At 49.4% G+C, this 115,343-nt stretch carries 94 protein-coding genes (2 of these 94 cut by a window edge); 59 read left to right on the plus strand and 35 right to left on the minus strand.

The features are described from left to right. The 3 genes from BZJ19_RS04770 to rrtA form a co-directional block, all read right to left on the minus strand. Window positions 1–650, minus strand: the 5' portion of a protein-coding gene (locus BZJ19_RS04770) for a DMT family transporter (protein WP_077674781.1). Its footprint begins 247 nt before the window's first position; 650 of the gene's 897 nt are visible here — the first part of the coding sequence; its start codon is at window positions 648–650; the stop codon falls past the left edge of the window. 119 nt (window positions 651–769) lie between these two features. Continuing rightward, window positions 770–1,252 carry a DUF2780 domain-containing protein gene (locus tag BZJ19_RS04775; protein WP_077674782.1) on the minus strand — a complete coding sequence of 161 codons (483 nt, stop codon included), beginning with the start codon at window positions 1,250–1,252 and terminating at the stop codon, window positions 770–772. A gap of 73 nt (window positions 1,253–1,325) precedes the next feature. Next, complete coding sequence (gene rrtA / locus BZJ19_RS04780; protein ID WP_077674783.1) at window positions 1,326–1,943, minus strand: rhombosortase; 618 nt, start codon at window positions 1,941–1,943, stop codon at window positions 1,326–1,328. A gap of 162 nt (window positions 1,944–2,105) precedes the next feature. Here rrtA and BZJ19_RS04785 point away from each other — a divergent pair, with 162 nt between their 5' ends. From BZJ19_RS04785 to BZJ19_RS04805, 5 genes are read left to right on the plus strand one after another with little or no spacing between them, the layout of a single operon-like run. Further along, on the plus strand, window positions 2,106–4,172 hold the full coding sequence (locus tag BZJ19_RS04785) for a prolyl oligopeptidase family serine peptidase (RefSeq protein WP_077674784.1): 2,067 nt from the start codon (window positions 2,106–2,108) through the stop codon (window positions 4,170–4,172). A gap of 12 nt (window positions 4,173–4,184) precedes the next feature. Beyond that, window positions 4,185–6,353, plus strand: coding sequence for a TonB-dependent hemoglobin/transferrin/lactoferrin family receptor (locus BZJ19_RS04790; protein WP_077674785.1), 2,169 nt, complete (start codon window positions 4,185–4,187; stop codon window positions 6,351–6,353). A 9-nt stretch (window positions 6,354–6,362) separates the two neighbouring features. After that, window positions 6,363–8,636: a proprotein convertase P-domain-containing protein gene (locus BZJ19_RS04795; RefSeq protein ID WP_077674786.1), complete on the plus strand. Its 2,274-nt coding sequence runs from the start codon at window positions 6,363–6,365 to the stop codon at window positions 8,634–8,636. Between the two features lie 46 nt (window positions 8,637–8,682). Next, window positions 8,683–10,146 (plus strand): Lcl domain-containing protein, encoded by a 1,464-nt coding sequence (locus BZJ19_RS04800; protein ID WP_077674787.1) that lies wholly within the window; start codon window positions 8,683–8,685, stop codon window positions 10,144–10,146. After that, on the plus strand, window positions 10,146–10,724 hold the full coding sequence (locus tag BZJ19_RS04805; protein WP_077674788.1) for an Lcl C-terminal domain-containing protein: 579 nt from the start codon (window positions 10,146–10,148) through the stop codon (window positions 10,722–10,724). Before BZJ19_RS04800 ends, BZJ19_RS04805 begins: the two co-directional genes overlap by 1 nt. A 74-nt stretch (window positions 10,725–10,798) precedes the next feature. Here the strand turns inward: BZJ19_RS04805 and BZJ19_RS04810 are convergent, their stop codons facing one another. Continuing rightward, a complete protein-coding gene (locus BZJ19_RS04810) occupies window positions 10,799–12,403 on the minus strand; it encodes an ABC-F family ATPase (protein WP_077674789.1) in 1,605 nt (534 codons plus the stop codon). A gap of 367 nt (window positions 12,404–12,770) precedes the next feature. Between BZJ19_RS04810 and BZJ19_RS04815 the strand changes: the two genes are divergently transcribed. Beyond that, entirely contained in the window at window positions 12,771–14,060 is a 1,290-nt protein-coding gene (locus tag BZJ19_RS04815) for a linear amide C-N hydrolase (protein ID WP_162274212.1), read from the plus strand. Between the two features lie 47 nt (window positions 14,061–14,107). On the opposite strand, the gene BZJ19_RS04820 is transcribed toward BZJ19_RS04815, so the two are convergent. Beyond that, entirely contained in the window at window positions 14,108–15,595 is a 1,488-nt protein-coding gene (locus tag BZJ19_RS04820; RefSeq protein ID WP_077674791.1) for a carboxypeptidase M32, read from the minus strand. Window positions 15,596–15,705: 110 nt separating this feature from the next. Between BZJ19_RS04820 and BZJ19_RS04825 the strand changes: the two genes are divergently transcribed. Continuing rightward, complete coding sequence (locus BZJ19_RS04825) at window positions 15,706–16,278, plus strand: gamma-glutamylcyclotransferase family protein (protein ID WP_077674792.1); 573 nt, start codon at window positions 15,706–15,708, stop codon at window positions 16,276–16,278. A 116-nt stretch (window positions 16,279–16,394) separates the two neighbouring features. Here BZJ19_RS04825 and BZJ19_RS04830 read toward each other — a convergent pair whose 3' ends face one another. Both BZJ19_RS04830 and BZJ19_RS04835 read right to left on the minus strand, forming a co-directional pair. After that, window positions 16,395–17,411, minus strand: a complete 1,017-nt coding sequence (locus BZJ19_RS04830) for an OmpA family protein (RefSeq protein ID WP_077674793.1) — start codon at window positions 17,409–17,411, stop codon at window positions 16,395–16,397. Between the two features lie 217 nt (window positions 17,412–17,628). Beyond that, complete coding sequence (locus BZJ19_RS04835; protein WP_069588488.1) at window positions 17,629–18,333, minus strand: DUF2786 domain-containing protein; 705 nt, start codon at window positions 18,331–18,333, stop codon at window positions 17,629–17,631. 174 nt (window positions 18,334–18,507) lie between these two features. On the opposite strand from BZJ19_RS04835, the gene BZJ19_RS04840 reads away from it, so the two are divergent. The 4 genes from BZJ19_RS04840 to BZJ19_RS04855 all read left to right on the plus strand — a co-directional run bounded on the left by BZJ19_RS04840 (window position 18,508) and on the right by BZJ19_RS04855 (window position 23,332). Continuing rightward, the gene (locus BZJ19_RS04840; protein ID WP_077674794.1) at window positions 18,508–19,434 is read left to right on the plus strand and encodes a hypothetical protein; all 927 of its coding nucleotides are present in this window, start codon (window positions 18,508–18,510) and stop codon (window positions 19,432–19,434) included. A 98-nt stretch (window positions 19,435–19,532) separates the two neighbouring features. Continuing rightward, entirely contained in the window at window positions 19,533–21,932 is a 2,400-nt protein-coding gene (locus BZJ19_RS04845) for a DNA polymerase II (RefSeq protein WP_420876432.1), read from the plus strand. 59 nt (window positions 21,933–21,991) lie between these two features. Next, window positions 21,992–22,270: a DUF1289 domain-containing protein gene (locus BZJ19_RS04850; protein WP_069588494.1), complete on the plus strand. Its 279-nt coding sequence runs from the start codon at window positions 21,992–21,994 to the stop codon at window positions 22,268–22,270. Between the two features lie 99 nt (window positions 22,271–22,369). Further along, window positions 22,370–23,332 (plus strand): ion channel, encoded by a 963-nt coding sequence (locus tag BZJ19_RS04855; protein WP_077674796.1) that lies wholly within the window; start codon window positions 22,370–22,372, stop codon window positions 23,330–23,332. Window positions 23,333–23,380: 48 nt separating this feature from the next. Here the strand turns inward: BZJ19_RS04855 and rplY are convergent, their stop codons facing one another. The 3 genes from rplY to BZJ19_RS04870 form a co-directional block, all read right to left on the minus strand. After that, window positions 23,381–23,659 (minus strand): 50S ribosomal protein L25, encoded by a 279-nt coding sequence (gene rplY, locus BZJ19_RS04860; RefSeq protein ID WP_069588543.1) that lies wholly within the window; start codon window positions 23,657–23,659, stop codon window positions 23,381–23,383. A 143-nt stretch (window positions 23,660–23,802) separates the two neighbouring features. Continuing rightward, window positions 23,803–25,605 carry a DNA repair helicase RadD gene (radD, locus tag BZJ19_RS04865; protein WP_077674797.1) on the minus strand — a complete coding sequence of 601 codons (1,803 nt, stop codon included), beginning with the start codon at window positions 25,603–25,605 and terminating at the stop codon, window positions 23,803–23,805. A gap of 149 nt (window positions 25,606–25,754) precedes the next feature. Next, window positions 25,755–26,216 carry a GNAT family N-acetyltransferase gene (locus tag BZJ19_RS04870; protein ID WP_069588500.1) on the minus strand — a complete coding sequence of 154 codons (462 nt, stop codon included), beginning with the start codon at window positions 26,214–26,216 and terminating at the stop codon, window positions 25,755–25,757. 287 nt (window positions 26,217–26,503) lie between these two features. On the opposite strand from BZJ19_RS04870, the gene rsuA reads away from it, so the two are divergent. The 7 genes from rsuA to BZJ19_RS04905 all read left to right on the plus strand — a co-directional run bounded on the left by rsuA (window position 26,504) and on the right by BZJ19_RS04905 (window position 35,191). Beyond that, window positions 26,504–27,199: a 16S rRNA pseudouridine(516) synthase RsuA gene (rsuA, locus tag BZJ19_RS04875; protein ID WP_077674798.1), complete on the plus strand. Its 696-nt coding sequence runs from the start codon at window positions 26,504–26,506 to the stop codon at window positions 27,197–27,199. 214 nt (window positions 27,200–27,413) lie between these two features. Next, window positions 27,414–28,691 carry a Bcr/CflA family multidrug efflux MFS transporter gene (locus BZJ19_RS04880; RefSeq protein WP_077674914.1) on the plus strand — a complete coding sequence of 426 codons (1,278 nt, stop codon included), beginning with the start codon at window positions 27,414–27,416 and terminating at the stop codon, window positions 28,689–28,691. Further along, window positions 28,688–29,344, plus strand: a complete 657-nt coding sequence (locus tag BZJ19_RS04885; RefSeq protein WP_077674799.1) for a DUF2913 family protein — start codon at window positions 28,688–28,690, stop codon at window positions 29,342–29,344. The genes BZJ19_RS04880 and BZJ19_RS04885 overlap by 4 nt, the downstream gene beginning before the upstream one ends. A gap of 85 nt (window positions 29,345–29,429) precedes the next feature. Further along, window positions 29,430–30,806 (plus strand): MATE family efflux transporter, encoded by a 1,377-nt coding sequence (locus BZJ19_RS04890; RefSeq protein WP_235608147.1) that lies wholly within the window; start codon window positions 29,430–29,432, stop codon window positions 30,804–30,806. Window positions 30,807–30,955: 149 nt separating this feature from the next. Then, entirely contained in the window at window positions 30,956–31,627 is a 672-nt protein-coding gene (locus tag BZJ19_RS04895) for an ABC transporter ATP-binding protein (RefSeq protein WP_077674801.1), read from the plus strand. Next, a complete protein-coding gene (locus tag BZJ19_RS04900; RefSeq protein ID WP_077674802.1) occupies window positions 31,608–34,067 on the plus strand; it encodes an ABC transporter permease in 2,460 nt (819 codons plus the stop codon). The genes BZJ19_RS04895 and BZJ19_RS04900 overlap by 20 nt, the downstream gene beginning before the upstream one ends. 17 nt (window positions 34,068–34,084) lie before the next feature. Next, entirely contained in the window at window positions 34,085–35,191 is a 1,107-nt protein-coding gene (locus tag BZJ19_RS04905; protein ID WP_077674803.1) for a lipocalin-like domain-containing protein, read from the plus strand. 6 nt (window positions 35,192–35,197) lie between these two features. Here BZJ19_RS04905 and cra read toward each other — a convergent pair whose 3' ends face one another. Beyond that, entirely contained in the window at window positions 35,198–36,211 is a 1,014-nt protein-coding gene (cra, locus tag BZJ19_RS04910) for a catabolite repressor/activator (RefSeq protein WP_077674804.1), read from the minus strand. A gap of 460 nt (window positions 36,212–36,671) precedes the next feature. On the opposite strand from cra, the gene fruB reads away from it, so the two are divergent. From fruB to fruA, 3 genes are read left to right on the plus strand one after another with little or no spacing between them, the layout of a single operon-like run. Then, window positions 36,672–37,844 (plus strand): fused PTS fructose transporter subunit IIA/HPr protein, encoded by a 1,173-nt coding sequence (gene fruB, locus BZJ19_RS04915; protein WP_077674915.1) that lies wholly within the window; start codon window positions 36,672–36,674, stop codon window positions 37,842–37,844. After that, entirely contained in the window at window positions 37,841–38,797 is a 957-nt protein-coding gene (pfkB, locus tag BZJ19_RS04920) for a 1-phosphofructokinase (RefSeq protein ID WP_077674805.1), read from the plus strand. The genes fruB and pfkB overlap by 4 nt, the downstream gene beginning before the upstream one ends. A 25-nt stretch (window positions 38,798–38,822) precedes the next feature. Beyond that, on the plus strand, window positions 38,823–40,556 hold the full coding sequence (gene fruA, locus BZJ19_RS04925) for a PTS fructose transporter subunit IIBC (RefSeq protein WP_077674806.1): 1,734 nt from the start codon (window positions 38,823–38,825) through the stop codon (window positions 40,554–40,556). A 59-nt stretch (window positions 40,557–40,615) separates the two neighbouring features. Here fruA and BZJ19_RS04930 read toward each other — a convergent pair whose 3' ends face one another. From BZJ19_RS04930 to BZJ19_RS04940, 3 genes are all read right to left on the minus strand, one after another. Beyond that, window positions 40,616–42,061, minus strand: coding sequence for a glyceraldehyde-3-phosphate dehydrogenase (locus BZJ19_RS04930; protein WP_077674916.1), 1,446 nt, complete (start codon window positions 42,059–42,061; stop codon window positions 40,616–40,618). Window positions 42,062–42,453: 392 nt separating this feature from the next. Continuing rightward, window positions 42,454–43,137 (minus strand): DUF3334 family protein, encoded by a 684-nt coding sequence (locus BZJ19_RS04935; RefSeq protein ID WP_069588523.1) that lies wholly within the window; start codon window positions 43,135–43,137, stop codon window positions 42,454–42,456. 128 nt (window positions 43,138–43,265) lie between these two features. Continuing rightward, window positions 43,266–46,661 (minus strand): response regulator, encoded by a 3,396-nt coding sequence (locus tag BZJ19_RS04940; RefSeq protein WP_077674807.1) that lies wholly within the window; start codon window positions 46,659–46,661, stop codon window positions 43,266–43,268. A 367-nt stretch (window positions 46,662–47,028) separates the two neighbouring features. On the opposite strand from BZJ19_RS04940, the gene BZJ19_RS04945 reads away from it, so the two are divergent. The 3 genes from BZJ19_RS04945 to nagK all read left to right on the plus strand — a co-directional run bounded on the left by BZJ19_RS04945 (window position 47,029) and on the right by nagK (window position 49,266). Further along, complete coding sequence (locus BZJ19_RS04945; protein WP_069588527.1) at window positions 47,029–47,373, plus strand: DUF3802 family protein; 345 nt, start codon at window positions 47,029–47,031, stop codon at window positions 47,371–47,373. 134 nt (window positions 47,374–47,507) lie between these two features. Then, window positions 47,508–48,254, plus strand: a complete 747-nt coding sequence (locus BZJ19_RS04950) for a tRNA-uridine aminocarboxypropyltransferase (protein WP_077674808.1) — start codon at window positions 47,508–47,510, stop codon at window positions 48,252–48,254. A 106-nt stretch (window positions 48,255–48,360) separates the two neighbouring features. Further along, the gene (gene nagK / locus BZJ19_RS04955; RefSeq protein WP_077674809.1) at window positions 48,361–49,266 is read left to right on the plus strand and encodes an N-acetylglucosamine kinase; all 906 of its coding nucleotides are present in this window, start codon (window positions 48,361–48,363) and stop codon (window positions 49,264–49,266) included. A gap of 84 nt (window positions 49,267–49,350) precedes the next feature. On the opposite strand, the gene BZJ19_RS04960 is transcribed toward nagK, so the two are convergent. The 4 genes from BZJ19_RS04960 to BZJ19_RS04975 form a co-directional block, all read right to left on the minus strand. After that, window positions 49,351–50,430 carry a ketoacyl-ACP synthase III gene (locus BZJ19_RS04960; protein ID WP_077674810.1) on the minus strand — a complete coding sequence of 360 codons (1,080 nt, stop codon included), beginning with the start codon at window positions 50,428–50,430 and terminating at the stop codon, window positions 49,351–49,353. A gap of 127 nt (window positions 50,431–50,557) precedes the next feature. Continuing rightward, a complete protein-coding gene (locus tag BZJ19_RS04965) occupies window positions 50,558–51,928 on the minus strand; it encodes an SLC13 family permease (protein ID WP_077661949.1) in 1,371 nt (456 codons plus the stop codon). A 209-nt stretch (window positions 51,929–52,137) separates the two neighbouring features. Further along, entirely contained in the window at window positions 52,138–52,797 is a 660-nt protein-coding gene (locus BZJ19_RS04970) for a SanA/YdcF family protein (protein ID WP_077457021.1), read from the minus strand. A gap of 119 nt (window positions 52,798–52,916) precedes the next feature. Further along, window positions 52,917–54,608: an NAD-dependent malic enzyme gene (locus BZJ19_RS04975; RefSeq protein WP_077674811.1), complete on the minus strand. Its 1,692-nt coding sequence runs from the start codon at window positions 54,606–54,608 to the stop codon at window positions 52,917–52,919. Window positions 54,609–55,123: 515 nt separating this feature from the next. On the opposite strand from BZJ19_RS04975, the gene BZJ19_RS04980 reads away from it, so the two are divergent. Beyond that, complete coding sequence (locus BZJ19_RS04980; protein ID WP_077674812.1) at window positions 55,124–55,861, plus strand: substrate-binding periplasmic protein; 738 nt, start codon at window positions 55,124–55,126, stop codon at window positions 55,859–55,861. A 75-nt stretch (window positions 55,862–55,936) separates the two neighbouring features. On the opposite strand, the gene BZJ19_RS04985 is transcribed toward BZJ19_RS04980, so the two are convergent. The 3 genes from BZJ19_RS04985 to BZJ19_RS04995 form a co-directional block, all read right to left on the minus strand. Continuing rightward, window positions 55,937–56,419 carry a YajQ family cyclic di-GMP-binding protein gene (locus tag BZJ19_RS04985; RefSeq protein ID WP_077457015.1) on the minus strand — a complete coding sequence of 161 codons (483 nt, stop codon included), beginning with the start codon at window positions 56,417–56,419 and terminating at the stop codon, window positions 55,937–55,939. A gap of 48 nt (window positions 56,420–56,467) precedes the next feature. Beyond that, entirely contained in the window at window positions 56,468–57,526 is a 1,059-nt protein-coding gene (locus BZJ19_RS04990) for a 3-deoxy-7-phosphoheptulonate synthase (protein ID WP_077674813.1), read from the minus strand. A 176-nt stretch (window positions 57,527–57,702) separates the two neighbouring features. Beyond that, the gene (locus BZJ19_RS04995; protein WP_077674814.1) at window positions 57,703–59,172 is read right to left on the minus strand and encodes a protein adenylyltransferase SelO; all 1,470 of its coding nucleotides are present in this window, start codon (window positions 59,170–59,172) and stop codon (window positions 57,703–57,705) included. Window positions 59,173–59,361: 189 nt separating this feature from the next. Here BZJ19_RS04995 and BZJ19_RS05000 point away from each other — a divergent pair, with 189 nt between their 5' ends. Beyond that, window positions 59,362–60,195, plus strand: coding sequence for a CvfB family protein (locus BZJ19_RS05000; RefSeq protein WP_077479166.1), 834 nt, complete (start codon window positions 59,362–59,364; stop codon window positions 60,193–60,195). Window positions 60,196–60,372: 177 nt separating this feature from the next. On the opposite strand, the gene rsmF is transcribed toward BZJ19_RS05000, so the two are convergent. The 4 genes from rsmF to BZJ19_RS05020 all read right to left on the minus strand — a co-directional run bounded on the left by rsmF (window position 60,373) and on the right by BZJ19_RS05020 (window position 67,614). Then, the gene (rsmF, locus tag BZJ19_RS05005) at window positions 60,373–61,821 is read right to left on the minus strand and encodes a 16S rRNA (cytosine(1407)-C(5))-methyltransferase RsmF (protein WP_077674815.1); all 1,449 of its coding nucleotides are present in this window, start codon (window positions 61,819–61,821) and stop codon (window positions 60,373–60,375) included. 145 nt (window positions 61,822–61,966) lie between these two features. Then, a complete protein-coding gene (locus BZJ19_RS05010) occupies window positions 61,967–64,603 on the minus strand; it encodes a PqiB family protein (protein WP_077674816.1) in 2,637 nt (878 codons plus the stop codon). Further along, window positions 64,566–65,825, minus strand: a complete 1,260-nt coding sequence (locus tag BZJ19_RS05015) for a paraquat-inducible protein A (RefSeq protein ID WP_077674817.1) — start codon at window positions 65,823–65,825, stop codon at window positions 64,566–64,568. The genes BZJ19_RS05010 and BZJ19_RS05015 overlap by 38 nt, the downstream gene beginning before the upstream one ends. A 1-nt stretch (window position 65,826) precedes the next feature. Continuing rightward, window positions 65,827–67,614, minus strand: coding sequence for an ABC transporter ATP-binding protein (locus tag BZJ19_RS05020; RefSeq protein ID WP_077674818.1), 1,788 nt, complete (start codon window positions 67,612–67,614; stop codon window positions 65,827–65,829). A gap of 76 nt (window positions 67,615–67,690) precedes the next feature. On the opposite strand from BZJ19_RS05020, the gene BZJ19_RS05025 reads away from it, so the two are divergent. From BZJ19_RS05025 to BZJ19_RS05040, 4 genes are all read left to right on the plus strand, one after another. Next, window positions 67,691–68,149: a GAF domain-containing protein gene (locus BZJ19_RS05025; RefSeq protein ID WP_077674819.1), complete on the plus strand. Its 459-nt coding sequence runs from the start codon at window positions 67,691–67,693 to the stop codon at window positions 68,147–68,149. Window positions 68,150–68,264: 115 nt separating this feature from the next. Beyond that, window positions 68,265–68,906 carry an RNA chaperone ProQ gene (gene proQ, locus BZJ19_RS05030; RefSeq protein ID WP_069589069.1) on the plus strand — a complete coding sequence of 214 codons (642 nt, stop codon included), beginning with the start codon at window positions 68,265–68,267 and terminating at the stop codon, window positions 68,904–68,906. A 17-nt stretch (window positions 68,907–68,923) separates the two neighbouring features. After that, a complete protein-coding gene (prc, locus tag BZJ19_RS05035) occupies window positions 68,924–70,930 on the plus strand; it encodes a carboxy terminal-processing peptidase (RefSeq protein ID WP_077674820.1) in 2,007 nt (668 codons plus the stop codon). Between the two features lie 177 nt (window positions 70,931–71,107). Further along, a complete protein-coding gene (locus BZJ19_RS05040) occupies window positions 71,108–71,755 on the plus strand; it encodes a hypothetical protein (protein WP_069589065.1) in 648 nt (215 codons plus the stop codon). Between the two features lie 80 nt (window positions 71,756–71,835). Here the strand turns inward: BZJ19_RS05040 and pncB are convergent, their stop codons facing one another. After that, window positions 71,836–73,008 (minus strand): nicotinate phosphoribosyltransferase, encoded by a 1,173-nt coding sequence (pncB, locus tag BZJ19_RS05045; protein WP_077674821.1) that lies wholly within the window; start codon window positions 73,006–73,008, stop codon window positions 71,836–71,838. Window positions 73,009–73,349: 341 nt separating this feature from the next. Between pncB and pepN the strand changes: the two genes are divergently transcribed. The 9 genes from pepN to rmf all read left to right on the plus strand — a co-directional run bounded on the left by pepN (window position 73,350) and on the right by rmf (window position 88,386). Beyond that, complete coding sequence (pepN, locus tag BZJ19_RS05050; protein WP_077674822.1) at window positions 73,350–75,959, plus strand: aminopeptidase N; 2,610 nt, start codon at window positions 73,350–73,352, stop codon at window positions 75,957–75,959. Window positions 75,960–76,056: 97 nt separating this feature from the next. Next, window positions 76,057–76,275 (plus strand): DUF2835 domain-containing protein, encoded by a 219-nt coding sequence (locus BZJ19_RS05055; protein WP_069587733.1) that lies wholly within the window; start codon window positions 76,057–76,059, stop codon window positions 76,273–76,275. Window positions 76,276–76,460: 185 nt separating this feature from the next. After that, window positions 76,461–81,281 (plus strand): NAD-glutamate dehydrogenase, encoded by a 4,821-nt coding sequence (locus tag BZJ19_RS05060; RefSeq protein ID WP_077674823.1) that lies wholly within the window; start codon window positions 76,461–76,463, stop codon window positions 81,279–81,281. Window positions 81,282–81,342: 61 nt separating this feature from the next. Next, the gene (gene pyrD / locus BZJ19_RS05065; protein ID WP_077674824.1) at window positions 81,343–82,356 is read left to right on the plus strand and encodes a quinone-dependent dihydroorotate dehydrogenase; all 1,014 of its coding nucleotides are present in this window, start codon (window positions 81,343–81,345) and stop codon (window positions 82,354–82,356) included. Window positions 82,357–82,513: 157 nt separating this feature from the next. Beyond that, entirely contained in the window at window positions 82,514–83,068 is a 555-nt protein-coding gene (locus tag BZJ19_RS05070; RefSeq protein ID WP_077674825.1) for a cell division protein ZapC, read from the plus strand. Between the two features lie 660 nt (window positions 83,069–83,728). Beyond that, window positions 83,729–85,867, plus strand: coding sequence for a bifunctional 23S rRNA (guanine(2069)-N(7))-methyltransferase RlmK/23S rRNA (guanine(2445)-N(2))-methyltransferase RlmL (rlmKL, locus tag BZJ19_RS05075; protein WP_077674826.1), 2,139 nt, complete (start codon window positions 83,729–83,731; stop codon window positions 85,865–85,867). Between the two features lie 2 nt (window positions 85,868–85,869). After that, on the plus strand, window positions 85,870–86,124 hold the full coding sequence (locus BZJ19_RS05080; protein ID WP_069587724.1) for a glutaredoxin family protein: 255 nt from the start codon (window positions 85,870–85,872) through the stop codon (window positions 86,122–86,124). Beyond that, window positions 86,111–88,033, plus strand: a complete 1,923-nt coding sequence (locus tag BZJ19_RS05085) for an ABC transporter ATP-binding protein (protein ID WP_077674827.1) — start codon at window positions 86,111–86,113, stop codon at window positions 88,031–88,033. The genes BZJ19_RS05080 and BZJ19_RS05085 overlap by 14 nt, the downstream gene beginning before the upstream one ends. 182 nt (window positions 88,034–88,215) lie before the next feature. Continuing rightward, window positions 88,216–88,386, plus strand: coding sequence for a ribosome modulation factor (rmf, locus tag BZJ19_RS05090; protein ID WP_077456710.1), 171 nt, complete (start codon window positions 88,216–88,218; stop codon window positions 88,384–88,386). A gap of 222 nt (window positions 88,387–88,608) precedes the next feature. Here the strand turns inward: rmf and fabA are convergent, their stop codons facing one another. Both fabA and BZJ19_RS05100 read right to left on the minus strand, forming a co-directional pair. Further along, window positions 88,609–89,124, minus strand: a complete 516-nt coding sequence (gene fabA / locus BZJ19_RS05095; protein ID WP_069587720.1) for a bifunctional 3-hydroxydecanoyl-ACP dehydratase/trans-2-decenoyl-ACP isomerase — start codon at window positions 89,122–89,124, stop codon at window positions 88,609–88,611. A gap of 68 nt (window positions 89,125–89,192) precedes the next feature. Continuing rightward, window positions 89,193–90,848 carry an AAA family ATPase gene (locus BZJ19_RS05100; RefSeq protein ID WP_077674828.1) on the minus strand — a complete coding sequence of 552 codons (1,656 nt, stop codon included), beginning with the start codon at window positions 90,846–90,848 and terminating at the stop codon, window positions 89,193–89,195. Window positions 90,849–91,044: 196 nt separating this feature from the next. On the opposite strand from BZJ19_RS05100, the gene matP reads away from it, so the two are divergent. Together matP and BZJ19_RS05110 are read left to right on the plus strand one after the other, a co-directional pair. Next, window positions 91,045–91,494: a macrodomain Ter protein MatP gene (gene matP / locus BZJ19_RS05105; protein ID WP_069587717.1), complete on the plus strand. Its 450-nt coding sequence runs from the start codon at window positions 91,045–91,047 to the stop codon at window positions 91,492–91,494. A gap of 59 nt (window positions 91,495–91,553) precedes the next feature. Continuing rightward, window positions 91,554–91,844 carry a DUF3634 family protein gene (locus BZJ19_RS05110; protein ID WP_069587715.1) on the plus strand — a complete coding sequence of 97 codons (291 nt, stop codon included), beginning with the start codon at window positions 91,554–91,556 and terminating at the stop codon, window positions 91,842–91,844. Between the two features lie 291 nt (window positions 91,845–92,135). On the opposite strand, the gene BZJ19_RS05115 is transcribed toward BZJ19_RS05110, so the two are convergent. Further along, window positions 92,136–94,259 carry a hybrid sensor histidine kinase/response regulator gene (locus BZJ19_RS05115; RefSeq protein WP_077674829.1) on the minus strand — a complete coding sequence of 708 codons (2,124 nt, stop codon included), beginning with the start codon at window positions 94,257–94,259 and terminating at the stop codon, window positions 92,136–92,138. Window positions 94,260–94,261: 2 nt separating this feature from the next. Next, window positions 94,262–95,452: an FIST signal transduction protein gene (locus tag BZJ19_RS05120; protein WP_069587711.1), complete on the minus strand. Its 1,191-nt coding sequence runs from the start codon at window positions 95,450–95,452 to the stop codon at window positions 94,262–94,264. Window positions 95,453–95,598: 146 nt separating this feature from the next. On the opposite strand from BZJ19_RS05120, the gene BZJ19_RS05125 reads away from it, so the two are divergent. Beyond that, window positions 95,599–96,147 carry a Rossmann-fold NAD(P)-binding domain-containing protein gene (locus BZJ19_RS05125; protein WP_069587706.1) on the plus strand — a complete coding sequence of 183 codons (549 nt, stop codon included), beginning with the start codon at window positions 95,599–95,601 and terminating at the stop codon, window positions 96,145–96,147. 84 nt (window positions 96,148–96,231) lie between these two features. Here the strand turns inward: BZJ19_RS05125 and BZJ19_RS05130 are convergent, their stop codons facing one another. Further along, on the minus strand, window positions 96,232–96,654 hold the full coding sequence (locus BZJ19_RS05130; protein ID WP_077674830.1) for a hypothetical protein: 423 nt from the start codon (window positions 96,652–96,654) through the stop codon (window positions 96,232–96,234). Window positions 96,655–96,932: 278 nt separating this feature from the next. Between BZJ19_RS05130 and ccoN the strand changes: the two genes are divergently transcribed. From ccoN to ttcA, 11 genes are all read left to right on the plus strand, one after another. Beyond that, complete coding sequence (gene ccoN / locus BZJ19_RS05135; protein ID WP_069587702.1) at window positions 96,933–98,360, plus strand: cytochrome-c oxidase, cbb3-type subunit I; 1,428 nt, start codon at window positions 96,933–96,935, stop codon at window positions 98,358–98,360. A 13-nt stretch (window positions 98,361–98,373) separates the two neighbouring features. Next, a complete protein-coding gene (gene ccoO, locus BZJ19_RS05140; protein WP_069587701.1) occupies window positions 98,374–98,985 on the plus strand; it encodes a cytochrome-c oxidase, cbb3-type subunit II in 612 nt (203 codons plus the stop codon). A 13-nt stretch (window positions 98,986–98,998) separates the two neighbouring features. After that, window positions 98,999–99,175: a CcoQ/FixQ family Cbb3-type cytochrome c oxidase assembly chaperone gene (locus tag BZJ19_RS05145; protein WP_069587700.1), complete on the plus strand. Its 177-nt coding sequence runs from the start codon at window positions 98,999–99,001 to the stop codon at window positions 99,173–99,175. After that, on the plus strand, window positions 99,175–100,155 hold the full coding sequence (gene ccoP / locus BZJ19_RS05150) for a cytochrome-c oxidase, cbb3-type subunit III (RefSeq protein ID WP_077674831.1): 981 nt from the start codon (window positions 99,175–99,177) through the stop codon (window positions 100,153–100,155). The genes BZJ19_RS05145 and ccoP overlap by 1 nt, the downstream gene beginning before the upstream one ends. Before the next feature lie 69 nt (window positions 100,156–100,224). Further along, entirely contained in the window at window positions 100,225–100,710 is a 486-nt protein-coding gene (locus BZJ19_RS05155; protein ID WP_077674832.1) for a FixH family protein, read from the plus strand. Window positions 100,711–100,712: 2 nt separating this feature from the next. Then, on the plus strand, window positions 100,713–103,085 hold the full coding sequence (locus tag BZJ19_RS05160) for a heavy metal translocating P-type ATPase (protein ID WP_077674833.1): 2,373 nt from the start codon (window positions 100,713–100,715) through the stop codon (window positions 103,083–103,085). A gap of 9 nt (window positions 103,086–103,094) precedes the next feature. Continuing rightward, window positions 103,095–103,301, plus strand: coding sequence for a cbb3-type cytochrome oxidase assembly protein CcoS (gene ccoS / locus BZJ19_RS05165; protein ID WP_077674834.1), 207 nt, complete (start codon window positions 103,095–103,097; stop codon window positions 103,299–103,301). Between the two features lie 12 nt (window positions 103,302–103,313). Beyond that, window positions 103,314–103,988: a sulfite exporter TauE/SafE family protein gene (locus tag BZJ19_RS05170; RefSeq protein ID WP_077674835.1), complete on the plus strand. Its 675-nt coding sequence runs from the start codon at window positions 103,314–103,316 to the stop codon at window positions 103,986–103,988. A gap of 81 nt (window positions 103,989–104,069) precedes the next feature. Continuing rightward, window positions 104,070–104,813 carry an FNR family transcription factor gene (locus tag BZJ19_RS05175; RefSeq protein ID WP_077674836.1) on the plus strand — a complete coding sequence of 248 codons (744 nt, stop codon included), beginning with the start codon at window positions 104,070–104,072 and terminating at the stop codon, window positions 104,811–104,813. A 152-nt stretch (window positions 104,814–104,965) separates the two neighbouring features. Beyond that, on the plus strand, window positions 104,966–105,913 hold the full coding sequence (gene uspE, locus BZJ19_RS05180) for a universal stress protein UspE (RefSeq protein ID WP_077674837.1): 948 nt from the start codon (window positions 104,966–104,968) through the stop codon (window positions 105,911–105,913). A gap of 133 nt (window positions 105,914–106,046) precedes the next feature. After that, window positions 106,047–106,979: a tRNA 2-thiocytidine(32) synthetase TtcA gene (gene ttcA / locus BZJ19_RS05185; RefSeq protein WP_077674917.1), complete on the plus strand. Its 933-nt coding sequence runs from the start codon at window positions 106,047–106,049 to the stop codon at window positions 106,977–106,979. A 50-nt stretch (window positions 106,980–107,029) separates the two neighbouring features. Here ttcA and BZJ19_RS05190 read toward each other — a convergent pair whose 3' ends face one another. After that, a complete protein-coding gene (locus BZJ19_RS05190) occupies window positions 107,030–107,686 on the minus strand; it encodes a DUF2987 domain-containing protein (protein ID WP_077479824.1) in 657 nt (218 codons plus the stop codon). Between the two features lie 29 nt (window positions 107,687–107,715). Next, window positions 107,716–108,534 (minus strand): DUF2189 domain-containing protein, encoded by an 819-nt coding sequence (locus BZJ19_RS05195; protein WP_077674838.1) that lies wholly within the window; start codon window positions 108,532–108,534, stop codon window positions 107,716–107,718. Window positions 108,535–108,809: 275 nt separating this feature from the next. Here BZJ19_RS05195 and potA point away from each other — a divergent pair, with 275 nt between their 5' ends. The 4 genes from potA to BZJ19_RS05215 all read left to right on the plus strand — a co-directional run bounded on the left by potA (window position 108,810) and on the right by BZJ19_RS05215 (window position 112,647). Beyond that, window positions 108,810–109,925, plus strand: a complete 1,116-nt coding sequence (gene potA / locus BZJ19_RS05200) for a spermidine/putrescine ABC transporter ATP-binding protein PotA (protein ID WP_077674839.1) — start codon at window positions 108,810–108,812, stop codon at window positions 109,923–109,925. Continuing rightward, the gene (gene potB / locus BZJ19_RS05205) at window positions 109,912–110,766 is read left to right on the plus strand and encodes a spermidine/putrescine ABC transporter permease PotB (protein WP_077674840.1); all 855 of its coding nucleotides are present in this window, start codon (window positions 109,912–109,914) and stop codon (window positions 110,764–110,766) included. Before potA ends, potB begins: the two co-directional genes overlap by 14 nt. Next, complete coding sequence (potC, locus tag BZJ19_RS05210) at window positions 110,763–111,533, plus strand: spermidine/putrescine ABC transporter permease PotC (RefSeq protein ID WP_069587677.1); 771 nt, start codon at window positions 110,763–110,765, stop codon at window positions 111,531–111,533. The genes potB and potC overlap by 4 nt, the downstream gene beginning before the upstream one ends. Before the next feature lie 70 nt (window positions 111,534–111,603). Continuing rightward, window positions 111,604–112,647, plus strand: a complete 1,044-nt coding sequence (locus BZJ19_RS05215; protein ID WP_077674841.1) for an extracellular solute-binding protein — start codon at window positions 111,604–111,606, stop codon at window positions 112,645–112,647. A 31-nt stretch (window positions 112,648–112,678) separates the two neighbouring features. Here the strand turns inward: BZJ19_RS05215 and cobB are convergent, their stop codons facing one another. Then, entirely contained in the window at window positions 112,679–113,395 is a 717-nt protein-coding gene (cobB, locus tag BZJ19_RS05220; RefSeq protein ID WP_077674842.1) for a Sir2 family NAD+-dependent deacetylase, read from the minus strand. Window positions 113,396–113,610: 215 nt separating this feature from the next. Between cobB and BZJ19_RS05225 the strand changes: the two genes are divergently transcribed. Both BZJ19_RS05225 and BZJ19_RS05230 read left to right on the plus strand, forming a co-directional pair. After that, complete coding sequence (locus BZJ19_RS05225) at window positions 113,611–114,318, plus strand: DUF3581 family protein (protein ID WP_077674843.1); 708 nt, start codon at window positions 113,611–113,613, stop codon at window positions 114,316–114,318. Window positions 114,319–114,395: 77 nt separating this feature from the next. Then, the gene (locus BZJ19_RS05230) at window positions 114,396–115,220 is read left to right on the plus strand and encodes an HDOD domain-containing protein (protein WP_077674844.1); all 825 of its coding nucleotides are present in this window, start codon (window positions 114,396–114,398) and stop codon (window positions 115,218–115,220) included. A gap of 119 nt (window positions 115,221–115,339) precedes the next feature. On the opposite strand, the gene BZJ19_RS05235 is transcribed toward BZJ19_RS05230, so the two are convergent. Continuing rightward, window positions 115,340–115,343: the 3' end of a LysR family transcriptional regulator gene (locus BZJ19_RS05235; protein ID WP_077674845.1), read on the minus strand. 899 nt of this gene lie beyond the right edge of the window; only the last 4 of its 903 coding nucleotides appear in the window; its start codon lies beyond the right edge, outside the window; it ends in the stop codon at window positions 115,340–115,342.

A 115,343-nucleotide genomic window follows, 5' to 3' on the forward strand; every position in this document is an offset into this window, starting at 1 on the left:
AATGTGAGCGGCAAACTTGGCATCACAAAGTCTGGCCACATCAACACCATTGAGACCGGCAGGGCGACCATCGGGAAGTATAGGATGATCACCGAGCTGTCTTCGCTGCGACTGAGCTTTCGCACAATCACGTAAGCGACCGAACTTCCCAAAGCCCCCAGTAATGCGATAGCGACACTAAAGGGCGGAAGTGCGCTATCGWTCGATGTATTGAGGTTGGGTTGAACCATCAGATAGAGGCCGCCCAAACACAGAGCAATGGATACTAAGGTGGCGCCTTGTAATCGCTCTTTCAGCACGATAAATCCAAGTACCGCAGTAAAAACGGGATGCATGTATTGCAATACAGTGGCTTCGGCGAGCGGCAGGGTGGTAACGGCGTAATACACGCACATAAGTGCGGCGGTCCCCAATACGCCGCGCAGCAACAGTAGCGGTTTATTATTGCCAAAGGGCGACAAGCCTTTTCGTTTGACATCTGTGTAGCTGATGATGAGCGACACCAACGCCCGTGCAGCGACTATCTCAAAGAGCGGGATACCATGTAGGCTGACATATTTAACACAGGCGGACATGACCGCGAAGCCGAACGCGGAAAGGAGCATAAAGCGGATCCCTATCGGGATCGCGGACAATGAAAAGGCAGGCATAAGCACACCGGCTAAAACAACAAGGCCGCTATGATAACGTGTCTCGATCCGTTTTGCTTGAGAGAACGCACTAACGCGCGGTTAAGCACTGCGCGTTGATTAAAATGTTAAAAAGAGAACTAAGGCCAAAGCCCTGTTAGCGCGCTCAGTAAACCCTCACTGGCACCTTGCTGGCCTAAATAGTCGAGTACAATCGGTACAAATTGTTGCAAGGTGGCCGCATCAATGCCGAGTGTGTCAGCCACCTTATATAAGCCCTTGAGCGAACTGATGTTATCGCCAATGCCACTGTCACCCAGTAATGACGAGAGGGAGGATAAATCAGGACGCAGACTTGCCAGCTCTTGCTGCTGGTTACCAGTGAGCTGATTCGCCGCCATTGCTAGCAGGGCACTTGCGCCACCAGCTGCTTGCGTCGGGCTAACACCCACTTGCTCGGTAATTGCTTGTACAAGCGCCGATTCACTGGCTTGGTCGTCCGCAAATTGGGTCGCCATTTGGGTCATCACATCCGTGGTGGTATTACCTTGACCAAAAAACGCATGACTGGCGGGAGAGATTAACATGGCAGCAAGCGTGAGTGCAGGCAGCGTCGCTTTCATAGAAGGCACCTATTATCAACCGAGAGTGATGTAGGTATAGCGGTAAATGGCGGTGAATGAAAGTCGCCGACCACTAAGACAGTGCAAGGTCGGTGTTTTTAGATGATATGGTTCGACGTTGGATCCGCTGTTTGATGGCAAAAAAGGCCAGCGCACCGGCGATCCCTCCAGCATGAGCGAGGTGCGCAATATCGATACCTAATGCGGTACGCATGGGCAGGGATTGGCCTAATAGCGCATCTCCCACACATTTTACGCTGGTGATTAAGACAATCCATTTCCCGCTAGGGGTGTGAATAGTGCTTATTCCTCCATACATAAATAACCCATACAACACCCCAGATAGACCCATATATTGCTGATAGGGACTCCACCACATCACCAGACCAACCACACACGCAAGCCACAAGATCAGCGACGCCAGCGTACCGGCGCTGATATGGCGATAAAACATCAGGCCGAATACGCCTAATCCGATCATGTTGGTCAGCAGATGGAAGAGGTTATGATGAATAAAATTACCCGTCACCACGCGCCACGCTTGGCCTGAAGCCAGTGCACTGCGCTGCCACACCCACGTCTCGGCGAGCGACGAATAATGAACACCCACACACACGAGTGCGACGATTATCAGCAATCCAACTGTTTGAGTTGGCACGTGTAGGGTGATAGGTCGTTTTCGCTTCATCATTGCCTTTTATCTCGTTACAGCTTGAATAACAACGCGTTATTGCAGTCAATATGACTGAATGAGATCTCCCTCAAAGATCATTACAAATGATAATTGATCTCAATCGTATTTGCATCTATGATGCGCGCCCTGAACCTACCCCCAATTTAATGTTTGTATAACATGAAGTTAGTGAATGCGCTGTTAATCGGGCTTATTTTTGTGTCGCCATTAAGCCATAGCGATGATGAAACGAATACGTTGTCGTCATTTTCGTGGCTGCAAAATGTGACGCAACAACAGGATAAAATTCGGGCATATCTGGAACGCCAAAATCAGCATGCACAACAGTCGCTGATGGAGAGTCAATCGCTTCGCGATGAGTTATTGAATGAATGGCAGCGTACACCGCAAACTGGCTCCACACCTTGGTTAACGCGAGATGGTCGCGAATTTTTGCAAACACGGGTTAATGGTGAGCGCGTGCTGCGTATGCGCAAAGCCGTCAGTGAACAAGGAGCAGTTCGCGAAAAAGAAGCTGTTCGCGCAAAAGAAGCAGGCAGCGAAAAAGGGTCGACATTGCTCAACATTGAGGCGCGAGCTGCTGAGCATGCGTATTACCAGCTGGGAAGTTGGTCGTTAAGTCCCAATGGACAATGGCTCGCCATTGTCGAGGATATTCACGGTGAGGAAGACTACCGCATTGTGCTTATCAATCGCCAATCTGGGCAAACCGATATTATTGCCACCGAGGCTGATGCGTCTGTCATTTGGTCGCCGGATAATCAGCAGCTCTACTATGTCGGTAAAGACGCGGAAACTGCACGCCCATATCAATTGTTCCGCCATGAAATAGGCACCATCGGTGGCGATAGCCTGGTGTATGAAGAAGTCGATCCAGCTTGGTTGCTGTCGGTATACCCTGCCAGCCATACAGATACGGCCATTGTGCAAGTCAACAATGAATCGTCGACCGAACAGCGTCTGCTCCGTCTTAATGATGGAAGCCTGTCTGCACCGCTCAAAGCGCGCCAACCCAATGTCGAATACTACCTCGATAAGACCGATGATGCGTTTTGGATGCTGAGCAACCACCAAGGAACCAAGCAGTTTTATCGTGCTGCCGTCGCGACGCCGAACGATTGGCAAGTCATTTATGCCCCCAAATCGGACGATGAATTAAACACGTTTTACCTCTTCGAAGATGGCATTGTCCTCACCCAACAGCAAGAGGGTGAGCAGTGGTTTGTCTTACTCAATGAGAACGGAGAGCGCGTTGTTGAGGAGCCTTTGGCGGCACAAGGGCAAGTCGCTTGGTTTTCACGCGGGGGTGACTATGCGAGCAATCAGTTGTTTATTCGCAGTATGTCGCTTGTACAGCCACCACGATGGGAAGCGCTGGATCTTAAATCCGGTACGCGTCGTGAAGTCAGTGCCGATCATTACCCCGACTTTGACGCGTCTCGCTATCACTCTGAGCGTTTATACGTTGGACCGCATCGTATTCCTGTCACCTTGGCATATCGTAAGGATGCGCTGACCCCGTCATCGCCAGTCGTGCTGTATGGATATGGCGCATATGGCTTTACCATGAAGCCGTATTTTATGCCGCAAACCGTCTCGCTAATGGACAGAGGCGTCATCTATGCGACTGCGCATGTGCGTGGCGGAGGCTATTACGGTGCAACATGGCACCAAGCGGGCAGCGGGATGAACAAAAAGCATGGCATCCAAGATTTTATTGATGTCGCCAAAGCGATGGGCCGCTATCAAGATGGACAACGTGCAGTCGCGGCTGTGGGCTCCAGCGCTGGTGGTACCTTGGTTGCCGCGGCACTTAATCAAGCGCCCGCAGCGTTTGCGGCCGCTAGCCTCAATGTCCCGTTTGTCGATGTGCTGGGCAGTATGTCTAATCCGGCGTTGCCGTTAACCGCACAGCAATACCAAGAATGGGGCAATCCCGCGCAGAGCGATCAGCGCGAGGTAATGCAAGGCTATGATCCTTTGCGCAACATCCAGCAAAACCCTTATCCCCCTATGCTGGTGCGTGTCGGCTGGGACGATAAGCGGGTGCCCTTTTGGGAAGGGGCGCAATACCTTTCGCATTTAGCCGCAACCAGCACCCGATCGGGCCCTTATTTGTTGTTGACGGATTTTTCCCGTGGCCACCAAGCCGATGCGCGTCATGGGCTGACGCAACAAGCGACCGACTATGCCTTTCTCTTACACCAACTAAAGCGTGTGAACTAACCGGAGTATTAAATGAAATTGTCTTCTGTCTCTGTGGCAGTGCTGACAGCACTGGCTACTGGCACCGTGCACGCCAATTCTGCCAACACCGAGGAGAATACCTCTGGTGATGCGACCAATCGCCACGTCGAGACGGTGGTCGTCACGGCCAATAAATTTGCTGAATTACCGTCAGATACAGCGGGGTCGGTCGCCATTTATCGTGGCGAAGATATCCAAAAAAAAGGCGCAACCGAGCTCTATGATGCACTGACAAATGAACCGGGTGTCAGTGTGACGGGCGGAGCGGGTCGCCCTCAAAACATCACTATTCGCGGCATGTCCGGTAACCGTATCTTGATTGTGGAAGATGGCGTTCCAGTCGCAGATGGGTTCGGTGCCGCTGATTTGAATGATAAAGCAGGGCGTAATTCCTTTGATATTGCGAGCGCTAAGCAAATCCAAGTGGTGAAAGGCGCTAGTTCAACCAGTTATGGGTCAGGTGCATTAGGCGGTGCCGTGATCGTGACATCGCTGAGCGCTGACGATCTCCTCCGCAACAAGGATCTGTACGCGGACGCGCAAGTTACCTATAGCGAGCTCAGTGATAAAGGCCGAGTCGGCAGTCGTCTCGCGCTCCGTCATGGTGATACCAGTGCGTTGCTCGATGTGAGCTATTGGGAAGGGGAAGAAACCCGTAATTATCAGCAAGATTTGTATAACCGCACTTTGGATGGTGGCAGTGCGTCGTTGCGTCTGGATCATTATGTCTCCGATCGCTGGAAGCTAAGTGCTCGAGCCAAGCTCTACCGCGAAGACGCATCGCGACAAGAAGGCACAGCATCGATTCAACCTGACGGTAAGTGGGATATCAAAACGTTTGATCAAGCCGAAAAAATCGAAACCACGCAATTTTGGTTTGGCAGTGAATATCACGCCCAGCAGCCTTGGTTAGAAACTCTCAATACCAAGCTCTATTACCGAAATACCGATTTTACCCAGAACACGAACCGTTTGATGACTCGCTGGAACATGGGGATCAATGAGCAACGTCGGGTGCTGGACGATCGCCGTTTTCAAGACCAGTCAATCGGTTGGTCGGTGGATGCCAACGCTGAGCAAATCAGCGGCGACGTGGTGCATACGCTGGTTTACGGCGGTGTGTTAGAAACGGCTTACCATGAACGTCCTGTGACGAAAACGACTCTCGACTGGAACGGCGTAACAGTGGGTGATACGCAACCTTTTGCCCCTGCTCGGAGTTATTCGTTAGGTGTTTATGCACAAGATGCAATGAGCATCGGGCAGTGGCGTGTGATGCTGGGCCTACGCGCTGATGCGTACCGATTGAGTGCAGACGATCCCCAAGCCATTGGCATGGCGAGTGTGGCGGACAATAACAGTGCAGCGTTATCGCCCAGTGCTTCGGTGGCTTATCACTGGACGCCAGCGTTCAATACCTACCTCAGTTATAAGCATGGTTATCGAGCGCCTGAATACGACAAAAGCTACGGCTACTCCAACCATGCCTCTGTGCCGGTGACGCCATTTGTGGTGCTGCCCAATCCGTCTCTTGACGCGGAAACCAGCGATAGTTTTGAGTTCGGGGCCAAATATGATGACGGCAAGCTGCGTTTGTATACCGCGGCGTATTACAACCGGTTTAGCCAGTTTATTGATATTGCCGATAAGGGCTTCAACGCAGAAACTGGTTTGTTTGAGAAGCGTTATGAAAACCTTGATGGTGTAAAAACGTATGGCGTCGAGGCGTCTGCGGCCTATGCATTTACCGATCAATGGCAAGCGAAAAGTCAGATTGGCTGGATCTCCGGCAAAGACGACAATGACGAGTATGTTCGCAATTTAGCCCCCCTCGAAGGCAGTCTGTCGCTTCACTTCGATAACCAATCGTTTAACGGTTATACCCGTTTGAACTGGGCAGATCAGATGACCCGCACGCCTATGTGCTACACCGAGTTAGGCACCCGCACTGAGTGTGCTCAGACGTCTGGCTGGGCGAGCGTTGACCTTGGCTTGGGCTATCAGTTCTCGTCGCAAGCTTCTATCAATCTCAATGTCTATAACGTGTTAGACCGCGAATACATTCGTTATCAAGACGTTGCCGGTATTTCCGAATCACAAACCCGTTTTTCGACCGAGCCCGGTCGTTACTTCACCCTCAATGCACGTTATGCGTTTTAAGGAAGAACCATGAAATCAGCGATCAGTCTTGTGGCGTTGGTACTTGCCAGTACCAATGTCATGGCAGGGGAATGGGATTACCCTGCGGGCAATTATCAAGCAAGTGATGCCACTCAAGCACAGCAGTATTTGCGCACGCATTATCCATCGGTGGGGGAGCTGTCGTTACGCTACCAAACCAGCAGTTTGCTTGGTCGTCAGTATAACTTTGATATTTATCGTGGTGGCGAGTATCAGCCGCAGCGTACGTTGGTGTTACATACCGACAAACACGGTTTGGTGACTCGGGTGTATAAAAGCTTAACCGACACCATGATCCGACAGGGTGAGGCAGTGAAAGAGGCGGCGATTGAGATCCCGCGTCGCCTGATCGCGGATGCGCCGCCAGCGCTATCAGACGGAGAATTAGTGACGCGCACCGTCAATGTGGTTGATCCAGATCTGCGTAGTATGGATAAACAGCCCGCCCCCGAAACGCTCTGGACAACGCTGGCGGATTATCCCCACGCGCCACGTTTTGTTATGCGTGATGTCTCTTTATTGGATGTGGGCGGCACCCTCTACCTGAGTAACCCCAGAGTCCAAGCCGTTGATGCCATCGCCTTTGAAGACAAAAACCCTGAGTCTGGACAATGGCAGAAAAGTGACAGTGTCTCGTTTTTAAATCCTGACGGTGTCACACAGTTTGCAAGCCATGCGTCGCTCACAACGTTGCCGTTTGATAGTCAAGACTTTGCACAAATGATGGCGTTTTATCATTTGGATAAGTCCCTGCAATATGTGTCCTCGTTGGGGTATTCATTATTTGACGGTCCGGTTCGCTTCGATGCTCACGCCTTAAGTTCGAACAACTCGTCTTACTATGTGGGTCCTAACGCGGTGATGTTTGGGGCGTCGGGCTCGCCCGATACACTGGATGCCGATGTCGTGGTCCATGAGCTGGCCCACGGCATTCACTACCATATTTTGCCCGACTGGGCGTATGGCCACACGGGCGCCTTGGGTGAGGGATTTGCTGACTATTGGGCGGGCTCTGCCAGCTATCGCACCTTGTATCAACAAGGTGATGACTTCGAGATTGATACCGTCTTTAACTGGGATGGTTATTTCGGTTTTAAGCAAGGTACGCGCAGTTTGTGGAATCAAAAAGCGCGCTATTTTGAAAGCAGTGAATACCGCGCGCACGAAAACGTTGGTGGTGAATTAGGGGATGAGCTTTGGTCGACACCTTTGTTCCAAACCCTCAAGCAAGCCGTCGCGCTGTATGGTGAACCCGCTTTTAAAGAGATGGATACCTTGGTGCTGGAATCGATGTTTGGGCTAGGCCGGGGCATGAAAATGCACGATCTGGCAGAAAGCATGCTCTATGTGGCTAAAACCTATTATCCATCACGCGACTATGCAGCCTTGTTGAAAGCGAACTTTGAAAAACACGGTTTGCTCAAAGCACCGTTTCGCTTTGAAACAAGCCAGCGTTATGTTGCCGATACGGCGGCGATCCACACACGCTTAACACCACAAGGGCGCACAGCCTCAGTGCGTGGTGATATTCAGGTGGAGGGTGGAGCGCCCGCGTCCATTAACCAATCACTTGATCAGGCTCAGTCGTTTTCTATCCCTCTACCGCTTGCGGCGCAATGCGGTCAGCCGCTGACTCTTGAGGCGCGAATTGATTATCAATTTGATGACACGTTGCAAACCCATCAATGGCAAGACAGTTTGACGGTGATTAAAGGCTTGCCTCAACTCACCCAATCGCGCCAAACCCTGAATGCGACCTTGCCGGATGCATCGGTGGCCAGTAATGGCGCTCAAAACAATGGTTTCAAGAGTTTTAACTTCATTATTAATGATGACGCGAATGCCATTCGTGCCGATCTTGGCGTGTATGTCCATATCAACCATGCCAGCCCATCAGATTTACGCGTTGTTCTTGTCTCCCCCGCAGGCTCACGGGTGACGTTACATGCCAATACCGCCCGTCAGAGCAATGACTTAGTGCGCTATTGGACCAGCCAGCACGACGATCTTTTACAAGCCTTTGATGGCGAACCCCTAGCGGGGAGTTGGCGCCTTGAAGTGACAGACTATGCCCAAGGCAGCAGTGGTGAGCTGGTGGCATGGCAAGTGGGACGCGTGACGGGATTCGATTGCAAAGATACCGACCTTAGCACCGAGGATGCTCTAGACACCGCTAGCTCGGGAGGCGGCGCGTTGTCATGGCCACTGCTGCTGGTGGGCTTGCTTTGGGGCGGCTGGCGAGCACGAAAGGACGAGTCCTGATAGCGCGTTATTCAATCACCTTAACACCCTTATTAAAAAGATAGATATGATGAAATTTAACTACTCTCTACTCGCCAGTGCATTGCTACTGGCAGGCTGTAATGGTTCTGGATCAGAAACGAGTGCAAGCGACTCGATCGCGCCGACCTATAGTGTCTCTGGCACCATTAGCGCCACCAATGCCACCGGTAACGAAACCGTGTGTGCGGATTTAAATGGTGACTTTGCCTGTAACGCCAACGAACCCACCACACAAGCGGAGCAGGGGGCATTTACCCTCACTAGCGCCGATAAAGCCATTTTATCCTCACCGATTGTCGCGCAAATTGACACCGGCGTGACCACGTTATCGTCGCAACGAATGGGAGCGCAGACTGACGCGCCTCGCCAAGCGAATGCATTCCTTGTTGCTCCCGGCGTGCGCAAGACTACCGGCAATGAGATCAATGTGATCAGCACACTGGTCGCTAGCAACATGGCGGCAGGGGATGCCTATCAAGATGCTGTCGCTCATTTACGTGAGCAATTCGAGGCGATGGGCGTCACGACGCAAGCGGACTTACTTACCAACGGAGCGGATAACCGTTTTGTACAGCTTGAAAACAACGTTTTATCGCTGATATCGGGCATGACGCCTACGCGTGCGAATCGCATGCTAGCGCTACTAAGCGGTGAATTGGCGCGTTACTCGGATGTTTTACTTAAAGGTGCTCCGAGCGATGCTGAGCTGAACGCGATTTTGGTTGAGTTGGATGAACGGACTCAAATGCGTCCTGTAAACGATACCGGCATTGTTAGCTATTATTCCGACAGCGGGAATGTTGCCACCGCGCCTGTCGATTACCCCGGTCAAGATGCTGACTATGGTTTTGATGCAACGGAAGGTGGGTTTAGCTTCACCAAACTGGATGACAAGGGTCAGCCTTTGCCCGATAGCGCGACCACGTGGGATTGTGTGCAAGATAATCGCAGCGGACTGGTATGGGAGAGCAAACACACGGATCCTCAATCCCCGCGATATGTGGATCGCCTTTTTGCCTATCAAGTGCCCGGGCAGTTCGAACCGTTTGACAAAGACATTGAGGCGACAGGCTGCAAAGACGCTGAGGGTATTTGCACCACGGCCCAATACCAAGCGTACCTAAATCAGCAACAGATCTGTGGCATCGATCAATGGCGCTTACCCACTTTTATTGAACTGTATAGCCTGATTGATTTCGGCGAGACGCAAACCGATAGCGATGGGCGTGTTTATGGGCTCGATATTGAGTATTTCCCTCATCAATCCTCTGCCAGTGAATACGATGCCGGCTTGCTGTGGTCCTCCACCTCTTTCTTAACCGAATATACCGCATTTGCGACGCCGGGTGCGCGCTATATCCAGCTGCCGCAAACACGAGGCAGTGATCGTGGCACCACGGTATCGCTCGAGATCTATAGCGATCAGGTCGAGTCTGACTACACCTCATGGCAACTGCCTATCCGTCTTGTCGCCCAAGGAGAAAAATAATGAACAAGCTGATCATTGCCGCCAGTATCTTCGCATCTGTAACTGCATGGGCGGGCCAAGAATGCTCGATTGATTTAACCAAAACGGCACCGAATGTCCGTTATAGCTTTGATGACAATGGCACGGTCACAGACACCTTTACCGGATTAACGTGGATGCGTTGCCCACTGGGTAAAACCTGGCAAGTCGAACAACAGGCGTGTCGTGGTGAGGGCACAGGAATGTATTGGCAAGCCGCACTCAATGAAGTGCAAGCGATCAATCAAAGCCAAGCACATCCGCTACATCAATTTGCCGGCCACACGCAATGGCGCATGMCCAATATTAAAGAGCTAGCCTCATTGGCTGAACATGCCTGCATGAAACCCGCGCTTAATCCAAAGGCATTTGCCGCCGGATTCCCATATTCTACGTCAGAAGAAGGCTATGGCAGTGGTGATGTGCGCGCTTACGTGTGGAGCAATAGCCATGTGCAAGCGGACAATACGATTTTGATGTTTGACGTGCGTAATGCGGAGATCTTTGCTTACGGGCCGACGCAGCTTGAGGGCAGTGTACTGCTGGTGACAGACCAGTAATAAAAAATCGCCCCAGCGACATCGACTGTGGCTGGGGCGAATGAGTCGTTATTGGTGATCGATAACCGAAGTGATCAAGCCACCGCACGTACTTTTTCTAAGTGGGCGAGGTACTCATCGTAGCTGCCGTTAAAGTGCGACAATTGCTGGTCTTTAATCTCAATAATGTCAGTGGCGAGCGAGGAGACGAATTCGCGATCATGGCTGACAAAAATCAAAGTACCGGGGAATTGCTCTAGCCCTTTGTTAAGTGCTTCAATCGCTTCCATATCCATGTGGTTGGTTGGCTCGTCCATCACAATCACATTAATATCTTGCATCATCAGCTTGCCGAACATCAGACGGTTTTTCTCACCACCAGAGCAGCTTTTCGCTTTTTTATTCACGTCATCCGCTGAAAACAACAAACGCCCTAAAATTCCACGTACGATCAAGTCATCATGCTTGGCCGTACGCCACTGTGACATCCACTCAAACAGGGTCAGATCGTTGTCAAACTCCGCGCTGTTATCTTGCGGACAGTAGCCAATCGCGGCATTTTCAGACCACTTAATGGTGCCTTTTTGGTGGCTCAATTCACCCACAAGACAGCGCAGTAGGGTTGATTTTCCCACCCCGTTTTCACCAATCACAGCCAGTCGTGAGCCAGCTTCAAGCAGCAGGTGACCGTTATCGAATAACAGGCCATCTTCAAAGCCATGACCCAGCTCTTTCAACTCAACCGCTTGGCGATGGAGCGTTTTGCTTTCGGTAAATTGGATATAAGGATGCACACGGCTTGATGCTTTGACTTCATCAAGTTGGATCTTTTCCATGCGTTTAGCGCGTGAACTGGCTTGCTTGGCTTTAGAGGCATTAGCACCAAAGCGATTCACAAAGTCTTGCAGCTCACTCAGCTCGGCTTCTTTTTTGGCGTTGCTCGACAGCAATTGCTCGCGTGCCAAGCTAGATGCCGCAACAAAGTCATCATAGTTACCCGGATACACACGCAGCTCACCGTAGTCAATATCCGCCATGTGGGTACATACGGCGTTCAAGAAATGACGGTCGTGCGAGATAATAATCATGGTGCACTGGCGCTGTTGCAGCTCACCCGCCAACCAGTTAATGGTGTGAATATCCAAGTTGTTGGTCGGTTCGTCCAACAGCAAGATATCAGGATTGGCAAACAGGGCTTGAGCAAGCAGCACGCGCAACTTCCACCCCGGCGCCACTTGCGCCATCAGCCCAAAGTGCAGCTCTTCGGCAATACCGGCTTGCAAAAGAATATCGCCCGCGCGGCTTTCAGCGGTGTAACCGTCCATTTCTGCAAACTGACTTTCTAGCTCAGCCACGGCCATGCCGTCTTCTTCGCTCATTTCTGGCAGAGAATAAATACGCTCGCGCTCTTGCTTGATCTCCCAAAGCTTGCGGTCACCCATCATCACCGTATCAATCACTGAATACTGTTCGTAGGCAAATTGGTCTTGGCTCAGCTCGCCCAACGTCTGCCCTGGTGTGATAGAAACATTCCCTGCACTTGGGGTGAGGGCACCGCTCATGATTTTCATCAGGGTCGATTTGCCACAGCCATTGGCACCGATTAACCCGTAGCGGTTTCCGTTACCAAATTTGGCAGAGATATTTTCGAATAGCGGTTCAGCACCAAACTGCATGGTGATATTGGCGATTGAAATCAAAAGAGTTTCCTAGCGAATATGCTCAACGAGGGCGCGTATCATCATACTCAAAACGGGAGATGCACGGCCTAGCGAGGAGGATGTAAAGATAAATAAGACTGAGCGCGCATTGTACAGAAATGTGATGGGATTAACAGTCTATGCTGGATGAACATTCAATTAAGGGTTTCCCTACTAGCGGTCAGTGGAGGCATAAGAGTGTGACTAAGCGCTAAGCATTATATCGGGGTGTATGTATTTAGATGCTTTATGGTCTAAATAAGTAGACGTAACTGTCAGCTAGGACGAGGATGCAACTATGTGTATGGATGTGAGAGTAATGGCTCAAAACGGGCAGCGAGTGTCTGCGCGCTCTATGGAGTTTGGTGTGGATTTATTGACTCAGGTTTGGCAACGAAAAGGGGAAGGTACATGGACAGTGTCGATGCAACCTTCAACTGAAATGGGTAAAGCCGACCAAGTCGATTTGGTCGCGCCAAACAGCGAGAACCAGAAAATTCAACCTTATGAATTCACAGCATCTTGGCAGGGTAACTATGATTTTATTCATACCAATGCACTGTGTAATAGTGAGGAAATGGGTAGAAAAACCGCGAATGGATACGTCGCTTCTGATGGTATGAATACACAAGGTCTATCAATCGGATCGCTGTATTTACCGGGAATGACCTATTACTTAACACCTGCACAAGTTAAAAAAGCACAAGCCGATAGCACCGATAGTGCATTTGTCATCGGGTCTGCTTTTTTTCCAACATGGGTGTTATCGAGCTTTAGTTCTGTTGAGGCATTGGTTAACTACCTCAGTGAGAATCCTGTTTATGTATTACTAAGCCAGTTGGGTCTTGAAGGCGAAAACGCGGTTGCTATGACATTGCATTATGTAATTCATGACGCTGATGGACAGAGTGCCGTGATTGAGTTTTTGTATGATCGAAAAATGCACATTCATCGCTGTTATGCGGCAAGAGAGCAGTTTGATTCCATAGGTACGGATATCTGTGATCCATATGTGGATAATTTCAAAGTACGCCGATTCAGTCCTTGCTCGGCTTATGAGGTGTTGGTTGACCATGCATATATTGGTGTAATGACGAACTCCTCTGACTATATTTGGCATGTTAACTATTTATCTCAATTTAGTAATCTAACCAACAAAGTACAGCAAGCCAGCCAAGTAAACCATACTCTTCCTATTCGCTCTTGTTGGTCACCTGGACCATTAACAAATGTGAATGGCAGTGGGCTAATTGGTTTGCCTGCGGATCCCACGCCTCCGTCGCGTTTTGTGCAAACTTATGTCTGTCAGCAGTTGGCAAATCGACCTAAAACCCTCAATGAGGCAATGACGCTTGCAGAGAAACTGCTAAACCGAATTGATATTCCCCGTGGGTTAGTTGTTCCTGAGGCGCTCAAAAACAATGAGCCGCTGAATAGTGATATTACACAGTGGGCTGTTTTACGTGATCATGAAAGTCGGGCTCTGTATTTCCGCTCGTATGCAAATATGACTTGGGAGAAAGCTGTTTTCTTAGATATTGACCGCGATGTGCTTCTAAAGACGTTTAGTTTGACAGAAACAGCGTTTGAGTCGTCGCCAGTTTTAACGCCTATTGGCGAACATAGGGTGGTAGCAAAACGCGTAGAGGTAGCTTGAGATTAGCCTCCAAGGCCAGCATCGCTGGCCTTGGAGCTGCTGTGAGCTTACAAATACCGCCCTTGAATATACTCGCGGAAATGGGTGGGGTTGAGGCTTTCGCCGGTGGCATCTTTGAGTAAATTATCGGTTGAGGTGGTGCTGGCGCGTTGCCAGATATGTTGAGACAACCAATCAAAAATCGGTGAGACATTGCCGCTGGCGATAATGCCGTCCACATCCATCTGCTGACGCATCGTTTGCATCAATTGCGCGGCATATAGTGCACCTAAGGTATAGGTCGGGAAGTAGCCAAAGCTGCCATCGGTCCAGTGGATATCTTGCATACAGCCGTTTTTATAGTTGCCAGCGATGCTGAGGCCAAGGTATTGCTGCATGGCATGATCCCAACGATCAGGGATATGCTCGACGTCCATTTTGCCACTGATAAGATCGCGCTCAATGTCGTAGCGCAACATGATGTGTGCAGGATAGGTGACTTCGTCGGCATCAACACGGATATAGCCGGGTGAGACACGTGTGAGCACGCGGTGGAAGTTGTCTACATGGAAAGCCGGGTCGTCTTGGCGGTTAAAGGCTTGTTTGGCATGCTGACAAATCAAGGTGGCGAATGCCTCACTGCGGGCAAGCTGCATTTCACAGAACAGGCTTTGGCTCTCATGCACACCCATTGAGCGCGCTTTGCCAACCGGCAAGTCGGCAAGGTGTTTGGGTAGCCCTTGCGCATAGCGCGCATGGCCGGTTTCGTGGATCACGCCCATTAACGCCGAGGTAAAGTCTTGCTCGTCATAGCGGGTGGTAATGCGTACATCGGTTGGCACGCCTCCACAAAATGGATGAGTGCTGACGTCTAATCGACCATGCTCGAAGTCAAAACCCAGCAGCGCCATCATTTTCTCGCCTAAGGCTTTTTGCTGAGCCTCTGCAAAGGGACCATCGGGCAACCGTGTGGTTTGCTGGCTTTGTTTATCCACTACCGCTTGAATGGTGTCTGGTAGCCATGTTTTAAGCTCGCCAAACACTTCATCGATACGGTCAGCGGTCATGTCTGGCTCGTAAAGATCCAGCAAAGCGTCATAGGGCGAGCAGTTTTTCTGATCGGCTCGGATGTGGGCTTCTTCGCGCGCGAGTGCCACTACTTCTTTAAGGTTTTTGGCGAAGCCGTCCCAGTCGTTATTTTGACGCTGCTGTCTCCAGGCGTGTTCACATTTTGCACCGGCTAAAGATTTGGCTTTCACTAGGGTGTCAGGGAGTACACTGGCATGTTGCCACTGACGCTTCATTTCTCGGAGACTGGCGCGTTGGGCATCATTGAGTCGGTCTTGCTGCTCATCCAGCGCGCTAAACCAGTCATGCAGTTCATGCGTAGTGAGTTGCTGATGGGTATAGAGTGCCAATTCCGCCATAGCGTCGGCACGGGCTTGACTGCCTCCGCTGGGCATCATGGTGGCTTGATCCCAACCACAGATTGCGGCAAGGTGCTGAAAATGCGACAGACGTTTGAAGTGAGCTTCCAGCTTATCTAGTTGTTCCATAATCACTTTCCTTGTTTACAACGTTGCCGATATTTTGGCAACTTGGGTGAGAAAAGCAAGGCACATGCTGGCGTTCTGTAAGGTGGACCTGATAAGGAGTTATTTGGGGAATGTACTTGTTTGGCTATGGCAGTTTAATGAATCCTGCTTCGCGCGCGTTGACCGGAGAGTCAGGGTGGGCGTGTCCGGTAACCGTATCGGGGTTGCAACGCTATTGGAGCAATGTCAGTGAAGCATTGATCTCTCCGTTAGTGGTATTGGAAGGAGACGGCGCGTGCAATGGCGTCTTGGTAAAGATCGCGCCAGATGCTTTGCCTGACTTTGATCGCCGTGAGGCAGGGTATCGACGTCTTTCGCTAGACGCGTCTCGTATTGCACTGCCTAAAGGGATTGCGCTGGAAGGGCCCGTGTATGTGTATGTGGCAGAGGATCGTGTCGCGCCTGATGTGCATAAACCGATCGCGCAGTCGTACATAGATACGGTCATGGCAGGCTGCTTACGCTATTCGTCTGATTTTGCGGCTGAATTTTTACACACCACTCAGGGGTGGGATGCGGCGTATTGTAATGATCGGGCACAGCCGCGTTATCCACGCGTCGCCGGCGTGAGCGATGAAGATTGGGTCATGATTGATGATTTGATGAAAACCCATCTCGGCCAGCATCCCGCTGAAGCGGTATAATTAGACTTACTAGCGAGCCACGTGCAACGTTATTTTGTTTAGATTGAATAAAACAAAGCCACCGCATGAACGGTGGCTTTGTTGATTAGGGGGTGGGGGTCACCTCACCAAGGGACTTATTGTACTTCGACGTAGACAAACTCAGGTGAAGTGACTTCGACGCGACGGTTTTTCGCGCGGCCGTCCACAGTGTCATTGCTAGCAATTGGCGTGGACTCACCTTTACCCATCACGGTTAAACGCTCGGCATCGATGCCCGCATCAACGAATACATCTGCTACCGCTTGTGCGCGACGCTCAGACAGTTTTTGGTTGTAGGCCGCTGGGCCTTTGCTGTCGGTGTGACCGATAATGGTCGCGGTTGCTTCTTCGTGCTGAAGTAGGCGATTGATCAATGGTTGTAAGGAGGCCGCCGCTTGTGGAGAAAGGGTTGCTTCATCAAAGCCAAACAACTCGGTTTCGCCGGTTTCTGACAAGACGATGGTTTGTGGTTCAGCAACCATTTGTGGTTCTGGCGCCGGCTCAGCCATGACTGGCTCTTCAACCATAGGCTCAGGCATCGGCTCGCTGCTGGTACGGCCGAAGTGGTAGGTCATACCCACGGTCACAAGGTTATTGTCAACACTTGAGAAGTAGCCGTCGTCCATATCATTAATGTGTTGGTATTCAAGACGTACGTTGATGTTATCGGTCGCTTGGTGATCCACACCGATCGCGCCCATCAGTGACACGTCATCGCGATCACCGGCGCTGCTGTTCCAGTTCCACCATGCGCCACCGACTTTACCGTATAACGCGGTATCCGGTTTGAGATGGTAGGCAAATTTAGGGGCCAGTGTTAACGCAGTAAGATCGCCCGCCGCGCTGAGCGTTGTGCCTGACTGGTCAAATGAGGTATCAAAACGGCCAAGGTAGTCATAGGTACCTTCTAGCGCAAACCAGTTATTGAAGTTATAACCGGTAACTACGCCTGCCGCTAGCTCTGAGTCGCCGCAGTTGGCGTCAGAGACACAGCTGTCTTCAAGGAATGAAGGACCTACACGGCCACCGAGGTATAGACCGCTATCTTGTTGTGCATAAGCCGCTGGTGCAACGGCTAAAAGTAGGCCTAGGCTTGTCACGACTTTTTTCATGCCACTGTCTCCTAAATAAGGATGATAAGGTATTATTGTTCGCATTAACTATGCGTTGTTATCCGGCCATTTTTGGAACGACCTTCACCCCTAGGCTAGATCTGGATAGTGGGTAACTCAATAGGAAAAAAGAGATTTAACCGAGATTTGACCCAACCTGACGCAACTGTCTTAAGTATGCGCCAGGCTTGACCGTTGTCGGACAATTAGAAGGGAGCTAGCGTGATTTTGTCTGACTAGTGAGACGTTTTCGTTCGCCTTGCCCGCCCACAGGGCGACTCACAGATACTTGGCGTCCTTTTTTCATCCCTTTCTCGTAATCGTCGGTGATGGCGGCCATGGCGGCTTTTAGCTGTTGCTTGAAGGTTTCTCGATCAATGTTTTCGAACTCTTTGTCGATGTAGCTTTTGATCTTATCATCGCTGTCACGCGCATCGAGCTGAGGCAGTTTCTCCAGCGCCCCTTCTAGCCAGCCGATGGTAAAAGATTGCACACGGCGTGACACTTCTTGAGTGCTGGTGCCCGAACCAGCAAAACTGTTGCGGAATTGGCCGATATGCTCATTCATCTCGCGATACACCACATCAAAGGCGAACGCGGCGAATATCGCGCGATCGGCATCACCAATAAATTCTGCTTGCTTTAAGCCTTTGTAGTTGATCAGCACACACTCCACGCCAAATCGACCATTAATACCACGAATGATCTTTAGGATCGGTTCACTCACCGAGGTGGGCAGCAGGGTTTCAGAGCGCGTTTTCCCCATGCTGATAAAGTCGATATCGTCTTGGTCCAGGCCATGTTTTCGCATCAGGCGCTCAGCCATCTTAATCGCCTGCGCTGCCTCATTGACGTTTGCTGAGTTACTTAACTCAAGGCATTTGGCGATTTTTTTGAGCGCTTTGCTTTTCGGATCTGACATGCATACTTCCCGAGAACGAACAAACGCGTATTGTATCGCGTCCGTCAATAACAACAAAGCCGTGTTGATGGATCAGAAGGCTTATTGTTCGGTTCTGCATAAAGTAGGKGATTGAAAGAAATATCGCGATGACGCGGTCTATGCAGGAGTAAGTTGTTATAAGGAGCCCCATTCATGGGCATGGTCAAGCAAATGAGTCTGTCGTTGCTGGTGTTAATGGTGATCACGGCCAATGGCTACCTTGTGCTGTGGAGCATGGCGGGTGGTCTGGATTCAGCGAGTTTTGTCGCGTTGTGGTTGGCTGGCGGCGCAATCATGGCATGGTTGACGGCGCGTTATCTCTCGAGCAACAAGACGAGCGTCTGTTCCGTTACAACCCATATGTATCCAGCACCGCCAAAACGCGCTGCGTCGGGACTGCCTGATTCACTCTTTTCTCAGCCTACTGATGTATGGCGTATGGCCGCGAGCTTGTTACTTGCCGTCACATCCGCCTTGTTTGCATGCCGATATCTTGATTTAGGCACGTTGGCATTGATGGTGATGGCCGGCGTCCAAGGTGTGCACGGCCTGATGGTGACGGCAGAACGCAAAGGATTGCACTGGGGCGGCATGATGCTTTTGTTTGCTGGCGTGGGGTATTTATTTGCTCCCGGTATGTACGCCCCCAGCAGTTTAGGGTTGGGTTTGGCACTTGTCGCTGGGTTGGCATGGCGTGATTATTGGCAGACGCTGTCTGAACAAACAGATCAGTACCCTAAACAACTCTGTGTCAGTTTTCGGTTGAGTGTTTTACTGGCAATTGCACTGTTGATTTTCGCCTTGCCCGGTTTAACCGTGACGATATCTGGCGCCATAGCGGCGATGATAGCTGGAGCCCTGACGGTGCTCGGGATAATTTATCCTTGGCAGTGGCTTTCTACACAGGTTTCTCTGCTGTGGAAGCACGCGTTGTCGGTACTGGCGGTGATCGCCTTAGTTGGGGTAGTGTGGTTGGACGATGGTCAGATGATGAACATGCGTTTAGCCAGTGCGGCTTGTGTTGCTTTTATCGGCGTCATCTTGATGGGAGCGACGCCGCGTGAACAGGTACGCGGTTAAATGTTTGGTGTGATGAGCAATAAACTAAACTGTTTATCTATACAGTGCTTTTGTCGGTTTGTTACACTCTCAGTATGATTTCTTGGGTTAGATGCTAAATAGTGGCTTTATCGACAACGTCTCAACCGTATGTTCAAAAAGGTTTCGTTATTACGCGCCAACAACGTGATCGGGGCGAGTCGAGTGCCATCGTGCTGTGGCTCTCTACTCCTGATGGTCCGGTAAAACTCTGTATTGAGAATCAACAAAGCGTCTTTTTTATTCCTCAAGAAGAGCAACAACGCGCACAAGCACTGCTTCCTTCTATCGATCCGCACGCCTACTGCAAAACCGTCCCCTTGGCGACCTTTCAACACATTCCTTTGGTCGCCTGTTACTTCAGTACCGTCAAACGCGCCCAAGAAGGGCAACGTGTATTAAGTGGTGCTGCCATTCCGCTCTATGAAGGGGATTTGCGTCTTGCGGATCGCTATCTGATGGAGCGCTATATTTGCGGCAGCTTACTGTTTACCGGCAATGCGCGTCAGCGAGCAGGTTACCTCGAAGTGACGCAAGGTAAAGCAAAGGCGCAGGCGTATACGCCACAGTTACGCCATGTATCACTGGATATTGAATGCTCAGAAAAAGGCCAGCTGTACTCGATTGGCTTGGACAGTGACATGGATAGCCGCGTGATTATGGTCGGGGCGCCACAACCCGATGCCCCCGCATGGATAGAATGGGTTAGCGACGAAGTCTCCTTGTTATCGGCGCTTGAGCGCTGGTTTACCACCTATGATCCTGATGTGGTGGTGGGATGGAACGTGATTGATTTTGACTTCCGTTTGCTGGTCAAGCGCGCGCAGCGTCACCAAAAGTCACTCCGTATTGGCCGCGGCGGTGAGACTGCCTATTGGCGAGAAGGAAATGCCAATAAGTCTGGCTTTATTAGCTTGGCGGGACGTGTGGTCATTGATGGAATTGATGCGCTGAAAACGGCGACCTATGGTTTTCGCTCTTGGGCGCTTGAGTCGGTCGCGCAAACGCTGCTTGGTGAGGGAAAGGCCATCGACGATCCGCATGATCGGATGGCGTCTATCAATCGCATGTTTCATCACGATAAAGTCGCGCTCGCCACCTATAACTTGCAAGACTGCCGATTGGTTAATCGCATCTTTGCCCATACGCATTTGCTTGATTTTATGATTGAACGCTCGCGCCTCACCGGTGTCGAGCTAGATCGGGTCGGAGGTTCTGTTGCCGCGTTTACCAACTTGTATCTCCCGCGCTTACATCGTTCGGGGTATGTGGCGCCTAATTTGGCCAGCGACGGTTGGATTGCAAGCCCAGGCGGCTATGTGATGGACTCTAAACCTGGCCTTTATCATTCGGTACTGGTGTTGGATTTTAAGTCTCTGTACCCGTCTATTATTCGCACGTTTTTGATTGATCCGCTAGGGCTGGTTGAAGGCTTAAAGTCACAACAAGCAGGCGAAGAGCGCGATATTGTGCCCGGCTTTCGCGGTGGTGTGTTTCACCGAGAAAAGCATTACTTGCCGGCATTGATTGATGATTTATGGCAAGCGCGCGATCGCGCTAAAAAAGCCGGAGAAAAAGCCTTCTCACAAGCGATAAAAATCATCATGAACTCATTTTATGGGGTGCTAGGATCGTCAGGGTGTCGTTTCTTTGATCACCGACTGGCGTCGTCGATTACGATGCGGGGTCATGAGATTATGAAAATCACTCGTGAACTGATTGAGGCGCAAGGCTATGCGGTGATCTATGGCGATACAGACTCGACCTTTGTGTCCTTGGGCGGTGATAAGGCGAGTGAGGACGCTGATGCTATTGGTCAATCGCTGGTTGATCACGTTAATAGCTGGTGGCGCCAGCACTTACGAGAAACTTATGATCTCGAATCGGCGCTAGAAATTGAGTATGAAACCCATTATCAGCGTTTTTTGATGCCCACCATTCGCGGCCAAGAAACCGGTAGCAAAAAGCGATATGCAGGTCGCGTCGTGGATAGAGAATCGGGTCACGCTGAGATCGTGTTTAAAGGCTTGGAGACGGTGAGAACCGATTGGACACCGCTTGCACAGCAATTCCAGCAACAGCTCTATCAACGCGTCTTCGATGGTGAAGAGGTGGACGAGTTTATTCGTGAGCTGGTGACCAGCACCAGCAAAGGCGAGCACGATGAACACTTAGTGTACCGTAAGCGGCTTCGTCGTCCGTTATCGGAATATCAAAAGAATGTGCCGCCCCATGTGCGCGCGGCACGCTTAGCCGATAGCGAAAATCATCAGCGTGGGCGCGCTCAGCAGTATCAACGCGGTGGCTGGATTGAATACGTGATCACCGTTAATGGCCCCGAACCCCTTACTTATCGGCGTAGTCCGATTGATTATCAGCATTATATTGATAAGCAACTTAAGCCCATTGCCGATGGTATTTTGCCGTTTATTGGTAAAGAGTTTGATACCTTAGCCTTGCCACAATTAGGCTTGTTTTAACCAAACTTGCATTTCTGCCCAGTGCCCGCTTGAATGAATAGACGAGCAGGGAGGTAGATGTGGAACAACTGGATTTCTTCGAGGTGCCAAGTCCATGCAAAGGCATCTGCGAAGTGAACAACAAAGGCTATTGCAAGGGGTGTTTTCGCAGTCGCGAAGAACGCTTTCATTGGTTTGAATTAACCAATGAACAAAAACGCAATGTTGTTCGTCTCTGCCATCAGCGTTATGAGCGTATCATGCGTGCCAAGCGCAAACAGATGCGCGATGCTGCTCTAGATACCCAACCGATCCCGTCACAACCCTCGTTGTTTGATGATGAGGACCCCACCCAGTAAGCATTCAGCGCACCTTCTCTTTCTCGTTTTGATTTTTTCACTGGCCACGAGTGGCGCCATTACCGAGTGTTTCTAAACTTAGGTAAGGAGGGCGAGGGCATGCGCAGTCAAACTTGTTCATTTAAAAGCAGCAAAGGCTGGTGTTGCGATCAGCCAGCCGGACAGTCCGGGCGATGCTATTGGCATGATCCGGACATTGATAAGTGTGGTCATGACGTAAAAGCAGACGTGGAAAAATGGGCGGCATCAGGAAAACCGCTTGATGGCTTTCAACTTGCCCGAACTGACCTAACTGACATTGATTTAGTGAACCGAGGAAGTCGCGAAGGCTACTCGTGCCAAGGCGCGGATTTTTATCGAGCGAACATGGCTGAAGCGCATTGCTTTGGATTGGATTTACGTGGCGCCTCATTAATGAAAGCCAACTTGCTACGCGCGAATTTAAACTGTGCGCGGCTAGATGGCAGCAACTTGTTAGGCGCAGATCTGGCTCGTGCAGGCCTTGAGAATGTGGACTGGGGAAAAGAGCTCAAGCAAGAACGATTGGCCTACAAAGAGCGTGATCCGGCAAGGCGGAAATCGCTATTTCAAGAGTCCGAAGAAGTCTGCCGAAACGTGCGTAAACAATGCGAAAAGCAGGGGTTATTTGAAGTCGCTGGCTATTTTTTTAAAAAAGAGATGCGGTTTCGGCGCTACCAAATGCCCAAGTTGAGTTTTCGACGTTGGCTTTCCAAGATTGTCGATCTCTTTTGCGGCTATGGTGAAGATCCACTGCGCGTGGTGGTATTTTCTGTTCTGGTGATTGTGTCGTGTGCGCTGGCGTATTTTGCCCTTGGCACCACACAAAGCAATCCCGTCTATCCAGATGTGACTGGCTGGCAGCAGTACTTTTATGAACTATTGAACGCCGTGTATTTTAGTGTTGTCACCTTTACCACCCTCGGTTACGGTGATATATCGCCGCACGGCGTGGCGCGTTTTATTGCCGCCTTTGAAGCGTTTCTTGGCAGCTTTACGATGGCGCTATTTGTCGTCGTATTTGTCAAAAAGATGACGAGATAAAAAAGACGCCCGAAGGCGCCTTTTATCACATCATTATTCGCAGAGGAATTAGATGCGGATGAAGTCCATGTGTTCAACTTTTGGCTTGAACGGGTGACGTTGGATGTCTTGTGGCTTCACTTTAACTTCTTGGCCATCGATAACCAGGATGATGCCTTCGTAGAACTCAGGCTTGTCCATTTGGTTAACAACAACTGGGTGGTCAAGTGCGATAGATACAGGCTCTTGGTTACCACCGTAAACGATAGCAGGGAATTTCTTCTGATGACGCAGGCGGCGGCTCGCACCTTTACCTTTCTCTGCGCGTACTTCAGCTTCGAATTTCATCATAATCAATAACTCTCTTTTAGAGTGAAAATACAGTACTGAGCGTAGCGACCTAACTCAGTACCCAAAAACGAGCGCGGATAGTAGCACTGCTTAGGGGGTAAAACAAGCCATAACGCGCATGATGGCGCAATCGCGATGCGTTAAAGGTCGGCGTCGGCGAATTGTTGACCGCGACTTTGGGCAAGCAGTGCATCAAGGCGATCTTGAGAAAGAAAGTCATCAACATCAAAAATCTTTTGGCGTAAGTGCCAAAAACGTCCTTGCTTGCGCGCGACGATAAAGTCCGGTGCCCGAAACCTGTGTTGTGCCGCTGCAATTTTGGTTGCGGCCGTATCGGTAAAGGGACGGTGTCTATCGACCAAATGAGGGCGGACAAAGCGTGCTAGCACATCCTGCTTTTGTTTCTTAGTTGCAAGCGGCCATATTTCATGAAGATCTGTTCCCTCACTGGTGTGATAGGTCACTTTCAACTGTGGTTTTTGATAACGGTTTTTTCCTGCAGTGAGTGACAGATCCACACAGGCCATCACCAGTGCGTCTTTGAGTTTAAGTGCTTCACGGAGCTTTTTATCCGGATCGACCAATGGCTTGTCACACTGATGGCAGCGCCGCGCGGCGATATCGTTATCGGCACCGCATTCATCGCAGAATTTGGCGCGAAAACGGTAACCACATATTTCGCGTTCGCCGTCGTCGTCTTCAAAGTACCCTTGGCATTGACGGCCATAATGCTCAATCAAAAAGCCATTGTCGTCGAGTTTCCCCCAAAAGCTGTTATTAAATCCACACGCAGGACAAGGGACGGTAACGAGTTCACTGTCGCTGTCTGGTTTTGGCATGCCGATTTCGGGTTGATACAAGTCGTAGACGTTACCGGCATAATCGAGGATTAAACAGTCTTTTTTCCCGGGCGAAAGGCGCAAGCCACGGCCAGCAATTTGTTGATACAAACTCACTGATTCGGTTGGACGTAAAATGGCAATCAAATCGACGTGAGGGGCATCAAACCCCGTGGTTAGAACAGAGACATTGACCAAGTATTTGAGCTGTTTTTGCTTAAAGGCTTGGATCAGCGCATCGCGTTCAGGGCCGGGTGTATCACCAATAATCAAGGCGGATTCGTGTGGCGGCAGTAGGGCGAGCACTTCCTTCGCGTGGCTGACGGTTGCGGCAAAAATCATGACGCCCTGACGCTGCTTGGCATAGGACATTACTTGCTCAATGATTTGCGGCGTCGCGCGTGGTGCATTGGCCACGACCTTCTCTAAATCGGCTTCACGATAGTAACCGTTGGCGGTGCGAGAGACTTGCGAAAAGTCGTAACTGAGAAGGGGTGCATCCAGCACATGAGCGGGGGTTAAAAATCCTTCATCGAGCAAATGGCTAATCGGCAGCTCGAAGACACAGTCACGAAAAAAGCGCGCTTCGGTGGTGCGGACTTTTCCACTGGTGTGATACTGATAAATCCAGCCTTGGCCCAGTCGATAGGGGGTTGCGGTGAGTCCCAACACTTTTAATCCGGCATTCACGTTTTGTAAATGGCTAATCACACGGCGATAACTGCTATCTTGATTGTCAGGCACGCGGTGGCACTCGTCGATAACTAGCAGCGAAAACTGATCCGCGAATGCTTCCAAGTTGCGTACCACCGATTGTACCGAGGCAAACACCACTTTTTCGTGTGATTCTTTGCGTCCCAGCCCTGCGGAGAAGATGCCTCCAGTTAGCCTATATCCTTCATACTTAGCATGATTTTGTTCCACGAGCTCTTTCACATGGGCGAGTACGAGAACGCGCCCTTTCGCGATGCGAGCAAGCTCTGCGATCACCAAGCTTTTGCCAGCACCGGTGGGGAGTACGGCGACGGCAGGCGTGCTGTGACGACGAAAATAATGAAGCACACCTTTGACGGCGTCAGACTGATACGGACGAAGGGTATACATAATAATCAGTAATCAACGTTACTCTCTGTGTGGGGGAAACCACCAAAGGTGTTGGCGGTTCGCGGTGATTGACGATGAATTTTTTCCACAAAAAACGGCCCTTTTGAGGCCGTTTAATTTTACTGACTTATGGAGAGAGGTACAGGACTTTACAGGCGCTTTGACATAATGCAGTGCTGACGGCGAGGTTGGTAATCAAATTGCTCATAAAACAAGCGGGCACCTTTGTTACCAATGTTGACCTCGAGGATCACCGCGACACAGTCATGCTGCTTGGCGGTTGCTTCAACTAAGGGGATCACTTGGGAACCGACACCTTGGCGCCGCCAGTTTTGTGCGATAAAAAACTGATCAATCACGCCCACACTGCCACCATTTTCAACGCTAAAGCTGTACACCAAGACCAAGTAGCCAATGGTCTCGCACTCGCCATTATGCTCAACATCAATCAGAAATACAGCCCCACGCTCTGGCTGTGAGAGTAGCGTTTTAAACGCCGTTTCTACAGGCTCGCGATCGAAGGGAAGCGCTTCATGCTCGTGCTGTGCCCGCGACATGGCGATTAGCGTTTCAAAAGCATTAGCGTCCGGCTGGCGAAGAGAAACAATCATAGTGTTACCTTATTTATCACTGATTAGTCGAGAGACGCCAGTATCATACCCAGTCATTGAATAGGCTCAATCGCCACAACGTGTTGCATTGGCACGATGTGACGGACTCGTCGTCTCGATAAAAAGCCTGCGTGAGGCCTTGCATCTAATTTGTGGATTGGCGATAGCATGAGACAAGTTTATGTCACGGCCGTTCAGTATGCAGGTCAATCCATTGAAACTTGATCTGTGTCTTACTGCCTATGTGACGTATAATCGCCGCAAATACAGGTGTAACGAGCAGTCACATGCGATTAGATAAGTTTTTATGTGAGACCTTAGGGGTGACGCGAAAGCAAGCCGCACGCGTTCTGAAAAGTGAAGTGATTACCGTCAACGGTGAGGTAATCAAATCTGGCGCCGTTAAAATCAGCGACGATGCTGAGGTTGAGTTTGAAGGCCAGCGACTGATGCTGTCCGGGCCGCGTTACTTTATGATGCACAAACCCGCGGGTGTGGTGTGTTCCCATGAAGATGCATTCAACCCCACGATATTTGTGCTTTTAGAAGAAGTGAATGCGGAAAAACTGCATATCGCTGGCCGATTAGACGCTGACACAACAGGCTTGTTGTTGTTAACCGACGATGGGCAGTGGTCACACCGTATCACTTCACCCAAGCATAAATGCGATAAAACCTATCGTGTATGGCTAGCGGATCCACTTGCCGATGATGTCGCCGCTCAGTTTGAGCAGGGTGTTATGTTACGCGGTGAAAAAGAAGAGACCTTACCAGCGACGCTCGAAAAAGTGGATGAGTGCGAGGTGCTGCTGACTATTCAAGAAGGGAAGTACCATCAGGTGAAGCGCATGTTTGCTGCGGTGGGTAACCGTGTTGAGGCATTGCACCGTGAGTCTGTTGGGCCGTTATGCTTGGACGAATCCCTTGAGCCGGGCGAATATCGTCCATTGACCGCTGATGAAGTGGCCATGTTTATCAAATAAAAGCACGCCTTAGGCATTCCGTTATCCGCACAGTGATGAAAAATGGGGTGTCTTTTTCAGGAGTCTGTCAGCCAGACTCCTTTATATTCCCGTCAATAATCGGTTTTTTGTTGCGAGATACATAACTCGCGCCCAGATTATACGTTGGGTACCGTTGCTTATTGCGCTATGCAATAACAACAAAAAGAAAGACATTCTTTCCCGCACAGAAACAATAAACTGTTACAATTCGATCTACCTCACGTTATTTCCTATTGCTCTGTCTTTCACGTTAAGGAGTGTTATGTCGCAATCATCGGCTGTCACGGCGTCACCGACACAACTCAGTTGGCTTTTGATTATCATTTTGGGCGCGATCGCGGCGCTGACACCTCTTGCCATCGATATGTACTTGCCTGCGATGCCAGCCATCGCTGGCGATTTGGGGGCACCCAATAGTGCAGTGAAGTCGACCCTAGTGGCATATACGGCCGGATTTGCGATTGGCCAGCTCTTTCACGGACCAATCTCCGACAGCTATGGACGCAAGCCGGTAATGCTTGGCGGGGTGATGCTGTTTTTTATCTGCGCTGTTGTTAGTGCGCTCGCCGAAGACATCAACGTGTTGATGCTGGCTCGCTCTACCCAAGGCTTTGCTGGAGCCGCAGCCGCAGTAATAATACAAGCCTTGGTGCGTGATATGTTCGAGCGTGAAGAGTTTGCACGCACCATGTCATTTATCACCTTGGTGATGACCATTGCACCGCTTGCTGCTCCCATGATTGGCGGCTATTTGCTGACGTGGTTCGATTGGCGTGCGATTTTTTGGGTATTGGCCGGCTGGGCGTGTTTTGTGATGGTCTGTATTGTGGTGAAAATTCCCGAGACCTTGCCCCAAAATCATCGTCCGCCGCTGCGTATCGGTGCTTCGCTGCGTAACTATGCGCGTATGCTGAAAACGCCGTTTGCGGTCGGTATGATCTTTTGCTCTGGCTTCTCTTTTGCTGGCATGTTCTCGTTTCTTACCGCCGGCTCGTTTGTCTATATCGACTATTACGGCGTCAGTGCCAAGGCATTTGGTTATCTGTTTGGCCTTAACATTGTTTGCTTGATCATCATGACCTTTTTGAATGGTCGGCTGGTGCGCAAAATGGGCTCTCACTGGATGTTGCGTTTTGGCTTGGCGATTCAGCTGGTTGCCGGTATCGCGATTGCAGTCTGTCAGTGGTTAGACCTTGGTCTTTGGGGAACCGTGATCCCCGTGATGACTTACGTCGGTGTGATTTCAACTATCGGCAGTAACAGCATGGCTTGTTTACTGTCTTGTTATCCCCAAATGGCCGGTACCGCATCGTCGCTAGCAGGGACGATGCGCTTTGGTATTGGCTCGTTAGTCGGGGCTGGGGTAGCGGTTGTCTCTGATGGCACGCCGTGGGGGATGATTGGCGCTATCGCGATTTGTGCGATACTCTCTGCCGCTTTCTATTGGTTACTCGCGCGAAAAGAACCATGAGTTACGTGACCCATATCCAGACGGTAGTGAATACCGCGTTTGCAGACATTGAAGCCGCCATTACGGCGCGAAAACTCGTTGATGCTCCCGCTGCTCGAGAAGCATTTTTAGGACGTTGGGTGGCACAAGCGGCCAAAAAACAGCGCTTCCATCACAGTGTGAAAGCCGATCTACAACGTTGGGTGCAGCGTGCCCGTAGTGCGGGCACCAAAGCGGCGTTAGAAGCGGAATTTCGTCAAATCCAATCGGTTTACCAAGCTTGGTTCCCGGTGAGTGCGCCGGCTAACGCCGTGATGCACGCCCAGCTATGTCAGCTAATCGATGCGGCAAAAGCGGCGCAGTGGGTGGTGCATACTGACGCTACCATTGACCGCAAAGTAAGAGTGATCTCTGACGGGCAGCATTCATTAGCAGTGTGTCCCGATGCGACTCAAGCGGCTTTTGACTCAGAGGGCGTACTGGTTAAGCCGTTAAGTGTGTACGTGCGTGGCCCAGAAAACACCTTTATTGGTTGGGCACATCAAGCAGGATTAGCACCGACGAAAGTGACTGCCTATAAGTCAATCGTGAAATACCATGCCGAGTATCTCATTTGGCCACAAAACCAAGCAGATAGTTTGATGGTGATGCCCGTACCGACAACCCCAAAATAATCGATATAAACCGCCAGTTGGCGGTTTTTTCTTCATATAAAGGCAAGTACACTAAGGCCATTCTCGTTGTTGCGTGGAGTCGCCTGTGTCTGCCTTGTCTCGTCCTTTCTTTGATGCTGTTTTTCTCAAGCGTTTACTGTTAATTGCGATTCCCATTGCGCTGCAAACCATGATGTTTTCCAGCCGCAGCTTGGTGGATATTTTAATGGTGGGACAGTTGAGCGAAGCCGATGTCGCGGCGATTGGCATCGCCGGGAAAGCGATGTTTGTCTCAACGTTATTGATTTTTGGCGCGATGACGGGTGGATCCATGCTGGTTGCCCAGTATTGGGGCGCAGGTAATATGCAGGGCTTTCGCGAGAAAATTGCACTCACGGTGACCTTGACCAATGCCACCGCCGCACTCAGTGCACTCATTTTTTGGCTCTACGCAGATTCGATTATTAGTGTTGCCAGTGATAACCCCACTGTGATTACGTTGGGAAAAGACTATTTGCAAATCGCGGGTCTGTCGCTTTTTTGTCTGGCGAGTGTGTCAGGGTTAGCTGCTGGTTTGCGTGCCATGCACAAGCCAGGGATCAGCACGTTTTTCAGTGGCGTGGGGATCAGCGTTAACATCCTCTTGAACTGGGTGTTTATTTTCGGTCACTGGGGGGCGCCTCAAATGGGCTCCAAGGGTGCCGCAGTCGCGACCGCATTGAGTGGCATTGTAGAAATGCTGGCTTTATACCTGTACTTGTACCAGCGCCAACATCTTGTTGCCTTTTCGCGCGCGGAATGGGTCTCGTCCCTGACACTGAACGCCGTCAAGCGCTTCTTGGCATTGTCCTTGCCCATCGCCTTTAACTTTTTAATGTGGTCGTCAGGATTGTTCGTCTATCACGCGATTATTGGACATGTGAATGAGGCCGGACTTGCCGCCATCGCGGTCATCACGCCGGTTGAATCCTTATCTTTGTCGTTTTTGATCGGCACGGCCAATGCCGCCGCCGTGTTGGTGGGGAATAATCTCGGTGCCAAGCAAACCGAGACTGCGTACCAACAAGCTTGGCAAGTGGGCCTGTTTAATTTTATTGCCGGCGTGTTTATTGCGCTGGTGATGTTAGCTATTCAACCTTGGGTGCTAGGTTTTTTCCCTGCCTTGACCGGAGAAACGGCGCAAATCACCGCATACTTCTACTGGGCAATGTGCGCGCTTATCGTGGTAAAAACCATTCCGATGGCAATGATCGTCGGGGTGTTGCGTGCGGGTGGTGACGTGCGTTACTGCTTAGGGCAAGATTTTGTTGCCCAGTGGTTGATCGGTATTCCTGTGGTGCTGGCAGCCGCGGTGGTGTTTGAGTGGCCGGTTTATTGGGTTTATGCCTTATTGGCGACCGAAGAGGTGGTAAAGTGGGTCGGCTCGCTCATCCGTGTTAAATCCGGTGTATGGCTGAACAATTTGGTTAGCGACAGCAATTGATTTTGTTATCAAATAATAATGGGAAGCTGCCCACAGTTTTTAGCCCTTTTCTCAGCGTGTTAATTGGGGTACATTGCGAATTCGTTCAGACAGTGTGACTTACTTCTCGTTTATCGCTGCTTTTAAGACGTTAAAGGGTACGGATTGGCATGTTAGCAATTAAGGCGCTGTGTAAGGGCTATCAGGATGGAAGTGATTTTCATCCCGTGCTGCAAGGTGCCGCTTTGTCTGTTTCTCCCACCCATCAATTGGCCTTGATGGGGGAAAGTGGGTCAGGCAAAAGCACGCTACTTAACCTGATTGCCGGCTTGGACAAAGCCGACAGCGGTGAAATCTGGTTTGATGATAAACCGCTTCATCAAATGAATGAGCGCGCGCGTACCCAATTTCGCCGCCAGAATATTGGCCTTATTTTTCAGCAGTTTAACCTACTGCCAACCCTGACCATTGCCGACAATATCCGCTTTTGCCGTCAACTTAAAGGCTTGAAAGACGATGCAGCGCTGTGGCGTCAGATTGTCTCCCAACTTGATTTGATGCCGTTGTTGAATCGTTACCCCGAGGAAGCCTCGGGGGGGCAACAACAGCGCACCGCGATTGCTCGCGCGTTATATATGGAACCCAAGCTACTATTGGCAGATGRACCAACAGGAAGCCTCGATGAACGTAATGCGGATGCCGTCATGCGGCTACTCACCACATTAACGCGTCAACAAGAAGCGGGCTTGTTGGTGGTTACGCACAGTGAAACTGTTGCCAATTACTTACAAGGTAGCGTCATGCTGCAAGGGGGCGTGCTCAGTGTTCGGGCCCGTCGCTAATGCGTTATGGGGGCATTATCGCCGCCATCCTTTTCAAATTTTACTCGTTTGGCTGGGGCTTACCTTAGGTGTCTCCTTGTTGGTGGGCGTATTATCAATCAACCAACACGCGCAAAAAAGCTACCGAGAAGGGGCCAAGCTATTTAGTAATCCCTATCCGTTTAGCATCCATCATACCCAACGCACCCAACGGGTACCGCAAGCCTTTTATATCGATTTACGTCGAGCAGGATTTACCCAATGTGTGCCGATAGAGCGCTTACAAGTTGTGACGCCGTCACTTGATGATCTCAACCTGATGGGCGTCGATACGATCGCGATGTTACCGATGCTCAGCAAAGGCGATGACGGCGAGGGCATTTCTCCGGTCGATGCGATGTCTCCACCTTATCCCGTTTACATTGGGGAAGCGATGGCGTCGCACAAGGGTTGGCAATCGGGACAAATGATCCCCTTGCTAGATTATCCGGCGATTGGTCCGTTGCGTATTGTCGATAACGATGCGCTTAGTATGGGCACCTACTTAGTAGCGGATATGGCGCTATTGCGTGCCTTGTCTCCTCATGCCGGCATTAGTGAAGTGTTATGTGGCACACTGAGTCAGGCCGAGCGCGAGCAGATCCGCCAATTATTACCCCCCGCTTTAACACTCGCGAAAACCCAAACCACCCAGTTAGGACCACTTACCAACGCATTTCACCTCAATTTATTGGCGATGGGATTGCTCGCGTTCGTGGTGGGGCTGTTTATTTTCTATCAAGCCATTTCTCTTTCAATGACGCAGCGTCAGCCACTGGTCGGCGGCTTACGCCAATTAGGCGTAGACGGTCGACAGTTGTCACTGGTGATGGCGATTGAGTTAGTCGGCTGGGTCGTCCTAGGTGTGATCAGCGGGAATGTGCTTGGGTTATTGCTTGCTAAACAACTGCTTCCTGCGGTCGCCACGACATTGTCTGACCTATATGGTGCCGAAGTTGACTTGATCATGCACTGGCAATGGCAGTGGGGGTTGTACAGTGTGTTGTTAGCCTTGCTAGGGGCTGCAATGGCATCGGCTTGGCCACTCATCCGCTTAATAAAAACGCCTTCGGGACGCCTATCGCAGCGGATGACCTTATTACGCGGGACACGCCGAGAGTTTTCGGTACAAGCGGTATTGGCGTTGTTGCTTGCGGTAGCTGCGTGGGGCGTGTCGTATTGGCCTAGCAGCCAGTGGCAAGGCTTTACGTTAATTGCGCTAACCATGCTAAGTGCTGCATTGGTCTTACCCTATTTGTGTGGCGGCTTATTTCATCTATTGGCGCAATGGCACCAAGGCGCACGTTGGCGTTGGTTTTTTACTGATGCGGCGGCCAGTTTAAGCTATCGCGGTGTGGCGGCAATGGCCTTTATGTTGGCGGTGTCGGCACATATTGGCATGGAAACCATGGTGGGCAGCTTTCGTGCTAGCACCGAAACATGGCTACAGCAGCGGCTGGCGGCGGATGTGTATGTTCGTCCTAGTAATGAGCTATTGCCCCGCATGGAATCTTGGCTGGTTAAGCAAGACAATGTCTCGCAGTTTTGGACAACGTATCGTCGTGAGCTCGATGCACCGCAAGGCCGACTTGAAGTCCTTTCGGTTGGAAATCGCCCTCTCGAGAAACAAGCACTAGCGATCAAGAACGCCCAACCGGATTATTGGTCGCAGCTCCATCAGCAACGAGCCGTATTACTCAGCGAATCGCTGGCCGCAAAATTCGGTGTGGAAGCGGGAGAAATGGTGAATTTACCTGCTCCGATGGGAGAGCGATGGCAAGTCGCGGGTGTCTATTATGATTACGGGAACCCCTACGGTCAGTTAGTGGTATCTGCGCGCGGTGACGTAGGACATTGGTTAACTGCTGGCAGGCCATCGATGGCGGTTGTCCTCGAGCAAGGCGTTGAAAGCGATCTATTTATTGCTCAGATTAGTCGGGCATTCTCACTCAGTAACAGCCAAGTTCAAAACCAAGCCGATATCATGCAGTACGCGATGCGCATTTTCGACCGTACGTTTACGGTCACCGAAAGTCTGTGTGTATTGATGCTGATTGTCGCCATCAGTGGTCTGTTTTTCTCTACGTTGGCCACCGAATTGTCTCGCCAGCGTCAGTACAGTTTGTTGCGTTGTCTAGGGTTGTCGGGGCGCGAGTTGATTGCGCTCGGAGGCGGGCAGTTAGTGATCCTCGGGGTTGCCAGTGCCTTCATAGCGATTCCATTGGGGTTACTGTTGGCGGGGATGCTAATCCATGTGGTTCTCAAAGCTTCCTTTGGTTGGACGATGACCATGAGCTTTTTCCCGATCACCTATGCCACCACTATCGGGCTATCAATGCTTGCATTAATGGTGGCTGGTGCTTGGCCCGTCTATCGCATGATGAAACGCACTGCAGCCGTCTCTTTGCGTGACGCGCAGTAACGGCAGGAGTTAGTGGGATGAAAGTAAGTCGCAAACTGTTTGGCTCCATGCTGGTGATGATGTTAGCCATCGCGCTGGGGAGTCTGATTTGGTGGGGGCGTCAGCCTGCGCCCCAAAGCAGCGCATCGACAGGCTTTGATGTGTTTGCTCAGCAGTCTGGTTTTCAAGCCGTGACCCCCGATTATCATCCCGAATATCCGAAAGATATGGCGGCCCATCCGGGCTTTGCCACTGAATGGTGGTATTTAACCGCCACACTTGAAGATAGCCAAGGCCAAGCCTACGGCGTGCAATGGACCCTGTTTCGCCGCGCGATTCGACCCGAGCAGGCGCTTGGCTGGGCTAGCTCACAACTCTATATGGCACATGTCGCGATAACACGCGCAGATCAGCAGTGGGAATCAGAACGGTTTGCCCGCGGAGGCATTGGTCAAGCCGGCGTGACGTTGTCACCATTTCAGGCGTGGCTGGATGATTGGCAATGGCAAGGTCAAGCCGATCCTTTTCCGGCGACAGTTGAAGCACAATTTGAGGCACAGAATACTGAGGTGGGCTTTGCTCTGCAGGTTGAAGACAGTGGTCTGAGAGTGAAGCAGGGCGAGCAGGGATATAGCATTCGTCATGAAAGTGCGCCGTCGGCCTCTTATTATTTCTCGGTGCCCCAATTACGCATTACAGGCTCCTTGACGCTCGACGGCAAGTCTTTTTCTGTTACAGGGAAAGGGTGGTTTGATAAAGAATGGTCGAGCGGTGCCATGGCCGACGACCAATCCGGATGGGATTGGTTTGGTTTGAATCTAGACGATGGGCGCGCGCTGATGGTGACTCAGATCCGCGGCCCAAAGCCCTTTGTATTTGGCTCTTTGACTTCGGCCGATGGCAAGGTGCGATCACTTGATAAACATGCAATACGCATGGTGCCGGTCAACCACGCCACACTTTCCGATAAACGTACACTGCCCGTGGGTTGGCAAATACGTGTTCCCGATGAAGGGATCAACGTGACCACGCAGCCTCTAAACCCAGATAGCTGGATGGCGTTAAGCATCCCATATTGGGAGGGACCCGTGCGTGTCGAAGGGAGCGTGAGCGGCCGTGGCTTTATGGAAGCCACGGGTTACTGATCATAATTAGTTTAAACCGACCCAAGCCTGAGTTTGATGCGGGCGCCAAATCGGTTGACGATCGACGGTGATCACACCGGGTTGGTTGTCGCCTTCGGCGGCTGAAATAGCGAGGCTTAACGCGGCATCGCTAATCGCATCAAATTGCTGTGGAAGCGACTGCACCCCAAAAGGTAAAAAGTCCAAGATGCGACTGTCCCCGAATGTGGCAAAGTATAAGGCGGTCGGCGCAATGCCTGTTTGCCGGATAGCATCCAATACGCCCTCACATAGGGTGAATGAGGTGGTAAGCAAGGCATCGGRTAAATCGCCAGCGTCTATCCATTCAGTCATTAACCGTTGACCTTCGCTGCGGCTAAAGGCGTTGCCATAGCGCACTTGTCCATCCACATTGCCGACCTCTAATGCGTTACGAAAGCCTTTTTCACGCTCTTGCGAGATGGCTAAAGAGGGCACTGCACCAATCAATCCTGCCTGATATACATCGCTAGGAGCAATAAGTGTCTCGGTTAATTGATACGCACCTTTGGCATCATCACTCAGTACATTGGCGAACTGGGTCGCGTCTAGTTGTCGGTCAATAGCCACCACAGGTGTGCCTTTTCGCTGCACATCAGGATAAAAAGCATTATCCGCTGGCAGACACGAGGCGACGATCAACGCATCAATCTTTCGAGAAATCAATGTAGTGGCAAGGGTTTGCTCGCGCTGAGGATCATCATCCGAGCCGGTGATAATCACTTGGTAGCCTTGATCATGGGCTTTGCGCTCTAGCAATTTGGCCAAGAGGGCATAACTGCTGTTGGCAAGATCAGGAACCACCAATCCGAGGGTGCGTGTTGTTCCTGCCCGTAGGGCGGTTGCGGCACGGTTGGGTTGATAGTTATGTTGGTCAACAACCGCCATCACCCGCTCCCGCGTCTTAGCGCTGATCCGATAACGATCGGCTTTTCCGTTAATCACGTAGCTGGCCGTGGTGCGTGACACGCCGGCAAGGCGTGCTATCTCATCGAGCTTCATAGAAAGGATCCAGTATCAGGCCAATCGTTATTGATGGCTTTGTGAATGCGATCAAAGTTTGCACACATCCGATCAAGATTATGTTTGCATTATAAGCTAAAACGATTCAGCCTTAAAGCTGAAAGGTTTCAGCTATTCTGTATGACACTACTTTTGTCACATATTTGCCAAAGATAGGACGGCAAAGAGTGAGACCGGATTCAATGTTGCGATAAATAGACCCAAAGACAACACCCTTGAGGTCTAACTGTAACCAAAAGCTGAAACGATTCAGCTTGGCGTGAGTTGAGTGATACGAACCATCTCGCGTCTTCAAGGATTGAACAGAATGTGGGTCGATGATACAGGCATCTGTCTGGCTCACCTTCTACGATTTACCATGCAGTTGCTGCGATGCGGTGATTGTAATGAGCCCAATATATTGCGTGCGCAAGGCGCACAAACGAAGAGGATTAACCTCATGCTCGCACTAACAGCACAAGATATCTATTTACAGCAGTCTGCTGCCTCGAAAGAAGAGGCGATCAAAGCTATGGCCACGCGACTGATTGACAAAGGATTGGTCGCGCCCGGTTACCAAGCGGGTATGTTGGCGCGAGAAGCGCAAACGAGCACCTATTTAGGCAATGGTATCGCGATCCCGCATGGCACCACAGACACCCGTGATCAAGTGAAACAAACGGGTGTGCAAGTGTGTCACTTCCCACAGGGCGTGGACTGGGGAGACGGTGAAACTGCCTACCTTGCCATCGGTATTGCGGCTAAGTCAGATGAGCACCTGACAATCCTACGCCAATTGACCCACGTGTTATCACAAGACGGCATTGAAGCGCAGTTGAAACGTATTGAGAGCGCAGACGCTATATTGGCACTCCTCAATGGCGATACGAAGGAAAGTAATCAGGGTTTTACGTTTACCTCAGATATGATTTTAAGTGGTTTCCCAGCGCGAGATATCACCACACTACAAGCTGCCGGCGCGGGACTTTTGAAAAATAAAGGATGCCTAGAAACCTCAGGAGTTGGTCATCTGATTGCCGCAGCGCCTGTCCATTTGGGTGAGGGGCATTGGGTGTTAGGCATTGCAAATGGCGTGTCTCACACTGGGGTGTCGCTTGTTATGCCTTCTGAGCCATTGAATATGGGTGAGCATGTCGTCCATGCTCTATGGTGTTTTGCGGCCAATAATGACGCGCATATAGCCCTGCTTGCCAAGCTGACCCAACTCAAAGCAGAGGGTAAATTGAACAGCCTTATCAACCAATCACCTGACGCGCTTGTGTCGGCGGTTATGCATTCGGATGCCGCTGACGTAGAGACTGTGCAGCCACCAGCACCAGCGGCGAATATTGAGGGTGAATCGGGACTATTTACCATTACCAATGCACATGGCCTGCATGCGCGACCCGGCGCCATGCTGGTGAACACCGCCAAAAAATTTAGCGCGGATATTCAAGTGGCCAATGCTTCCACCCAATCGACTGCCGTCAACGCGAAGAGCTTGATGAAAGTCATTGCTCTGGGAGTAAAACATGGCCATCAGCTTCAGTTTACCGCCCAAGGGAGTGATGCGCAGGAGGCGATAGCTGCCTTGGGTGAAGCCATTCGTCAAGGCTTAGGAGAACACGCATGAGTGCAATCTTAACCGTGACCTTTAATCCTGCTCTCGATATGACGGGGGCGCTTGGTATCTTGCAAGCTGGCGATGTCAACCTAGTGCAAAAGTACAACCTACATCCTGCAGGGAAAGGGGTGAACGTGGCGCGGGTGTTGGCTGATTTGGGCGCTCAAGTGACGGTATCTGGCTTTTTGGGTGAGGAAAATCAAGACCCTTTTGCGCACTTATTTGTTGAGCATGGCATTTGCGATCACTTTTTGCGCGTACCGGGTGTGAGTCGAACAAATGTCAAACTGGTAGAAAAAGACGGTCGCGTCACGGATCTCAACTTCCCGGGAATGGCAGTGGAAGGGCGCGATATTGAGGCGCTTACGCATACCTTATTGGAATTAGCTGATGGGCATGACTGGATTGTACTGGCAGGTAGCTTACCGCCAGGCGTCAATGCTGATCAGCTCAGTGACTGGGTTCAGGCTCTCACCGAGGCCGGTAAGCAGGTGATTGTAGATACTAGTCAGCATGCTCTGCGTGCTGCGGTGTCCGCCAAGCCTTGGCTTGTGAAACCCAATGAAGCTGAGCTTGCTCAGTGCTTAAACGCGCCAATCAGTAATGAACTCGATACCTTGTTAGCGCGTGGTGAACAGCTATTCCAACAAGGGATTGCCAATGTGGTGATTTCTCGTGGTGTAGATGGTGTGCTGTGGCGCAACCATCAAGGTTGGCTGCAGGCCGTCGCACCTGCGCAAGAGGTCGTAAGTACCGTTGGGGCGGGAGATTCACTGGTTGCTGGTTTGGTATGGGGATGCCAAGCCGGTGAAGAAAAAGCGACGGTACTTCGTCGAGCGGTCGCGCTATCTGCACTGGCGGTCACCCAAGTGGGTGTCGGTGTCTCTGATATCGACCGTGTTTATCAAATGATAGAAAAAATTAGCGTGTCACCGGTCACTGTGTCCGCACACGCCGAATAAACAATCCAAGAGTGGGGTAAAAGGTATGAAACTGGTCATTGTGACGGCGTGCCCAAGTGGCGTCGCGAACACAGTTATCGCAGCAGGATTGCTTGAAAAAGCAGTCGGTGAGCGAGGCTGGCAAGCAACCATCGAATGTCAATCAAGCATTAAGTCGTCAACACCGGTCTCGTCTGAGGCGATTGCCAACGCGGAGCGTATTCTGCTCGTCGGTTCACCGGCGCAGACGGCACGTTTTAACGGTAAGCCGGTTTATCAGGCATCATTAAGTGATGTGATGGACAATGCGCAAGCGGTTCTTGATGCGGTGGCATCTCACGCTGAGGTTTATCAAGCGTCAGAGGAGCCTGAGGCGGACCAATCCATGCGTATTGTCGGCATCACTGCATGTCCGACCGGGGTTGCGCATACGTTTATGGCGGCTGAGGCGATTGAAGAAGCAGCCAAAGCGAAAGGCTACAGCGTTAAAATTGAAACGCGGGGCTCGGTGGGGGCAAAAAATTCGCTGACCGATCAAGAAATCGCTGATGCGGATGTGGTGTTTATTGCCGCAGACATTGAGGTTGATTTAAGTCGCTTTGATGGTAAGCGATTATATCGAACCAGCACAGGCGTCGCGTTGAAAAAAGCTGCTCAAAGCCTTGATGATGCGGTCGCCAATGCTGAGGTCTACCACGCCGCTAAAAAGCACACCAACGGACAAGCGACTGCTAGCCAAGGTGAGCGGACGGGGGTGTATAAACACTTGATGACTGGGGTGTCGCACATGTTGCCACTCGTGGTCGCGGGCGGTTTGGCCATTGCACTGTCATTTGTGTTCGGCATTGAAGCATTTAAAGAAGAAGGCACATTGGCTGCCGCATTAATGCAAATTGGCGGTGGCAGTGCGTTTGCCCTGATGGTGCCTGTCCTCGCCGGTTTTATTGCCTTTTCTATCGCGGATCGTCCCGGTCTTGCTCCCGGCCTTATTGGCGGTATGCTCGCAGCCTCAACAGGCGCAGGGTTTCTTGGCGGGATTCTGGCGGGCTTTATTGCCGGTTACAGTGCCAAGTTTGTTGCTGATAAAGTGCAACTGCCTGCAACCATGGAAGCCCTCAAGCCCATTTTAGTGATCCCATTGGTGGCAAGCTTATTCACGGGCTTGGTCATGATCTATGTGGTGGGTGGCCCTGTTTCGGTGGCGATGGATAGCTTAACCACCTTCTTGCAAGGAATGAACTCAACCAACGCAGTGATCTTGGGTGTACTGCTGGGTGCGATGATGTGCTTCGACTTGGGTGGTCCAGTGAACAAAGCCGCATACACCTTTGGTGTGGGTTTGATCGACAGTGGCACCTACATGCCAATGGCAGCGATCATGGCCGCAGGTATGGTGCCGGCGCTGGGTATGGGACTGGCAACATTTCTGGCGAAACGTAAGTTTAACGATGCTGAGCAAGAAGCGGGTAAAGCCTCGTTTGTGCTGGGGCTGTGCTTTATCTCTGAGGGGGCGATCCCTTTTGCGGCCAAAGACCCAATGCGAGTCATTCCGTCGTGTATTGCAGGGGGCGCGCTGACTGGTGCAATTTCGATGCTGATTGGCGCAAAATTAATGGCGCCTCATGGTGGATTATTTGTACTGCTTATTCCCAATGCAATCACCCCCGTGTTTATGTACTTGGCTGCCATTGCCGCGGGTACGTTAGTCACAGGGATTGTTTACGCGTTGATCAAACCTGTCAGTCAGCCATCGCCGCTGACGGCGGCAAAGCAGTCATAGTTTTCTCTCTGCTTAGCAAAAAAAGGCCCATTCGGGCCTTTTTTATGCTCTACACCTGATTACAGGCTTGCGGGCTCTGGGACCAATGGATAGCGAACGCCCATCATTTTCTCCATGCAATGAACCACTTGGCAGCTATAGCCAAATTCATTGTCGTACCAGATATACAGGACGCAACGGTTTCCATCCGCGATAGTTGCTTGGCTATCAACCACACCCGCAAAGCGAGAACCGATCAGATCGCTAGAAACCAGCTCAGTAGATTGGGTAAAGTCGATTTGGCCGGATAGCGGCGAATACAAGGCAACATCTTGAAGGTAAGCATTGATCTCATCTTTGCTTGTTGCGTTATCCAAATTCAAATTGGCAATTGCCATCGAAACGTTTGGAGTAGGAACGCGTACAGAATTCCCCGTGAGCTTACCTTTTAACGCAGGCAACGCTTTCGCGACCGCACTGGCGGCACCGGTCGAGGTGAGCACCATATTCAAGGATGCTGAGCGACCACGGCGATCCCCTTTGTGATAGTTATCAATCAGGTTTTGATCGTTGGTGAATGAGTGCACCGTCTCGATATGGCCGCCATCAATGCCAAATTTGTCGTGCATGGCTTTAAGCACTGGCGTGATCGCATTGGTGGTACAGCTGGCCGCTGAGATAACCTTATCATCGTCGTGGATAACGTTATCGTTGACGCCGAATACCACGTTTTTGATATCGCCTTTGCCCGGTGCGGTGAGCAAGACCTTTTGGGCGCCCTTGCTTTTCAGGTGTTGGCTCAACCCTTCTTCGTCGCGCCACATTCCCGTGTTGTCGACCACTAATGCATTGTGAATACCATATTGGGTATAGTCCACGTCCGCTGGGCTGTTGGCGTAGATCACCTGAATAAAGTTGCCATTTGCGATTAACGCACTGCGGTCTTCATCAACGGTGATACTGCCGTTGAATGGGCCATGAACCGAGTCACGACGTAATAAACTGGCACGTTTTTCTAGATCGCCTTCGCGTCCACCACGCACAACAATAGCGCGTAAACGTAATGGATAGCCGGGACCGCTTTTCTCCACTAACAGTCGTGCTAACAAACGACCAATGCGGCCAAAGCCATATAAAACGACATCTTTAGGCTCAACACTGTTGCCCGTTCCCACTAAATGGCCCAATTGACTGTGGAGAAAATCAGCGATGCCGTCTTGGTTGTCATGAGATTGCCAGTACGTCCAAGCCAGTTGGCCGACATCGATTTTACTTGGCGCGAGATCCATTTCCGCCATCACTTCAATCAAAGGCAAGGTTTGACTGGGTGCTAAGGTGCCTCCGGTGTAACGGCGGGCGACTCGGTGTGCTTTGATAATATCAATGGTACTGGCGTTGATCAGTTGACGGCCAAACAGTTGGATTTCGACCCCTTTTTGGCGATAAAGCTGGCTGAGCAGCGGATACATGGTTTCAGAGTGGTTTTGGCTAGTTTGCCAATCGAGTAGGTAGTGTTCTGGACTCATGAATCGACCTTTTTTCACGAATGATAATGGAGTGGGCAGGGTGCCCATTAGGGTTTTGACTGATCTTTTGCCAGCCTTATGATTTTGTGGCGCAGTCTATACGATGCAGAATTATTCACCTACTAAAAATAACTGACGTATTAAATGAGGTAAACGATTAAAAAATGGCGAGATTTTGATTGAGATTCATTCTTTCTGTGTGACGTTAATCAAGCTAAGATTGCGATAGGATGCAAAAAGAAAGTTAATAAATTGAGGTTGCGCAATAAGAGGCGCATTTATTTTATTAAGTAAAATTAGTTGCAGGTTTTACAAGGCGAGWGTGAGTCTCCCCCAACCACTAACTATGGCGACGTTAATGGTTGGGGTGCCCAAGGTTCAAAGGGGAGCGATTAGATCCCTAATTCGTCGAGTAGGTCGTTATTACCGCCACCCGTCCCTTTTTTCTCGGTAGGTTTCTTCTCAAGTTGACGGACGGTTTCTTCTTCGAGAATCGCGTCTGGATTGACCTCTTCACCTTCTTCAAAGTCTTGTAACTGGATGAATTCAGTCCGCTCCATCGCCAGCTCTAGGTAGAAAATGTGGTTGTTTTCGGTGGTAAAGCTCACACGGCGCGCTTGTGGCTTATCAATGTTGCTGTCCACGGATACCGTGAGGTTTTTATTCACCGCCATCATCTTCGGCTGATTCTGAGTGATAGAGGTTTGAATCGAGCGTTTAATTTTCCCTGTGAAGTCACCAATGATTTGGTTCATCAACTCGCCAAGTACGTCACCGACTTCATCGGATGTGTGCAAACTCGCAAGTTCTTCGGCAGGGATCCCCATGTGTTGCATATAGTTGTTGTAGATCTCCATTGCCGCAGCAGAGGAGAAGTTGATGACGACAAGGCCAGAGAAGCCGCCATCAAATAAAACAAAGCAGCCTAAATCAGGCTTTAAACTGGTTTTGGCAATTTTTTGTACCATCGCGGCGTGATGAACTGGCGAATTGGTGGCCTTGGTCAACACAGCGGTGGCTGACTGACAAAGCTTAAGTAATATGTCCTCGGAGGTGACGACCTTGGTTTTTCTCATTATTCACTACCGTAGTTGTTTAACTGTCTCTTACTCAGTGTGGCACTGGATTGCGCAATTTGTACACTGGTTTTACCGATATCCGGATATGGGATCACGTTATCCCTCGTCATCCGCCGCTGATACCGCTATTCCGACCCGTCCAGAATTTGCGCGATAGCTGCCTCGAGGCGAGGTAGTGCTTGGTGGAGTTGGCGAAGCGCTGTATCCAATCCAGCGTTATCGTGTGCGGCCGCCGCTTTTTCTGCCGCTAGGCAATAGTGATACGTTTCTTGCGCCCCGATACTGCCTGCCGCGGATTTTTGTTTGTGCGCGGCGTCTTTTAATGCTGCCCAGTCGTGAAACGGTGGTGTGTGTTGTGCAAGCTCATGTAGGCAGGGCAGGCTGCGTGTTTTAAAAACGCCGATGATGTCTTGGTAAGCATCCTGTTGCCCAGCATACAGTCGCGTGATCACGCTGGCGTCTAGGACGAGATGCTCGGCTGTCTGTTCCGCCTCGGGCGTGGTGTGCATATCGTCTGAGACAGGGACGCCTGAGGTGAAAGCGGCAAGCGCATTGTCGTCGTTCAACCACTTTTGTAAGGTCTCATGGAGTGCGTCGAGCTCAATGGGTTTGGTGATGTAATCGTCCATCCCAGCTTGAAAACAGCGGGTGTCTTCACCGCTCAGGGCGTTGGCGGTAATGGCTATGATTGGAATGCGTTGACCGCCTTGCTGTCGGTTTCTTAGTGCCGCGGTGAGATCGTAACCATCCATTTTGGGCNCGTTCAACCACTTTTGTAAGGTCTCATGGAGTGCGTCGAGCTCAATGGGTTTGGTGATGTAATCGTCCATCCCAGCTTGAAAACAGCGGGTGTCTTCACCGCTCAGGGCGTTGGCGGTAATGGCTATGATTGGAATGCGTTGACCGCCTTGCTGTCGTTTTCTTAGTGCCGCGGTGAGATCGTAACCATCCATTTTGGGCATGTGGCAATCGGTGAGCACTAAATCCACCTCATGCTGTTGGTAAACACTGAGGGCATGTTCACCATCTTCTGCCATCAGCACATCGAATCCGAGATAACTAAGTTGCTGGACCAGCACTTGCTGGTTAGTGGGGTTATCTTCGACGACTAAAATTCGACCCCGTCCGGTTTTGAGTGGGGCTGACAGTGATAGCTCGTCACTGTATTCGCCGAGCATACTGACATCGGGGCTTTCTAGCCCTAAGCAGACACGAAGAGCGTGCACCAGTCGACGATAGGTCAATGGTGAGGCGAACAGTTCTACCACACGCTTATCTTGGTGACGAGCCAAGGAGAGGGTATGTCGCAGTGCAATCACATGGGCGAAAGTATACTGATGAAGTTGGCTATCATTTAATACCGTTTCTGGGTCTTGAGTGATAATAACGAAGTGGGTGTTATCCGTTTGAGTTGAGCTGGGATGCGCATCAAGCTGTGTGAGCGTTTTATTGTGTGTCACTCGGTGTTTGATACCTAAGTGTTTTAAATAAGCGGTAATGGCGGTGCGTAACGCTCCGGCGGGTAAATCAATAAAGACCCACAGTGGCGCGCTCGATTCTGTGGTAATGGCGGGTTTAGTCTTTTCTGACAGTGGATTGAGCGTGTACTCAAGCTCGACACGGAACTGTGTGCCTTTCCCTTCCTCACTGTGCACGCGGATCACGCCGCCGAGCAGGTCAACAATATTCTTGCAAATCGCCAGTCCGAGACCGGAACCCCCATACTCGCGAGTGGTGGATGACTCAGCCTGATTAAATGGCTGAAAAATGGTTTCGAGCTTCTCTTGGCTAATACCAATTCCATTATCGGTGATTTCGATATCAAGCTTGGTTTTATCCAGCGAAGAGGCAGGCTGAGGCATGATCCAGACATCGACTTTCCCGGTCTGGGTCGACTTTCCGCCGGAAAACTTCACCGCATTACCAACCAAGTTATACAGCACTTGTTTAAGGCGGTTGGGATCCCCAATCAGCTGATCAGAAAGCCGCGGATCGATAAATAGTGACAGTGTCACGTTCCGCTTGTTGGCATGGTGGCTCACCGTTTCCATGACTTGCTCGACCGTCTCCGAGAGCGAAAAGGTGACGCGTTCAAACTGGAGCTTGCCCGCCTCCGTGCGAGAAAAATCAAGAATATCGTTAATAATCGACAACAGCGATAATGCCGATTCTCGCACTGTTGCAATCAGACTGTGTTGCGACGGTGAGAGCGGTGAGCGGCGTAACATATCAATCATACCGATGACGCCATTCATTGGCGTACGAATTTCATGGCTCATGGTGGCGAGAAATTGAGCCTTCGCGCGCGAGGCACTTTCTGCGCGCTCTTTTTCTCGCATCAGCTGTTCTCGTGCTTGGTTGCGAGAGATGATATGCGCACGGAATATCACTAAACCATGCGCGATTTTACCAACCTCATCGGTGCGTTCTTGGTAGTCACTGAGCGGGGGCGTCATATCGCCTTTCACCAAGCTTTGCATGGTATCGGCCAGGTTGACGATAGGTTGTGTGAATGTGCGGTAGATATACACATACATGGCACCGCTCACAAACAAAATAAATAGCAGCAAATAACCAAGATTAAGCTGATTGGAATGAAGAATATCTTGCAAATCAACCATTGAGCTGCTGACAACCATACCCGTTTCGCGTGCAAAGCCGGAAAGCGCATTTTCTAGCGCTTGATATTCCTGATCACTGAGCGTTCGCACCGCCTTCATAGCTTCTATTTTGGCGCGAGGTTGATAGTTATTGAAAATGGCAATGCCACTGCGCTTCAGGCTGGTAAAGTGCTGAGAAATTAATTCCAGTTTGTTCAGAGACAAGGGATCATTGAGCTCGAACTTCGCCAGTGATAGGTAGCGCTCGAATGTTGCCATGTCGTCAGTGAAGTCGCGACGACTGGTTTCTTGGCCATCGAGGTATTGATTGAGCTCGGTGAGCATGTCGCCGTTTTCATCCACGAGCTCATCAAGGTATTGTAAAATCGCGACGTTGTCGGGTTGCGTTAGCTCTTGAGCGGCTTTTAATTCGGCGACGAGGCTATCGATCGGGCGGACCACATCAATCGATAAACGTAATACTTGCTTGCGAGCCCATTGCTCAGCAACGGGGTCAAACTCGGTTAGTACTTTCTGATGAGCTTTACGTTGAAATCTTTCATACAGATGACGAATTTCCGCAAGCCGCTGGTGGCCACTTGGTTTGATCCGTGCCAGCTTGTCTAGTTGGTTCTCGAATTCTTGTTGGTTTTCAAGAAACACGGCCAATGATTCATGACGCCCCATGACATATTTGAGCATGCTGGCATTCATTTCACCCGCCGCCCGCAGTAAGGTCATGGTAATAATGGCACTGGGGATTTCTTGGTTCGTGGCTTGCTCAACATCCCGATTAACGCGCTCTTGCATCACGTAACTGGATACAGAGAGGCCGAGCACCATCAGGGTGATAAAGGTCATGATCAGCCCGATTTTGCTGACAATACTTTTGCTAAATGGGCGGGCACGGTTAGCTGTCATGCGTGTTTCCTACATCCTTGTGCGTGAATAGCGACGGGATCATCCCGGCTTGTTGCCATTGAGGCCTCTGCATCTTTGCCTACCCCCAGCTATACTGCTGGTAGTTGCACTGGCGTTCAGTCCTTTGTATGAGCTTGTGCCTCAACACGGATTGTGGTTGTATGCTTGCCTAGCTCACGAATTTGACGACGTGTCGGTTCGACGTGGTCGCATGGCGTGCTATACACAATGCTATCTTATAGTATACATAGCGTTAAGCGGTGTACGAAGAAGCGTGACTAGCTTTCTAATTTCGTGCGCAAAAGGCGCATACACTTGACGATCGCGATACAATAGCGACATTAGAACAGTCTAAGGACAAGTAATCATGGTAGTAGACTCAGACGGGTATCAAGCACTGATCGAGCATTTTGCGTTTAATCTCTCTGTGTTTGAGCAACCGGGCGAAGCCATTGGCGATGATACGATTGCCGATATCGTCCATGATTTGGTCGCATCCAATATTATGACTATATGCGAGCAGAATCCGGGCCTTTCGTCAGCGTTGCGCTTTACCATCCTGAAAGAAGCTGACCGTGTGGTAGAAGACATGGAAGAAGTACTCGCGGGACGCTGGGAGCAACCTGTTACGGCAGAACAAGTGGGCTTTTTGGAAGAGTACATTGCACTCGTCAAAAATTTGTTTGATGGCGCTATGGTTGAACTGCGCTAAACAAAAGATCACTACATGCCACAGAGCTCAGTGTTGACTGGGCTCTTTTCCTGTCAGCACAACCTGTTTCCGCACTGCATCTCATTTTACTTTGCGTATAATAGGCGCCTTTATCGTTATTGCCTGCTTGCCTTATGTCTGACGCAACTCCTTCCCATGCCATTCACCGCTTATACGAGAGGCGTCTTGCTCGCGCCACACGACCTTATCTTGCCCGAGGTGCAGGTGTTGAACGTTGTACCCAATGCATGTTGGTTCGCCGCTATTGTGTGTGTGAATACCGTCGCCAGTGTGAGACTAACGCCGCGTTTATGTTGATCATGTACGATGACGAAGTTCTCAAGCCGAGTAACACGGGGCGACTCATTGCTGACTGTATCCCTGATACCTCGGCGTATATTTGGTCGCGTACTGAGCCAGATCCTGAGATGCTGACGCGATTAGCCGATCCCGCTTACCAGCCTTATATTGTGTTTCCTGCCCAATATGCTGAGCCGTCTCGCGTTGTTTCTTCCCCAAAGCCTCATCCCAGCGGTAAACGTCCGTTATTTGTGATCATTGATGGCACATGGCGAGAAGCGAAGAAAATCTTTAGAAAAAGCCCTTGGCTTGATCGTTTTCCGGTTTTGAGTATTCAACCTGAGGCATTATCACGCTATCAAGTCCGTGACGCACACGGAGAGAACCAATTAGCGACCGCAGAAGTGGCAGCGCACGTACTCGAAAACGCGGGTGACCGCCGAGCCGCGGTGCATTTAAGCCAGTGGTTTGATGTCTTTCGCGAACGTTATATTGCTGGGAAACGACAAAAAACCTTACCTGAGGGAGATGCGTTAACCCAGTTTATGGCGATGCGTGACCAAACATCTTACGCGGGATAAAATATCTTGTTCTAAAGTAACGAAATATGTTGCGGCTCACGGACATTTATGACCGTTTGCTGAATAATAATTTGTATAAATAACGACACACAAAGGTGGCTGGGCCATGTATTACGGCTTTGATGTGGGCGGAACCAAAATTGAATTTGGCGCCTTCGATAAACAACTCAATCGTGTAGCAACCGAACGTTATGCGACACCGACTAAGGATTACGCAGCCCTGATTGATACCCTCGCCATGTTGGTCGAAAAATACGACGCGAAGTTCGGCGAAAAGGGGACGGTGGGGATTGGCATTCCCGGCTCAGAAGCGGCAGACGGCACAGTTTTAACCGTGAATGTGCCTGCAGCAAACGGTATGCACTTGCGTGCGGATTTAGAAGCGCGCGTCGGTCGTGAGGTGCGGGTGAGTAATGACGCCAATTGCTTCGCGCTATCGGAAGCTTGGGATGAGCAAGCCAAAGAAGCGAAAACCGTGCTTGGTTTGATTCTGGGTACCGGGTTTGGCGGTGGCTTGGTGATCAACGGTAAGGTGATCAACGGTAAAAACCAAATGGCCGGTGAAGTAGGTCATATGCGGATGCCTATTGATGCATGGCTACGCTTGGGGGATAAACCACCCATGTTTGCCTGTGGGTGTGGTAATCAAGGTTGTCTCGATAACTACTTGTCAGGACGCGGGTTTGAACAACTTTATGCCCATTATTACTCGCCGCTATCTGCAGTTGAGATCATCGAGCAATACCGGCTAGGTGAAACGAAGGCCGTTGCGTTTGTTGACCGCTTTTTTGATGTGTTGGCGATGTGCTTTGGTGGGTTATTAACCGCGTTTGATCCCGATATGGTGGTACTGGGCGGTGGTTTGTCCAACTTTGATGAAATTTATCATGAGTTGCCCAAACGTCTTCCTCATCACCTTTTGTCCGCGGCAAAACCACCGATGCTGATGAAAGCACAGCACGGTGATTCTGGTGGTGTACGCGGTGCGGCGTTTTTGCATCTCGCTCAGTAAGCAACGCCTGATAAAATACACAGCAAAAAGCCGACTTGATTGTCGGCTTTTTTTCAGCATGTGCGTATGTACCAAGCGTTAGGGCTAGGCTTGGCGGTTTTGACATTGATCAACCGCGTAGGCAAGTAGCTCAAGTGCGGTTTTATCTGTGGCGGGTAATTCTACATCCGATTGTTGCAGTGGCGTGGTGCGTTCACCCCAACGAATCAATCCCGCTCCCCAAGTTAAACCAGCCCCAAACGCGGCGGTTAACAATTGGCTATGGGGTTTAACCACACCTTGCTCTACCGCTTCGCAAAGTGCGATAGGGATGGTTGCTGCCGAGGTGTTGCCATAGTGCTGAATATTCACAAATGCTTTATCTAGGCTAATGCCGGCGTGGTCACAAAGCGCTTCAATAATGCGTTTATTGGCTTGGTGAGGAACCACCACGTCAATTTGCTCAGCGCTGAGCTGGTTACGCGACAATACTTGATTCGCGGCAGCCCCCATTCCTTTTACGGCACGTTTAAAAATGTCGCGGCCGATAAAGTCAAACGCGAAGTGACCATTTTGCGGGTCAAATCTGTCCATCGCGGTACCAAAAGCAGGGATCGCTAATACATCGCGTCCTGCTGAGTCGCATCCGAGCTGAGCGTCGAGAAGACCGACTTCTTGATCGGTTTGACTAATAACCACCGCGCCAGCGCCATCACCGAATAACACCGCAGTATCACGTTTGCTCCAGTCGAGGTACCACGTTAAGTGTTCTGCCCCGATGATCAGCGCATGCTGATAATGGCCGGCTTGAAGCATCTTGGTTGCGGTTTCTAGGCCATAGAGAAAGCCGGTGCAGGCCGCATTCATATCAAATGCCGCCGCGCGCACCGCACCAAGATTACCTTGGACTTTGGAGGCAATGTTAGGAATTAAGGTATCCGGTGAGCAGGTCGCAACAATCAGCAGATCAAGCTGTGCTGCCTCAATCCCTGCGGCGGCCAGCGCACGTTGAGCGGCCACGGTAGCAAGATCTGAGGTTTCAACATGACTGACTCGGCGTGACTCAATACCGGTGCGTGAGCGGATCCACTCATCGTTTGTTTCAATAATCGTGCTGAGGTCATCATTGGTCAGCACGGCCGGAGGAAGACATTTTCCCCAGCCTGTAATTTCTGCAAATGCCATAGTTAGTTACGGTTAATGAAGCGTCGCAACAGTGTAAACCTGAAACTCTATTGAAACAATTTCGGGGTGAGAGTAGAGGAGAAAAACACTACCTAGCGCAAATGCTAGGTAGTGTGAGTGAAGAGGATTACCAGAACAGCCAAGTAAAGACGGCTAAAACCATGATACAAATAATGTTTAGGTACAAACCAATACGCATCATGTCACGCTGTTCGATATGACCGGAACCAAAAACAATGGCATTTGGCGGTGTCGCGACCGGCAGCATAAAGGCACAGGATGCGGCAATCGCAATCAGTGCAGATAGCGCCACAGGGGAAACACCTAACGCTTCTGCAATAGTGGCAAACACAGGGACGAGTAAGGCAGCACTGGCGGTATTGCTGGCAAACTCAGTCAGAAAAATCACAAAGGCGACGACACCTAACATGGTGAAAAAGATGCCAGAGCCGGTCAGGGCGCTGCTTAGGTGGTTAGCCAAAAATAGGCTTGTCCCAGTGGCTTTGAGTACGTTGCTTAGACAAATCCCGCCACCGAAAAGAAGTAAAACGCCCCAATCAGCAGTCTTTTCGATCTCTTTCCATTTCACGACACGGGTTGCACCCAGCAGCACAATGGCAGATAGGGCGACGATGGAGTCAAACTTACTGAGGCCACCTAACAGAGAGTTTAGTGGTTTGCTAAAGATCCAAGCCGCGACGGTGAGTGCAAAAATTCCCATGGTGACTAAGCGAGGTTGCGTCCATTCGAAGTGACGCTTCTCTGCCTCAAAGGCGTGACTTAAATTAGGCTTGGTTAGCACATAGAGCACCAATACGGCGATCGGCAGCAATACTAAGGTAATAGGCAATCCGATTTTCATCCAACCAACAAAATTCAGTCCCGCTTCTGCTGCGGCAATCGCATTGGGTGGGCTGCCGACGATGGTCGCAATCCCGCCGATACTCGCGCAATAAGCAATCCCCAGTAACACAAACACATAGGTTCCATGATCTTTTTGGTTACTGACTTTACGTAAAATGCCGAGCACAAGCGGCAGCATCATCGCCGTGGTAGCGGTGTTGCTGATCCACATTGACAAAGCCGCGGTGACCCCAAACAGCATCATCACGGCGACGGACATCTTTCCTTTCGCGACCGTCAGTACCTTGTTGGCGATGGCTTGATCCAGCCCTTGGGCCTGCAATGCTGCGGCAAGGGCAAAGCCACCCAAGAATAGGAAAATGATAGGGTTAGCAAAATTCGCCATCGCCGCTGGGGTTTCAAACACCCCCAAGACGACCGCCAGAATGGGAACGAGAATGGCGGTGATACTGACATGGATGGCTTCAGTGAGCCAGAGCACCGCGATAAAGACGAGAAGGCTGAGACCTGTAGTCACTTGAGGGTCAAAGGGCAGGCTGTAGTACAGCACGAAAAAAAGTGCGATATCGGCAAATAGGATCCACGCTTTTCTATCCAATCCGGAGGATTGGGAGGTCAAAGATTGCACATCCATAGGGCTTCCTTTTTGTTACAACGTTATCGTGCATGCAGCACGTATTATTATGTTTTAAACACCGCACAGCACCTGCTGTGTCAGACGGCGCTAATATACGCCTTATTGAAGAGGGTGTTAATCGATTGCACGCTACTTTTTGAACGCTTGATTAAAAAGATGTGAAATTTGTGAGAGGAAAGAGAAAGAAGGGGTGGGTTTGTACCCATTTACGATTCAGTGGCAGTGACACCATCAATTGGCTCTTTCGGGCCAGTAAACTTGGGTTTCACATTAAGGATAAAGCTATCTAACACGGCTTTAGTGCGTGCGAGCACTTCACGCAAACGGATCTTTATGCCAGCCCAGCCTTGTGGGCTTGCCACGGCATAGCAAATCGCATCAATATTGTTCACGTCAGCAAGAAATAAGGCACGCTCACAGTGAAACTGCTGACTGACAACGGTAAAGCGGGCCAAGCTAAACACTGTTTTGGCACGAACCACGGAGTCGAGTGTACGAAATCCAGCATAATCAAGGTGAATGGCGTCGTCTGCGATCCCAGCTTTCAGTAGATCGCGCTTCATGGTCCAAGGTTCATTATAGGAGCGGTGCGCATTATCGCCGCTTAAGAGTAAATGGCTCACCTTGTTTGCTTTATACAGTGCCTCTGCGGCCTCGATGCGGTGGGTATAGTAAGGATTCGGGGTTTTACCAATATATTTGCTGGTACCAAGCACTAATGCCACTTGGCGTTTGGGCAGGTCGTCGACGTCGGTGTAAACGCGGTCACGCGCATTGAGCGTGATCGCTAAGTCACTAGCTACCATGGTAACCAGTGCGAAAATCACTGCGATAAACACCAATCGTGCGAGGCGTCGGATCGCCATACTACTTACTGTCCCTTTCAGAAATGCCATGCGGATAAGGCGTCAAGGTTGGCGCCTCAAGTGAATGGAATCCTAGCAAAAAAAGCTCCTCGAAAGGAGCTTTTTGTGTCAACCGCCGGTTAAAACGATGTGCGTTTATACTCACGGTATCTGGGTTCCCAGAAGCTATCATCAATGCGTTTTTTTAATGCTTCATCAGACAGCTCGGCCGCGACGCCTTCTTCAATCGCCTGTTTCGCAACCGCAAAAGCAATTTGCTTTGAAACATAGGTAATATCTTCCAGTGAAGGAAGTAAGGCTCCGGTGCCGCGCTTCGCTAACGGCGAACACTCAGCGAGTGCACGCGAAGAGGCCATTAACATACCATCAGTCACGCGAGTGGCGTCCACTGCAAGGACACCTAGGCCAATCCCCGGGAAAATATAGCTATTGTTACATTGCGCGATTGGGAAGGTTTTACCATTGTCTAGGCGCACGGGTTCAAACGGACTACCCGTCGCAACCAGTGCTTGGCCGTCTGTCCAGCGAAGAATGTCAAAGGGAGTGGCTTCGACTCGGCTGGTTGGGTTTGATAGGGGGAAGATAATCGGCCGTTTACAATTATCATGCATGGCCTTGATAACCTCTTCGGTAAAGAGGCCCGGCGCCCCAGAGACACCAATGAGCACGGTTGGCTGGGCATTACGTACCACATCCAACAGTGAAATATTATTGTCTTCTAATTGCCAGTCTTTTAATGCGCAGCTCTTTTGAACCAGTTTTTGCTGGAAGTCGAGTAGGTTTGGCATGGCATCGATGAGTAAGCCCCAGCGATCAACCATAAAGACACGCGCACGCGCTTCTTGATCGGAAATCCCTTCCGACACCATTTGGGCAATGATAGCTTCAGCAATGCCACAGCCGGCAGAACCTGCACCGAGGAAGGTGATGCGTTGCTCGGAGAGCTTGGTGCCAGCGGCTTTACAGGCAGCAATTAACGAACCCACGGTGACGGCGGCCGTCCCTTGGATATCGTCGTTAAAACAGCACACTTTGTCTTTGTAACGCTCAAGAATAGGCATCGCATTTTTCTGTGCGAAGTCTTCAAACTGAATGAGTGCATCCGGCCAGCGACGCTGCACCGCTTGGATGAATTCTTCAATAAAGTCGTCGTAGTCTTGACCGCTGATCCGAGTATGGCGCCACCCCATGTACATAGGATCTGACAGACGCTGTGGATTATTGGTGCCCACATCGAGCACGATTGGAAGCGTATACGCTGGGCTAATGCCCCCACATGCGGTGTACAAAGATAGCTTTCCGATTGGAATGCCCATGCCGCCGATGCCTTGGTCGCCAAGACCAAGAATTCGCTCACCGTCGGTAACGACAATCACTTTCACATTGTGACGTGACGCGTTGTTTAAAACATCATCAATTCGATCGCGGTTTGGATAAGAGATAAAAAGCCCACGGCCTCGACGATAAATATTAGAGAAGTTCTCGCAGGCAGCACCGACCGTTGGCGTATAGATGATTGGCATCATTTCGGTGATGTGGTTCGACACTAAACGATAAAATAATGTCTCGTTGGTATCTTGAATATTGCGCAAGTAAATGTGTTTATCGATATCGTTTTCAAAGCGTTGATACTGCTGGTAGGCGCGCTCGGTCTGCTCTTCAATGGTTTCAATGGCATCGGGTAGCAAGCCCTCGAGGTTAAAAAACTTACGTTCTTCGACGCTAAACGCACTGCCTTTGTTGAGAAGCGGGGTTTCGAGTAACGCAGGTCCCGCATAGGGAATGTAAAGAGGTCGCTTTTGATTATTCATGGATTATCAGACTCGGCATTGTCCAGGCTGGAATATGACTGACATTTATTGCTCACTCGATAACTTTAATCGTTAGAGTACGCATTATTAATGCGGCCTAATTGAGCAATTATATGAAACAAGGGGTAAAGTTTAGTCATTAATGGTGACCTAATTCAACTTTTTTGCGTGGATGTGGGTGTCATCCATCATGTTTTTGCGTGAACAGGGCGTGAACATTCGTACAAACGCGCAAGCGTGAGATATCGCTATATGCATCAAGGTGTTGAATTGTCAGAAAACAAAACTGGGGAATAACTCACAGGCGTGTTTAAAATTACGCAGGGTGATTTTTCGCTGACTATACTCACCAATGATAACGGTTAGCACGGTGCTTGTATGTGGTTAAACCACAACCGCATGAACACCATGTTGTGGCAACCAAGAAATGGCGTCACATATAAGTACGGGTTACCCGAATAATAATATTGGCTGGGCGTCTGTTTTTATGGAATGAACAACAAAGAGGTAGTCCAATGAAGTCACTCATCGCCGCCAGTTTACTGGTATTTTCAACTACGACAGTTGCTGCCAACCTAAGCGACTTAAATTATATCACTGAGGTTTATCCCCCTTTTAACTATGAAGAGAACGGGCAGTTGAAAGGGATTGCCGTGGACTTCCTCGAAGCGGCTACGGAAGCAGCGGGCGAACCGATTACCCGTGATCAAGTTAAGATCCAACCTTGGGCGCGTGGCTATGCCACCGCATTGTCTGATCCAAACACGGTACTGTTTTCAACCACCCGAACGGAAGAGCGCGAAGATAAGTTTAAGTGGGTGGGTCCCATCACAGATACTAAAATTGTCGTGTGGGCACCGAAAAGTAAAGGGATCACCATTAACAGCGGCAGCGACTTTGCCAACTACAAAGTTGGGGTGGTACGTGACGATGTCGGTGAGCATTTGTTGCGCAGCCTAGGCGTTAGCGATAACGCATTGCGTCTCTCACCTAAAGCAGACTTGCTGGCTAAACAGCTCGCGGCGGGCCGCGTAGATATGTGGGCGTATGAAGAAAACGTCAGCTCCTTCATCATGAGTCAAAACAATGTGGACACAAGCCAGTTTGAAGTGGTGTATGTGTTGAGTGAAGCGCAATTGTATTACAGCCTAAGCAAAAGCACGCCTGATAGCTATGTAGAGAAATTGCAAGCTGGGGTAGATAAAGCGATTGCAAGCGGRGCGCTCGATGAAATCAAAAGCCAGTATAAGTAGTGTTAGCTGATAACGACACTGGCTTCACAAGCAAAACGGGCCAAATGGCCCGTTTTTTGTGGTAGATGTTGCACATTAGTCGCGAAAGTTTTCGAACTGGAAAGGCTGCTCAAAATCACTGTCTTTTACCAGCTGAATCACCGCTTGAAGATCATCGCGTTTTTTACCGGTTACTCGGACTTGTTCGCCTTGAATTTGTGTTTGTACTTTCATTTTGGCGTCTTTGATTGCTTTAGTGATTTTCTTGGCAACGGGGGTTTCAATGCCATTTTTGAATTTCACTTGCTGCGAGAAGCTTTTGCCTGAGTGCACCATATCTTGAATATCCATGGCACGAGAATCCACGCCACGTTTGGCCAGGTTATTACGCAGGATATCCATCATCTGGTTGAGTTGGAAATCCGCTTCTGCAATGACTTTCACGGTTTCTTTGTCCAGCTCGAAGCTCGCTTCAACGCCACGAAAATCAAAACGCGTCGCCAGTTCGCGGCTTGCATTATCGACGGCGTTCTTTAATTCAACCTTGTCGATTTCAGACACAATATCAAAAGAGGGCATAGTTCTGTCCTTTTCTCACATGACGGATGTCATGTCGCTGATAAATAATTAATAGGCTTGATGTCGCTTAGCACTTGCAGCAGCCAGTCGCTCAAGCAAGCGTTCAGTATCCTGCCAGCCAAGGCAAGGATCGGTAATAGACTGGCCATATCGGCGCGTCGCGCTATCACCCATAGGTTGGTTGCCTTCTTCTAAAAAGCTTTCTGCCATAATACCCGCAATGGCGGTACATCCGTTAGCCAGTTGCGTCGCAATATCTTCTGCGACATCTAACTGACGGCGATGCTGTTTCTGGCAGTTGCCATGGCTAAAGTCTACCACTAATTTAGCCGGCAATCCGAAGCTCGATAAGGTTTCTGAGGCCGCTTGCACATCTTTTTGGTAGTAATTGGGTTGATGGCCGCCACGTAAAATAACGTGGCCATCAGGATTACCCGCTGTGCGATAAATGGTCATGGTGCCATGCTTGTCTGGCGAGCAAAACAGGTGTGACTCACGGCTCGCTCGAATGGCATCGACAGCGATACGAATATTGCCATCAGTGCCATTTTTAAACCCTACTGGGCAAGACAAGGCGGATGCCATTTCGCGATGGATCTGAGACTCGGTTGTGCGCGCACCGATGGCCCCCCAACTGATCAAGTCGGCAATATATTGGCCGGTGATCATATCGAGAAACTCGGTCGCAGTGGGTAAACCCATTTTATTGATATCGAGTAACAACTCGCGGGCAGTGAACAGCCCAGCACGAATATCACCGCTCCCATCAAGGTGAGGATCGTTTATCAAACCTTTCCAACCGACAACCGTGCGCGGCTTCTCAAAGTAGGTACGCATGGCAATCAGTAACTGTTCGGAGTAAGTCTCTGCTAATCCTTTTAACCGTTTGGCGTATTCGCGTGCAGCGTCAGGATCATGCACAGAGCAGGGCCCAATCACCACAAGCAGGCGCGGGTCATGGCCATTAAGAATTTGGCTGATTGCATGACGCGAAGCAGTAATATGGTGAGCAACGTTGTCGCTGATGGGGTGGGCGGCTTCCACCTCTGCGGGCGTGGGCATGGTATCAACCACGCGGGTGCGAAGTTCATCGGTTTTCAGTGGCATAGAGGACAGCCTTCCTCACATCTTAATCTGTTGCGAAGCCAGTAAGATAGCAAAAATCGCGGCCCTTGAAAGCATGAATGTGATATCCGTAGCGTTTTTAAGGCAATTTTGACCAGAAAAATGCCGGTCAGGACTGACGACGAACCAATTTTTTGCCCGTCATCAGTCACCGATAGTTAGGACGAACAGCTCAATGCAAGGCCTTTATTATTATCCGTTGGCGGGTTGGCCAAGTGCGCGAGCGACGGGTGCTCATCGAAGGGGTGGGCAAGTACCGTCATTAAATCATGGGTTGGTTGTAAGTTGCCTTGTTCAGCCGCTTCGATGGCCGCTTGGGCCAAATAGTTGCGTAAAATATACTTTGGATTGGTGTGTTGCATGCAGGCGAGACGAGTCGCATCATCCAGTGTATGTACGCGCTGTTGGTACGCGGATAGCCATTCGGTTAATGCCTGCGTGTCTTGGCAGATGGGTTTGAACTGATTCAGGGTGCCGGCTGTTAGGAGTGAGTCACCGCGATACTGACTGAGTTGATAGAAAAAGCACGTATAGTCGGTTTGGTTTTCTTCAAGCAATGCAAAGAGCTGATTGAACRGCTCACTGTCTGACSACTGAGCGTCGGACAAGCCCAGTTTATCACGCATGGCACGGCTATAGGCAACTTGTAGTCGGTGTTCAAAGCCACCAAGAATGTCGTTAATCACATCCTTATCCACGAGAGGCGTAAAGGCATAGCCCAGTGCGGACAGATTCCAAAGCGCGATGGCAGGTTGCTGATTAAACGCATAGCGACCACTGTAATCGGAATGGTTGCAGATATAACCTGGGTCGAAATCGTCTAAAAAGGCATAAGGGCCGTAATCGAAAGTTTGGCCGAGAATCGACATATTATCGGTATTCATCACACCGTGGTTAAAGCCGATGGCCTGCCACAGGGCAATCATATCCGCCGTTCGCTCGACAATTTCTTGTAGCAGTGCCGCATAGGGTTTCTCGGCCTCGGCCAGTTCAGGGAAATGACGTGCAATCACATAGTCGGCCAGCGTGCCTAGCGCCTCATGCTGCTGACTGTAAAACAAGTACTCGAAGTGGCCAAAACGGACGTGACTCTCGGTAACGCGAAGTAGCGTTGCGGCAGTTTCGATGCGCTCGCGCATCACCGGGGTATCGCTGGTGGCCATGGCTAATGCCTGAGTGGTCGGAATGTTGAGCCCTGTCATGGCGGCACTGGCGAGATACTCGCGGAGCGTCGAGCGTAACACCGCTCGTCCATCACCGTGGCGGCTGTATGGCGTTTTTCCCGCCCCTTTTAGGTGCCAATCCCACAAGGTGCCATCGGCATCGCGCCATTCCCCTAATAAGACACCACGGCCATCGCCGAGCGCGGGGTTATATTGACCAAACTGGTGACCGGTGTATTTCATTGCAAACGGTGTTCGGCCGGCTAACGGCTGCTCTGCGGATAAAATCGCTCGAAACGCTTCCGTGGTGAGATCGGATTCATTCAACCCAAGCTGTTTTGCCAGTTCGACGTTATAGGTGAAAAGCCGACCGTTTTCGAGCGCGGTTGGCGTAACGTGTTCGCCAAATGCACTGCCAAGCTGGCTAAAACTAAAGCTGATGTGTGAGCCGTTAAATACTGCCATGAATTCCCCCTATAGTTTTCACTCAAGCCTAACAGGGATTGGGACGCTAACAAGAGACAGAAAGTAGGGGTATAGCGGGAGATAGGCAGTGCTTGAGGGTTTTTTATCCGTTTGAGTAGTGTTTTGGCTGCGCATATCAGGATGAAATTGCGTATACTCACCGCCATTACTTTCTACAGCGTTGAGACAATGATTAAACTAGGCCAATACAACACATTGACGGTAGTGAAGCAGGCAGACTTCGGGGTATTTCTTGATGGTGATGAGTTCGGCAATATTTTGCTGCCAACTCGGTACGTTCCTGAGAATACCCGTGTCGGCGACGAGCTAAAGGTGTTTATCTATTTCGATTCCGAAGACGATATTATCGCCACTACTGAAACGCCATTGGCCCAAGTGGGCGAGTTTGCGTCTTTGCGCTGTGTTGGTGTCAATTCGGTTGGCGCGTTTGTCGATTGGGGCTTGAGCAAAGACTTACTGGTGCCTTTTAGTGAGCAACGCACGCGAATGGAAGAGGGTAAACCTTATGTGGTTCGCGTCTACACGGATAAAGCCTCGGGCCGTATCGTGGCTAGCCGCAAATTCAACAAGTTTATCAGCGACGAAAAGCCGCGTTTAAAAGCGGGCGACAAAGTGTCAGTAATCATTACGGATATCACGGACCTCGGCTTTAAGTGTGTGGTGAATAATCAGCACTGGGGGCTTATTTATCGCGCTGAAGCGTTCGGGAAGCTGTTCATCGGTAAGAAGCTGAGTGCGTTTGTTAAAACGGTGCGCGACGATGGTAAGTTGGATCTTGCTCTACAAAAACACGGTAAAGCGCGGGTTGATGATTTAAGCGATAAAATTTTGCAAACCCTAGATAAAAAAGGGGGCTTTTTGCCGCTTAACGACAAAAGCTCCCCGGATGCGATTTTTGCCTTGTTCCGCACCAGTAAAGCGACCTTTAAAAAGACTTTGGGTGGCCTGTACAAGCAACGCAAAATTCGTATTGAAGCGGATGGCATTTACCGCGTTAAGTGACGGCGTCACGTTAGACAAGACAAAAAAAGGCTCGGAACGTCCTGTTCCGAGCTCAGGGAAAGGGCTCATTGGAGCCATATGCCAATTTAGGTTGTGATTCCACTAAAGTGTAGWTTATCAATACGGCTTTGCCAGTTTCTTTCCCTGCGAATTATTATCAACACCATCCCATACTGATTAAAACAAGTTGCTATCGCGAACTTGATCGCGAGGTAGGCCATTTTTAATCCGATTGCCGACCCATTTGCCGAGCCCGAGCACGTCCCCTTGATAGGTTACAATGACATCGCCCTTATCTGGCGTTTGATCGGGCCAAATATCGCGTCCTTGATACCACTCAACGGCTTGTGTCTTAGTGAGCGCAATGGTTTTACATTCAGCGAGTGACTGGGTACTCAATGCGATAATCGCCTCGTGTTGCCAACGATAACCTTTGCGGTGGGTTTCGGCTAACTTGATCCCAATGCGGTCAAACTTCACTTCGCCTAACATAGGTTCGATAGCTGAAGGGAAAAGCCATACCTCTTTATCACGTAACCATAGCGTGGCCTCATTCGGCAGCGATAGCCCGAGTTCCTTTTTAAAGGTGGCGCTTATTTGTTGACTGTCTTTTTGACTTGCAGGTGAGAATGGAAATTTGCCCAGTCGCTTTTTTACACTCGGTGGAGTGGCGGATGCATGTTTACGAATGCGGGCGACAAAAAAGCCCTCGCTGTCAAAAATCTGAGGGTAGAGATGTAAAAAGCCTTCCTCGGTCAGAGCTTGTTCGGCACCCGGGAATAAATCCTTCAGTGACTCAAAAGTGACACCGTCACCATAAGCTTGCTTGAGCCAGTGGCAAACCGACTGATTTTCTGTGTGGTTCAAGGTACAGGTTGAATACACCAGCACGCCGCCCGGTTTCAGTGCGTGAAACGCGCTATCAATCAGGGCTTGTTGGGTCTGCGCAATATCATCGACTGAGGCAAGGCTCCAGTTATTCATCGCATCAGGATCTTTACGAATAGTTCCTTCACCAGAGCAGGGCGCGTCGAGCAGAATGGCATCAAATTGCTCGGGTAGCCAGCCGCCGAATACACGGCCATCAAAGTGAGTCAGTGCAACGTTTCTTACCCCGCAGCGTTGTACATTGGCATGTAGCCCTTTGATGCGGCTCGCTGAAAACTCATTCGCGACCAAAATACCGCTGTTTTGCATGGAGGCTGCCAACTGAGTGGTTTTTGAACCCGGTGCAGCCGCAACATCAAGCACTTGCTGCCAATCAGGGGCTTGGCCCGGTTCATGCTCGCCTGCCAGCAAGGCAGTGACCGGCATCATCGAGCTTGCTTCTTGAATGTAAAACAGTCCCGCCATGTGTTCAGCCGTATTGCCCAATGGCACTTTGTCATCGTCTTGTCGCTCAATCCAAAACCCTGTGTCACACCAAGGTACGGGAGTCAGTGTCCAATGATGCTCTGCGGCACGTTGCTTAAATGCATCGACGGAAATTTTTAACGTATTGACACGAATACTGCGGCGCAGAGGACGCTGACAGGCAGCGACGAACTCCTCCATGGAGAGATGCGAGGGCATTGTCGCCTGTATTTGGGCTAAGAAAGCCTCTGGCAGTGAGATATTGGGGTGCAAAACAGGATCTCTTGTTGATGAACTCGAAATTAGCAGCGCAAGATTGTAAACAGATCTTGGTCTTGAGTGTAGGTCGCGGGAGGAGAAAGTCGGTATTTTTACTCAAAAAGGGCAGCCAAAGGATTAGCTGCCCAAGAAGATAGCGCTAGGGTTTCGGGATCGCAGTGCGCCACTCACGCCACTCTGCTTTGGGTTCTCGATGCAGCAGGTAGTGGCGTTTGTCGTTAGCTTTGGGGGCCAATGGAGAGGTGTCGGGTGTTGCAAAGGCGATCCCACCTTTCAGTAGGCTATCAATGGTGCCGCTTTTTAGGTTGGCACCGGTCAAACCAATCGACACATCCACACCGGATTGATTCCAAAACACCGTGTTTTCTCGCACCAGATGTGCATACTGCGGCGTGATCTGGACACTGAATAAAACGCGGTCAGCAAACTCGCCCAATTGCACTTTGGAGACAGTACCTACCTCCATATCGCGATAGAGAATTGGGGTGCCAACAGCAATGGAATGACGTGCATCACTTTCGAGCACCAGTGATAGGCCCCGCGGATATTTGGGGGAAGCATGTAATTCGAATTCTTGCTTAAATTCGCCCGCACCGGGCACGACCGAAATATAGGTCCCAAACAAAGAATCTAGATTCTCAGTTTTTGTAAGGCTAAGTACTGGCTGGGTTAGCCAGTAATAGCTCCCTTGACGAGCAAGCTCATTTTTATACTCAGGATACAAACGACTGTGCACGCGGACCGATTGCGTTTTAAAATCCGGCTCTAACTGGGTAATCTCGCCAACATCCACCCCTTGATAACGAATTGCGCTGCCGACCTTTAATCCTTTGGCTTCGTCAGTGTTGAGTACAATATCGACCCCGTAACGTGCCGCGTCTTTTCGTGAGGGGTAGAGCTTCCAGTCGCCTTGGCGTTTGTTGCTAATGCCCGGCATTGAACCAAAGGCAATGCCGCCACTGAGTAAAGAGCGAAGCGAGCCTGTGTTGATTTCGACGCCACTTAAGTTGGCTTTGATGTCGAGACCGGATTGATTCCAAAATACGGTATCGCGGTTTATCAGATGGCGATACCGATTGTTCACGGCAATCGATATCGTGACGCTTTTACCATTCAGCTGGTAGCCTTCCACTTGCCCGACGACAAAATTTCGATACATCACCGGACTACCCTCGTTAATGCTGGGCAGTGCATCAGCCACTAGGGTAAAGCGGGTCTTGCCTTGCACGTCTTCTCGAGCGTGTTTGGCTTGGATACGTGAGGTATAGAGCGGATAGCTATCTCGTACACCTTGTTTACCTAGGCTCGTAAAGCTTAACGCGGGATCGGCGATCTGCTCCATGGCAGGCACGACCACATCGAGCCCATTGCCGCTCAACTCACCGGTAATCCCCCCCAATATAAAGAATTGCGACTGTTGTTTGACAAGATGGCGGTATTGCGGATAGATCACCGCTTTTATCGTGACAGTGTCACTTTTGTTGAGGCCGATGTGATCAATAAAGCCCACCTGAATGCCACGATGAAGCACTTTGGTACGAGGCGTAAGGCCATAAGCGTCATCAGCGTCGAGCGTAACTACCAAGGCATCAGCGGCCTCTTTTTGTTGCTGCTGCCACGTGCTGGCTGAGAAGCGATAATGACTATCAACAGCTGGAGCATCAGGGGAGCCGGGCACCACGGATAAGAAGTTCCCCAACACCAAGTTGCCGATATTTTTAAGACCGTTAAAACCAATCTGTGGTTGTTCGATGGTGATTTGTGTCTCCTGATTGAACAGCCATAGCATGCTCGGGTCTATGGCGGCCGTGGCAGACGCGTTTTGGGTGTCTGGGTCGATGCGAATCTCGGTAATCTCACCGATCTGCAGTCCTTGATAGGTGACTCGGGCGCCAGCGCCTTGAATACCGTGGTTGGTAGGCAAGACAATTTCAATGGTTTGGCCACGTTCTGCAGCACTCAGGCTTGGGTATAACCTAAAGCTGTCATTATGCGTCGCTTGTGGGCTGGTACTCGGTGAATCAAACGTCACACCGCCGGCGACCAAGCTGGCAAGACTATCAAGTTCGACATCGACTCCAGACAGATCGACATTCGCTTTCAAACCACTGACGGACCAAAACCTAGTGTCTTGCTTCACCAACGAACTGAACTCAGGTTTGATCAATACAGACAGGGTGACGCCTTGATTATCATCATCAAGACGATAACTGTAGATCTCGCCGACTTGGATTTTACGGTAATAAATTGGTGAGCCAATACTGAGCGAGCCCAAGGTCGGTGCGTGGAGCTTAAAGGTCGTGCCAGCTTTATCGGTCATCTCAGCGGGAGGCTCATCACGTGCGGTAAAGCGAAGGCTAGGTTCACCCGTTCCCGGTTGAAGGGCGATGTAATTCCCCGACACCAGTGTTTCAAGGCCGCTAATCCCCGTTAATGACGCGCGTGGTTTCACTAACCAGAATTCACTGCCGGTCGTGAGCAACTGCTTGGCCTCTGGATAAATCGTGGCATCGACATAAATACCATTGAGATCATCCGCCAAGGTGATATTGCGAACTTTGCCGACTTCTAGCCCTTGGTAACGAATGGTTGTTCGTCCCGCTTCTAAGCCTTGCGCATCGCTGAATAGAATTTGAATCCGCTGTCCGGCTTCATTAATGGATTGAAAAACGAGCCATCCCGCTAAGCCTAGCGCCAAGATGGGCAAGATCCATAAAGGAGAAAGACCATAGGTAGTCTTAATGGTTGGCGTCGGCACGTCGTGTTTGTCGCTCATGATGATCCCATATCAAACGCGTATCAAGAAGGTCAGTGGCCAGCATAGTGAGTACCACCACAATACCAAAAGCAATGGCGCCGGGGCCGGGTGTAAAGTCCATAATGCGGCCACGATCAACCAGCGCGACCATAAATGCAATCACGAATAAGTCCATCATTGACCACTTGCCAATCCATTTCACGCTTCGATATAGCCACATGCGTTGGCGTGGCGTAATGGCGACAGAGGTATGCAAGCTAATCAGAATGAAACCAAGCCCCAGAATCTTTGCCACTGGCACAATAATACTGGCGGTAAAAATTATCGCCGCTATTCCCGGCATACCATTGTTAATCAGGCTGGCAACGCCAGAAAAAATCGTGTCTTCGAGTCGGATGCCATTCGAGAAAAAAATCGAGATCGGATAAAGGTTGGCGGGCAGCAAAAATACCGCAGCGGTGAGCAGACACGCCCATGTTTTTTGCTCGCTGCGTAGCAGGCGAACGTGTAGGGGACGTTCACAACGTTGGCAATGGGTTTGAGTACTATGGTGTTGCGTCAAGCCACAGTGATCGCAACGAATCAAGTTATGGATACTGTTGACAGGTTTAGGGGCTAAGAACGCATCCCAGTAGCGTCGGGTATTGACACGTACTAGCAGCACCGAAAGCAGAATTTGTAACGTGGCGTAGCAGGCGAGCCCCAATGAAAAGCGAAGATCGGCATAGTCTTGGATTTTAAAGCACGCAATCGCTAGGCTAACCATAAACACATCCGCCATGACCCAATGACGGAGGTGATCAATCAGCGTCACGGTTGGACGGAAAAAGCGAATGTTGCCGTGACGGCGCGCCAAGTGCATGACCAGAATAGCTAAGGTAAAAAGGAGTGGCGCAAGGCTAGCACAAAAGACCACCAGCGCGGTGACAAAGGGGAAGCTGGTCCATAGAAGGTTCGCGCCGGTCAGCACAGATGCGCTAATTTCCTTGCCTAATAGGTTGATTGATAACAGCGGTAGCCCATGGGCGGGTAAAAATAACACCAGTATGGTTAACGCAATGGCAAACTCACCATTAAACGATAATCGACGCCCTTGCTGCAATTTAGTGGCGCAGCGTGGGCAGATGGCAAGGTGATCCCAAGCGGTTTCGCAACCGGTCAACACAAGATCGCAACCGGGACAGCGAATTAACCCTGTCCGAGGTTGAGGCTCAAGATGAGTGACCGGTTGCACGCGCATGCTATTTCCCTGCTGCCTGTTGAATGGTGCCATAAAGTGTTTGGTATACGCCCGGGGCGGTAACCAACTCACCGTGGGTGCCTTTTTGGGTGACTTGGCCATCCTCCAGCACGTAAATCAAATCCGCTTCTTTCACCGCGGAGAGTCGATGCGCCACAATCAGCGTGGTGCGACCGGCTAAGAAGGTATGCATCGCTTGGTGCAGTGCCCGCTCCGTTGCGGTATCTAATGCCGACGTGGCTTCATCTAGAATGACCAGTTTTGGGTCGCCAAGCAACAYTCTCGCGATGGCGACACGTTGACGCTGCCCGCCCGATAAACGGATCCCTTGTCGTCCTAGCGGTGTATCGAGCCCTTGAGTGAGCTTATTCACGACATCACCAAGTTGCGCCTGTTCTAGTGCTTGCCACAGTTCGCTATCAGTCACATCTCGCCCAAAGCTTAAATTATTACGTAGGGTGTCGTTAAACAACATGGGTTGCTGCAGTACCACCGCAATCTGTTGGCGAAGCGCGGCTAAATTAAGTTGACTGATGGAATAGCCGTTATAACGGATATCGCCATGTTCAACCGGATAAAGGCCTAGCAACAATTGGATCAGCGTTGACTTACCGCCACCGCTGGCGCCGACCAATGCGACACGCTGGCCTGCGGGGATATGCATATTCAAGCCATTGAGAACAGATTTATCCTCATCATACGCGAAGTGCAGATCCTCAATCTCGATATCCAAGGCTGTATTGTCGCTATCACTTGGATTTTGGCCGTCAGGGCGGCGCGCCTCTTCTTGTAAACTCAACACATCGTTGACTCGATTCATGGCTGCTTTAGCGCTATACCATGCAAACTGGATCCCTAACAGTTCCTGAACCGGACCCAACATAAACCAAAGATAGCCGAACACAGCAAACATTTGGCCAATGGTCAGATCACTAAAAAAGACCATGCCCATCGCGACAGCACGGAAAAGTTCAAAGCCAATCAAAAACATCAAAAATGATAAGCGCCCCGCGGCCTCTGACTGCCAAGCATATTTATCGGCACTGACCTTAATATCGCCTGCACTTTGATCCAATTGGTGAAGGTATTCACGCTCTCGATTGGCGGCGCGGAGTTGGTAGAGCCCATCGAGCGTATCGACGAGACGTTGCTGGAAGCGCTCAAACGCTTGGTTTTCCCGTTTTTTAAGATGCTTAACCCGTTGACCTAATGCGCGGCTAAGCGCAACCACAATCGGGTTGATGAGCAAAATAAAGAGCCCTAGTCGCCAATCCAGCCACAAAAGGACCACCGCGGTGCCCATTACGGTGAGAATGCCGATAATAAATTTACTCAGCGTGGTACCAATGAATTTATCAATGGTTTCGACATCAGTGACCAGATGTGATGTTAACCCGCCACTGCCGCGCAATTCATACTCGTGCATGCTTACGCGGCCTAACTTCTCGATAAGGTGTTGACGAATTTTATAGGTAATGGCTTTGCCGACCAGGGTGAACTGACGGCTTTGAAGGATGTTAAGCGCTTGGCTGGTGGCACGCATTAACACCACAATGACAAGCACCGCCGCGATATAAAAAGCGGCATGTTGCCAAGTTTGCGGCAATAAGCCGTTCAGTACCGCGAGCCCCCAATCGGGCTTATCGAGCAGCACCTCATCGACCAGCAATGGCATCAGTAGCGGGATGGGCACGCTGATCAGGGTGGCGGCAATCGCCACAATATTGGCCCAAATCAGGCGAGTACGATGAGGTCGGGCTTGGTCAAGAAGCCAGCGCCAAGTAATCATAAATTAAGATACTCAATTGAAATGTCTTTGGATTATTTCTATTGTAATGGTCTTGTTGTTTGAGATGCAGTGATTTATGGAAAACAAAGCTGATTTTTACCGTCTGTTAACCCAACAAGCGGTTGCTTTATGTGAGGGCGAGCCAAGTTTAATTGCAAAACTGGCGAACGTGAGCGCATTACTGAATAGCCAACTTGAAGACATTAACTGGGTGGGTTTTTACTTGAGTGATGGCAAAGAGTTGGTACTGGGACCATTTCAGGGGCAGCCAGCGTGCGTTCGGATCCCATTTGAAAAAGGGGTTTGCGGTGCCGCCTTTAGCCAAGATAGAGTCATGCGGATTGAAGACGTGCATGCATTTGAGGGGCATATTGCCTGTGATGCCGCCAGTAACGCTGAACTTGTCGTTCCTGTTCGGGTAGATAACCAACTGCAAGCCGTGCTTGATATTGATAGCCCAACAGTGGGTCGTTTTGACCAAGAAGATGAACAGGGCCTGACTACCTTGGTCAAAGAAATGCAAAAACACCTGTAATTTCGTCAATCTCGGTAGTTTTTTAATATCAGGTATCTATAATACGCACCACTTTCATACTTAAATACACGTAGATATTCTGCTGCAGCTTGACTACAGCAGGCCAGGAAAAAACATGGAAAATACTGAAAAGCTCGCGAACAGCAAAGAAGTCATTGCCTACATTGCTGAACGTTTCCCTAAATGTTTTACTGTTGAAGGCGAAGCCAAGCCACTAAAAATTGGCATTTTTCAAGATCTTGCAGAACGCTTGAATGATGACCCTAAGGTAAGCAAAACCCAATTGCGAGCCGCGCTTCGCCAGTACACGTCTTCCTGGCGTTATCTGCACAGCGTGAAACCGGGTGCGTCACGCGTCGATCTCGATGGCAACGCGTGTGGCGAGCTAGAACAAGAACATATTGATCACGCGGCTCAAACTCTTGCTGAAAGCAAAGCGCGTGCGGCGGAACGTCGTAAGCAACAAGCGAAAAAAGCAGACGGTCAAGGCAAAACGCCAGCTAAAGGCAAAAAAGCGGCAGCTCAAACGGCAAAAGCTCGTACGAGTAAACCAAAGCCAGCTAAAATGACTAAGAAAGCTAAAGAGCCACGTCGCGAACTCAGCGCCAGCGACGTTGTCGTAGGAAAAGACGTAAATGTGAACATGGGCAATGGTAATCTACCAGCGACCATTGTTGAAATTAACAAGGATGAGGTGCGTGTTCGTCTTACTAACGGTTTGACCATGTTAGTGAAAGCGGAGCACCTCAGCGCCTAAAGGAGACTCCTCGACGCATGTTTTGTCGACGCCGCTTTTCGGCTATCGCTGCCAGCTTGATGCTGGCAGCGTCTGCCCAGGCCGTAGAGGCCAACTTTCAACTCAGTGATTTGCCAACACTTTCCGCTGAACCCCAACACAAAACCGCTTCAAAGCGTGTCACCTCGCGCTTTACCCGCTCGCATTACAAGCAGTTTTCTCTCGACGATGCTTTCTCGGCAGGGATCTTTGAGCGTTATCTCGAGACGTTAGATTACAACCGTGTCTTTTTAACCCAGAGCGATGTCGATACCTTATCGCGTTGGAAAGATCGGCTGGACGATCAGCTCAAAGAGGGGGAAACCGACGAGGCTTACGAAATCTACAATTTGGTACTCAAAAAGCGCTTTGAGCGATACCAATATGCACTCGAGGTTCTCGATAAGCCGTTTGATTTCTCTAAAGACGAGTCAATGGTTCTCGACCGTACCGAACTGCCTTGGGCGGCCAATGAACAAGAACTCGATGCGATTTGGGATAAGCGAATTAAAAATGATGCGTTGAATCTCCGTCTAACGGGGAAAGACGATGACGATATTCGCGAAACCCTAGGTAAGCGCTATAACAGCGCATTGAAGCGTCTCACCCAAAGTCACAGTGAGGACGTGTTTCAAGTCTACATGAACGCCTTTGCGCGAGAAGTGGACCCGCACACTAGCTATCTTTCTCCGCGCAATGCTGAGCAGTTCCAATCTGAGATGAACCTGTCACTCGAAGGGATTGGTGCGGTTTTGCAGGTGAAGGATGAATATACAGTGATTCGCTCGCTGGTGGCCGGTGGTCCTGCCTCTAAGTCTAAACAGTTATCGCCGGGGGATCGCATTATCGGTGTCGGTCAAGAAGACRAGGCGATGGTGGATGTGATTGGCTGGCGACTCGACGATGTCGTAGAGCTGATCAAGGGGCCGAAGGGAAGCGAGGTCCGGCTACAGATTTTGCCTGAAGGCGCTAACGCAAAAAGTTACAGCGTCACTATTACCCGTGACAAAATCCGCTTAGAAGACCGCGCGGTGAAATCGGATGTGATTGAACGTGGCGATCAAAAAGTAGGGGTGCTGACGGTACCGGGCTTTTATGTTGGCTTGGCCGAAGATACCAAGAAAGAATTGGCAGCGCTTACTGCGAAAAATGTCAGTGGTATCGTAGTGGACTTGCGTAATAACGGTGGCGGCGCTTTGAGTGAAGCAACAGCGTTGAGTGGCTTGTTCATCGACAAAGGTCCGATTGTACAAGTGCGCGATAGCTACGGTCGGGTTAAGGTCAACAATGACAGTGATGGCAAGAGTTTCTACAACGGGCCGATGACGGTACTGATTAACCGTTACAGTGCGTCGGCGTCAGAGATTTTTGCCGCGGCCATGCAAGATTACCACCGTGCAATTGTGCTTGGCGAACAGTCATTCGGTAAAGGTACAGTGCAGCAGCACCGCTCGCTAAATCATATTTATGATTTGTTCGAAAAGCCTTTAGGTTACGTGCAATACACCATTCAAAAATTCTATCGCATCAGTGGTGGTAGTACCCAAAACAAAGGCGTGGTACCCGATATTGCGTTTCCATCGCCGGTATCACCCGATGAAACCGGAGAGAGCATGGAAGACAACGCGTTGCCATGGGATCAAATTGCCCCTGCGGAATACTCGGCAATGAAGCTGCCTGATGACGTGATTGATGCGTTGACCAAGCGCCATCAAACCCGCATTGCTTCAGACCGTGAGTTTGGTTTTATCCGTGAAGACATTGCGCTTTATCAGCAGGAAAAAGATAAAAACAGTATTTCCTTGAATGAGAAAGTGCGTCGGCAGGAAATGGATCGCGAGGATAAAGAACGTTTGGTGCGCCTAAATGCACGTCAAAAAGCCATGGGCGAACAGCCGTTTAAATCGCTCGAGGATGTGCCGAAGGATTACGAAGAGCCGGACGCCTACTTAGAGGAAGCGGCGAGCATTACTAATGATCTTGCCTCCCTAATCGCTAACCGTTGAACATCCTCGGTTGATGTCACGTGAAGCCTAGGCAATTGCCTAGGCTTTTTTTTATGACATAGAGATGACGCGTAGATGTTGATGTACCGATAAAACGAGATCAATATCAAAAAATTGTAGCATTTTGAGATCTGCGTCTAACCTTATTAATAGGAATAACGGTCAGTGGGGTGAGGTATGCGTCTCTTACTTGGGTGTATGTTAGCGATCATCGTGTCGCTTCCGGTTCGCAGCGAAGAGCTCTCTCGCGTGGATTTCCCATTGTTGCTGGGGGATTGGTATTGGTTTAGCGACATGCCTGTTGAGCAAGCCCCACATCCTTACAAAGCGATTAATCTGTCTTTTAATTCCAATTACGAGTTTCGTATCGATTTGTTGCGTCATGATGGACAACTCGAAACCGCTGCAGGGCAGTACGACATCAACGAGAACATATTACGCCTGTACGATAATGAAGGCATCGAGCAGCGGCATGCCTATCAGCTCAATCATAACCAATTGCAACTGCAAGGGGCGGTCTTTACCAAGCTTCTGCCAGAAGATTTAAGCGGTTTGTGGCGTTCTCATAGCATCTCAGGCGAAGATGTGAGTGAACACGTTGACGGGGTGTCGCTGCAATTACGGCCCGACTTCTTATTCGCGATGCAGGTGCGCGGGGATGATGGGAGCTCAGTCACTCATCGCGGCGTCTATTTGGTGGAAGGTGACAACCTAATGTTGATCTACCGGGACGGCCGTCACTCATCGCAGTTTCAATTAGCAGCAGACACGTTGCGATTAACCAATGATGTGTTTGGAATGGAGGCGATTCTAGAACGGCAATAGTGCTCCAAACAAGACAAAAAGCCCGTCACGCGATGAAAAAAATGCCCGCATCACAGCGGGCATTTTTTGTACCTGACTCTTTAATCAATCAGCCTAAATGCCGCTTTCAGCGCACTCAAATGCGCCTCGTCTTTACAAATTGCTTTGTTTGGCTCATCGGAGATTTTGGCGACGGGTTTGCCTTGGCAGCTAGTGAGCTTGATCACCACGTTAAGGGTTTTCACGTCGGGTAGATCACAGGTTAATTGGGTACCAATTCCAAACGATGTTTGCACCCGCCCTGAAAAATGGCGATAGATATGAATAGCCTTGGCCAGCGTGAGGCTGTCAGAGAAGACCAACGTCTTAGAGTCAGGGTCGATATCGTGATGCTGGTAGTGGGCAATGGCTTTTTCTCCCCAAGCGATGGGATCGCCACTGTCATGACGCAGGCCGGTAAAGGCTTGCGAGAGTTCGCTGTCAAAATCGCGTAGGAAGGCATCCATATTGATGCAATCGGTCAGGGCGATGCCCAGACTGTTTGGATATTCCTTTAACCAAACACGTAGCGCGAGCTGTTGTGAATCGGCCAACTCTCCCGCTAGCTGCTGATGCGCTTGAAACCACTCATGAGCTTGGGTACCAACTGGGGGCAGGCCAAGCTCTTTCGCTAACCAAACATTGGAGGTGCCTTTTAGCGGGGGATAAGCGGCTTTCAGGCGTTTAACGATGGCATAGTGTACATCACGCGAGAAGCGGCGACGTGTGCCAAAGTCGACCAATTGAAAGTCATCGGCAAAGCCGTCTTCGGGTAAATGATTCAGTTTCTCCTCGAGTCGGGCGAGTGCGTGCTCCTCACCGTACGTGGGGTAGCAGATGCGATTCCGTAACTCACAGATAATCGCGAGTAATGGCACTTCCCAGAGAATCACTTCGCACCACGGGCCAGCAATATGAATCGCCAGTTGTCCCTCTTCGATAGTGACAGTGACTTGCTCTGGGCGAAGCTGAAAGTGCTTCAGGTATGAGAGAAAATCTGCTTGATAGAGCTCGAGCGAGGCCAGATAATTTAACTCCTGCTCAGTAAAGCGCAGTGAGCCTAGCGCGTTCACTTGCGCTATCACTGCGTCTTTTAGCAGAGTTAAATTCTCATCACTCCGACAATAGAAGTCCGCGGTGACGTGAACGTCACGATAGTGATGAAAGACGGCTTGCTGCATATTCAGCTTGTATGCGTCCGTATCCAGCAGTGAAGTGATGATCGGATTGTGCATGCGTGTGGAACGCCTTACGTGTTACAAAACGAAATTGGCGTCATAGTACCGCAATTTCTGTAAAATTTAACCGTCGTCACATTATATTTCCTGCCGGATTGGCAGCCTGCGTTGACAATATGCTGCACAATTCGCCAATTTGAGAGGTTTTTCGTCACATTGACAGTTTGTGAGGCGTTTTTTACACATCGTATACGCAAACAATTGATAACAAAGTGTTAAACCTATAGTCATCTTTTTGCGAGCGAGGTATGGTATAGCACGCTGCTCGCCAAGGTTGGCGTCAGGCAGTCACTGACACGATTTGTTGGCTGAGGTACACCCAATAATAAGGATTCAACATGTCTCAACAACCCACTGCGAAATATCGTAAGGATTATCGCGCCCCTGATTTTACCATTACCGACCTAAACCTAGAGTTTGATCTTGAGCCAAACGCAACCTTGGTAACGGCCGTGAGCCAAGTAAAGCGTTTAAATGACAATGCGACCGACATTGAACTGGATGGCGAAAACCTAAAGTTAGTGCGTATCGACATCAATGGCGACGCATGGACGGCCTACAGTGAAGAGTCAGGCAAACTCATCATCCGCGATGTGCCTGCGGCGTTCACGCTCACGATCCAAACCGAGATCGATCCAGAAAATAACTCGGCCCTTGAAGGTTTGTATATATCAGGCGGTGCGTATTGCACGCAGTGTGAAGCAGAAGGCTTCCGCCGTATTACTTACTATCTCGATCGTCCGGATGTATTAGCACGTTTCACCACCAAGGTGATTGCGGATAAAGCGTCTTATCCATACTTGCTGAGTAACGGTAACAAAATTGCGTCGGGCGAGCTGGATAATGGCCGTCATTGGGTTGAGTGGCATGATCCGTATGCAAAGCCAAGTTATCTGTTTGCGCTAGTTGCTGGTGATTTTGATGTGTTGCGTGACAGCTTTGTGACGCGTTCAGGTCGCGAAGTGGCCCTCGAAATTTTCGTGGATAAAGGCAACTTAGATCGTGCCGATCACGCCATGGTTTCGCTTAAGAATGCGATGAAATGGGATGAAACACGCTTCGACCTTGAGTATGACCTTGATATCTACATGATCGTGGCCGTTGATTTCTTCAACATGGGTGCCATGGAGAACAAAGGCCTCAATATCTTTAACTCCAAGTATGTGCTTGCCAATGCAGAGACGGCAACCGATGCCGACTATTTGGGGATTGAGGCGGTTATTGGCCACGAATACTTCCACAACTGGACGGGGAACCGAGTCACCTGCCGTGACTGGTTTCAGCTGAGCCTAAAAGAAGGGTTAACGGTTTTCCGCGATCAGGAGTTTTCGTCTGACTTAGGCTCTCGCTCGGTCAACCGTATTGAAAATGTTCGCATTATGCGCGGTCCTCAATTTGCTGAAGATGCAAGCCCGATGTCGCATCCGATCCGCCCAGAAAAAGTGATCGAAATGAATAACTTCTACACCCTGACTGTGTATGAAAAGGGCAGTGAAGTGATTCGTATGATGCACACCATTCTTGGCGAAGAAGGGTTCCAAAAAGGCGTGAAGCTCTACTTTGAACGCCATGATGGCACAGCAGCAACGTGCGATGACTTTGTGCAAGCGATGGAAGATGCCTCAGGGATTGATTTAACCCAATTCCGACGCTGGTACAGTCAATCGGGCACGCCGGTTCTCAATGTGTCCTCAACCTATGACGATGCGACTAAACAACTGGCATTACATGTGAAGCAACATACGCCAGCGACGGCGGATCAAGCGGAAAAACTGCCATTGTATATTCCGCTCGATATTGAACTGTATCGCGCTGATGGCAGTGTGATTAAGTTACAGCGTCATGGAGAGCCTGTACACCATATCTTGGCGGTGACTGACGCCGAACAAACCTTTATTTTCGATGCGGTGGATGAGCAGCCAGTGATTTCGTTGCTACGCGAGTTCTCTGCACCGGTGAAGCTAGAGTATGATTACCAAGATCAAGATCTAACCTTCTTGCTGCAACACGCGCGCAATGACTTTGCTCGTTGGGATGCTGGACAAAGCTTGCTGGCAAAACACATCAAGGCCAATGTGGCACGTGTGCAAAATGATGAAAAAATAGTGATTCCAGCGTCAGTGGTCGATGCCTTTCGTGGGGTACTACTGAGCGACAACACTGAACCGGCATTGATTGCAGAAGTACTCAAGTTACCTTCTGAAAATGAAGTGGCGGGGTGGTTTGATATTGTGGATGTGGATGCCATCCATATGGTCATGGCAGCCTTCAAACAGCAATTCGCGGATGAAATGGTTGATGAGCTGGAAACGGTTTATCGCCAATACACGCAAACGTCATATGAAATCAGCCATAAAGCGATTGGTGAGCGCGACTTACGCAACACGTGTTTAAGCTATCTTGCACATACTGAAAACGGCAATGATTGGGTTGAAGCACAATACCGCAATGCCAACAACATGACCGATACAATGGCTGCACTGCATGCGGCCAACGCCGCTCAACTGCCATGCCGCGAGTCCTTAATGAAGCACTTTAGCGATCAGTGGCAGCATGACGGCCTAGTGATGGATAAGTGGTTTGTGCTGCAAGGTATAAATCCGGCAGAGAATGCCTTGGAAGGGGTGAAAGCACAAATGTCTCATTCGGCATTTAGCCTTAAGAATCCAAACCGAACCCGTAGTTTGATTGGTGCCTTTTGTTCGCGCAACCCCGCGCACTTCCACGCCAAAGATGGGAGTGGCTACCGATTCTTGAAAGAGATCTTGGTAACGTTAAACGAATCGAACCCGCAAGTGGCTTCGCGTTTAATCGATCCATTGCTTAAACTGGCGTATTACGACACCGAACGTCAGCAGCATATGCGCCAAGTACTACAAGAGTTGGCTGACATGGATAACTTGGCTAACGATTTGTACGAGAAAGTGCAAAAAACGCTCGAACAATAGGGTGAGCGAATCGTGACCCAATGATCATCAAGCCGTCCAATTTGGGCGGCTTTTTTGTTACCCTGTCGCAGAGAAAAAATGACTGAGTATCAACACGATGGATTATCGTTTTAACGTCAATATTTCCTATTCAGAGTATCAGCTCTATTACAGTGGCGCCGCGTCGAGTGTGGTGGTCACTACCGACAAGGGATTACGCTTGCAAATTCCCGCCGCACGCTTTCGTCCTTATCTCTCACAACTTGGTATACGAGGCCGTTTTAAACTTACCACCGATGAGGAGAATCGCTTTCGTTCTCTCGAGCGCATCGCCTAACCAAACGTAGCTAAGGAAATAGCTACACCAGTCACATTCTCGCGAAATTCGTATAAATCCAGCTGTTTAGATATAACGTTTTTGTGTAGCAAGCCTTACACTAGGCAGTGCGTATGTTAACGCAATGTTTACCTCTAGTACTTACTACAAAGATAACGTCTAAAAAAGGACTACGGAGTTCCAGAATGACCTCGCGTGACCCTATAGTACCGGTGTTACTTGAGAAAGTTTATCAACTGATTGCCGATAAACTGGATGATACTCAACAGCCACTCGTCGATGCATTAGCCAAAAGGATATTGGGTCAAATTTCTGATAATGATTTGCAGGAACGCAATGAATCAGATCTCTATGGTGCCGTGATGAGCATGTGGCACCACCTCAACACATTCGAACAAGATAAAATATTCGTTAAGGTCTTTAACCCCAGCCTCAGTGGAAACGGTTGGCAATCAACCCATACCATTGTCGAAATCCTCGCCCCGGATGCGCCGTTTTTGGTGGATTCCGTCCGTATGGCCCTCAATCGATTGGGGATCACGACACACCTGATGCTAAACACGCCTGTGAAAGCGTTGAAAAACCAACAAGGTGATGTGGTTGAGATCAGCGGTGAGAACGGCCAATTCCAAAGCACTTTCCACATCGAAATCGATAAGATGTCAGAAGATGCTGAAATGGCAGCGTTGGAAAAAGAGCTCCATGAAACGCTGACCGATGTGGTGATGGTAGTGAATGATTGGCAGCCAATGCGCAAGCAAATGCTGTCTTTGGTGAAATCACTGAAAGAGGCCGCGCTGCCGTTTGATGATGAGCGCCGTCAAGAAGCGATTGAATTTCTGACTTGGATTACCGAAAACAACTTTACCTTCATGGGTTACAAGTGTTTTGACCTTGTGGCCGTTGAAGGTGACTATGAGCTTCGCGCCTCCAGTGAATGTGATGCACTCGGTCTGGCCAAAAAGCACAAATCACCGAATGTGGTGCGTTTGTCGGAAATGCCAGAGTCTGCGCGTGCAACGGCATTAAAGAAAGAGCTATTGGTACTGACCAAAAGCAATGCGAAATCGCGTGTGCACCGACCTGCCTATGTTGACTATATCGGCATCAAAAAATTTGATGCGCAGGGAAATGTGATTGGTGAGCACCGCTTTACGGGGCTGTATGCGTCATCTGCGTATAACCAATCGACCTCCAGTATTCCGGTATTACGCAATAAAGTACGCCGCATTCTGGATAACAGCGGCTTCTATCAAGAGTCACATTCGTGGAAAGCACTGGCGAACATCCTCGAAAACTATCCGCGTGATGAGCTGTTCCAAGCGACCGAAGATGAAATGCGTAATGTCGGCATGGGCGTCGTGCAAATGCAAGACCGTGACATGCTGCGTGTGTTCGTCCGTCGCGATCCGTTTGGCCGCTTCTTCTCATGTATGGTGTATATCACGCGTGAGCGGTACAACACGGAATTCCGTCGTCAGACGCAACGTATTTTCCAGCAGTACTTTGGTTCTGATCAGGATGWTGAGTTCAACACCTTCTTCTCTGAAAGCCCATTGGCACGCACGCATTACATTGTGCGGGTCGATAATAACAACTTCGATATTGATGTGAAAAAGATTGAGCAAAACCTTACCGAAGCGGCTTCATCATGGGATGACCGTTTACAAGAAGCGGTGATTGCCAACTTTGGCGAAAACCGAGGTACGCCGATCGCGAAGCGTTACCTACGCGCGTTCCCTCGTTCCTATAAAGAAGCGATGTTGCCTGGTTCTGCGGTGGCTGATATTGAACGTTTGGAAGGCTTAAGTGACGACCATAAGCTGGACATGTTGTTCTATCGTCCACAAGAGGTGAGTCATCACTCGAATGCGGTGAGCTTGAAACTGTTCCAAAAAGGCGAGCCGATCCACTTATCCGATGTAATGCCAATGTTGGAAAACCTCGGTCTGCGTGTCATTGGTGAATCGCCCTATGAAGTCGAAACCAGTCATGGTGACGTCTATTGGATTCTCGACTTCTCGATGTTGCACAGTGCCGGTTCAGCCTTCAACTTGTCGAAAGCGCGGGATCGTTTCCAGCAAGCCTTCGCTGATATTTGGCACGGACGGTTGGATAACGATGGGTTTAACCGTTTAGTCTTGAATGCAGGGCTGTCGGGTCGTGAAGTGACTATCCTTCGTGCCTATGCGCGTTATATGCGACAAGTCGGTTTTCCGTTTAGTCAGGCATATATTGAAGAGACGCTAGCGTCTCATTCTGATCTGGCGAGTTTACTGGTTCAATTGTTTAACAAACGGTTTGATCCGGCGGCGAAGAATACCCAGCGTGCGCAAGACAAGTTGATTGCCCAGATCGAAGACGCGCTTGAGCAAGTGGAAAGTCTGGATGACGATCGGATTATCCGTCGTTATATGGAAATGATGTTGGCGACATTGCGCACCAACTTCTTCCAAAAAGACCCAGAGAATGGCTTGGATAAGCCGTATCTATCGTTAAAATTGCAACCTGCAGACATTCCAGAGATCCCTCAACCGGTGCCAGCCTACGAGATCTTCGTATACTCACCCGATGTAGAAGGTGTGCATCTGCGCGGGGGGAAAGTCGCTCGGGGTGGTTTGCGTTGGTCAGATCGTCAAGAAGACTTCCGTACCGAGGTGCTTGGCCTCGTTAAAGCGCAACAGGTGAAAAACACCGTGATTGTGCCGGTAGGCGCGAAAGGCGGGTTCGTCTGTAAACGCCAACATCAGTTTACCGGTCGCGATGAGATCTTTGCAGAAGGTCAACGCTGTTACCGTATTTTCATTCAAGGTCTGTTGGATATTACGGATAACATCATCGAGGGTGAACTGACCCCACCAAATGAGGTGGTGCGCCATGATGATGATGACGCTTATCTGGTGGTTGCGGCGGATAAAGGCACGGCAACCTTCTCTGATTTGGCGAACAGTGTCTCAGCACAATACAACTTCTGGTTAGGGGATGCCTTTGCCTCTGGTGGTTCCAATGGTTACGACCATAAGAAAATGGGCATTACCGCGAAAGGGGCCTGGGAGTCGGTAAAACGCCATTTCCGCGAGATAGACATCGATTGCCAGACGACAGATTTTACTTGTGTCGGCATTGGTGACATGGGCGGCGATGTATTTGGTAATGGCATGTTGCTTTCTAAGCATATTCGCTTGGTCGCGGCTTTTAACCATATGCATATCTTTATTGACCCAGAACCGGATGCCGCAAAAAGTTGGAAAGAACGTGAGCGTTTATTCAACTTGCCTCGTTCTAGTTGGGAAGACTATGACAGCAAGCTGATTTCAAAAGGCGGCGGCGTTTTCTCTCGTCGCGCGAAATCCATTACCTTGACGCCAGAGATCCAAAAGCTATTGGGTACGCGCAAGCAATCCATGGCGCCGAACGACTTGATCAAGCAGATCCTGCAAACCAAAGTAGATCTGCTCTGGAATGGCGGGATTGGGACGTACGTGAAAGCCGCAAACGAGACCCATACAGAAGTGGGTGATCGTGCGAATGACGGATTACGTGTTAACGGCAAGGAAGTGGGCGCGCGCATTATCGGTGAGGGAGGTAACCTCGGTATGACGCAATTAGGGCGTATTGAATACGCACTAAAAGGTGGTCGTGTTAATACTGACTTTATTGACAATGTGGGTGGCGTTGATTGCTCGGATAACGAAGTCAACATCAAGATCCTATTGAATGGCTTGGTGGCATCCGGCGATCTTACCTTGAAAAAGCGTAATCAACTGCTGGAGAAAATGGAGAGTGATGTTTCTGAGATTGTGCTGGAAGATGCCTACAGTCAAAGTGAATCTATCTCTGTCACGCACAATCAGCAAGCGTCGTTGCTCAAAGAGCAGATCCGCTTTATTCATTATCTCGAGAAAGAGGGCAAGTTAGATCGTGCGCTTGAGTATCTACCTGATGATGAAACGCTCGCGGAACGTAACTTACGAGGAAATGGTTTAACACGTCCAGAAATTGCCGTGCTGGTTGCATATGGCAAAATGGTGTTAAAAGAGCAGCTGGTGGTCGATGAGGTGACGCAAGATAGTCACTTTGGCCAACTGCTCCCCGGTTATTTCCCCAAAGAGTTACAACGTCACTATCGTCAAGAGATGGAGTCGCACCCACTGCGTGGTGAGATCATTGCGACTGTGCTGGCGAACCAAATGTCGAATGATATGGGCTTTAACTTTATCACCCGTATGCAAGACGAAACCGGTGCCAGTGTTAGTGACATCGCTAAATCTTATGCGATTGCTCGCGAAATCTTTGGTTTTGAACAGATATTTGATGATGTTCGCGCATTGGATAACCAAGTGAGTGCGTCCGTTCAATACGATATTTTGTTCCGTTGTCGTCGCATGTTGCGTCGCGCAACCCGCTGGATGCTTCGCAACAAACGCAAAGGCGAGAGCATTGAAGCGCAAGTGGCGTTTTATCGTCCCGCGTTACAAAACTTGGCAGCGAACCTGGATAGCTACTTGGTCGACAGTGAGATTAAAGAACACGACGATCAGGCGGAGAAACTACGCAAAGCGGGTGTACCTGATGAGTTGGCAAGCAAAGTGTGTCGTTTGACCAGCATCTTCTCGGGCCTAGACTTGGCGCAAGTATCCGAGCAGTTAGATAAACCGTTCGAGCTGGTGGCACGCTTATACTATGTGCTGGGTGATAATTTATCGTTGCATTGGTTCTTGAAACAAATCAACAACCAACCGGTCGACAACCACTGGCAGGCTCTGGCGCGTGCTTCATTCCGAGAAGATTTGGATTGGCAGCAACGTTTGCTGACTGCGCGTATTGTTTCAGAAATGGATCCGAAACAAGATGCAGAAGCGGGACTCGACGCATGGATGGAAGAGCATGCCATGATTCTGGGCCGCTGGCGCAGTATTGTGGATGAGTTCAAAGTCGGCTCGGTCCATGAATTTGCAAAATTCTCGGTTGCGCTGCGTGAATTATCGCTTTTAAATTTGAATTAAAGCAGTAATAACGCAATAATCTAGCCCCGTTTATAACGGGGCTTTTTTATTAGGAGGGATAATGCTATACCGCCTCGCCAGACCGGCAATCTTTCAATTGGATCCAGAAAAAGCACACGACTTAACGATCAGCTCGCTTTCCCGTTTTCATTCGACCCCCCTTCGTTTTATCTACTCTCAGCATCTTCCTCCTCGTCCTGTTACCGTTATGGGACTCAACTTCAAAAACCCCGTTGGCCTCGCCGCAGGGCTTGATAAAAATGGTGAGTGCATAGAAGCGTTTGGAGCGATGGGATTTGGCTTTGTCGAAGTCGGAACGGTGACGCCAAGGCCACAACCAGGAAATGATAAGCCGCGATTGTTCCGCATCAAAGATGCAGAAGGGATTATTAATCGCATGGGCTTTAATAATCTGGGTGTGGATGCGCTGATTGAAAACGTTAAAAAAGCCAAAGGGTTTGATGGGATCCTCGGTATCAATATCGGCAAAAACAAAGATACGCCGATTGAGAAAGGCACGGATGACTATGTCATTTGTATGCAAAAGGTATATGCGCACGCCGATTACATTGCGGTGAATATCTCGTCTCCCAACACGCCTGGGCTGCGAAGCTTGCAATACGGTGAAGCGCTAGATGAATTGCTGAGCACCTTGAAAGCGGAACAAGCACGCTTGAGTGAAGAGCAGGGCAAGTATGTGCCGCTTGCGGTCAAGATAGCTCCTGATCTGACTGAAGAGGAAATTGAGCAAGTTGCGCAAACATTAGTGCGGAATCAGATTGATGGGGTGATCGCCACGAACACGACCTTAGATCGCGCACTGGTTGATGGTATGCCACATTACCAAGAAGCTGGCGGTCTCAGTGGTCGACCTGTTCAACTGAAGAGTACCGAGATTATTCGCCGTCTTCACCAAGCCCTAGAGGGTACCTTACCCATTATTGGGGTCGGCGGGGTTGATTCGGTGATGGCGGCTCGCGAAAAAATGGCAGCGGGTGCTGCACTGGTACAAGTTTACACTGGACTGATTTATCACGGTCCGGGCTTAGTGAAGCAATTAGTACGCAATATCTAACCATCACTAAAATTTTGTATAAAAAATAAAGGTTTTAACGCGAAAAGGGGAAGGTTTCTTCCCCTTTTTTTTTGCCCTTAAGCCATTACACTTCGGGAATGTGGCACGTTTGGCAAAGCCAGATACCCCATTAGATGTATCGTCGCGGGAGCTGAGTATGTTAAAACCTAACAATGCATGGACATGGTATTTCGACACCGAGTCGGAATCGCTAATGCTTGATTTGGGCGATGACATGCTATTTCGCGTCGCCATCAGTGCCAAACACCTCATCCCCGATGCGTTCTCTGAGTCCCCATTCTCTGTAGAGGACGCATCCCTTTTTCAGAGCATGACAGATACTTTGTCATGCCTCGATTTGTCGGCTCCTCGGCGAGCCGAACTCGCTTTGAACGCAGTGGCAGCCTATCGCTTCCACAAACCTATCTTACCGAAAAGTTGGTTTTTTGACCCTCAGCTTGAATCGCTCTCAGCACCTGAGTGTGGGCAGGTTGTGGAGCTTCAAAGCCAAGCGGGAGATAGGGCGCCATTTCTAATCATAGAAAACGCAGGCTCGGCTTCATTGTGCATGCTCGCTCGTGAGGCCGATTTTCAGCTTAGCGACAATAAAACCTTGGCGTTTTGTGGTGCGATTAAAGTAATGAACGACCGGTTATCTCAATTCATACCTCAAACAAATAACCGAAAAGGTCGATTTGCGTTAGTGGGCTGAGTACCATTTTTGGTACCAGCCCACGCTTTATTTGCTTCCTACCTCTCATAATCGCCGTTCATCATTCATGAATTTTCTCCGCTTCTTTGGCTAAATTCGTTTCTATTGACGAACAGCCTGACGATTAAAATGTGATCTATATCTACTGATTGAACAAAATTCGTGCGAAAAGTCGTACCACTATGGGGCCAATCTGACTTAAAAAACACCATTATTGCGGCAATCTATTACCGCTTCCTTCCTATTTTTTCGTGCTATACGCTTTTAAATACGCCTTCTGGTCTATACCAATTTTTGCAGGTGTTATTGTTGCCTGATGGGATTTAATGTGTCTAGTTAAAAACACGATTGCCTTGTTTACGTGAGTTTTGTTCATAGTGAATGCTCACCAATGGCTATATAGAGTCGCCGCCAACTCTTGCCACGAAAGGGATTTATGCTAGTGTTTCTATTTGGAAACAGACTTTGATTGCGGACAGATACACTTGTGTCTTGATGGAAACAGTTATCTTGGTTGGATTGATTCTTATCAGAAACAAATCGGTGGTGATTATTTCAACAATCAATGTGGATGATGTGGCTTAATCCCACGAGTAGGTTCAGTTTGATGTATAATCGGCGCCAATTTGATAAATGACGCCCCAAGGGTGTAGAGAACCAATGAAACACTATCTCGCGATAACCGCTCGAGGCCTCGAGCACTTGCTTGCACAAGAGCTAGAACAACTCGGTGCCACCAACCTCAAACAAGTTCACGCAGGCGTGAAATTTAAAGCCGACGACGCAACCCTGTATCAGTGTTGTTTATGGAGCCGTATTGCTTCTCGCTTTGTGTTGGTATTGAGTGAGTTTACGGTGCGCGATGATATGGATCTCTATCTCGGCGCCACCGCCATCAATTGGCCGGATTACTTTCATTCCAGTCAGCGTATTGCCGTCGACTTTAACGGGACTAACCGTGAAATCCGCAACAGCCAATACGGTGCACTGAAAGTAAAAGACGCTATCGTCGATAAGTTTGAAAAAATGAACTTCCCTCGACCGAGTATCGATCGCGAGCAGCCCGATTTACGCATTCACATGCGCTTATCTAAAGAGCAGGGCGTGCTCGGTATCGATATGGTTGGCAGTGGTTTGCACCAACGCGGATATCGTACACAAGCTGGTGCGGCGCCATTGCGTGAAACCCATGCTGCTGCACTGGTAAAACGTTGTGGTTGGCAGCCTGAACAACCGTTTATGGATGTGATGTGCGGTTCAGGCACGTTGGTGATTGAAGCGGCGATGATCGCGGCGAACGTGGCTCCGGGCTTGAAACGGAAACGTTGGGGGTTTGAATCATTACTTGGGTTTGACAGTGACGCTTGGAAGAGCATTAAAGCTGAAGCGAGCGTTAAAGCAAAACGTGGCGTGAGTCAGTGCCAAACTCGCTTTTTTGGCTTTGACAATGACCCGCGGGTGGTCGAAACGGCGAGGGCGAATGCAAAACGCGCCGGGGTTGGCGAACTGATTACGTTTGACGTTGCCGATGCCACTCAGGTTACGCCACCTGAAGACTTTACTGGCGGCCATATTCTCTCCAATCCACCTTATGGTGAGCGTCTTGGCACAACCCCAGGTTTGATTGCGCTATATACCCAACTCGGCGATCACCTCAAGCAGGCTTTTGTCGGCAATCAGGTATCACTGTATTCAGGCTCTGAGGAGTTGCTGAGCTGTTTGCGGATGCGCGCGGATGACAAGTTTAAGTTACGCAATGGTGCGATCGATTGTGTAATGAAAACATACGGCATTACTGCGCGTGGCGAGAAGCCCCGATCCGATCAGGATAAAGAGGCGCACGGGAGCACGGATGTCGCGCCCGACTTTGCCAATCGCTTGCGTAAAAACATGGCCAAGTTAGATAAATGGGCGAAAAAAGAAGGGTTAGAATGCTATCGCCTATACGATGCGGATTTGCCGGACTATAAAGCGGCCATTGATCGCTATCGTGACTATCTAGTGATTCAAGAGTACGCCGCGCCCAAGACGATTGAACCAGAAAAAGCGCGTCGTCGCTTGCTTGATATGGTTCGATCGTCGATCGTGGTGACCGGAATTGACGTCAACAAAGTTGTCCTGAAAACACGCGAAAAACAAAAAGGCAACAACCAGTACCAGAAGCTGGCGGCAGGCGAACGCACCATGACGGTCCATGAATATGGGGTTGCCTTGGAAGTGAACCTTTACGACTATCTCGATACCGGCTTATTCCTCGATCATCGCCCCACGCGCAAACTCATTGGCCAGAAAGCGGCGGGTAAAGACGTGTTAAACCTTTTTGCCTACACTGGCAGTGCGTCCGTCCACGCGGCGGTTGGGGGCGCTCGTTCAACAACCACGGTCGACATGTCCAAAACCTATTTGGCGTGGGCCGAACGTAATATGAAGCTCAACGGCATTGTGGGTCGTCAACATCAATTTGAGAATGCCGATTGTTTGCAGTGGATCCGTCAATCAGATCGCCAGTTTGACTTAATTTTTATTGATCCACCGACGTTCTCTAACTCCAAGCGCATGAACACGACGTTTGATGTTCAGCGCGATCACGTTGATGTTTTGTTAGCACTGAAAGAGCGGCTTCGCCCAGACGGTGAGATCATTTTCTCTAACAACAAACGCCATTTCAAAATGGATACCGACGCGCTGGCTGAAGCTGGGTTACGCGTTGAAAATATAACTAAGCGCTCGATACCAGAAGATTTCGCGCGCAATCCTCATATTCATAACTGTTGGATTATTCGTCACCAAGAGGCCTAAATATGGCATTAATGCTCTACAGCACGGAAGGCTGTCACCTCTGTGAGCAAGCCTATGAACTCTATCAGTCCTTGGGGGGCCAGACGCCCCTCAACACCCAAGATATCGCCTTCGATGATAGGCTATTTGAGCGTTACGGCGTCACTATCCCTGTGATTGCCGTGCTGACGCCGGAAGGACAGGTGAGGGCAGAGCTTGGCTGGCCATTCGATTCAACACAATTACAGGCTTGGTTAATAGAACATGGCATTGATTAAAATTACCGGCGCACAGTTAGCGTACGGCGATAATCCTCTACTCGACAACACGGACTTTATTTTACAGCTGGGCGAACGCGTATGTTTGGTGGGACGCAACGGCGCGGGAAAATCGACGTTGATGAAGGTGCTTGACGGTCAAGTTCAACTGGATGATGGCTCGATTCAACGCCAATCTGAATTAAAAGTCTCGCGTCTTGAGCAAGATCCGCCGCGCGACAGCGATGGTACTGTCTTCGATTATGTCGCCGAAGGGTTGTCCGAGGCGGGCGCGAAACTCAAGGAATACCACCAGTTGATCGCGACGATCGAAACCGATCCTAGTGATCGCAATATTGCCGCGCTTGCGCGTGTACAAGAAGCTCTTGACCATGCAGACGCGTGGCGTTTCGACAATCAGATTATGGTGGTATTAGGCGCATTAGGTTTAGACGGCAACACCGCATTAAATGCGCTCTCGGGAGGATGGCAACGTAAAGCTGCACTGGCGAGAGCGTTAGTCTGTGAGCCTGATGTTCTGTTGCTTGATGAGCCAACAAACCACCTTGATGTATCGACCATCCTGTGGCTCGAACAGTTTTTAAAAGACTTTAAAGGCGCCATTGTCTTTATATCTCACGACCGTTCTTTCATTCGAGCCATGGCAACGCGTATCTTAGATCTCGATCGAGGCAAGCTGTCTTCTTGGCCCGGAGATTACGACAAGTATCTCGAAGGCAAAGAGGAAGCCCTGCGCGTTGAAGCGGAGCAAAATGCCGAGTTTGATAAGAAACTCGCGCAAGAAGAAGCGTGGATTCGACAGGGCATCAAGGCGCGAAGAACGCGTAACGAAGGGCGAGTGCGTGCGTTGAAGGCGTTACGACAAGAACGCGCCAGTCGGGTTGAGTTACAGGGTAACGCGAATCTCCAGCTCGATGATGCATCTCGCTCCGGTAAGATTGTCTTTGAGGCTGAGAACATCAGCTTTACCTATCAAGAGCAACCCTTGATTAAGCCCTTTAGCTTTACCGTCATGCGAGGCGATCGCATTGCATTGATAGGCCCTAACGGATGCGGAAAGAGTACGCTATTAAAGCTCATGCTTCAGCAACTCGAGCCTGACAGTGGCCATTTGCACGTTGGCACCAAGTTAGATGTCGCCTATTTTGACCAATACCGAGAAAAGCTCGATCCGGAAAAAACCGTGATCGACAACTTGGCGGGTGGGAAAACCGAAGTAGACGTTGGCGGCCGTAAACGCCATGTGATGGGCTATTTACAAGATTTCTTATTCCATCCCCGACGCGCTCAAACACCGGTCAAAGCGCTATCTGGCGGTGAAAAGAACCGGCTATTGCTGGCGAAACTCTTTTTAAAGCCAGCTAATTTATTGGTTCTCGATGAGCCAACCAATGACCTTGATATTGAAACTTTGGAGCTACTCGAAGACTTGCTGTCGCAATTCCAAGGCACCTTGTTGCTCGTTAGCCATGACCGCCATTTTGTTGATAATACCGTAACACATAGCTGGATTTTCGAAGGCGATGGAACCATCAATAAGTTTGTAGGTGGCTACCATGATGCACAACAGCAGCGTGAGCAATTTTTGCAAGCGGTCACACCGTCAAAATCCGCCCCCAAGAGTGTAAAAAACACCCAAGATACGGAACAAAAGACGGCAAAACCTAAAGGTAAACCTCGTAAGTTATCTTACAAATTGCAACGAGAGCTTGAGGCCTTGCCAGCACTGCTTGAAGCGCTAGAAGCCGAAATAGACAGCCTACAAACAGAAATGWATGATCCTGAATTTTTCTCAAAAAGTCAGGAGGTTACTCAGCCAAAGCTCACAAGACTCTCGGAAGCCGAGCAAGAATTGGAGCAAGCCTTTGAACGGTGGGAAGAATTAGAGGCCATGCAGCAAGATATATAGTGACGCTGTCACTAATAGGCTTGGGCACGACTCACAATTTCATTGTCATTGGTGCGATATGTCTTGATTAAAAAATAATCATGATCGAAGCTGTAGAGGATGCTTCATAAAAACGTCACGGATAGAAGCATCCTTGCGATAGCAAGTAGCACTGAATAAGATGGAATAAAGAGGGCGACTCTATGAAAAGACAGAAGCGAGATCGTTTGGAACGTGCACAGTCAAAAGGCTTCCAAGCAGGTATCAACGGTCGATCGTCTGATATATGTCCTTACCAACAAACGGATGCAAGAAGCCACTGGCTTGGTGGCTGGCGTGAAGGCAGAAGTAATAAATCTGAAATGATGAAGTAATCATTTGTTACCATGTTTTTGGCCTTATCGTTTGGGTAAGGCCTTTTTCTTGGCTACTTGATGCACTATAACTTTATATATAAAGCAAAGATAAATCATACCTAACGAGTTCCCATTAAGCTAAATCACTAAATTCAATTCACAAGTCTGTTTAAAGCGAGTCGGGGATAATAAAAAGCCGGCGAGATGCCGGCTTGGAGAAATATGGAGAGACAGTATGGCCTAGAATGCAGATGTATCTTGGAACAAACCCACTTTCAGGTCTTTGGCGACATAGATTTCTTTTCCATCGACAAGCACGCGTCCGTCAGCCACACCCATCACCAACTTGCGGTTAATCACTCGCTTCATGTGAATTTCGTAGCGTACTTGCTTAGCAGTAGGAAGTACTTGGCCGGTAAATTTGACTTCACCCACACCAAGCGCACGTCCTTTACCTTCGCCACCAACCCAGCCAAGAAAGAATCCCACAAGCTGCCACATCGCATCAAGACCTAAACAACCCGGCATCACAGGATCACCCGGGAAGTGGCAATCGAAGAACCAAAGGTCAGGATTAATATCGAGCTCGGCGATGATGACCCCTTTATCGAAATCTCCACCTTGTTCGGTGATTTCAGCAATGCGATCCATCATTAGCATGTTAGGCGCGGGGAGTTGCGGTCTGCCAGGGCCAAATAGTTCACCCTGGCTAGAGGCGAGAAGGTCTTCACGGTTATAGGAATTTTGGCGTTTCATTATATCTAAACTGCTCCTTATTCAATTGCGAGCAGATTAGCGTACACGTGTACGCCAAACAACTCGGATCAGTACTGGCCCAACCAGTTTTTTAATCGGCTAAACAAAGTGTTGCAGGTTTGTTTTTCACCATTATGAAAGTGATCGATCCTGTCAGAAATTTTGCCAAGTAATGTTTCGCCTTCGTCTCCTGAGAATGGGAGCCCAGTCACGATAGGAAGCGCTTGTTCGACATCATCAACTGCCCAAATATGAAATTGACCGGCTTTTATTGCATCCACGACATCTTGGCGTAGGCAGAGCGATGATAGATTTGTTTTCGGTAATACAATGCCTTGCTGACCAGTTAAGCCACGATGCGCACAAACTTGATAGTAGCCTTCGATTTTTTCATTGATTCCTCCCACGGCTTGCACTCGTCCAAACTGGTCGACAGCACCCGTAATTGCAATAGCTTGATTGATAGGTTGCAAGGAAAGCGCGCTAACAAACGCACACAGCTCTGCCAAGGAAGCACTGTCACCATCGACCTCACAAYAAGATTGCTCAAACACAATGGACGCTGAGTMGGGCAATGGTTCATCAAGATTGAGTGCGGCGCTAACAAAGGCCTGCATAATCATCATGCCTTTGGCATGGATATTACCCGCGAGTTCCGCTTTGCGCTCCACATCGGCAATGTCGCCGTCGCCAGAGTGTACAACACATGAAATACGTGCCGGTTCACCATAGCTCATGGGGTGGCCGGGAACTTCTATGACAGTGAGACCGTTGATTTGGCCAATATGTTCACCGCGAGTATCAATAAATACTTGGCCTTTATGGATGTCTTCAATCGCTCGCTCGGGTAAGTAGGCGGCACGTTGATAGCGCTCTGCTAATGCCTTAGCAATTGCGTCCCCGTCCAATTGGTTTTCAGCATGCATAAGTGCTTCGCCAAGCAGCTGCTGATACCACACTGGGCACAAAGGCATACGGTGCTGGGCTTCGCTTTCTCGCGCTCCCGCTTGCATCAGTTGGACAATGGCAGTGTCAGTGATGCTTTTATCTGTTAACTGATTTGCAATGCCTTTTAGCCAAGCAAGATAGGCTTCAATCTTGTTCTCATTGACTTCAATGTCTTGCTCGTACTCCGCGAATGCGGCAATACCATCGTACAAGTCAGGTTCATGAGTCTCAAAATCTGCTAACCATTGTCGATCGCCCACCAGTATCACTCGGACGCTGAGCGACTCATCGGGCAATGTGGTCAGTTGATCGGCACGTGCTGTTTGCCAGGGTAAGCGACCCGTGGCGAGTAGCTGACGCAAACGAAGCCAAACACGTGGTTGTTGAAGCACATCTGCGATTTTAAGAATGATGGCGCCTTTATGAGCTTGATGAATTAAGCCAAATTGTTTTTGTGACGCTGTAACGTTTTTATTTTCATCATAAGCAAAACCGAATAGTGATGTCTCAGTGATGTTTTCACCCACAATCACGGGGGTACGTGCATCAATTTGGGTTAACGCATCCTGGTACGCATAGAGATAGCCCGGTAAATCAGAGGACATGACGACTAAGCACTGTGTTGGACAGTCTGGTGTCATTAGCCACCGGAACGCGCGACCAAGTCGAGATTGGAGTGAGAATAGCTCAGCCGCTTCCAATGTCTCAAATTGAGCAATTGCTGGGGTAAACTGAGAATAATGTGGTTTGGCATCACGCCAATCAACTTCATGCATGTCTATGATTACTGACTAGGATTAGAATGGAACGAGTATAAAGGATAACACACTGGGCGAATAGGCATACTCGCATGGGCACACCGGTAAACGACGGGCAGGGGATCGATACGCCGCTTTTACTATGTGTGATAATTGAACAGATTGACAGTTGGTGTTACGCTGTCACCACTCGGCGTGATCAAAGCTTGGGCATATGAAATATCAACAACTCGAAAACCTCGAAGCTGGCTGGAAATGGACCTATCTAGTCAAAAAATGGAAAGATGGTGACACCGTCACAAAATACATTGATAGTTCCGAAATACAAACGGCTATCGATGCGTTAATGGCGATTGAGCATGAGCCAACCCGCGTCAATCAATGGATTGAAAAGCACATGTCGCCAGCGCTCGATAATAAGCTTAAACAAGCGATTCGTGCCAAGCGAAAGCGTCACTTTAATGCCGAGCAAGAACACACTCGTAAAAAATCAATTGATTTGGATTACCGGGTTTGGGAACGGCTCTCACAAAAAGCACATGAGCTAGACGCGACCTTATCCGATACCATCGAGTATTTGCTGTCCGAGGCAAACCGTACAGAGAGCGCAAGCAAGCAAGTTGATGCATTGAAAAAAGATTTGAGCAACTTACTCGATATGTAGCCGTTGGACAGATTGCATTCACAGCAAGAGTCTGACTATGGAGCAGTTAGAGCAGTATTATGGGTTATTTTTTATTTATATCTTTCGCGATTTTCCTCGCGTTTATGTTGATTGATAGACCTTTGATTGTCATCGCATTTAAAGATGGACAGCTCGTCCGTCACAAAGGCAAAGTGCCAAAAGGTTTCTTGCATGATTGCCAAGAAATTGCCAAACGAAATCCGTTTACCGGAACCGTTAAAGTGTATAGCAACCGTTTTAAGCCGGCGAAATTGGTCATGTCACGCAGCATCGACAGTCGCACACAGCAGCGCATCAAAAACGTTTTTCCACATCAATCATTCAAATAGCGCCAGTTTTCGTTCAAATAACATGGGTGTTGGAGGCGACAATCAACACATCGCCTCTGTGTTAACCATTAAGCCCAAGTGCGCATTATGTATATTATGTTAAATAATGTATTTGGTTGATTGTGGCATCTACCGCTTAACAATGCTCTTCTCTACTTTATCCATGTCATTAAACGTAATTAGCTATTTACCATAAAATAGCTAGTTACTACTTCTTTTAATCTGATTATCCCAACTTGGTATAAACCGATTCAACTCATTGTAATTAGACCTCGCAATCGTTAGCACGAGTTACTCGGTATGTACTCTGGGCTGATAGTCACTGAGTACCGCATGGAGGCTTTCTGCTCTGACCGGTTTGGTGACGAAGTCGTTCATGCCTGCTTGAATACAGCGGCGGCGATCTTCATCCATCGCGTTGGCTGTTAAAGCAATGATTGGCTTGTTAAAACCAGCCATCCGTAAGGCCTTGGTAGCGGCAATGCCGTCCATCACTGGCATCGACATATCCATGAGCACTAAATCAAAATCATCGAGGCGTTGCTGAATATGGTGAACAGCTTCTTCACCGTTGGATGCCAGAATGACTCGATGACCTTGCTTTTCCAGCATGAGTCTCACCACCATTTGGTTGGCGCGACTGTCTTCGGCCACTAAAATCGTCATCGGCGGTACGAAATCGTGATGATACGCGTCCCTTTCTAGTTGTTCCGGCGGTAATGCGTCATCGGGAGGCGCAATAATGGGCAAACGGACACAGAAATCTGTTCCTTGGTTTAGCTCGCTTTGCACGCTGATGGTCCCGCCCATCATTTCAACCAGTTTCTTACAGATAGACAGCCCTAATCCCGTCCCGCCAAAACGGCGTGTGATACTGCCGTCTGCTTGAGTAAAGGGATCAAAGATCCTTGCGAGCTGGTTTTTTTCGATGCCAATGCCGGTATCTTTCACCCATAGCACCAGCGTGTGCTGTTCGGCATCAAGAGACACGGTGACACCACCACGATCAGTAAATTTGAGTGCGTTACCGATGAGGTTCAGTAAGATCTGTGTAAAGCGATTTTCATCCATAAAAATCGTCTCGGGAACCACAGATGAAACCGACATTGATAAGTAGATATGTTTTTTATCGGCGCGATCAACCAATTGCTGATAGACATTTGTGACACTGTCATTGGGGCGCATAACGGAGGGAGACAGTGAAAAGCGATTGGATTCAATTTTCGATAGATCAAGCACATCACTAATCAGCGTTAAGAGCAACTGAGCCGATTTATCCATCTGCCCTACCCACGCCATTTGATCGGCATTGAGCGAAGAATGTTGCAGGGCGTCAATAAGGCCCAGCACCGCATTTAATGGGGTTCGTATTTCATGACTCATCACCGCCAAAAATTGCGACTTCGCATTATTGGCTAGCTCTGCTTGTTGGCGTGCTTGTTGCAGTTCTTCGACACGACGCTTGGTGGTGGTAATATCCTTGGCTGTGCCGCGATACCCCACTAACTCTCCCCGTTTATTATAGAAGGGGCGGCCCGACAAACTTACCCAGTAATCATTTGTACCAGCACGCATATGCCATTCAATATCACTGAATGCTTTCTCGTGACGGATGAGTCGCTCTAAGCGTGCTTTAAGCGCCGTGTCTGATTTGATTTTATTAAGTAGCGCTTCCGGATCGATATCCGCATCGGTTGAAGGTGAAGAAAGGTAAGTTAGATGAAAGCTATTATCCAATTCCCAAAACCAATCACTGGCTGTTTGGGCAAAATCTTGAAACCGTTGACGACTTGCATTGAGCTCTTGGGTACGGATTCCAACCAGCGTATGCAGGCGGTGACGATAATCGATATCCATAATTGTCCGTTGGATTAATGGACGAAATCTGTCTAACACTTGCTGGGCTTCATCGTTGAATGAATCGCGGCGATGCGACAGCAAGACCAACATGACTTCACTATCGTTAACAGTCAGGCCACTGATCAGTGCTGTTCCATTGATATATCCTGCATACTGGTGAGTTAAACAGTGCAGCTCTTTGACCAATCCTGGTTTATAAATCGCGACTGTCTCACCGCGGACGCAACGACGAAATACCTCCCCCGTTTGCCAAGTCACGGTTTCCAGAGAACTGTCTGTCGCTACGAGGCAGCGGAAGGCGTCTTCCGTTTCTCGATTGCGGCTCAAAGCTAAAGCGCTATCAAAACTGACATAGCGACGGATCACACCCAATAATGAAGCAAAGATATCCGTTTTCGTCGTCGCTTCTGTCATTGCTGAAATCGCAGATAAGATGGCATCGTTTTCTTCACGTAGACGCTTTTCTCTCGCCTCGACGCGACTGAGTTCAAACAATGTTTCTTGAAGCGATTCTGAGTCTGAGCGAGCAGACGCAGTGAGTCGTTGCGACGCCATGATTAATCCTTGTGAAATAGCACAGCTGAGATCATTAAATTACCGTGAGACAACTCGCCACCTTTGAACAAGCCTTGCTCGCCGAAGGTAAACGGACAAACGAAAGGCGCATCGTATAACGCAATATTAATATTGTGAGCCACCTGCTCTAGCTTGTCTTTGACATGCAGCATGCATCCTGCACAGTAAATCGCTAATCCCCCTAGGGGTTCAGGCTGCCGCAACGCATGATCATTGGCTGACTCTACAACTCGACTAGCGCGTGCGACTAATCCTTCGCTGGTACCAGACATCAGATACACCGATTGACCGACCTCAAGCTGAGAGAATAGCTCTAAATGGCCTTGTTCATTAACTGCCATTGGATGCGCCAATGTGTAATAAGGTAGACCATGAATCGTGCCGGTTTGCGTCCCCAACGGATACAATGTGGATTGTGTGAACACCGGTTGTTGCGTATCGAAGGCGATGCCGGTTTCAGCCTCATACCATGCTTTGTAGACCTCTGCTGCAGGCTGGTGATCAAGACTCACCAATTGACGCCCTCTTACATCGGTCACCGTTGCACTACGCTGAGTAGCTGCGTAGCCGGAATGAAACGAATAGCTGACTCTTGCGGACGGATAAAATACGCTAATTGCGATCCCGGTATCTGCAGTGCGTTGGCTATCGAAAAGACACCATTGCCCTTGCACGCTATCCGCGGCGGCAGAGCCCCCGATCACCGGTACCGCGACCCCCAGTTCTTCTCGAATCGCGGCCAATGTATGTTCTTCTTCACCTGGGGTGCTATGGAGTGCAATGAGTTTTGGTAATTCGCCACATCGGCCACTGTTTTCAATCGCTTGATTTAGGGCGATGCGCGCGGAGTCAGCGACTTGTCGATGGGATTCGTGCGGCACCAAAGCTGAACCATAGCAACCTTTTTCATCATTGCACGCCCATACTGCAATCGACGGGCCTTCGATATAGCCGCTTTGTGTCATTACACCACAGCAAGTTGAGCAGCCGATCACTTGGGCGTCAGGAAACAGTTCAGTGAGTGTCTCTCGCAGCTGGTTGGCGTCATACTGCTCGGTAAAGTAYACCATTAAGAGCTGCGGCGCAGTTAATCGTGCTTTTAACGTACGAGCGAGTGCGTGTGCCGCTTGGTCCGCATCGCTCAATCGTGTATGTGCTGTCGCTATTTTCATACAATCCGTATGTTTTAATGACATATTAATGAGTAAGGATAGTCATGATACGCACATTAGGCGCTGAATTCATCGCTTTAGGTGGCTGAAATTGCACCTTATCTCGCGTATCCTAAATCCAACCTTATTATGGATAGACGAAAAATATGGACTGTCGACCTATCGCACTGCTTGGTGGGGCCTGTAAACTTGGTGCCGTTTTGTCCCATCAACTTGCTGCTCAAGGCTTTATCCCTATCATTATCGATCATCGAATATCCAATGGCTTGGACATTGTTGCGGATGAGCCTCGTGCTCGCTTTCGTGAAACGCAACCATCTAAGCGTGAAACCCTGACAGTGTTGGAAGAATGCGGTCGGCAAATAGGTCCTCTTCATGGTGCTGTTTTGATCCCTGAGTATGGTGAGGCCTATTTATCTGCAGTGGGATGGCGTGCCTTGATGGCGGTCTGTATTCAAGAACCTGTATTTGTCGCTATCCACTCCGAAAAGCGATCTGGCGCTGAATACAAATTAGACACAGAAAGCATGAAGCGCTTTAACAGAGTTATTTTCAAGTCGGATCACACAATTAACACTGATGATGAGTCGTTGCTAGATGGTGAAAAGTGCAAAATATTGTCATCCATGACAACATTCCTTATGAGTGATGACTCAAAATTGATTTATAATCAATCATTTGTTTTGGACTTTTAAACCTTAGGTGAGGAAGTCCTACAATAATGAACGCTATGACCAATAAATTGACTTAAAAAGCTATAAATTGAATTAACACGCATATTATTCCGTGTCTTTTAGGTAATTAAATTTAAATTGATACTGATCAATGACAACAACAAATTCCTCATAACCAACTTGCTTGTTCTTAGATTTCCATTGCCAAGTAACCTGATAGCCAGTGTCCGTCTCTGTCACCGTTTGCGGGATTTCTAGAGTTTGTTTCCCTTGTGTTGACCAATAGGCCGAATGAGGCTTTCTATCTGATATTAAAGAAAATATAAGATTACCTTTTCCTTGTCTCCATTGATAAGTAACCAATTTTGGTGAATGTGACGTGCCACAAACTCCTTTACCATCGTCGCAGTCTATACTGGTTAGTCCCGGCGAATAAAAAAGGGTTCGCCACACAAATGCGGAGACTAAAAGTGTAAGCATGACGAGTATTTGCGCGAGTCGCCCTTTAGTTAGCTTTTCTGCTGCCATAGTTAGGATTTTCCGTGTTACAGAGGTCAAAGTTTTATAAGAAAGAGAGGTAAGCCGTACTGAGTGTGTGGGTTAGCCCCTATTTTTCGCCCAATATCTACAGTATGATTCTGACCGAAAATGCCATTTTTACAAAGAAATAGCAACGTAGCGAAGAAAGCGGTTAAAAACCGTACGCAACATGCGATTTACTTTGTGATGGTATGTAACAAGACGGAGCGGAGGCTTCGTCCGTATCAAACGTGAGTGTAGTTAACCAAAAAGTGGAAGCATGCAATATGAGCCAAGTTAAGCAGCTTGAACAAGACTACAACTACCGCGTTGTCCGCTTATTTACCCTTACAACTATTTTGTGGGGTATCGTGGGCATGGCCGTAGGTGTACTTATTGCCGCTCAGTTGGTGTGGCCTGCGCTGAACTTTGATATTCCGTATTTGACGTACAGCCGTTTGCGTCCATTGCATACTAATGCAGTGATCTTCGCATTCGGTACAAGTGCGCTGTTTGCAACGTCTTACTACGTTGCACAACGTACGTGTCAAACACGGTTATTCGGAGGGAAGTTAGCAGAGTTTACCTTCTGGGGCTGGCAAGCCATTATTATCGCCGCAGCAATCTCGCTGCCTATGGGATATACCACCTCGAAAGAGTACGCAGAGCTAGAGTGGCCAATTGACCTCGCTATCGCTGTTGTATGGGTGGCATACGCGATTGTGTTCTTTGGGACATTAATTAAACGTAAGACCTCTCATATCTACGTCGCGAACTGGTTCTTCGGTGCCTTTATCCTAACCATTGCTGTACTGCATATTGTCAACAGCATGGCGATCCCCGTTTCACCGATGAAGTCCTACTCTATCTACGCTGGCGCCGTCGACGCCATGGTGCAGTGGTGGTACGGACACAACGCGGTAGGTTTCCTACTGACGGCTGGTTTCCTAGGTATGATGTATTACTTTGTGCCTAAGCAAGCAGGTCGTCCAGTGTACTCATATCGCCTGTCTATCGTTCACTTCTGGGCACTTATCTCACTGTATATTTGGGCTGGGCCTCACCACCTCCACTATACAGCACTGCCTGACTGGACCCAGTCTGTGGGTATGGTGATGTCACTGATTCTGTTTGCTCCTTCTTGGGGTGGCATGATCAACGGTATTATGACCCTGTCTGGTGCTTGGCATAAACTGCGTTATGACCCAATCTTGCGCTTCTTGATCGTATCTTTGTCGTTCTACGGCATGTCTACGTTCGAAGGCCCAATGATGTCGATTAAGACAGTGAACGCGCTATCGCATTACACCGACTGGACTATTGGTCACGTACACTCTGGTGCTTTGGGTTGGGTTGCGATGGTATCTATCGGTTCCATTTATCACCTCATTCCAAAGCTATTTGGTCAAGAACGCATGTACTCCGTGTCACTGGTTAACGTGCACTTCTGGCTAGCCACCATTGGTACGGTGTTATATATCGTGGCAATGTGGATTTCTGGTGTGATGCAAGGTTTGATGTGGCGTGCAGTGAATACTGACGGCACCCTCACCTACAGTTTTGTGGAATCACTAGAGGCCTCATATCCGTTCTATTTCGTCCGCTTTATCGGCGGTGCAATTTTCCTCTCAGGGATGTTCCTGATGGCTTTCAACGCGTACAAGACCATTCGTGCGCCAGAAGCTAGCTTGAAGTCGCTTGAGCCTGCGGTATAAGGAGAACGAATAAATGAGTGCCAATCGCCACGAAATCGTTGAAAAAAATACCGGTCTGCTTGCGATTTTGATTATCGTTGCAATCAGTTTTGGTGCGCTGGTAGAGATCACTCCGCTGATCTATCAAAAGCAAACCACTGAACCGGTAGATAACCTTCGTCCGTATACAGCGTTAGAGATGGAAGGACGCGACATTTATGTGCGTGAAGGTTGTACTGTTTGTCATAGTCAAATGGTGCGCCCTTTCCGCGCAGAAACCGAGCGTTATGGCCATTATGCAGTGGCTGGTGAAAGTGTTTGGGAGCACCCGTTCTTATGGGGTTCTAAACGTACAGGTCCTGACCTTGCACGTGTGGGTGGTCGCTATTCTGATGAATGGCATCGTGTCCACCTGATTAACCCCCGAGATGTGGTTCCTGAATCAAATATGCCAGGTTTCCCTTGGCTGGCAGAAAACAAGCTAGATGGGAAAACCACTGCTGCTAAATTGAAGCTGTTCCGCGACCAATTCGGTGTGCCATACACTGATGAGGACATCGCGAATGCGAAGGCATCAGTAGAAGGTAAAACAGAGATCGAAGCACTGATTGCATATCTTCAGTCACTCGGTCATGCAATGAAGTAAAAAAGGAGGGCCTATGGATATCGGCACCTTTCATAGTATTTGGACAGTAGTCCTATTTGTTAGCTTCATTGGGATCGTTATTTGGGCTTACAGCAAAGGCCGCAAGAAGCACTTTGATGATGCGGCCAATCTGGTGTTCGCCGATGAGGACCAGGATAAGTCCAAAGACAAGACAGGAGATAATCGCTAATGAGTACGTTTTGGAGTCTCTTTGTAACAATCATCGTACTCGGCACCATTGCAGGTTGTGCAGCCCTTATCATTTGGACGACCAAAGATAAAATGGGTGTTGCCGAAGGTGATGATATGGGTCACGACTACGACGGTATTCGTGAGCTGAATAACCCACTTCCTAAGTGGTGGTCTTATATGTTTTGGGCCACGTTAGTCTTCGGGATTGGTTATTTAATCTTGTATCCAGGTCTGGGTAACTTCGCCGGCGTTCTAGGCTGGAAAAGTTCTTATCAGGATATAAGAAGCGTCGAGGAGTCGCGTGAATTGATGGCGAAAGCGCAAGAAGCGCAGCACATCAACCAATACGCGATGGAACTAGAAGCCGCAGATAAAGTGTTTGGTGAGGCTTTCCGTAAGCTTGCTTTCCAAGAAGACGGGAAAACGCTTCGCTCTATCACGCAAATCGCGGACAATGAAGAAGCCCTGAAAGTGGGTCAGCGTTTGTTTATTCAAAACTGTGCACAATGCCACGGTTCTGATGCGCGTGGCCAAGCGGGCTTCCCTAACCTGACCGACGAAGCTTGGTTATACGGCGGTGAACCTCAAACCATCAAGGCAACCTTGATGCATGGTCGCCAAGGTAATATGCCAGCATGGTTAGACACCATGGGTGAAGATGGCGTGAAAGAAGTCGCTGCCTATGCCTTGAGTCTTTCTGGTCGGAAGGTTGACGCGCAAATGGCCGCAAAAGGTAAGACGCGCTTTGTTGTCTGTGCTGCATGTCATGGCACAGATGGTAAAGGTAACCCTGCCTTTGGCGCACCTGACTTAACCGATAACGTCTGGCTATACGGCGGTTCTCGCCGTGCAGTCGAAGACACTATTCGTTATGGTCGTCAAGGTGTGATGCCTGCGTGGAAAGACATCCTCGGTGAAGAAAAAATTCAGTTGCTCTCTGCTTATGTCTGGCGTTTGAGTAATCCTGAAGTAAAATAAACACTTACGTGTGAACATAGCCCCTGTTCAGCAGGGGCTTTTTTTAACGCTCAAGCAAAGGTGTTACCCATGATAAAGCCCTGGTACAAGCAGTTCTGGCCTTGGTTCCTTATCGCACTACCCTCTTCAGTCGTTGTCGCTAGCTTGCTCACAGTGACAGTGTTTTCATTGAACTCTGTGTCGCTTGTGGCTGAAGATTATTATAAGAAAGGGAAAGCGATAAATATCGACCTTTCAAAACTTCGCGTGGCGGCGCAAAAGGGAGTCTCTGCGAGCCTATCTGCTACTCCGGAGACGTTGCGGATTGCATTGAATAAAGGCCAACTTGAAAGGTTTCCTACTCTTCGTGTACACGTCCAACACCGTACATTAGAGCGGAGAGATATCAATGCGATGGTGAACCCAAACCAAGCCGGCGTTTATCAGATTGATCTCCAAGAGCCACTTGAGGGGCCGTGGTTTGTTGAGATCTCGTCGTTTGACGATAGTTGGAAGGTAAATGGACGGGTTAGTTTCCCTCTTTCTAGTGATTGGACACTAAGCGGTAAGCAGTAATCATGACCAACTCCTGTTATCATTGTGGTGAGCCAGTTTTGACTGGCGACACCTATCAAGTAGTGATCTTTGAACAACCTCGTCTAATGTGCTGTCCCGGTTGCCAAGCAGTGGCAACCACTATCGTAGACAGTGGTTTGAGTTCTTATTATCAGTATCGAACAACTCAAGCAGATAAAGCGGATCTCGTACCGGAAGAGCTCAAATCACTGGCGCTGTATGACAATGAAGACGTTCAACGCGAATTTGTACGTGACCTTGCCGAACAAAAAGAGGTGACGTTGTCACTCGATGGCGTGTCATGTGCTGCTTGTGCATGGCTGATTGAAAAACAATTACAGCGTGCAAAAGGCGTGACACATATCCAAGTCAATACCACCACTAACCGTGCCATGGTTCGTTGGGACGAATCGGAAACATCACTCAGCACCATTCTCACTGATATTCATCGACTCGGTTATAAGGCCGCACCGTTTGAGGCTGACAAGCAAGAACAGCAATACCACCGCAATATGAAGCAATACCTCTATCGCCTTGGGATTGCAGGCCTCGCGACTATGCAAGTCATGATGCTTGCGGTTGCGATGTACTTTGAAGTTTTTGGTGATATGGATGAAACCTTCCGAAATTACTTCCGTTGGGTAAGCCTCATCTTTGCCACTCCCGTGCTGCTTTACTCCGCGCTCCCGTTTTACACTAATGCGTGGCGTAACTTAAAAGCACGCACTTTGGGTATGGATGTGCCCGTTTCTATCGCACTGCTCTTTGCCTATTTTTCAAGTTTGTACGCGACCGTCACTGGCAAAGGGGAAGTCTTCTTTGAATCTGTCGCGATGTTTACTTTCTTCTTGCTACTAGGTCGTTTTCTAGAAATGCGGGCAAGACGTACAGCGGCGGCCGCGAGCGCAAACTTGCTCAAGCTGGTACCGAAAATGGCACGCTACCTTGATGGTGAAGCGGTTCCTGCTAATAGCCTCTCGCTCGGAGAAAAAATACGCGTGCTACCGGGAGAACCTTTCCCCGCCGATGGCGTGGTATTGACTGGCACGACTTCGGTCGATGAAGCCATGCTCACTGGTGAGTCACTGCCGCAAACGAAACGCGAGGGGGACGTTGTTTACGCAGGGACCATGAATGTTGAAGGAAACGTTGATCTTGAGGTGACAGCGAATCATAAAGAGTCATTAGTCGCCAACATTGTTCGCCTTCAAGACGAGGCGCAAATGGCGAAGCCAAAAGTTGCTGTACTCGCGGATAAAATTGCCCGCTACTTTGTCGCCGCTATTTTACTTATTTCCGCCTCAACGTGGTTATATTGGCATTTTGAGCGCCCTGACGATGCATTTTGGATCATGCTATCAGTGTTGGTAGCGACCTGCCCTTGCGCACTGTCTTTAGCAACACCGACCGCATTAACCTGCTCAACCTCAACCTTTGGTCAACTCGGTATCATGTTACGCCGCAGCCATGTATTGGAGACGTTAACGAAAGTTAATCGGTTGGTCGTGGACAAAACTGGTACCCTGACTGAAGGTAAAATTGAGATCAGCGATATCGCGATTCTCAACCCTGACTATGATGAGCAAGGTGTGCTAGACATTGCTGCCAGCTTAGAAACGTTTGCCAACCACCCGATTGCCCACGCTTTTCAGTTGAGAGCCTCAGAGTATTATGAAGTCGTTGACGCCGATAACCACATTGGGCTGGGGATCAGTGGCACAATAAACGGCCAACAGTGGCGGATCGGCAAGCCGGATTTTGCGCTGACGACAACGGAGACGGCGTTTAGTCATTACCCTGTCGTGCTCTCGTGTGATGATACTCCGATTGCGGCCTTCTCGCTTAATGATCCAATTCGTGAAAGCAGCGCATCCTTAATTGCTGCGTTCAAAAGCGCAGGCATTCAAACCACCATGCTCACGGGGGATCAATCAGCCAATGCCGACATGGTCGCAAACCAGCTTGGCATTGAAACTGTGATATCAGGTGTATCGCCACAAGGAAAACTGGCGTATCTTCAGGGGCTTTCAAGCGATACGATTACATTAATGGTCGGCGATGGTGTTAATGATGCCCCTGTACTCGCAGGCGCGCACCTGTCGGTGGCAATGGGAGGTGGTACTGATATCGCCAAAGCCTCTGCCGATATGGTGTTACTGAGCGATGATCTAGAAAAACTGCTCACGGCGAGACAACTCGCGCGTCGTACGCGCCGTATCATTGCCGAAAACCTTGCATGGGCTCTGGGGTACAATGTCACTATTCTTCCCTTAGCGGTTATGGGGTTTGTCGCGCCTTATGTTGCTGTGGTCGGCATGTCTGCTAGTTCCATTATTGTGGTTTCAAATTCACTCCGTCTGCTCAACCGAAAATAAGGAAACCTTATGGCCAGCCTTTATATTTTGATCCCGATTGCCATCATGCTGGTCTGTGTGGCTGCTGTGGTGTTTATTTGGGCGGTGAAGTCCGATCAATTTGAAGATTTAGAGCGCCAAGGCTCATCAATTCTATTTGATGAGGAAGAGCCAGAGCAAAATATGCAGCACAACGAAAACAAATCAGATAACCAGCACTCATCTAGACACTCCTAAGCGAGCCCTTGTATGACTAACGTTGATTTTATTGGCGCCTTCGTCATTGGTTTGGTCGGTGCCGGACATTGTATTGGGATGTGTGGTGGTGTGGCGGCGGCAATGTCACTGGGTATCCCAAAGTATCAAGCCAAATGGCCTTATCTACTCTTGTATAACCTTGGACGCATTACCTCTTACACAATTGCAGGTGCACTGATTGGTGGTGCGGTTGCCTCTATTCTAGCCATGAGTGATCTCACCCATCAGCTAGCGGTCCTACGCCTTTTTGCTGCTGTCATGATGCTGTTGCTTGCGGCTTATTTGGCACACATCTGGAATGGCTTAAGTTATATCGAGCGGGTCGGCGGCAAGCTGTGGCAGCGTGTTTCTCCGCTATCCTCTAAGCTATTACCGCTTAAATCACCAACCTATGCACTTCCATTTGGTTTACTGTGGGGCTGGTTGCCCTGTGGACTTGTCTACTCTGCCCTCAGTTGGTCAGCGGTTGCAGGTAGCGCATCAGGAGGCGCCCTGATTATGTTTGGCTTTGGTCTCGGTACTTTGCCTGCGATGATTACTGTGGGTGCACTTGCGGAGCGGATCAAACCCATACTCAATAATCGTCTAATACGTTTGACATGTGCCATACTAATGGCATTGTATGGCGTCTATACAGCCTATGGCGCGCTAAAACTGCTTTTGTAAGTAGACCATCAGTATAAGGTCGACCGAGCATGCCATAATGGTGTAATATTATCGGCGACGTTTTTTATTTCAGGCAGGTGTATGGTGTCTAATAAGATCATCACTCGGCGGGTACAGTCTGGTGGCTGTGCAATTCATTGCCAGGATTGCAGTATTAGCCAGTTATGTATTCCCTTTACGTTGAATGAGCAAGAGTTGGATCAACTGGATAGCATCATTGAGCGAAAAAAACCTATTCAGAAAGGCCAAGAGTTATTCAAAGCGGGTGATCATCTTCGAGCTCTGTATGCAATTCGCTCAGGAACCATCAAAAGCTATACCATCACCGAGCAAGGTGATGAACAAATAACAGCCTTCCACCTAGCAGGCGATTTAGTGGGCTTTGATGCGATTAACGAGAGAGAGCACCCAAGCTTTGCACAGGCGCTTGAAACCTCGATGATCTGTGAAATTCCTTATGAAATTCTAGATGATTTGTCTGGCAAGATGCCAAAATTAAGACAACAAATCATGCGGTTAATGAGTAATGAGATCAAAGGAGACCAAGATATGATCTTGCTCCTGTCGAAGAAAACCGCAGAGGAGCGTCTTGCAGCCTTCCTTTATAGCCTTTCTAAGCGATTTGCTCAGCGTGGATTTTCGCCTCGTGAGTTCCGACTGACGATGACCCGCGGTGATATCGGCAACTATCTCGGCCTTACCGTTGAAACAATTAGCCGGTTGCTAGGTCGCTTCCAAAAATCGGAAATTCTTGCCGTAAAAGGAAAATACATCACGATTCTCAATCTAGAAGAATTGGCGCGTTTAGCAGGAGAAGAGCTCTAAACTGCCCTTTCAACATGTAAACAAGATCCTAATAAATGGCGCTTTATGCGCCATTTCTCTTTTTTGCTCCCCTATCTTGATTTTATATCGCTCTCTTAGATGTTGTGCGTTACATTGAAACTACACGGTGCATCTGTGCTAAGGAGGCAGATATGTCCAGGTATACAAATCTTCTGGTTGTGATCGACCCCGCTCAAGACCAACAGCCCGCACTGTCTCGCGCAGTCACGTTGAGTGAGCGCTGCGATGCGGATGTAAAACTGACCCTATTTCTTGCTATTTATGATTTCTCTTATGAAATGACCTCGATGCTCTCATCCGATGAGCGTCAAGCAATGCGAAATGGCGTGATGCACCAACGTGAAGAATGGATGAATGACATCATTCAGTCACACAATGCTCAAGGTTGCGATATTGAAAAAGAGGTGGTTTGGCATAACCGCCCTTATGAAGCCATTGTTGAGCGAGTATTGAGCCATCAGCATGACTTAGTGGTTAAGGCCACGCACAAACATGATACTTTGGGCTCCGTGATTTTTACCCCAACGGACTGGCATCTATTACGCAAATGCCCAAGTTCTGTATTGCTGGTGAAAGAGCATGGATGGCCAGACAAAGGCAAAATCATTGCGTCCGTGCATGTTTCCTCTGAGAGTGAAACTCACGCCGCATTGAATGACAAACTCGTAGATGAAGGTGAAGTGATGAGCGCCATGCTTGGTGCTGAGCTTCATCTAGCCAATGCCTACCCTGCAACACCGGTGAACATTACCATCGAGCTACCAGAGTTTGATCCCACCTCATACACCGATGCGGTCAGAGGCCATCACCTCACGGCCATGAAAGCACTGCGACAGCGTCATCACATTGAAGAGGCACGCACACATGTGCATGAGGGATTGCCTGAAGATGTTATTCCCGAGATCGCACGTGAATTAGATGCAGAACTAGTGATCCTTGGCACAACAGGGCGAACCGGCCTCTCAGCGGTCTTTATTGGTAATACGGCAGAACATATGATTGACCAACTGGATTGTGACTTGCTCGCTATCAAGCCGGATGGTTACATCAGTCCACTTGATCCTCGCGCTAACGATTAACCCTTCAACCCCAGCAGGCAGTGCTATTCACTGCCTGCTGCTGGCATTTATAGCCAAAATCCGTATCATACCCGCCATTCATGCATTCACTGCAGCGCAACGTGGTTGGGCTGCCCATCACGCGAAAGTACTTATGAGCACGCAAGAGCTGACCAAAGCACAAAAATACGGGTTTAATAAACTGCAAAAGCGCATTCGCCGTAATACCGGCCAAGCCATTGCTGACTTCAATATGATTGAAGATGGCGATTGCATCATGGTGTGCTTATCTGGCGGAAAAGACAGTTACACACTGCTAGATATGCTACAAAGCTTGCAAAAAAGCGCCCCCATTTCGTTTGAGCTTATCGCGGTCAACTTAGACCAAAAACAGCCCGGATTTCCCGAGCATATCTTGCCAGAGTATCTTGAGAGTCTCGGCGTCGAGTATAAGATTGTCGAAGAAGACACCTACTCGATTGTGAAAGATAAAGTGCCGGAAGGAAAAACAACGTGCTCACTCTGCTCACGCTTACGTCGCGGTATTTTGTATCGTACGGCTAAAGAGTTGGGAGCCACTAAAATTGCCTTGGGCCACCATCGCGACGACATACTTGAAACCTTATTTTTAAACATGTTTTATGGCGGCAAAATGAAAGGCATGCCACCCAAGCTTGTCTCTGATAACGGGGAACATGTGGTGATCCGCCCTCTGGCCTATTGTCGCGAAAAAGACATTGAGCGTTACTCGGAGCAAAAAGCGTTTCCAATTATTCCATGCAACCTATGTGGCTCGCAGCCTAACCTGCAACGCCAAGTGATTAAGGATATGCTGCGTGATTGGGATAAGCGTTTTCCTGGACGTATTGAGACCATGTTCCGTGCGATGCAAAATGTGGTGCCTTCGCACATGGCTGACTTTAACTTGTTTGATTTCAAATCAGTGGCAGCAGGTATGGCCTATGAAGGCGATGGAGACACTGCCTTCGATAAAGAAACCTTTACCAACCCGACCCCCGATAATGATGATGTGGTTGAGGTAGACCCGGCATTAACGTTAGATGTGATGAACGTGAGCCACCAATAGCTAACCCGTTCATTATCGTAAAAAAGCGCTCTAAGAGCGCTTTTTTTGTATCACGAGGAAGGGGCTTTCGGTAGCCATGGTGATATTTTAATTGGCGTGGCTGGAAGCGTTAAGCGTGACTCCGGTTGCAACGCACTGGCATCAATGGTCACTCTACGATTCTCAATCACGTACGATTGGCCAGTTGTTGATACCACATTACCGCTAACATCTGGGCCAAAATGCACCACGACGCCCTGCGTTTTCGGCATAAACCACGACGCAAACATACCGCCGAGATTTTTCATCATCGCATCCATTTGCGGCAACCAGTCTTGAATTTGTTCACCCGTCAGTTGCTGATCAACCGGCGTGTTCACTAGAACTTGAAAAGAGATGTCGCAGGTCATGCCCGCTGGTGTTTCCACAAATACATCTGGGTTCACTTTGCGTAACTGGTTATCCAGTGGCAGCGGCAAGGCTTGCGATGGCGGGATATCAAAGGCTTCGTAATGCTCCTTTTTGCGCATCCACGCTCGAGATATTGGGCACACCTCGCCGGTGTCAGGCGAAACCATAAAATACGCGACACCAATATCTGGGTGCCCTTCTTCAACATTATGCTTGAGCTGAGTGAACAATTTGCTGTAGCTAAATCTCATGGTATCGGCATGGGCAGGCAAGCTCATACAAGCTGCCAGTACCAATGCACTGGTTAATTTTTTCATGGACACTCCGTGTACGGGCTAAACGCCAATCAGGCATCAAAAGTATCGTTGCCTGACGAATGGGATGTTTCAGGGGTGGCATTGTTATCGTTATTTTGTGACACCGTCACCTCAACGCCGACACCAAACATTTCTCGGTAAATCACACCCTTAACATTGAACAGAAAGGGTAATGCCCAAACCAAWGCAAAGCCAGCGGTAACAAAAGAAATGAGAAATAGCACACCGACCACCGCATAAATCGTAGCAAGGGCGAGCACTTTCTTGTTGACGGCTCGGAAAGAAACCGCCATCGCCTTTAACGGCGTCAAACGTTTTTCACAAATCAGTAGCGGTGCCATTGAAAAGGCCATCGCGACATATAAGCTCAATAATGGAAAAATCATACTGGCAACGCTTTGTAACGTCGCAGACAAACAAATCACGACGGTGACAGGCAGTGCAAACGCCAACCCCTTAATTAAATGGCGAGGTTTGGATCTAAACCCAATTGCATGCGCCAACCCCATCAAGCTTGCACCTGCATACAAGGGGGCAATAAGCACCTCAGAGGTAAAATTAGATAACCACACGGATGACACCATATCAGTGGTCATTTCGCGCTGCCCGACTAACCCCTCGAATAAATGAGACGGATCGCCCAGAAGTAACGTCAGCATCAACACTAGAATACCAACTTGAACGGCAAATAAGCATAAAGCCGCGGGCAGAAAGGACCAGAAGTGTTTAAATGTCAGCGAGAACGCTTCTTTAATAATCTCAAATGGCTCGAGGCGATATCGACCGTTGAGTGCGGTCTCTATCGACCCACCAATATGTAGCGCATTGTTGAAATCTTGTTGACTCATAATCGTTATTTGTCATGACTGTTGTTGACAGTATATCTGACTGTTACCAATAGCCAAAAACCAATCTCACCTGAAAACAAGGAATCCGTGCTATTTTTACCCAACGTTAACATCAAGGATGTATCATGATTTACCGATAATAGCGGCGGATTTGAGCACAGCGAAAATGTGTAAAAAATTGCTTTAACTTAGCAGGATGCACGTCTATCATGCGCCGTCTATTTTATGGGTAAATCCGCGAACAACAATTTGCCAGGTAGGGAGAGAACGAACCATTGAACCACGCGCATGTATCTCACAAACCGGTTGTTGAGCTTAAATCTCTGACCAAAAGCTTTGACGGCAAAGAAATCATTTCCCGTTTCAATCTCACCGTTAACGATGGTGAATTTCTGACTATCCTCGGCCCTTCTGGCTGCGGGAAAACAACTGTATTACGTCTTATCGCTGGCCTTGAAGATGCGGACAGCGGCCATGTCATTATTGATGGCAAGGATGTCACGGATATCCCCGCCGAACAGCGCCACGTAAATACGGTATTCCAAAGCTACGCCCTTTTCCCGCACATGAGCGTATTCGAAAACGTTGCGTTCGGACTGCGGATGCAAGGTGTGGATCGTACGACGATCGAGCCTCGGGTGATGGAAGCGCTGCGTATGGTACAGCTTGACCATTATGCGTCGCGTAAGCCACATCAACTATCAGGTGGCCAGCAACAACGTGTTGCGATTGCTCGTGCTGTTGTCAATAAACCGAAAGTGTTGTTGTTGGATGAGTCTTTATCCGCGCTGGATTACAAGCTGCGTAAGCGCATGCAAATGGAGCTCAAACAGCTACAACGTAAACTGGGGATCACCTTTATCTTTGTCACGCATGACCAAGAAGAAGCACTGTCGATGTCCGACCGGATTTTGGTGATGCGTGATGGTGAAATCGAGCAAGACGGTAGTCCTCGAGAGATTTACGAAGAGCCGAAGAATCTCTTTGTGGCGCGCTTTATCGGTGAGATCAATGTGTTCGATGCTACCGTAATCAAACGGATGGATGAGCAACGCATTTGGGCGCGTATTGAGTCGCGTGAATGTGAGGTCTACTGCAAACTGGATGTGCGTGCCGGCGATCAAGTCAAAGTCTTGCTGCGCCCAGAAGATATTCGCATTGAAGAAATCAGTAATGATGCTAACCCCAATGGCCTAATTGGCTACGTGCGTGAACGTAACTATAAAGGCATGACCCTAGACTCTGTGCTCGAGATGCCATCAGGGCAAACCGTAATGGTCAGCGAATTCTTTAACGAAGATGACCCGGATGTTGACCACTCACTCGACCAAAAAGTAGCAATCACTTGGGTTGAAAGCTGGGAGGTGGTATTGGCCGATGAAAAAGCTTAACCTGCAAACCGCCATCATTGGCTTGGTTGTCGGTTGGTTATTGGTTTTTGTCTTCATGCCCAACCTGATGATCATCATCACCAGTTTCTTGACCCGTGACGATGCCAACTTGATTGAGATGACGTTTACACTCAGTAACTATGCCAAGTTACTGGATCCTCTCTACGCCAAGGTGGTGTGGCATTCGTTCTATATGGCTGCCATCGCGACCTTGATTTGCCTGTTAATCGGTTATCCGTTTGCGTTTATCATCGCCAGAATGCCAAAACGCATGCGCCCGTTAATGCTCTTTTTGGTCATTGTGCCCTTCTGGACAAATTCACTGATCCGTACCTACGGCCTTAAAATTTTCCTTGGCACACGCGGCTTATTGAACGAAAGCCTGATGTGGCTCGGCCTGATTGAGCGCCCCATTCGTATTATGTATACCGAATACGCGGTCATGATTGGTCTTGTCTACATTTTGCTGCCGTTTATGATTTTGCCCTTGTACTCCAGTATTGAAAAGCTGGATAACGCGTACCTTGAAGCGGCACGCGATCTTGGAGCGAATACGGTTCAACGTTTTATTCGCGTGATCCTTCCCCTAACCACACCGGGAATTATTGCCGGCAGTTTGTTAGTGTTACTGCCCGCCTTAGGCATGTTCTATGTCTCTGATTTATTGGGTGGAGCGAAGAATCTACTGATTGGTAATGTAATTAAGAGCCAAATCCTCAATGTACGAGATTGGCCGTTTGGTTCCGCAGCCAGTATTTCTCTGACCGTTCTCATGGGTCTGATGTTGTTCGCCTATTGGCGGGTTGGAAAGTGGATGAATCGTAAGGAGACACTCGCATGAGCCGTATCTTACGCAGTGGATTCTTATCCTTAGTTTATGCCTTTTTATATATCCCAATCATTATATTGATTGTGAATTCCTTTAATGCCAGCAAGTTTGGGATGAACTGGAAAGGCTTTACTTGGAAATGGTATGAGCAGCTCATCAACAATGACAGCTTGGTTCAGGCGGCAGGTAACTCGCTCACCATTGCGATTTTCTCTGCCTCTGCAGCTGCCATCATCGGTAGCCTTACGGCGGTTGCGCTGTTCCGCTATCGCTTTCGTGGCAAGCAATTCGTCAATGGTATGCTGTTCGTGGTGATGATGTCACCTGATATCGTGATGGCCATTTCATTGTTAGCATTATTTGTCTTGATGGGCGCACAATTGGGCTTTCTTACTTTGCTGCTCTCGCACATCACCTTTTGTTTGCCATTCGTGGTGGTCACCGTGTACAGCCGCTTAAATGGCTTTGATGTCAAGATGCTTGAGGCGGCTCGTGATTTAGGCGCCAGTGAGTGGGTCATTCTGACCAAAATCATTCTGCCCCTTGCAGCGCCTGCGGTGGGCGCGGGCTGGTTACTGAGTTTCACACTCTCTTTGGATGATGTGATTGTCAGCTCTTTCGTAACGGGCCCAAGTTATGAAATTTTACCCTTGAAAATCTACTCAATGGTTAAAGTCGGTGTCTCACCCGAAGTCAATGCCTTAGCGACCATCATGCTAATGGTATCGCTCGTCTTAGTCATGTGCTCACAATGGCTGGCTAAAGATCGACTAAAATAAACCTTTCCTCGGGCTGCTGCCCCGCTGGCAGCCCGCTTACTGTTGTCTGTAATGTCTAGGAGTTTTCACCATGACCAAATGGTTTTCACTCTCTGCGTTGGCGCTGCTGGGTGCGTCACTGGTCCCATCAACGGCATCCGCTGAAGATGATGTTCTCTACTTTTACAACTGGTCCGAATACATTCCAGCGTCCGTGCTTGAAGAATTTACCGAAGAAACCGGTATTGAAGTCATGTATTCCACCTATGAGTCCAATGAGACCATGTATGCGAAATTAAAGACGCATCCTGAAGGCTATGATTTGGTTGTTCCCTCAACCTATTACGTCTCCAAAATGCGTCAGGAAGGCATGCTACAAAAAGTGGATAAGACCAAATTAAGCCACTTTGATGGCCTTGACCCAGACAACCTGAACAAACCCTTTGATCCGAATAACCAATACTCTATCCCGTATATCTGGGGGGCAACGGGCATTGGGGTCAACACCGACTTTATGGATAGCAGCGCTGTCTCTCGCTGGGCCGATCTGTGGGATCCCAAATGGCAGGGTCAATTGCTGATGATGGATGACGCGCGAGAGCTCTTCCACATCGCACTGCGTAAGCTGGGCTATTCAGCCAATACCACCAACCCGGATGAGATCAAAGCCGCCTACGAGGCGCTGCGTGAACTCATGCCAAATGTATTGGTATTTAACTCTGATTTCCCTGCTAACCCCTACCTTGCTGGCGAAGTCACCTTGGGAATGCTTTGGAATGGATCCGCCTATATGGCCCGTCAGGAAGGCGCTCCCATTGAGATTGTTTGGCCAGAAGAAGGCGCCATCTTTTGGATGGATAGCCTTGCCATTCCAGCCAACGCTAAACATGTCAATGCCGCTCACAAGATGATCGATTTCTTGCTGCGCCCAGAAAACGCGGCGAAGCTCGCACTCGAAATTGGCTATCCAACACCCGTTAAAGCAGCTTATCCGCTGTTACCGGCTTCCTTTAAGAATGATCCTAATATTTACCCACCGAAAGCGGTGATGCAGGCCGGTGAATGGCAAAATGCGGTCGGGGATGCCAACCGCTTGTACGAAGATTATTTCCAGCGCTTAAAGGCGGGGATGTAATGACAAGACGCTGGGGCCTGAGGGCCCCTTTTTACTGTTCAAGGGCGAGAATTTCATCCACCAGCGCCGGGACCAATGTGCTGGCTTTGCCATAACGGCGTTCATTAAACTCACTTTCAACCGCACTGGGTTCTAAGTTGATTTCAATGGTGTGAGCGCCATGCATCGCCGCTTCATGCACAAAACCTGCAGCGGGATAGACTGCACCAGACGTCCCAACAGAAACGAATAAATCAGCTTGGGTAAGTGCATCATGGATTTGTCCCATCCCTAGCGGCATCTCACCAAACCAAACCACATGAGGACGAAGAGGGGCTGGCATTTGACAACAATGACAGTGATCAGTCTCAGTAATATCCCCTACCCAATCAATGGTCTGTTGCGAGTGGCTACAGCGTGCTTTGAGGAGTTCGCCATGCATGTGAATGATGTGCTGTGTGCCGGCGCGTTCATGAAGATCATCAATATTCTGCGTAACCACCAGCACAGTGGCATCACTCTCTTTTTCTAAACGGGCCAGCGCGTCGTGTGCCGCATTGGGCAATACACCGGATTGAAGCTGGCGACGGCGGTCATTATAAAACTGCTGAACCAATCGCGGATTACGCGCAAAGCCTTCTGGCGTCGCGACATCTTCAATATGGTGCTCTTCCCACAGGCCATCTTGGTCACGAAAGGTACGAATACCCGACTCTGCAGAAATGCCCGCGCCGGTAAGCACAACAATGTGTCGGTAGGGAAATGTCATAGCCCATCCTTGAGTTTTTATCTAACACCTTCATTTATAACACCCAAATTGAAACCTTTGAAGCATGGTGGCTTTAGACCTTGGTCGCGAAATGGTTTCCTTGGGAAAAAATGCTCGACCGCGATCACGAACCGCTAATGCAACGACTGGCTAGACCAATCAATCGGTCCGCTTGGGTTACAATACTCACTTGTTTATCGCTTTTGTTAACAATTATGCAACTTGAACGTTATTATAGTGAGCAGGACGGAAAACTGCTTTTTACTCGCCAGCAAGCCAGTGACTTTGCTAAACGTGTTGCCGGTGACTTTAATCCTATCCACGATACTGAGGCATCACGCTTTTGTGTACCCGGCGATCTTCTGCTCTCTATTTTGCTCGCAAAGATTGGGATCAGTGAGCATATTCAGATTCATTTTAATGGCATGATCAGTGCGAACACGCCATTGCAGATTGTCGAAACAGACCATGAGGTGACTGTGGTCGATGAAAACCAAAAGCTCTATCTTACCCTGACCCGTCGCGGCGCTGTGCGACACGACCCTGCACTTGCCAACGAAATTGCGCAGCACTATGTGCAGTTTTCAGGTAAAAACTTTCCCCACATCATGGTGCCGTTAATGCGTGAGCAGCAGATGATGATCAATACGGATCGTCCGCTAGTGATGTATGAGAGTATGAGTTTGTCATTTGATGATTTACAAATAAGCTCGGCAGAAGTTGCCCTTTCAAGCTCGACCATGAGTGTCAACGGTAAACGGGGCAAAGTCGATCTCTCGTTTGACTTTATGGTCGGCGATAAGCGCGTCGGTCATGGGTGTAAAACGATGGTAGCCAGCGGATTACGCCCTTATTGTGAAGAGGCGATTCAAGACTTGGTTGAGCGTTTTAATGCCCGTAAGCAGGCATACTGTACGGCTTAGTTTTTTTGCATTTTATCCGCACCCTCTTTTCGCCCTGATCTATAGTTAGATGAGGGCGTTTCTATAGGGAAGTTATTATGCAATCCAGCAGCTTAGTTGAGCGTATCGATAAACTACCGAAAATCCCCAAAATCGTGCAAGAATTGATTGATTTGGTAAACAGTGACAGTGCCGACCTCAGTCAAATTGCGGAAAAAATTGCTTACGATCAGGTGATTTCAGCACGAGTACTTCGGTTATCGAACTCGGCCTATTTTGGACGAGCCAGAAATATCGGTTCTGTCAATGAGGCGGTAATCCGACTAGGACTTGGCCCCGTGCGGACCCTCGTTGTCTCAAGTGCGTTGATGAGTGCTTTTGATGTCGATAGTGAATTAGATATCGATGCATTTTGGCAGCACACCTTTGAAGTAGCGACTATCAGCAAAGCGCTCGCAGGCTCATTAAAAATGGATCCAAATGAGGCGTTTACTGCCGGGATGCTCCATAACTTAGGCGAATTGCTGATTATGACGACCGCTTATGAGCAACTTGATAGGATTAACCTGCATATAGAAGCGGGTAAACCCAAGCAAGAAGCGCAGGAGCTCATTTTAGGTGTAACCAGCGCAGAGTTAGGCGGTGAGTTGGCACGTAAGTGGAACTTCCCTGATCGACTTTGCGATGCGATTCGTTATCAGTTTACACCCGTGCATAAAGAGCAATTCTCGTCATTGGCCGGTATTTTAAGACTGGCAGGAAAGGTCGACGAATCATGGCAAGATTTTGTTACCACCGACTCCAAGCTCGAGTGGCTTAATCAGCAGCTCGAATACAACATGCTAGGTTTTCCTAAAACTGTGGTCGCCGCTATTGATGATGTGATCGGTAAAGGCCGTGAAATGGCGAAAATGCTGAAATAGTTAAACCTTACTAAACATAGAATACAGCGCCATCGCCATCTAGCATGGCGCTGTTTGATTGGCACTGAACGTTGCCATTGCAGCCAAATAAACTGAATATCCGTCCATGTCTCGCCTTGCTAG

The organism is Salinivibrio proteolyticus, from assembly GCF_001996165.1.
In the GTDB taxonomy this organism is placed as follows: Bacteria; Pseudomonadota; Gammaproteobacteria; order Enterobacterales; family Vibrionaceae; genus Salinivibrio; species Salinivibrio proteolyticus.

Excerpts from the sequence above, each read along its gene's own strand:
- BZJ19_RS05190 (WP_077479824.1), bottom strand. The coding sequence starts at position 107,686 with ATGAAAAAATTAACCAGTGCATTGGTACTGGCAGCTTGTATGAGCTTG.
- BZJ19_RS04835 (WP_069588488.1), bottom strand. The coding sequence starts at position 18,333 with ATGTCAGATCCGAAAAGCAAAGCGCTCAAAAAAATCGCCAAATGCCTT.
- rrtA (WP_077674783.1), bottom strand. The coding sequence starts at position 1,943 with ATGATGAAGCGAAAACGACCTATCACCCTACACGTGCCAACTCAAACA.
- BZJ19_RS05025 (WP_077674819.1), top strand. The coding sequence starts at position 67,691 with ATGGAAAACAAAGCTGATTTTTACCGTCTGTTAACCCAACAAGCGGTT.
- rplY (WP_069588543.1), bottom strand. The coding sequence starts at position 23,659 with ATGAAATTCGAAGCTGAAGTACGCGCAGAGAAAGGTAAAGGTGCGAGC.
- BZJ19_RS05130 (WP_077674830.1), bottom strand. The coding sequence starts at position 96,654 with ATGGCAGCAGAAAAGCTAACTAAAGGGCGACTCGCGCAAATACTCGTC.
- BZJ19_RS04830 (WP_077674793.1), bottom strand. The coding sequence starts at position 17,411 with ATGAAAAAAGTCGTGACAAGCCTAGGCCTACTTTTAGCCGTTGCACCA.
- pfkB (WP_077674805.1), top strand. The coding sequence starts at position 37,841 with ATGAGTGCAATCTTAACCGTGACCTTTAATCCTGCTCTCGATATGACG.
- potC (WP_069587677.1), top strand. The coding sequence starts at position 110,763 with ATGAGCCGTATCTTACGCAGTGGATTCTTATCCTTAGTTTATGCCTTT.
- pepN (WP_077674822.1), top strand. The coding sequence starts at position 73,350 with ATGTCTCAACAACCCACTGCGAAATATCGTAAGGATTATCGCGCCCCT.
- BZJ19_RS05230 (WP_077674844.1), top strand. The coding sequence starts at position 114,396 with ATGCAATCCAGCAGCTTAGTTGAGCGTATCGATAAACTACCGAAAATC.
- BZJ19_RS05225 (WP_077674843.1), top strand. The coding sequence starts at position 113,611 with ATGCAACTTGAACGTTATTATAGTGAGCAGGACGGAAAACTGCTTTTT.
- ttcA (WP_077674917.1), top strand. The coding sequence starts at position 106,047 with ATGAGCACGCAAGAGCTGACCAAAGCACAAAAATACGGGTTTAATAAA.
- BZJ19_RS04945 (WP_069588527.1), top strand. The coding sequence starts at position 47,029 with ATGGTAGTAGACTCAGACGGGTATCAAGCACTGATCGAGCATTTTGCG.
- BZJ19_RS05015 (WP_077674817.1), bottom strand. The coding sequence starts at position 65,825 with ATGCGCGTGCAACCGGTCACTCATCTTGAGCCTCAACCTCGGACAGGG.
- BZJ19_RS04935 (WP_069588523.1), bottom strand. The coding sequence starts at position 43,137 with ATGAGAAAAACCAAGGTCGTCACCTCCGAGGACATATTACTTAAGCTT.
- proQ (WP_069589069.1), top strand. The coding sequence starts at position 68,265 with ATGGAAAATACTGAAAAGCTCGCGAACAGCAAAGAAGTCATTGCCTAC.
- BZJ19_RS05160 (WP_077674833.1), top strand. The coding sequence starts at position 100,713 with ATGACCAACTCCTGTTATCATTGTGGTGAGCCAGTTTTGACTGGCGAC.
- BZJ19_RS05155 (WP_077674832.1), top strand. The coding sequence starts at position 100,225 with ATGATAAAGCCCTGGTACAAGCAGTTCTGGCCTTGGTTCCTTATCGCA.
- radD (WP_077674797.1), bottom strand. The coding sequence starts at position 25,605 with ATGTATACCCTTCGTCCGTATCAGTCTGACGCCGTCAAAGGTGTGCTT.
- BZJ19_RS04960 (WP_077674810.1), bottom strand. The coding sequence starts at position 50,430 with ATGGCATTTGCAGAAATTACAGGCTGGGGAAAATGTCTTCCTCCGGCC.
- BZJ19_RS05080 (WP_069587724.1), top strand. The coding sequence starts at position 85,870 with ATGGCATTAATGCTCTACAGCACGGAAGGCTGTCACCTCTGTGAGCAA.
- BZJ19_RS04825 (WP_077674792.1), top strand. The coding sequence starts at position 15,706 with ATGTACTTGTTTGGCTATGGCAGTTTAATGAATCCTGCTTCGCGCGCG.
- BZJ19_RS05115 (WP_077674829.1), bottom strand. The coding sequence starts at position 94,259 with ATGGCGTCGCAACGACTCACTGCGTCTGCTCGCTCAGACTCAGAATCG.
- BZJ19_RS04790 (WP_077674785.1), top strand. The coding sequence starts at position 4,185 with ATGAAATTGTCTTCTGTCTCTGTGGCAGTGCTGACAGCACTGGCTACT.
- BZJ19_RS05175 (WP_077674836.1), top strand. The coding sequence starts at position 104,070 with ATGGTGTCTAATAAGATCATCACTCGGCGGGTACAGTCTGGTGGCTGT.
- BZJ19_RS05070 (WP_077674825.1), top strand. The coding sequence starts at position 82,514 with ATGTTAAAACCTAACAATGCATGGACATGGTATTTCGACACCGAGTCG.
- BZJ19_RS05000 (WP_077479166.1), top strand. The coding sequence starts at position 59,362 with ATGATTAAACTAGGCCAATACAACACATTGACGGTAGTGAAGCAGGCA.
- BZJ19_RS04885 (WP_077674799.1), top strand. The coding sequence starts at position 28,688 with ATGAGTTACGTGACCCATATCCAGACGGTAGTGAATACCGCGTTTGCA.
- BZJ19_RS04930 (WP_077674916.1), bottom strand. The coding sequence starts at position 42,061 with ATGAGTCCAGAACACTACCTACTCGATTGGCAAACTAGCCAAAACCAC.
- pncB (WP_077674821.1), bottom strand. The coding sequence starts at position 73,008 with ATGCACAATCCGATCATCACTTCACTGCTGGATACGGACGCATACAAG.
- BZJ19_RS05125 (WP_069587706.1), top strand. The coding sequence starts at position 95,599 with ATGGACTGTCGACCTATCGCACTGCTTGGTGGGGCCTGTAAACTTGGT.
- BZJ19_RS05170 (WP_077674835.1), top strand. The coding sequence starts at position 103,314 with ATGACTAACGTTGATTTTATTGGCGCCTTCGTCATTGGTTTGGTCGGT.
- BZJ19_RS05215 (WP_077674841.1), top strand. The coding sequence starts at position 111,604 with ATGACCAAATGGTTTTCACTCTCTGCGTTGGCGCTGCTGGGTGCGTCA.
- matP (WP_069587717.1), top strand. The coding sequence starts at position 91,045 with ATGAAATATCAACAACTCGAAAACCTCGAAGCTGGCTGGAAATGGACC.
- ccoP (WP_077674831.1), top strand. The coding sequence starts at position 99,175 with ATGAGTACGTTTTGGAGTCTCTTTGTAACAATCATCGTACTCGGCACC.
- BZJ19_RS05055 (WP_069587733.1), top strand. The coding sequence starts at position 76,057 with ATGGATTATCGTTTTAACGTCAATATTTCCTATTCAGAGTATCAGCTC.
- rlmKL (WP_077674826.1), top strand. The coding sequence starts at position 83,729 with ATGAAACACTATCTCGCGATAACCGCTCGAGGCCTCGAGCACTTGCTT.
- BZJ19_RS04820 (WP_077674791.1), bottom strand. The coding sequence starts at position 15,595 with ATGGAACAACTAGATAAGCTGGAAGCTCACTTCAAACGTCTGTCGCAT.
- fruB (WP_077674915.1), top strand. The coding sequence starts at position 36,672 with ATGCTCGCACTAACAGCACAAGATATCTATTTACAGCAGTCTGCTGCC.
- BZJ19_RS04800 (WP_077674787.1), top strand. The coding sequence starts at position 8,683 with ATGATGAAATTTAACTACTCTCTACTCGCCAGTGCATTGCTACTGGCA.
- BZJ19_RS04775 (WP_077674782.1), bottom strand. The coding sequence starts at position 1,252 with ATGAAAGCGACGCTGCCTGCACTCACGCTTGCTGCCATGTTAATCTCT.
- rmf (WP_077456710.1), top strand. The coding sequence starts at position 88,216 with ATGAAAAGACAGAAGCGAGATCGTTTGGAACGTGCACAGTCAAAAGGC.
- ccoN (WP_069587702.1), top strand. The coding sequence starts at position 96,933 with ATGAGCCAAGTTAAGCAGCTTGAACAAGACTACAACTACCGCGTTGTC.
- BZJ19_RS05040 (WP_069589065.1), top strand. The coding sequence starts at position 71,108 with ATGCGTCTCTTACTTGGGTGTATGTTAGCGATCATCGTGTCGCTTCCG.
- uspE (WP_077674837.1), top strand. The coding sequence starts at position 104,966 with ATGTCCAGGTATACAAATCTTCTGGTTGTGATCGACCCCGCTCAAGAC.
- BZJ19_RS04970 (WP_077457021.1), bottom strand. The coding sequence starts at position 52,797 with ATGGCGATCCGACGCCTCGCACGATTGGTGTTTATCGCAGTGATTTTC.
- ccoS (WP_077674834.1), top strand. The coding sequence starts at position 103,095 with ATGGCCAGCCTTTATATTTTGATCCCGATTGCCATCATGCTGGTCTGT.
- BZJ19_RS04840 (WP_077674794.1), top strand. The coding sequence starts at position 18,508 with ATGGGCATGGTCAAGCAAATGAGTCTGTCGTTGCTGGTGTTAATGGTG.
- cobB (WP_077674842.1), bottom strand. The coding sequence starts at position 113,395 with ATGACATTTCCCTACCGACACATTGTTGTGCTTACCGGCGCGGGCATT.
- BZJ19_RS04905 (WP_077674803.1), top strand. The coding sequence starts at position 34,085 with ATGAAAGTAAGTCGCAAACTGTTTGGCTCCATGCTGGTGATGATGTTA.
- fruA (WP_077674806.1), top strand. The coding sequence starts at position 38,823 with ATGAAACTGGTCATTGTGACGGCGTGCCCAAGTGGCGTCGCGAACACA.
- fabA (WP_069587720.1), bottom strand. The coding sequence starts at position 89,124 with ATGAAACGCCAAAATTCCTATAACCGTGAAGACCTTCTCGCCTCTAGC.
- BZJ19_RS04785 (WP_077674784.1), top strand. The coding sequence starts at position 2,106 with ATGAAGTTAGTGAATGCGCTGTTAATCGGGCTTATTTTTGTGTCGCCA.
- BZJ19_RS04965 (WP_077661949.1), bottom strand. The coding sequence starts at position 51,928 with ATGGATGTGCAATCTTTGACCTCCCAATCCTCCGGATTGGATAGAAAA.
- ccoO (WP_069587701.1), top strand. The coding sequence starts at position 98,374 with ATGAGTGCCAATCGCCACGAAATCGTTGAAAAAAATACCGGTCTGCTT.
- BZJ19_RS05145 (WP_069587700.1), top strand. The coding sequence starts at position 98,999 with ATGGATATCGGCACCTTTCATAGTATTTGGACAGTAGTCCTATTTGTT.
- nagK (WP_077674809.1), top strand. The coding sequence starts at position 48,361 with ATGTATTACGGCTTTGATGTGGGCGGAACCAAAATTGAATTTGGCGCC.
- BZJ19_RS04985 (WP_077457015.1), bottom strand. The coding sequence starts at position 56,419 with ATGCCCTCTTTTGATATTGTGTCTGAAATCGACAAGGTTGAATTAAAG.
- BZJ19_RS05110 (WP_069587715.1), top strand. The coding sequence starts at position 91,554 with ATGGGTTATTTTTTATTTATATCTTTCGCGATTTTCCTCGCGTTTATG.
- BZJ19_RS04855 (WP_077674796.1), top strand. The coding sequence starts at position 22,370 with ATGCGCAGTCAAACTTGTTCATTTAAAAGCAGCAAAGGCTGGTGTTGC.
- BZJ19_RS04975 (WP_077674811.1), bottom strand. The coding sequence starts at position 54,608 with ATGAATAATCAAAAGCGACCTCTTTACATTCCCTATGCGGGACCTGCG.
- potB (WP_077674840.1), top strand. The coding sequence starts at position 109,912 with ATGAAAAAGCTTAACCTGCAAACCGCCATCATTGGCTTGGTTGTCGGT.
- BZJ19_RS04795 (WP_077674786.1), top strand. The coding sequence starts at position 6,363 with ATGAAATCAGCGATCAGTCTTGTGGCGTTGGTACTTGCCAGTACCAAT.
- BZJ19_RS04990 (WP_077674813.1), bottom strand. The coding sequence starts at position 57,526 with ATGCCACTGAAAACCGATGAACTTCGCACCCGCGTGGTTGATACCATG.
- pyrD (WP_077674824.1), top strand. The coding sequence starts at position 81,343 with ATGCTATACCGCCTCGCCAGACCGGCAATCTTTCAATTGGATCCAGAA.
- BZJ19_RS04950 (WP_077674808.1), top strand. The coding sequence starts at position 47,508 with ATGTCTGACGCAACTCCTTCCCATGCCATTCACCGCTTATACGAGAGG.
- BZJ19_RS04870 (WP_069588500.1), bottom strand. The coding sequence starts at position 26,216 with ATGATTGTTTCTCTTCGCCAGCCGGACGCTAATGCTTTTGAAACGCTA.
- rsuA (WP_077674798.1), top strand. The coding sequence starts at position 26,504 with ATGCGATTAGATAAGTTTTTATGTGAGACCTTAGGGGTGACGCGAAAG.
- BZJ19_RS05010 (WP_077674816.1), bottom strand. The coding sequence starts at position 64,603 with ATGAGCGACAAACACGACGTGCCGACGCCAACCATTAAGACTACCTAT.